We start from the raw sequence: 102,233 nt of genomic DNA, 5'->3' as shown, positions 1-102,233 counted from the left end.
AACGGTATAACGCTTGCTTACTATGACCGGAAAAGCCGTAGTATTATCCGGATAGACTAGGAAAGTGTTACCTATGTTCCCGGTCTGAAGTGTTACCTATGTATCCGGTCGTACACCCTGCGCGCCGGGCATCAGCTCGCTCAACGCCGCAAAGATCTTCTCCACCTTAGGACCGATCACAATCTGGAACTGACTGCCGTTATTGACCAGCTTCACGACCTCGGAAAGCTCATACAGGCTTTTCTCATCGACCTGTGAGTCGTCTTTCAGATTCAGACGCAGGCGGGTCGCGCAGTGGTTTGCGTGTTCGATATTCTCCTGACCGCCAACGGCGGTCAGGATCTGTTGTGCAACGGCTAAATATTGAGTCGCCATAACGAGGCACCTTTATCAGTAGGTAGGGTACAGGCTGTTGTTCAGGCGTAGTCGCCTGGTTTGGTTTTACTTTTTACCGCCACGCCGAAGTCGGTGAAGATGCGCTGCGGCAGGTTATTGCCTTTTGCCTCGGCGATGTGATGCGCGAGGATCTGGAACGGAATCACCATCACCAGCGGCAGTGCGGTTTCCGGCAGCGCGACGTTGAGCGCCAGGGTATGCGGGTCATCGCTTGCCTGCGGGGTGACGGTATAGACGTAGTCGGTATGACGCTGTTCATACTGGCGCAGCAGCACCAGGCGCTCGCGGGCCACGCTCGGCACGTCGAGGAAGAACAGGCGGTGCTGTGGATTAATCTCGAAGTACGGGCCATGCATAAATACTTCCATCTCAATTCCCTGAGAAGGGACGCGCACCGTTTCGGTAAATTTGGTCGCCATCTCCATGCACACGCCGACCGCCGGGCCGTAGCCAATGCTGGTGAAGCGCGGGGAGGCGGTCAGCTCTGGCTGCCAGCGGGTAAAGAACGTTTCGGTCGCATCAATGATTGATGGGATAGCGTTGACCGCCTCGCGCAGCATCGCCAGCTCCTGCTGCTCACGCGCGTCGTCGATAGCGTCAACGGCGCGAGCGTGGCGCAGCCCCAGCAGCATCAGCGTCAGGATGGTGGCTACGTAGCCTTTGGTCACGTAGCCCACGCGTTCTTCACCGATATCAAGCAGGACAAAGCGGTCAGCCGTTTTTGCCAGCTCGCTCTGGGGCTTGCTGGTCAGGCCGACGGTTTGCACGGCGTACTGCTTTTTCAGCGTTTCCAGCGCGTGCAGCGTTGAGGTGCTTTCACCGCTTTGTGAGACGGCGACAACCGTGCCAATCGCCGGGTTATGTTTTTCAAAATGCTGATAGTGGAACGGTTCTGCGATGGTCAGACGAACCGCGGAGAGGCTTTCCACATAGTATTTTGCACTGACCGCCGCGTTTGCGCTGGAGCCGGTTGCCAGCACCAGCCACTCGCGAGCATCGGTAATGGCCGGAACGTTGTGCGGGTAGTTATCCAGGATATGGGCAAGCGTCGCCTGCTCTTCGTGGATATAGGTCATCATGGTGGGTTTCATTGCGGCCTCTCTTGACTGAAAACTGAAAACGTTTTCAGTAAAATATTATGAGAGAAAATGTATCGTCAATTTTACGTATGTTGATTTGTGATGCGGATCTGAATATTTAGTGTTCAGCTGGCCCGCAGGCCAGCGGGGAACTACGCGGATTCACCGGCGACCAGCACCGGCGTGATGGTGTGGGCTTCTGGCAGCATATCCTGCAGCAGGGTCATCATCTGGCGGATAACCTGTTGACCAATCTCGTCATTTTTATGGTTAACGGTGGTAATGCGCGGAATGAAATATTCACTGCCGGGGAAATACTCGCAGCTGGCAATGGCCACGTCGTCGGGAACGGACAGGCCGTGATCTTTCAGCGCCCGCATCGCGCCCATGGCGACGCGATCGTTAATCGCCAGAATCGCCTGAGGCAGGGGACGTTCAGATTTAATCAGCCGTAGCGCGGCCTCATAGCCATGCTCCGGGTAGAAGTTGGTTTCGATAATCATCGCGCTGTCGCTGGCAATACCGGCGGCATTGAGCGTGTTCAGGAAGGCGTTGACGCGCTGCCCGGTCATGTAGACGTTGGATGAACCGCCGATAAACGCCATCTCGCGATAGCCTTTGTCGAGCAGATGACGGGTGACCATTTGCACGCAGTTGATCTGGTCACGTTCGAGGCAGGTGTAGTCGTAGCGCGCCAGCTTGCGCCCAACCACCAGTACCGGCAGCGAGGCGATAAGCTTCTGTAACCCTTCAAGATAGCTCTCAGGGATTTTCAAATAGTCGATGTTGCCGCCGAGTATAATCACGCCATCGAGCTGGCTATCGATGATGGTGCTGAAGATCTGATCTTCGGCAATCACCTGCGAGGAGCTGGAGCGTTTGTTTGCCGATTGGGTATCGAAGAGGATGATTTTGTACCCGGCCTGCAGGCAGGCTTTTTCGATTTGCTCAACCAGGGTGGCGAAGTAGGGGTTGGTGATGTCCGAGACGACAACGGCCAGCGTCATGCTTTTGCGCGAAATCATGCTGCGCGCCATCAGATTGGGGCTGAACTGGTGTTCGTCGATGACCTGCTGCACTTTGGCGCGGGTCTTGTCGGATACCCAACTGTTGTTGTTGAGCACGCGGGACACGGTGGCAATAGAGACGTTTGCCAGCTCGGCAATGTCTTTGATCGTGAGGTTTTTTTTCATTAGCCACCCAGGTCCTTTTGTCGACGGTAACGCTGGAATGGTACATCACTTTTGCGCAGGGGAGAACGCTCTGCACCCAATGGGTACAGAGCGTGGACAGGATTAATGTGCTTTCGCGGTTTTGGCGCTTTTCTGTTTGAACATAAAGCCAATACCCAGAATGACGATCCACACCGGAATCAGCCATACCGAGATAGCCATGCCCGGCGTCATCACCATGATGACCAGAACGGCCGCCATGAAGATCAGGCAAATCCAGTTCCCTAACGGGTAGAACAGTGCCGGGAAGCGAGTGGTAACGCCCTGCTGCTGTTTGGCTTTACGGAATTTCATGTGTGCCAGGCTAATCATCGCCCAGTTAATCACCAGCGCGGAGACCACCAGGGCCATCAGCAGGCCGAACGCGGATTCTGGTGCCAGGTAGTTGATCAGCACGCACAGTGCGGTAACCACGGCGGAAACCAGAATGGTGTTCACTGGCACGCCGCGTCTATCAACGCTCAGCAGCGCTTTCGGGGCATTGCCCTGCTGCGCCAGGCCAAAGAGCATGCGGCTGTTGCAGTAGACGCAGCTGTTGTACACGGAGAGCGCAGCGGTCAGGACCACGATGTTCAGGGCATTCGCCACGAACGAGTCGCCCAGTTCATGGAAGATAAGCACGAACGGACTGACGTCTGCGGTGACGCGGGTCCATGGCATCAGAGAGAGCAGTACCGCCAGCGAGCCCACATAGAAAATCAGGATACGGTAGATAACCTGGTTGGTGGCTTTTGGAATGCTCTGCTCTGGGTTATCCGCTTCTGCTGCGGTGATACCTACCAGCTCAAGGCCGCCGAAGGAGAACATGATAATTGCCATCATCATCACCAGCCCCATCCAGCCGTGAGGCAGGAAGCCGCCCTGTTCCCACAGGTTGCGTACGGTAGCCTGCGGGCCAGCGGTGCCGCTAAACAGCAGCCACGCGCCGAACAGGATCATGGCGATAACGGCAACGACTTTAATGATTGCAAACCAGAACTCCATCTCACCGAACACTTTTACGTTGGTCAGGTTGATGGCGTTAATGGCGATAAAGAAGACGGCCGCTGATACCCAGGTAGGGATCTCAGGCCACCAGAACTGGATGTATTTACCGACGGCGGTCAGTTCCGCCATGGCAACCAGTACGTACAGCACCCAGTAGTTCCAGCCCGATGCGAAGCCTGCGAAGTTGCCCCAGTATTTATAGGCAAAGTGGCTAAAGGAGCCTGCAACCGGCTCTTCAACCACCATTTCGCCGAGCTGGCGCATGATCATAAAGGCAATAAAGCCCGCGATAGCGTAACCCAGAATGATACCCGGACCGGCAGACTGGATAACGGAGGCGCTGCCGAGAAACAGGCCTGTGCCGATAGCGCCGCCCAGAGCGATCAGCTGTATATGGCGGTTCTTAAGGCCGCGCTTAAGCTGTGCGCCTTGTTGTTGACCTTCCATTGTGAAACCTCGTGTGTGGTTATTATTGTCACGCTGTCTGCGTATGTACTTAGAAAATTCCGTTTTCTGTATTGTTATGTTTACGAATCGCTTTTCTGAAATAGAGGTAAGGCTCTTTCGTCATGTGCAGAATAGTGGTAAGTGCGCCGGAATGCACCTGCTTTATGAAGGGATGATGACGACCTGGGTAAAAAGCCGACAGCTGTCACGAGAGCGTGCAAATATTACATTGCCCACTATATGGGTATTTATCGCATTAAAGTGAATTTATATTCATTTTATTGGTAATTGAAACGGTTCAGTTTGCGTAATATTGTTTTTATTTAGTTAATTGTACTTCTTTATAGGTAAAGCTGTTTTTTGTGCAAAGTTACATTTCTGAAACATCATTTCTGTAATGTTGTTAAAAAGTGCCGGGTTTACTGATTTCAATCAAAACCTGTATGGACATAAGGTGAATACTTTGTTACTTTAGCGCTACGAACTTGAAATTGGTAAGACCAATTGACTCCGGGCTAATGGCAGAGACAGGGAACAATGGCCTACAGCAAAATCCGCCAACCAAAATTATCCGATGTGATTGAGCAGCAGTTGGAGTTTTTGATTCTTGAGGGGACGTTACGCCCCGGCGAAAAACTTCCACCTGAACGCGAACTGGCAAAACAGTTCGACGTTTCTCGCCCTTCGCTGCGTGAGGCTATCCAGCGCCTCGAAGCCAAAGGGCTCCTGCTTCGTCGCCAGGGCGGCGGGACTTTTGTTCAAAGCAGCCTATGGCAGAGCTTCAGCGACCCGCTGGTTGAGCTTCTGTCCGATCACCCTGAATCCCAATTTGATCTGCTTGAGACCCGTCACGCGCTTGAAGGTATCGCGGCTTATTACGCGGCACTGCGCAGCACTGATGAAGATCGCGTACGCATTCGTGAGCTGCATCAGGCCATCGAACGGGCTCAGCAGTCGGGCGACCTCGACGCTGAATCTGACGCCGTCGTCCAGTATCAAATTGCGGTCACCGAAGCCGCCCACAACGTAGTACTGCTTCATCTGCTACGGTGTATGGAGCCTATGCTGGCGCAAAACGTTCGCCAAAACTTTGAGTTGCTGTATGCCCGCCGGGAGATGCTCCCGCAGGTCAGTAACCACCGTACAAGCATCTTTGATGCGATTATGGCCGGCGAGCCCGAGCAGGCGCGTGAAGCGTCGCACCGCCACCTGGCCTTCATCGAAGAGATTTTGCTGGACAGAAGCCGTGAACAGAGCCGCCGTGAGCGCTCGTTACGCCGTCTCCAGCAGCGAAAGGATTAATATTTTTTCCGGCAGTCGTTTGACCGGGAAATGTGGAAAATGCGCCATTAGAGCGCGGCAACTAAACGCAGAACCTGTCTTATTGTGCTTTCCCACGAAAACACAATGGGACAGGTTCCAGACAAATCAACGTACTAGATAGATAAGGAATAACCCATGTCAGAACGTTTACTCAATGACGTGGATCCGATCGAAACTCGCGACTGGCAACAGGCGATCGAATCGGTCATCCGTGAAGAAGGTGTTGAGCGCGCTCAGTATCTTATCGACCAACTGCTTTCTGAAGCCCGCAAAGGCGGCGTTCAGGTAGCTGCGGGTGCAGGTGCTAGCGGTTACGTCAACACTATTGCCGTTGAAGATGAACCGGAATACCCGGGTAATCTGGAGCTGGAGCGTCGTATTCGTTCTGCTATCCGCTGGAACGCCATCATGACCGTGCTGCGTGCGTCTAAAAAAGACCTCGAGCTGGGCGGCCACATGGCTTCCTTCCAGTCTTCAGCGACCTTCTACGAAGTGTGCTTCAACCACTTCTTCCGTGCGCGCAACGAGCAGGATGGCGGCGACCTGGTTTATTTCCAGGGTCACATCTCTCCGGGCGTATATGCACGTGCGTTCCTGGAAGGTCGTCTGACCGAAGAGCAGATGAACAACTTCCGTCAGGAAGTTCACGGTAAAGGTCTGTCTTCTTACCCGCACCCGAAACTGATGCCAACCTTCTGGCAGTTCCCGACCGTATCTATGGGCCTGGGTCCAATCGGTGCTATCTATCAGGCTAAATTCCTGAAATACCTGGAACACCGTGGTCTGAAAGATACCTCCAAGCAAACCGTTTATGCCTTCCTGGGCGACGGCGAGATGGATGAGCCAGAATCTAAAGGTGCGATCACCATCGCGACCCGTGAAAAACTGGACAACCTGGTCTTCGTTATCAACTGTAACCTGCAGCGCCTTGATGGCCCGGTTACCGGTAATGGCAAGATCATTAACGAACTGGAAGGTATCTTCGCGGGTGCTGGCTGGAACGTTATCAAGGTTATCTGGGGCGGTCGTTGGGATGAACTGCTGCGTAAAGATACCAGCGGTAAACTGATCCAACTGATGAACGAAACCGTTGACGGCGACTACCAGACCTTCAAATCCAAAGACGGCGCTTACGTACGTGAGCACTTCTTCGGTAAATATCCAGAAACTGCAGCGCTGGTTGCCGACTGGACTGACGAGCAGATCTGGGCCCTGAACCGTGGTGGTCACGATCCGAAGAAAGTCTTCGCTGCACTGAAAAAAGCGCAGGAAACCAAAGGCAAAGCAACCGTAATCCTCGCCCATACCATTAAAGGTTACGGCATGGGTGACACCGCTGAAGGTAAAAACATCGCTCACCAGGTGAAGAAAATGAACATGGACGGCGTGCGCTATATCCGCGACCGTTTCAACGTTCCTGTCACCGACGAGCAGGTTGAAAAACTGTCTTACATTACCTTCCCGGAAGGTTCTGAAGAGCACACCTATCTGCACGCCCAGCGTGAAAAACTGCACGGCTACCTGCCAAGCCGTCAGCCTAACTTCGATGAGAAGCTGGAGCTGCCGACCCTGGAAGATTTCGGCCCGCTGCTGGAAGAGCAGAATAAAGAGATCTCTACCACTATCGCGTTCGTACGTGCCCTGAACGTGATGCTGAAGAACAAATCCATCAAAGACCGCCTCGTGCCGATCATCGCCGATGAAGCGCGTACCTTTGGTATGGAAGGTCTGTTCCGTCAGATTGGTATCTACAGCCCGAACGGTCAGCAGTACACCCCGCAGGACCGCGAGCAGGTTGCATACTACAAAGAAGACGAGAAAGGCCAGATTCTGCAGGAAGGTATCAACGAACTGGGTGCTGGCGCATCCTGGCTGGCTGCTGCGACCTCTTACAGCACCAACAACCTGCCGATGATTCCGTTCTACATCTACTACTCCATGTTCGGTTTCCAGCGTATCGGTGACCTGTGCTGGCAGGCAGGCGACCAACAGGCTCGCGGCTTCCTGGTAGGGGGTACTTCCGGTCGTACGACGCTGAACGGCGAAGGTCTGCAGCACGAAGATGGTCACAGCCATATTCAGTCTCTGACTATCCCGAACTGTATCTCTTACGATCCATCTTACGCGTACGAAGTTGCGGTCATCATGCACGATGGTCTGGAGCGTATGTACGGTGAGAAACAAGAGAACGTTTACTACTACATCACCACGCTGAACGAAAACTACCACATGCCGGCAATGCCAGCAGGTGCCGAGGAAGGTATCCGTAAAGGTATCTACAAACTCGAAACCATCGAAGGTAGCAAAGGTAAAGTTCAGCTGCTGGGCTCCGGTTCTATCCTGCGTCACGTACGTGAAGCAGCGCAGATCCTGGCGAACGACTACGGCGTTGGCTCCGATGTGTACAGCGTAACTTCCTTCACTGAACTGGCACGTGATGGCCAGGATTGTGAGCGTTGGAACATGCTGCACCCAATGGAAACGCCACGCGTTCCTTACATCGCTCAGGTGATGAACGACGCGCCAGCTGTAGCCTCTACCGACTATATGAAACTGTTTGCTGAGCAGGTTCGTACTTATGTACCGGCTGATGATTACCGCGTACTGGGTACCGACGGCTTTGGCCGCTCTGACAGCCGTGAAAACCTGCGTCACCACTTCGAAGTTGATGCTTCCTACGTGGTAGTAGCGGCACTGGGCGAACTGGCTAAACGTGGCGAAATCGATAAGAAAGTGGTTGCGGAAGCAATTACCAAATTCAACATCGATGCAGAAAAAGTTAACCCGCGTCTGGCGTAAGAGGTAAAAGAACAATGGCTATCGAAATCAATGTACCGGACATCGGGGCTGATGAAGTTGAAATCACCGAGATCCTGGTCAAAGTAGGCGACAAAGTTGAAGCTGAACAGTCGCTGATCACCGTAGAAGGCGACAAAGCCTCTATGGAAGTTCCGTCTCCTCAGGCTGGTATCGTTAAAGAGATCAAAGTCTCTGTTGGCGATAAAACTGAGACCGGCAAACTGATCATGATTTTCGATTCCGCCGACGGTGCAGCAGCTGCTGCACCTGCTAAGGCAGAAGAGAAGAAAGAAGCAGCGCCAGCGGCAGCACCTGCTGCTGCAGCGGCAAAAGACGTACACGTTCCAGATATCGGCGGTGACGAAGTTGAAGTCACTGAGATTCTGGTCAAAGTGGGCGACACCGTAACCGCTGAGCAGTCACTGATCACCGTAGAAGGCGATAAAGCCTCTATGGAAGTTCCGGCACCGTTCGCGGGCACCGTGAAAGAGATCAAAGTGAACACCGGCGACAAAGTGTCTACCGGCTCCCTGATTATGGTCTTCGAAGTGGCGGGCGCAGCGCCAGCAGCCGCTCCGGCACAGGCTGCAGCTCCAGCAGCGGCGGCTCCGGCAGCAGCAGCGGGTGCGAAAGACGTTCACGTTCCGGATATCGGCGGTGACGAAGTTGAAGTGACCGAAGTGATGGTGAAAGTGGGCGACAAAGTTGCCGCTGAGCAGTCACTGATCACCGTAGAAGGCGACAAAGCCTCTATGGAAGTTCCGGCTCCGTTCGCGGGTACCGTGAAAGAAATCAAAATCAGCACCGGTGACAAAGTGTCTACTGGTTCCCTGATTATGGTCTTCGAAGTGGAAGGCGCAGCACCTGCCGCCGCTCCAGCAGCCGCGGCTCCAGCCCCTGCTGCTGCACCGGCTCAGGCTGCTAAACCTGCTGCCCCGGCTGCGAAGGCTGAAGGTAAAACCGAGTTCGCTGAGAACGATGCTTACGTTCACGCAACCCCACTGATTCGTCGCCTGGCGCGCGAGTTTGGTGTGAACCTGGCGAAAGTGAAGGGCACGGGTCGTAAAGGCCGTATCCTGCGCGAAGACGTTCAGGCTTACGTGAAAGAAGCCGTTAAACGCGCTGAAGCGGCTCCGGCTGCAGCAGCGGCTGGCGGCGGTATCCCGGGCATGCTGCCTTGGCCGAAAGTCGACTTCAGCAAGTTTGGTGAAATCGAAGAAGTGGAACTGGGCCGTATCCAGAAAATCTCTGGTGCTAACCTGAGCCGTAACTGGGTGATGATCCCGCACGTTACTCACTTCGATAAGACCGATATCACCGATCTGGAAGCGTTCCGTAAACAGCAGAACGCCGAAGCTGAAAAACGTAAACTGGACGTGAAATTCACTCCAGTGGTCTTCATCATGAAAGCCGTTGCTGCCGCTCTGGAACAGATGCCGCGCTTCAACAGCTCTCTGTCTGAAGATGGTCAGCGCCTGACCCTGAAGAAATACATCAACATCGGTGTTGCGGTTGATACGCCAAATGGTCTGGTTGTTCCAGTCTTCAAAGACGTGAACAAGAAGAGCATTACCGAGCTGTCCCGTGAACTGACTGTGATCTCTAAGAAAGCGCGTGATGGTAAGCTGACTGCTGGCGAAATGCAGGGCGGTTGCTTCACCATCTCCAGCATCGGCGGCCTGGGTACGACCCACTTCGCGCCGATTGTTAACGCGCCGGAAGTGGCGATCCTCGGTGTCTCCAAGTCCTCTATGGAGCCAGTGTGGAACGGTAAAGAGTTTATGCCGCGTCTGATGATGCCAATTTCTCTTTCCTTCGACCACCGCGTGATCGACGGTGCGGATGGTGCGCGCTTTATCACCATCATTAACAATATGCTGTCCGACATTCGCCGTCTGGTGATGTAATAAAAAAGCCGGCCTGACGGCCGGCTTTTTTCTGGTAACCTCAGGGTGATTTGGGGTTATCAGCAACAAAGGACAAAATCGTTTGCCGTTTGTTGTTTAAAAATTGTTAACAATTTTGTAAAATACACGCGGATAGAACGTCCCGGTGGATGATGGGCGTAATAACTATAACGTCAGACCGCCGGATACAAATGATAGAGGTCATGATGAGTACTGAAATTAAAACTCAGGTCGTGGTACTTGGGGCGGGCCCTGCGGGCTACTCTGCTGCATTCCGTTGCGCTGATTTAGGTCTGGAAACCGTAATCGTAGAACGTTACAGCACCCTCGGTGGTGTTTGTCTGAACGTTGGCTGTATCCCTTCTAAAGCACTGCTGCACGTTGCAAAAGTTATCGAAGAAGCCAAATCACTGGCTGAACACGGTATCGTCTTCGGCGAGCCGAAAACCGATATCGACAAAATTCGTACCTGGAAAGAGAAAGTTATCACTCAGCTGACCGGTGGTCTGGCTGGTATGGCCAAAGGCCGTAAAGTTAAAGTGGTAAACGGTCTGGGTAAATTCACCGGGGCAAACACCCTGGAAGTGGAAGGTGAGAACGGCAAAACCGTGATCAACTTCGACAACGCTATCATCGCGGCGGGTTCCCGTCCGATCGAACTGCCATTCATTCCACATGAAGACCCACGCGTTTGGGACTCCACAGACGCACTGGAACTGAAAGAAGTGCCAAAACGCCTGCTGGTTATGGGTGGCGGTATCATCGGTCTGGAAATGGGCACCGTATACCATGCGCTGGGTTCAGAGATTGACGTGGTTGAAATGTTCGACCAGGTTATCCCGGCTGCAGACAAAGACATCGTTAAAGTCTTCACCAAACGCATCAGCAAGAAATTCAACCTGATGCTGGAAACCAAAGTGACCGCCGTTGAAGCAAAAGAAGACGGTATCTACGTTTCCATGGAAGGCAAAAAAGCCCCTGCAGAAGCACAGCGTTATGACGCCGTGCTGGTGGCTATCGGTCGCGTACCGAACGGTAAAAACCTCGACGCGGGCAAAGCTGGCGTAGAAGTTGACGAGCGTGGCTTCATCCACGTCGACAAACAGCTGCGCACCAACGTGCCGCACATCTTTGCTATCGGCGATATCGTCGGTCAGCCAATGCTGGCGCACAAAGGTGTTCACGAAGGTCACGTTGCCGCAGAAGTTATCGCAGGCCAGAAACACTACTTCGATCCGAAAGTGATTCCATCCATCGCGTATACCGATCCGGAAGTTGCCTGGGTTGGTCTGACCGAGAAAGAAGCGAAAGAGAAAGGCATCAGCTATGAAACCGCCACCTTCCCGTGGGCTGCTTCTGGCCGTGCTATCGCTTCCGACTGCGCAGACGGTATGACCAAACTGATCTTCGACAAAGAATCTCACCGTGTTATCGGTGGTGCGATTGTCGGCACCAACGGTGGCGAGCTGCTGGGTGAAATCGGTCTGGCTATCGAAATGGGCTGTGATGCTGAAGATATCGCGCTGACCATCCACGCTCACCCGACTCTGCATGAGTCTGTTGGCCTGGCGGCAGAAATCTTTGAAGGTAGCATTACCGACCTGCCGAACGCGAAAGCGAAGAAGAAGTAATCTTCTGACCGTAGTCCGGCCGAGCATAGCGACGCCGGGGAACGCACGGTCCTCCCGGAGTCGGCTAACGCCTCGACCGGGCTACCATAGAATAAGCGGCTTAACGGCCGCTTTTTTTATGCTTTCTGTCAACGACTTATGTCAAACCGTAGCAAAGATTGCGAAGCGGGTTACAGTTTTCCAGCACTATTGCCGCATTTTCGGCGCTTTCCTCCATTTTTCCTCCCTCAGACACGAAACGTTCTGTTATAGCTTGCTGCACTTTGAATAATAATCACGGATTAAACTGATAGCAGGCTAACAAATTGGAGTGCAAAAAATGAAAACGTTTCTGACGACGGCGGCCCTGGCGGCCACGCTGGTTTCCGGTATGGCGATGGCGAGTGACGCGACGATCCCGTGGGCGGATAACAGCGGCGGTACCGAAAGCACGCACATTGCCGCGATGGGGCAGGATCTGAATGCACAGCATCAGCAGATTACGAAGACGCAGGAAGGGGTATGGGCCGATAACTCCGGTAGCATCAGCGCTGATGAAGCCGCGTTGACCAGCAGCAAACCGTTGGTGCAGGGGCACCCGGAACTGATGCCGCATCAGGGTTAAGTTAACGGTGTGAAGAGTGCCCGGCAGCGTATAGACGCCGCCGGGCATTTTTTTACTCTGCGACCGCCTGCCAGCCCGCGCTAGCATCGGGATCAAAGTGGGCAATCGCCTGCGATTTTTGTTCAGACTCGACGCCCAGATTCGCCTCATAGACGCGATCGTTTTGGTCGATCATAAAGCTCATCACGCCGGTCTGCCCCCACTCAACCGGCCAGGCCAGCAGGGCAACGTCACCTTTATCACCTTCCGGCAGAATGCGGAAGTGGTAGCCGTGATAGCCTTCCCCCGGTGCATTTGGGCTGAAGTTTGGCCCTAATGGGCTTGGCGCTTCTCCTGGGGCCGCTGGCCAGTAGAGGCCATCTTTTTTCCCGTCGCTGCTGATGATTTTCTGCGCCCAGGCGTGGTTCAACTGGTAGTAATCCTGCTGAGCATCGACGTAAGCATGCATCGCCTGGATGGCCGACAGCTCGTTACGCCCAATCGCGCGGGTCAGAATCTCATCCTTCCCGGCAGACATGTTAAATTCCCAGCCTTTGGCGCTTTTCTCCATCGGAATCGGTAGTCGCCAGCCATCGTTGCCAACGTCCAGCCAGGCGGTATTGGCCTGAGTGACGATGCGGTGGCTGACCTGCCAGTCGCGCAGGAAGCGGTCAACGGCATCCTGGTCGACGCCGTCCGGCGGCAGGAACTGCTGCCAGTTATCGCCGAGTAGCTTATCCAGCTCGGCATCATCTTTCTGGGTCACCGCATTGACCAGCGCGCTAGCGGCCTGGTCTGGGGTGGTGAAGGTTTGCTGCGCCAGCGCCATCAGCGGGGACATCGCCAGCGCCAGAAGCGCTATCTGTATCTGCTTTTTCATCACGTTATCCTTTAGCGTCGACGGAACTCATGGTGCCCGGCAGGGCTACCAATGTGCTGCTCGCCGCCGAGCCCGGAGGCATGGCGGCTCTGTAGCCCACGAGACTGCTGTGCCTGCCATGACGGTGCGCGGCTTTCATTACCGCTGAGCGCCGTGTTATGCAGACCGCCGCCGTTGGCGCGCAGCGCGCTGTTCTGGCCCATCATTCCGGCGTTCAGATGCGGCGTCTGGCCGTTCAAGCGCTCGTGCGTTTGCAGATTTTGACGCTGAGTCGCGTTGAGCTGCGGACGCTGCTGGGTATGCTGAGTCGCCGCCGCGCGCTGCTGTACCGAGTGCGTCTGCGCACGGTTTGTTGGCGCGTCATAGCCGCGGAAGTTATTGCGCTGCGCCGCCTGATTCCACTGCTGTGTTGCCGCATTACGCTGGGCATCACGCGAACCTAGTCCAGCTGGGCTGGCGTTGCCACTACTGGTATGCGTACGCTGCTGCAGCTGCGACATCGCTGCCTGACGCTGGCTGTCGCGGTTAGGCTGCACGTGCTGGGTTGCGCTCAACCCGCCGGCCACATCGGTTTGATGCGGAGCAACCACGCCCGGCGTCTGGTGCGTGGCGCTCAGCCCCCCGGCGACGTTGGTCTGGTGGAACTGCTGAGTCACGTTGTTGTTTGGGTACGGCGTGTTGCCACGATACGCTGGATTGTGCTGCCAGCCCATCGTCTGGCCGCTAATGTTCTGACCGCTTATCTTGTTGAAGTTATTCACGTTAATGTTGATGTTATCGCCATTATGCTGATAGCCGCCGTGGTCATAATGATCGTCATGATGATCATCGTCGTGGTGGTGATGGTCGTCATCATCCCAATCGATGCTGCTGAAAATCGCATAGGTGGTTGCTACGCCAAGGCTATAGCCGAAGCCGCGTACAAAGCTGTCGGCAAACTGTTCCCCCGGAGGCGGCGGCAGATAGACCGGCGGCGCGGAGGTATAAGGCCAGCTGCTGCCGTAAACCACCGTCGGATTGTAGTTCGGTACGTAGACCACCTGCGGATTGCTCGGCTCAATCTTGATAACCGTTGGCGTGCTGCTGGCGGTATGCGTTGAGGTCGATGAGGCCACGCGTTTGGTGGTGGTGACCGTCTGCTGCGGCGTCGACTTCAGCGAACCGGTTTGCTGGGCGAGCTGGCGCAGTTTCTGCACGGCGTCCATCACGTCCTGCGGTTGCGCCAGAAACGCGTTCCCGAGGTTGGTCACCCACTGCGGATCTTCCCCCATCATGCCCGTCAACTGCGGGAAAGCGACCAGTGATTTTACGCTGACATCCCACGGCTGATTCGCCACGGCTTTCACCGCTGCATCCCCCTGCTGGCCGGGGTGATCTTTCGACCACTGCACTGCTTGCGTGACATTATCCGGATAGGTTGAGGCCATCAGCACCTGCGATAGCAGCGGGTCTGGGTAGAGTGCGATAGGCGCTACCCACTGCGTGATTTGCGCGGTGGTGTAGGTGACCGGGGCAGGGGCGGCTTCAGGTGCCGTCGCCGTGACAGCAGGAGGCACATCAGGGGTGACGGGCTCCCGGCTTTTGACGTACAGCGTGCCGGCGGCCGCGAGCAGCCCGGCGCTGCAGATAAGCGCAATATAGTGGGGCTTAAAGGGCAAAGTCATGGTGGTTCTCCAGGGAACTACACAGTCCGTAACAGAGGTGTCGGATATGCCGCGAGTATAATGAGGCTATTGTTTATTTTTTGATTAAAGCAGGGATTTCTGCGGTTGCTAGGAAAATCTGACAAGAGTTTACACAGCCGAAGGGAGCGAAAAACGGTCTACTGGCGGCGTGATGATTGCCCGTTTTATCGTCCTCTTAGATGTCATGCTTTCATAACAAAATGTTTAATACCCCGGCCATTCGATGGTTTTTTTTCATCGTAAAAAGGCTTTTTTTAATCTGTTATATCAACATTAACGATTCAGCAAATATTTAATGTTGCTTTTTTGTAAACAGATTAACACCCTCCAGAAATCCTGCTATGCTGGCCTCGCGGTACCGGGCTTTTACCCTACAAACTGCTGTCTCACAGGAGCGTGAAGAGATCGCCGACCGCATATGACAATGAGAGCGAGGAGATACCGTCGTGCTAAAAGAATACCGTGAGCACGTAGCTGAGCGTGCCGCCGAAGGGATTGTTGCCAAACCCTTAGATGCTACCCAAATGGCCGCGCTGGTTGAGCTGCTGAAGAACCCGCCTGCTGGCGAAGAAGAATTCCTGTTAGACCTGTTAACCAACCGTGTGCCGCCGGGCGTTGATGAAGCCGCCTACGTTAAAGCGGGTTTCCTCGCTGCCGTCGCAAAAGGCGAAGCCACCTCCCCACTGGTTACCCCAGAAAAAGCCATTGAACTGTTAGGCACCATGCAGGGTGGTTACAACATCCATCCGCTGATTGATGCGCTGGACGATGCGAAACTGGCCCCGATTGCTGCCAAAGCGCTGTCCCATACCCTGCTGATGTTTGATAACTTCTACGATGTAGAAGAGAAAGCCAAAGCGGGCAACGCCTACGCTAAGCAGGTTGTTCAGTCCTGGGCTGATGCCGAATGGTTCCTGAACCGCCCTGCGCTGGCAGACAAAATCACCGTTACCGTTTTCAAAGTGACCGGTGAAACCAACACCGATGACCTGTCTCCGGCGCCGGATGCCTGGTCTCGCCCGGATATCCCTCTGCACGCTCTGGCGATGCTGAAAAACGCCCGTGAAGGCATTGACCCGGATCAGCCTGGTGCCGTTGGCCCGATTAAACAGATCGAAGCCCTGCAGCAGAAAGGTTTCCCGCTAGCCTACGTGGGCGACGTTGTGGGTACCGGTTCTTCCCGTAAATCAGCGACCAACTCCGTACTGTGGTTCATGGGTGACGATATCCCTCATGTGCCGAACAAACGCGGCGGCGGTCTGTGCCTTGGCGGCAAAATTGCACCTATCTTCTTCAACACCATGGAAGATGCGGGCGCGCTGCCAATTGAAGTGGACGTTTCCAACCTGAACATGGGCGACGTGATTGACGTGTACCCGTTCAAAGGCGAAGTGCGTAACCACGAAACCGACGAACTGCTGGCAACCTTCGAGCTGAAAACCGACGTACTGATCGACGAAGTACGTGCCGGTGGCCGTATTCCGCTGATCATCGGCCGTGGCCTGACCACCAAAGCGCGTGAAGCGCTGGGTCTGCCGCACAGCGATGTATTCCGTCAGGCAAAAGACGTGGCGGAAAGCAGCCGCGGCTTCTCTCTGGCTCAGAAAATGGTTGGTCGCGCTTGTGGCGTGAAAGGTATTCGTCCGGGCGCATATTGCGAACCGAAGATGACCTCCGTAGGTTCTCAGGATACCACCGGCCCAATGACCCGTGACGAACTGAAAGACCTGGCGTGCCTGGGCTTCTCTTCTGACCTGGTGATGCAGTCCTTCTGCCACACTGCCGCGTATCCTAAGCCGGTAGACGTGACCACGCACCACACGCTGCCAGACTTCATCATGAACCGTGGCGGTGTCTCCCTGCGTCCGGGCGACGGCGTTATCCACTCCTGGCTGAACCGTATGCTGCTGCCAGATACCGTGGGTACCGGCGGTGACTCCCACACCCGTTTCCCAATCGGTATCTCCTTCCCGGCGGGTTCTGGTCTGGTGGCGTTTGCCGCAGCGACCGGCGTGATGCCGCTGGATATGCCTGAATCTGTACTGGTTCGCTTCAAAGGCAAAATGCAGCCGGGGATCACCCTGCGTGACCTCGTTCATGCGATTCCGCTGTATGCGATTCGCCAGGGCCTGCTGACCGTTGAGAAGAAAGGTAAGAAAAACATCTTCTCTGGCCGCATCCTGGAAATCGAAGGTCTGCCGGATCTGAAAGTTGAGCAGGCGTTCGAGTTGACCGATGCCTCTGCAGAGCGTTCCGCTGCGGGCTGTACCATCAAGCTGAACAAAGAGCCAATCGTTGAGTACCTGACCTCCAACATCGTGCTGCTGAAGTGGATGATCGCAGAAGGCTACGGCGACCGTCGTACGCTGGAACGTCGTGTACAGGGCATGGAAAAATGGCTGGCGGATCCGCAACTGCTGGAAGCTGATGCTGACGCAGAATACGCGGCGGTGATCGACATCGATCTGGCTGATATCAAAGAGCCAATTCTGTGTGCACCAAACGATCCGGACGACGCGCGTCTGCTGTCTGACGTGCAGGGCGAGAAGATCGACGAAGTGTTCATCGGTTCCTGCATGACCAACATCGGCCACTTCCGTGCTGCCGGTAAGCTGCTGGATAACCATAAAGGCCAGCTGCCAACCCGCCTGTGGGTGGCTCCGCCAACTCGTATGGATGCGGCTCAGCTGACCGAAGAAGGTTACTACAGCGTGTTCGGTAAGAGCGGTGCGCGTATTGAGATCCCTGGCTGCTCCCTGTGCATGGGTAACCAGGCGCGTGTAGCGGATGGTGCGACGGTGGTGTCGACCTCAACCCGTAACTTCCCGAACCGTTTAGGTACCGGTGCGAACGTCTTCCTGGCGTCTGCAGAGCTGGCAGCAGTTTCTGCGCTGATCGGTAAACTGCCAACCCCGGAAGAGTATCAGACCTTTGTGGCTCAGGTTGATAAGACGGCGGTAGATACCTACCGTTACCTGAACTTCGACCAGCTCTCTCAGTACACTGAGAAAGCGGACGGCGTGATCTTCCAGACTGCAGTATAAAAAGTAGACCGGACGAGATGCGTTAGCATCGACTCCGGGAACTCCCCGGCGGCGCTACGCTTGGCCGGGCTACCAAAAAAGGGTGAGAGTTTAGACTCTCACCCTTTTTATATTAAGTACCGTACTGATATTGATGCTCTGCCTATCATTACTTTTACTTAATTCATTGAAAAGTAAGTTTATTATATCTCTGTTTTATCTAATGATACGGTTGTTATTATTTGCTGGTTGCTATTTGTATAGATGTCGGAGTTTGTACCGATGCCAGATAATTGAATGTGGCAGGTTTATTACTGAAAATACGCATGGCGGGATTTTGGCTCTTAATTTGTGAGCGATGATGGCCACAGAGGTTATCACTTTCACACGGCCAGCCATCATGATCGCCATCCATCTTCGTGTTAGGGCAATTTTTTAATACCCACCGAGCCTCTTCGCAGGTCGTCATTTCACTGCAGTAATGACGATTATTACATTCATAACCGTATGAATATGTGCTTAAAAATGTAGATGAAATAATTATCAATTTGATGGTTTTTCTCATTTTTTCATTCCGTTGATGAAAGAGATTGTTGATATAATCATATGTTCGAGATACCTGTAAAATAATTTATTGAAGATTGCTATATTAATAATATTCATAACGAATAAATTATTTGATTATATTTTACATATTAATTGGTCAATATACCCAGAAGCGATCGCCCATCATGATCAATCTTTCACCATTGCCCTGACATATCTCCACCAAAGTGCTGGTGGTGTGGGCGATTGTCGTGATGTTTTTTTCCCACTCTGCGGGCTATCGTACTGCTTTTATCCTCTCCAACTGCGATAATTACCTATAGGTACAATGCAGCGGTGACGCATTGCCTTTGTAGAGGAACAGATTATGGATTATGAATTTCTGCGTGACGTTACCGGAGGGGTAAAAGTACGTATGTCGATGGGCCACGAAGTGGTCGGTCACTGGTTTAATGAAGAGGTCAAAGACAACCTCTCGCTACTGGACGAAGTCGAACAGGCTGCACGTACCGTCAAAGGCAGCGAACGCTCATGGCAGCGCGCGGGGCATGAATACACCCTGTGGCTGGACGGCGAAGAAGTGATGGTTCGCGCCAATCAGCTGGAGATTTCTGGCGATGAGATGGAAGAGGGGATGAGCTACTACGATGAAGAGAGCTTGTCGCTTTGCGGCGTTGAGGACTTTTTGCAGGTCGTTGCGGCGTACCGTGAGTTTATGAAGCAGCGCTAACGGATGCGGAGCCTGCGGGCTCCGCGACGCGCATTATTTGACGTAGGCCAGCAGGCTCAACGAGTCGCGAGCCAGCGCTTTACACTTCTTCGAGGTAGGAATGCCGATGCCGCTGAGATCGCGGTAGCTGTCTTCACCCAGCGCCTTCATGTTAAAGGTATCGTAGTTGCTGAGATCCCACTGATTTTGCTGGGCAAAAAAGACCAATGCGCGACGAATTTGCGTGTTCGGTAGATTCTGGTAACCACAGTCGTTTTTCAGGAAGACAAATACCGCCGTGAGATCGGCCATATCTTCTGCTTCAGACTCGCTTAAAGCATAACTGGAACTGGACATCGCCAGCAGCGAACCAAGCAGTACCGTTCGGAAAAACGTCTTCATTTCTTCTACCTTACATCGTCGATATTCAACGTTAACATACTTCCAGAAGCGGCGGGAGGCTTTCTTAAAGCTTTCTGCTTGACCTTCCCGCAGGGGTAGGGTTTAAGCTCAATTAATCACCAGAAGCCGAAAAGGATGTAACGATGCATCGTCGTGATTTTATCAAACTCAGCGCCGCTATCGGCGTTGCCAGCGCCTTGCCTCTGTGGAGCCGTGCGGTATTCGCCGCCGAGCGCACCATGCTTCCCATTCCTCCCTTGCTTGCCGCTGACGCGGATAATCAGATCTTGTTGACCGTTCAGGCCGGAAAGACACAATTTGCTGGAAAAACGGTGACAACCTGGGGCTACAACGGCAGCCTGTTAGGGCCGGCTATTCAGCTGCAGCAGGGCAAGCCGATTACGGTGAAAATTAACAACACCCTGCCGGAAGCGACCACCGTGCACTGGCACGGCCTGGAAGTGCCGGGTGAGGTTGACGGCGGCCCTCAGGGGGTTATCCAACCGGGTGGCAGTCGGACGGTGACGTTTACGCCAACCCAGCGTGCGGCGACCTGCTGGTTCCACCCACATCAGCACGGTAAAACTGGCCGACAGGTAGCGATGGGGCTGGCGGGCCTCGTGCTCATCGAAGATGAAGATAGCCAGAAGCTGATGCTGCCTAAACAGTGGGGCATTGATGATGTGCCGGTGATTATGCAGGACAAGAAATTTACCGCCGCCGGTGAGATTGACTATCAGTTGGACGTGATGAGTGCCGCGGTGGGCTGGTTTGGCGATACGCTGCTGACCAACGGCGTGACCTACCCGCAGCATACGCCTCCAAGAGGCTGGCTGCGCCTGCGCCTGTTGAACGGCTGTAACGCCCGTTCGCTGACTATTGCAACCAGCGATAAGCGCCCGATGTATGTCGTTGCCAGCGACGGCGGGCTGTTGGCCGAGCCGGTGAAAGTGAGCGAACTGCCGATGCTGATGGGCGAACGCTTTGAAGTGCTGGTGGATGCGCGCGACGGTAAACCATTCGATCTCCTGACCCTCCCGGTGACGCAGATGGGCATGGCCGTCACGCCGTTCGATAAGGCGGTGCCGGTACTGCACGTGCAGCCTATCGGGATCCCAGGGTCGGCAACGCTGCCGGACACTCTCGTAGCAATGCCTGCGCTGCCATCGCTCGATGGGCTGACCGAGCGTAAGCTCCAGCTCTCAATGGACCCGATGCTCGACATGATGGGCATGCAGGCGTTGATGCAGAAGTATGGCAATCAGGCGATGGGCGGCATGGATCACGGCAGTATGATGAGCCACGGCGGCATGAAGATGGATCATGGAGGAATGGGTAACATGCACCACGGCGACGGCGGCTTTGATTTCCACAACGCTAACCGCATCAACGGCAAGGCGTTCGATATGAACGTGCCGATGTTTGCCGCCGCCAAAGGGCAGTATGAGCGCTGGGTTATTTCCGGCGAAGGCGACATGATGTTGCACCCGTTCCACATTCACGGCACCCAGTTCCGCATACTGCGTGAGAACGGACAGGTACCGGCGGCGCACCGTGCAGGCTGGAAAGATACGGTTCGCGTCGAAGGCGGCGTCAGCGAAGTGCTGGTGAAGTTTGACCATAGCGCGCCGAAAGAACAGGCCTATATGGCGCACTGCCACCTGCTGGAGCATGAAGATACCGGCATGATGCTCGGCTTTACCGTTTAACCTGCCACCGGATAGCGACCCCGCTATCCGGTAACCCTCTGTGGCAGATATAGATTTCAGCCATATTATTCAGCCAACTTCTCGCTATACTCCTGTGGTTAACGATTAATCATGAGGTAAGAATGGCTATCTTTGGTAAGGCTCTGGCAGCCTCTTTTGTCATGCTGGTGGCGGTATCGGCGCACGCTGACATGAAGATGGAACGTAAAGACATTCCTGAATTAAAGCTGAGCATCGAGATCCCGCAGACGCTTACGCCAATGCCTGATGACATGGCGAAAATCAAATACCCTTCTGAAAACCGCCCGCAGGTCATTTATGGCGACGAACGTGGCAAAGCGTCCTTAGGCATCAGCAACGGTCGTCATGCGCTGCCCGCAGACAAGCTTGACGTGGCAAAGGATGCGACGCTGAAAATGCTGAATAATTTCAAGCCGAAGGCGGAAGCCGTCACGGTGGATGGGCATAAGGCGTGGTTGATTACCTTCCGCTCTCAGGCACCGGATACTGACATTTTGAATATGCTGCTGGTGACGTCAGAAAACGATAAGGCTGTGCAGGCTGCCTTTAACATGACAAAAGATTTGGAAGGGCAGTATAAGGATGTGGCCAGGGCTTCGTTGCTGTCGATTAAGTTTGATAAGTAAATCGGCCGGGCCACAACGTTCGTAGCCCGGGCGAGGCGTTTACGCCGACCCCGGGGTCGGCGCTAACGCTTACTTCACGTCGTCAGGTAACGCATAGGCGACGATATAATCACCCATCTTCGTACCAAACGATCCGTGACCGCCTGCGGAAATGACCACGTACTGCTTGCCATTCACCTCATAGGTCATCGGCGTTGCCTGACCGCCTGCTGGCAGACGACCCTGCCACAGTTTCTCACCGTTGCTCATGTTGTAAGCACGCAGGTAGTTATCGGCAGTTGCCGCGATAAACAGCACGTTACCGGCTGTGGAAATTGGGCCACCCAGCATCGGCATACCCATATTAAACGGCAGCGGAACCGGCAGTGGGAACGGCAGGCTATCCTGCGGTGTACCCAGACGTTTTTTCCACACTACTTCGTTAGTTTTCAGATCCAGCGCCGAGATATAACCCCAGGCTGGCTGTTTGCACGGCAGGCCAAACGGTGACAGGAACGCGTTCAGCGTCACGCCAAACGGCACGCCGTACTGCGGCTGAATACCAGACTCGGTACCGCTGGATTTTGCGTCTTTCGGCGGCTCCATCGGGTTGCCAGGACCGCGTGGGATCAGCTTCGACACGAACGGCAGCGCCATCGGGTTAGCAATCGCCACCTGGCGGTTAGGGTCAACGGAGATACCGCCCCACTCGAACATCCCCAGGTTACCCGGGAACACCAGCGTGCCCTGCTCGGACGGCGGGGTGAAGATGCCTTCATAGCGCAGTTTGTGGAACATCACGCGGCACACCAGCTGATCGAACATGGTGGCGCCCCACATGTCTGCACCGGTCAGATCTTTCTTCGGACGGAAGCTCAGGTCGGAGAACGGCTGGGTTTTGGTGACGTAGTCGCCTTTGGCTGCACCCTGAGGAACCGGTTTTTCCGGGGCCGGCACAACCAGTTCGCCGTTACGGCGGTCGAGCACGAAGATATTACCGGTTTTCGCCGGAGCGTAGATAACCGGCACCGTCTTACCGTCAACGGTAACATCAGCCAGCGTTGGCTGGGACGGCATGTCCATATCCCACAGATCGTGGTGAACGGTCTGGTAGCTCCAGGCAAGCTTACCGGTGCTCGCATTCAGCGCCACAATTGAGCTCGCGTAGCGTTCCTGCTCTGGCGTACGGTTGCCACCCCAGATATCCGGCGTGGTGACACCCATCGGCAGATAGACCAGATCCAGCTTCGCGTCATAGGCCGCTGGCGCCCAGGAGTTCGGCGAGTTGAAGGTATAATGCGAACCTGCTGGCGGGATAGCGTTTGGATCTTTCGCACCCGGATCAAAGGCCCACAGCAGCTTGCCGCTGTTAACATCAAAGCCGCGAATCACGCCAGACGGCTCACGGGTAGAGAAGTTATCGGTGACTGCACCGGCAATCACGATGACTTTATCGGTGATAATCGGTGGTGAAGTCGGTTCGTACATGCCCGGCGTGGTGACCGGCATGTCGGTTTGCAGGTTGAGAATGCCTTTGTTGGCAAAGCTCTCGCACAGCTTACCGGTGTCGGCGTTGAGGGCGAAGATACGGCCATCGTTCACCGGCAGGATAATGCGGCGAGGGCAGTCGGCAACCACGTCAGGTGACGCGTTTGCAGCGGTTGCTTCGTGGTAAGAGACGCCACGGCAGGTCACATGCTGGAAGCTCGGGTCAGTGCCGAGCTGCGGGTCAAAGTGCCATTTCTCTTTACCGGTTGCTGCATCCAGGGCAAACACGCGCTGGTGGGCGGTACAGAGGTAGAGCATATTGCCAATCTTGATCGGCGTGACTTCGTTGGTGATTTCACCCGGATCGTTTGGCTGCTTCAGGTCGCCGGTGCGGAATACCCAGGCTTCCTTCAGGTTGTGTACGTTGTCGGCATTAATCTGCTTTAACGGCGAGAAGCGCTGGCCTTCCTGGTTGCGCCCATAGGCTGGCCAGTCCTGGTCTGCGACCTGGGAGATTGGCTCGGCCGGTGTCGCATCTGCGCTCAGCGTGCCGTTAACCTCCTGCGGGTCGTGGAAACCGGCCCAGGTGAGGATACCGGCGCTGATAATCAGTACGACGAGCAAAGCCGCCACGGCACCGCTTGATGGCACCACCAGGCGACGCCAGACAAACGGCAAAATCAGCCAGACGCCGAAGATAACCAGCACGTCGCTGCGCGGCGTCAGCGCCCAGAAGTCAAAGCCGACTTCCCACACGCCCCATACCATGGTTGCCAGCAGCAGCACGGCGTAAAGCCACAGCGCTGAACGCTTCGCGCGCCACAGCTGTGCCGTAATGCCCAGCATGACCAGGCCAGCGATAGGGTAATACCAGGAACCCCCAATCGCGACCAGCCATACGCCGCCAATCAGTAAATACAAGCCGCAGAATGCCGCGAAGAGGGCGGTTAGCCTCCCAAGCAGTCCTGGACGTTGATGATTTGTTTCAGCCATAGAAAAGTGTCCGTTAGTTTGTTAATTATTGCTTTCATTTCATTATAGGATTTAACAAGTGTGATCGAAATCACAAATTGAGCTTTATTATCGAATTAGCCGCGTCAATCGTTTTGCTGGTATACTTTCACGCTTGCTGATCAACCTCGCGGCTCTGGGTTAACGGGTTGAGTGATTTACATTTAAAATCATGTGGTTAGTTAAATGAAACATACTGTTGAAGTGATGATCCCGGAAGCGGAGATCAAGGCGCGTATCGCTGAACTGGGTCGTCTGATTAACGAGCGTTATAAAGACAGCGGTAGCGAAATGGTGTTAGTCGGTCTGCTGCGCGGCTCGTTCATGTTCATGGCTGATCTGTGCCGTGAAGTACAGGTTCCGCACGAAGTCGATTTTATGACGGCATCCAGCTATGGCAGCGGTATGTCCACCACCCGCGATGTGAAAATCCTCAAAGATCTCGATGAAGATATCCGCGGTAAAGACGTGCTGATCGTTGAAGACATCATCGACTCCGGCAACACCCTGTCGAAAGTGCGTGAGATTCTGAGCCTGCGTGAGCCGAAGTCACTGGCAATTTGTACGCTGCTGGATAAACCAACCCGTCGCGAAGTTGAAGTGCCGGTTGAGTTTGTCGGCTTCTCCATCCCGGACGAATTCGTAGTGGGTTATGGTATTGATTACGCTCAGCGTTATCGCCATCTGCCATACGTTGGCAAAGTGGTGCTGTTAGACGAGTAAGTTTGCAGGTAGCCCGGACGAGGCGGAACGCCGACTCCGGGACATGCCCGGCGTCACGGCGTTCGGCCGGGCGACAAGGGATGATTTCCCTTACTTATGATTGATGTGCTTTAACTTGAGGTTGGAAATTCCGTGGCGGTAACGCTGTTCGAGGGTTTCGCGGCTGACAGCGGTCACATCAAGATCGCGCAGCAGGCCGTCGTGAATACCGTACGCCCAACCGTGAATCATCACCTTCTGCCCACGTTTCCATGCCGATTGCATAATCGTCGAGTGGCCCAGGTTATAAACCTGCTCCATCACGTTCAGCTCGCATAGCGTATCCATGCGACGTTCCGGCGGCATCTCGCCCAGCAATGAACTATGTTTGAACCAGATATCGCGAATGTGCAGCAGCCAGTTGTCGATTAACCCCAGCTCTGGGTTTTCAACCGCCGCCTGAACACCACCGCAGCCGTAGTGGCCACAGATAATAATGTGTTCAACTTCCAGCACATCAACGGCATACTGCACCACGGAAAGGCAGTTGAGATCGGTGTGGATAACCAGGTTTGCGACGTTACGGTGGACGAACAGTTCGCCAGGCTCAAGCCCGGTCAAACGTTCGGCGGGGACGCGGCTGTCAGAACATCCAATCCATAAAAAACGGGGTTTTTGCGCTTGCGACAGTGTCGCAAAAAAGCCGGGATCCTCTTCTCTCAGCATTTTTGACCATAGTGCGTTATTGCTGATGAGTGTATCAATGTCTTTCATGGAGGCTTGTAACCAAGTGAAGTGCGTTGGGCTAATATAGGGCAACTCCTGATTTATTAAAACTAAATATCAAGTATCAGAATGTAAGGTAAGCAAAAATCTATGACCATTGCACTGGAATTAGAGCAACTGACAAAGACCTATCCTGGTGGCGTACAGGCGCTGCGTGGGATCGATCTGCAAGTCGAAGCCGGTGATTTCTACGCGCTTCTGGGGCCGAACGGGGCGGGTAAATCGACGACCATCGGGATTATCAGTTCGCTGGTGAACAAAACCTCCGGACGCGTGAGCGTATTTGGTTATGACCTGCAAAAAGATGTGGTCAACGCCAAACGTCAGCTGGGGCTGGTGCCGCAGGAGTTCAACTTCAACCCGTTTGAAACCGTGCAGCAAATCGTGGTGAACCAGGCAGGCTACTACGGCGTTGAACATAAAGAAGCGGTCATCCGCAGCGAAAAATACCTGAAGCAGCTCGATTTGTGGGAAAAACGCAACGAACGTGCGCGGATGCTCTCCGGCGGGATGAAGCGTCGTCTGATGATTGCCCGCGCGCTGATGCACGAGCCGAAGCTGCTGATCCTTGATGAACCGACTGCGGGCGTAGACATTGAACTGCGTCGCTCTATGTGGGGATTCCTCAAAGATCTCAACGATAAAGGCACCACCATCATTCTGACCACTCACTACCTGGAAGAAGCAGAAATGCTGTGCCGCAATATCGGCATCATCCAGCGCGGTGAACTGGTAGAAAACACCTCGATGAAAGCGCTGCTCTCCAAGCTGAAGTCTGAAACCTTTATTCTCGACCTGGCGCCAAAAAGTCCGCTGCCGAAGCTCGAAGGGTACAAGAACACGCTGGTGGATACCTCGACGCTGGAAGTGGAAGTGCTGCGCGAGCAGGGGATTAACAGCGTCTTTGCGCAGTTGAGTGCGCAGGGTATTCAGGTACTGAGTATGCGTAACAAAGCGAACCGCCTTGAAGAGCTGTTTGTGTCGCTGGTTCATGAAAAACAAGGAGATCGCGCATGATGCAGCTTTACTGGGTTGCGCTGAAAAGCATCTGGGCGAAAGAGATTCACCGCTTTATGCGTATCTGGATCCAGACGCTGGTGCCGCCCGTCATCACCATGACGCTGTACTTTATTATTTTCGGCAACCTGATCGGCTCCCGTATCGGTGAAATGCACGGCTTTACCTATATGCAGTTTATCGTGCCGGGCCTGATCATGATGGCGGTGATCACCAACGCCTATGCCAACGTGGCCTCGTCGTTCTTTAGCGCCAAGTTCCAGCGCAACATTGAAGAGTTGCTGGTGGCACCGGTGCCAACGCACGTCATCATCGCAGGGTTTGTCGGCGGTGGCGTGGCGCGCGGCCTGTGCGTGGGGATTCTGGTGACGGCGATTTCGCTGTTCTTCGTGCCGTTCCAGGTTCACTCGTGGGTATTCGTGGCGTTGACGCTGATCCTCACCGCGGTGCTGTTCTCGCTTGCCGGCCTGCTTAACGCGGTCTTCGCCAAGACCTTCGATGACATCAGCCTGATCCCTACCTTCGTGCTGACGCCGTTGACCTACCTCGGTGGGGTGTTCTACTCGCTGACGCTGCTGCCACCGTTCTGGCAGGGGCTGTCGCACCTGAACCCGATCGTCTACATGATTAGCGGCTTCCGCTACGGCTTCCTCGGCATTAACGATGTCCCGCTGGTCACCACGTTTGGCGTGCTGGTGGTGTTCATCGCGGCGTTTTACCTGCTGTGCTGGTACCTCATCCAGCGCGGTCGCGGCCTGCGCAGCTAATCGTGCTGCATTTCCCGGCAGGTAAACCTGCCGGGAACCGTTCTTTGACAGTCATCACCCCTATTTATTGATTGCTCAGCTAAACTGCTTGCCTGCTAAGGAGGTAAGCGATGTTAGGTTGGGTCATTTCCTGCCATGACGACAAAGCACAGGAATTGCTGGATCGTCTGGAAAAAAAATATGGGCCGCTGCCACAGTGCCGGGCAGTCAATTACTGGCGAGGCCAGAGTTCAAATATGCTCAGCCGCATGATGTGTGACGCGCTGCATCAGACTGATTCCGGCGACGGAGTTATCTTTCTCACCGATAGCGCGGGCGCGGCTCCCTATCGCGTGGCGGCGCTGATGAGCCATAAGCACAGCGGCTGCGAAGTGATCGCGGGTATCCACTATTCATTAATCGAGCAAATGATTCCTCTGCGGGATTCCCTCAGCAGCAGTGACTTTCGCGATCGCATTGTGACGCTGGGTTCGCCCGGAGTGACCAGCCTGTGGCATCAACAGCAGAAAAACCCGCCGTTTGTTCTGCTACACGACCTGTATGAGTCTTAAACATTGGTATTGATGGCGCTTTTGTTACAATAGTAGAGTCGTTTCCCGCTTCGGTTACTGCTCATGGCTATACGTTCGGTTGTTTTCCTGCTGTTTTTCCTCGCCGGTAGCGTCGCTGCTGCGTTGCCCACCCGCTATATGCAGACGACGGAAGACGCCGCCATCTGGGCGCGTATCGGCAACAAAACCATGACCGTTGGCAACCTTCGCGCCGGGCAAATTATCGCCATTGAGCCGGACGTGGAAGATTACTACACCTTTAGCTTCGGTTTCGGTAAGGGCTTTATCGATAAGGGGCACCTTGAGCCGGTACAGGGGAAGCAGCGCGTTGAGGATGGTCTGGGGGATTTAAACAAGCCGCTGAGCAATCAGAACCTGGTCACCTGGAAAGATACGCCTGTCTACAACGCCCCGGATATCGGCAGCGCGCCGTTCGGTACGCTGGCGGAGAACCTGCGCTATCCGGTTATCAACAAGCTGAAAGACCGCCTCAATCAGACCTGGTATCAGATTCGCATCGGTGAACGCCTGGCCTATATCAGCGCGCTGGATGCCCAGGTGGATAACGGTATTCCGGTCATCACCTATCACCATATTCTGCGCGATGAAGAGAACAGCCGTTTTCGTCATACCTCTACCACCACCTCGGTGCGCGCCTTTAGCAACCAGATGACCTGGCTACGCGATATGGGCTATACCACGCTGACCATGTATCAGCTTGAGGATTACGTCCATAACCGTACCAATTTACCTGCCCGCGCGGTGGTGATCACCTTTGACGATGGGTTGAAGTCGGTTAGTCGCTACGCCTACCCGATACTCAAGCAATACGGCTTTAAAGCTACGGCGTTTATTATCACCTCGCGTATTAAGCGCCACCCGCAGAAGTGGGCGCCGAAGTCGCTGCAGTTTATGAGCGTTTCCGAGCTGGAAGAGATTAAAGACGTCTTTGATTTCCAGTCACACACCCACTTCCTGCACCGGGTGGACGCGCAGCGTCGGCCAATTCTGCTGAGCCGTAGCTATCACAATATCCTGTTTGATTTTGCGCACTCGCGACGGGCATTGTCGCAGTTCAATCCGCACGTGTTGTACCTGTCATACCCGTTTGGCGGCTATAACGCGACGGCGATACAGGCGGCGGGCGATGCCGGTTTTCATTTAGCAGTGACGACGGTGAAGGGAAAGGTGAAGCCGGGAGATAATCCGATGCTGCTGAAGCGTCTGTATATTCTGCGGACGGATTCGCTGGAGACGATGTCGCGGTTAATCAGCAACCAACCGCAGGGGTAAACAAGCGCTCCGCCGTGACGGAGCGCTTGGCATTACGCAACCTGAACCGGGATCGCTTTCGCGGTGCGTTTCATCTCGTTGTCGCCTTCGAAGTAAGCCACGTTCGGGCGCCAGGTACGGGCTTCTTCATCACTCATGGTGACAAAGCTCGCGATGATCACGATATCGCCTACGTCAGCGTTGTGCGCCGCAGCGCCGTTGACGGAGATGATTTTAGAACCGCGTTCAGCCGCGATGGCGTAGGTGGAGAAACGCTTGCCGTTGTTCACGTTCCAGATATCAATGGCTTCGTTTTCCAGAATACCGGCGGCGTCGAGGAAGTCCTGGTCAATCGCGCAGGAGCCTTCATAGTGCAGGTCGGCATGCGTCACTTTCACGCGGTGGAGTTTGCCCTGCAGCATTGTGCGAATCATAGCGTCTACCTTTAATTCTTAACGGAAACAAAGCAGTTCGCGACTGCTTTGAGAAATTTCGCAGGCAGTATTGCCCGATTTATACCAGGTGTCCATATGCGATTAACCTTGCTTACGATTAATTGCGCATCGTCACGCATAACCTACTGCAAACGGTATCGTTTTGCAGAATAGCGCCCCGGAGTCGGTGCTAACGCGCCTCGTCCGGGCTACCCGATTATCGCCCGGCCAAGCGCAGCGCCGCCGGGGCGGGCTCGGAAATTACAGCTCTACGCTCTGGTTATCAATCAGACGTGCCTGGCCCAGCCAAGCCGCCATCAGGATCACCGCGCGTTTGCTGCTGTCGGTCAGGTCGAGTAGGGTATCCGCATCGCGAATCTGGATATCGTCGGCGCGGAAGCCTTTCTCGTTCAGCTCCTGCTCGGCGATAGCAATCATCTCTCCCTGGTCACGCTCGCCGGCCTTCAGTTTTTCCGCCACGCGGCTCATCACCTTGTACAGACCCGGCGCGATTTTACGCTGCTCGGCGGTGAGGTAACCGTTGCGGGAGCTGAGTGCCAGACCGTCTTTGGCGCGGATAATCGGCACGCCGACGATCTCAATGTCGTAGCCAAGATCGGCCACCATCTTGCGGATCAACGCTAGCTGCTGGAAGTCTTTCTCACCGAAGCAGGCGATATCCGGCTGGATCAGGTTGAACAGCTTGCTGACGATGGTCGATACGCCGCGGAAGTGGCCCGGACGGCTCGCGCCTTCCAGCATAGTCGAAAGGCCCGGTACGTCGACGAAAGTCTGGCTTTCGGTACCCTGCGGATAGATTTCCGCTTCCGACGGCGCAAAAACGAAATCGACTTTACGTTTGTTCAGCTTCTCGCAGTCTTCCTGCAGCGTACGCGGGTAGCGCGCCAGGTCTTCGACACGGTCGAACTGCATCGGGTTAACGAAGATGCTGACCACCACTACGTCCGCACGGGTTTTGGCTTCTTCAACCAGCGTCATATGGCCGTCGTGCAGGTTGCCCATGGTGGGAACCAGCGCAACGCGCTTACCTTCCTGACGCAGACGACGGATATGCTGGCGCAGCAGCGGCAGGGTTTCAATAATCAGCACAACATGACTCCTTAATGGAAACTATGTTCTTCGCCCGGATACGCCCCGGACTCGACTTCCGCCATATACTGCCGTACCGCGGCGCGCATGTCGCCCGCTTCGGCGAGGAAGTTTTTGGCAAATTTAGGAATATGGCCGCCGGTGATGCCGAACGCATCGTGCATCACGAGGATCTGCCCGTCGGTGACGTTGCCAGCACCGATGCCGATAACCGGAATCGACAGTGCTTCGGTGACGCGTTTTGCCAGCTCAACCGGTACGCACTCCAGCACCAGCAGCTGCGCGCCTGCGGCTTCCAGCGCCAGCGCATCGTCGAGCAGAACCTGACCGGCGTCACCGCGGCCCTGCACCTTATAGCCGCCGAAGATGTTGACCGACTGTGGCGTCAGCCCCAGGTGACCGCATACCGGTACGGCGCGGTCGGTCAGCATTTTCACGGTATCAACCAGCCAGGCGCCGCCTTCAATCTTGACCATATTGGCGCCAGCACGCATGACCGCTGCGGCGTTTTCAAACGCCTGTTCCGGCGTGGCGTAGGCCATAAACGGCAGATCGGACAGCAGCAGGCAGTGTGGCGCACCGCGACGAACGGCGCGAGTGTGGTAGGCGATGTCTTCAACGGTCACCGGCAGCGTGGAATCGTGGCCCTGCACGGTCATGCCAAGAGAGTCGCCAACCAGCATCACGTTGATGCCTTCGTCTGCGAACAGTTTGGCAAAGCTGTAGTCGTATGCCGTGATAGTCGCGAAGCGTTTTTTCTCTTGTTTGCATTTCTGCAATAAAGCGATGGTGGTCGGTTTCATAATAATCCCTGATGGTAAGATCGTATTACCCGGCATTCTAACAGCCGAAATCAGGGGGGCAATGACTTTAGGCAAACGATACCAGGTAGCGCAGGGATCGCTAAAAAAGGGAGGGGCGCTACCAGCGCGCAGGGCAGTTTTCCGCCAGTGCATCAAGGCGCTGACGCAGGCTGACGCCATCCGGGAAGATAAGCGTTGGGGCAATTTCGAACAGCGGCCACAGCATAAAGCCGCGGTTGTACATGTCATAGTGCGGGACGGTCAGATTATCGGTATGAATAATATCCTGACCAAACAGCATGATGTCTAAATCGAGGGTACGCGGCCCCCAGCGTTCGGCTTTGCGCTGACGCCCCTGCTGCAGTTCGATACGCTGGGTATGGCTGAGCAGCACATCGGCGGCGAGCGTGGTTTCCAGCGCCACGGCGGCGTTCAGGTAATCGGGTTGATCCTGTGGGCCGAGCGGCGGGGTGCGGTAGAACGCAGAGACGGCAGCGACCCGGCTTTCCGGGATCGCATTGAGCGCCTCAACGGCAGCGTTCACCTGTTCCAGCGGAGAGGCGAGGTTGCTGCCGATGGCGATATAGGCAACGGTCACGCACTGCCCTCACGGCGCGGCGCGCGTTTGCGCGGACGGCGATGACGACGACGGGTGTCCGGTTCATCGCCCAGCTCGTTGAGCATATCTTTCTGTGCCGGTGGTGCAACCACCTGGAACTCGCCCCACCATTGGGTCAGACGCTGCAGCTCGCCGTTGTGCTCGGCTTCGGCACGCAGGGCCAGCAGGTCGTAAGCGGCGCGGAATTTTGGATGCTCCATCAGCTTCCAGGCGCGTTTACCCTGACGACGGGACATCCGCAGCTGCAGCTGCCAGATATCACGCACCAGCGTGGTAATACGTTTTGGAATCGCCAGCGAACGGCAGGCTTCATCCAGCACTTCGTTCATCGCCAGTGCGAAGGCATCGTAATAGGCCAGCCCGCTCTCCTGAGCGATTTTCTGCGCCATCTCCAGCAGCGGATACCAGAACATCGCGGCGAACAGGAACGCCGGATTAACGCGCATATCGTTATGAATGCGGGTGTCGGTGTTCTTCAGCACCTGAGAGATGATGCGTTCCATCGGGCTATCACCGTCTTCAGTGAAGTAACGGGTGATGGTCGGGAACAGCGGCTGGAACAGATTGTATTCGCGCAGCAGCTTGTAGGTTTCTAAACCATAGCCTGCCTGCAGCAGCTTAAGGGCTTCTTCAAACAGGCGCGCTGGCGGCACGTCGTTCATCAAGGTTGCCAGACGTGGAATTGGTTCAGCGGTTTCCGGGCTGATACGCATATCCAGCTTCGCAGCAAAGCGCACGGCGCGCAGCATACGCACCGGGTCTTCACGGTAGCGGGTTTCCGGGTCGCCAATCAGGCGGATCACGCCGTCGATCAGATCCTGCATACCGCCAACGTAGTCACGAACGGTGAAGTCCGCCACGCTGTAATAGAGGCTATTGATGGTGAAGTCGCGGCGCTGGGCATCTTCTTCGATGGAGCCAAAGATGTTATCGCGCAGCAGCATACCGTTTTGCCCACGCTGTGAGGTGGTGCGATCGGACTGGCCGTCTTCGTGGTGACCACGGAAGGTAGCGACTTCGATAATTTCAGGGCCAAACATGACGTGTGCCAGACGGAAGCGGCGGCCCACCAGACGGCAGTTGCGGAACAACTTGCGAACCTGGTCAGGCGTGGCGCTGGTGGTCACGTCGAAATCTTTTGGTTTTTTGCCTAGCAGCAGGTCGCGAACGCCGCCGCCAACGAGGTAAGCCTCGTAGCCTGCTTTGTTCAGACGATAAAGAACCTTGAGGGCATTCTCGCTGATATCTTTGCGTGAAATAGCGTGCTGCTCGCGCGGAATAACGGTCATAGCAGGTTTAGCGACGGCGTTTTCAGCCTCGCTCTCCTCACGGCTCAGCACCTTGCGGCAAAAATTAGCGACTCGGGTAAAAATGGTGCACCTCGGTAATATCTGACTTTGGGACAAAAAAATAGCGGCTAATCATAGCTCAGCATAACGCATTTGAGAATGGCGGATTGATCTTCACCATTTCAGGCACTTTGGTCAGAGACCATTTTGCGACGGCATTACGCAGTAATTCAGCCGTGTTCAAATCCTGCCATTGCGCCGGAATATCCTGGCCTAGAAAGCGCAGCGCCTCGATAAGGACGGGACGCGGATCGCCGGTTGGTAGGGCAGGTGCATGATTTTGCTTCGAAAGTTTAGCACCTTCTTCATTCAATGCCAGCGGCAGATGAATATAGTCCGGTGCCTGCCAGCCAAACTGCTGGTAGAGCGAAATCTGTCGCACGGTGGGTTCAATCAAATCCGCGCCACGAACGATTTCGGTGACTCCCTGAAACTGGTCGTCGACCACCACCGCGAGATTATAGGCAAACAAACCATCACGACGATGAATAATGAAATCTTCACGAGCGAGACGTTCGTCGGCCTTGATCGTGCCACGCAACAGGTCGGTGAATTCGGTTACCGGATGCGTCTGACGCAGACGCAGGGCTGCGTTCTCAGGGCCGTGGTTGAGGTCACGGCAGTGACCATCGTAGGTGCCGCCGATGCTCTGGATGCGCGCACGGGTGCAGGTGCAGTAGTAGCATAGGTTCTGGCTTTTCAGCCACGCCAGGGCGTCACGATAGGCATCGTGACGCTGTGATTGCCAGAGAACGTCATCGTCCCAGTGCAGGCCGTAATGTTCCAGCTGATGCAAAATGGTGGTTGCAGCACCGGGAACTTCACGAGGGGGATCGATATCTTCGATGCGAACGCGCCAGATGCCCTGCTGAGCACGAGCTTGTAGATAGCTTCCCAGTGCGGCAATTAGCGAACCAAAATGCAGCTCACCGGAGGGGGAAGGGGCAAAGCGCCCAATGTATGGTTGTGTTGACATATTTATGGCAATAAAAAAACAACAAGGCGGGAGAGATTCCCGCCTTGAAGTGAGAGCGTTAGCGTTCTATCAACCTGCCATCTGCTTTTCGCGGATTTCTGCCAGCGTTTTGCAGTCAATGCACAGGTCGGCCGTTGGACGTGCTTCCAGACGACGGATACCAATTTCCACACCGCAGGATTCGCAGTAGCCGAAATCTTCATCTTCCACTTTCTTCAACGTCTTCTCGATCTTTTTGATCAGCTTACGTTCACGATCGCGGTTACGCAGTTCGAGGCTGAACTCTTCTTCCTGTGCGGCACGGTCTACCGGGTCCGGGAAGTTTGCTGCTTCGTCCTGCATGTGAGTAACGGTGCGATCGACTTCATCCCTAAGTTGATTACGCCATGCTTCAAGAATACGTCGGAAGTGCGCCAGCTGGGCTTCGTTCATATACTCTTCGCCCGGTTTCACCTGGTACGGCTCCACCCCTGCGATGGACAGAATACTCAGGGACGATGTTTTACGGTTTTGCCCTTCTTGCATGTTGCTTCTCCTTAACACGCACTATCGATCCCCGTGTTCGGGGGAAAAATCAGGCCGCTATAAATAACAGATGCTTTTCCACATGGCAATTATCTAAACGTAACACTTGACAATGCTGTGAAGAAAAGCGTATTTGCGCCGCAGCCCGAACACTTTCTATGCAGATACCCCCGGTGATAACGCAATGGGTAACGGCGATATCAGAGTCATATTATCGGCAGAAAGTTCCGCTTTATAAGCCAAAACCTCTACCCCCTTTCTCTTTGCTTCAATGAGTAACTCTGCGTATTTAGCATCAATATGGTGTGCAGGAGAGAAATATTCAATGGCTGAGTGCAAGATAGTAAACAGTAAAACGGCGCGTTCGCCCCTGGCGACAACGCCCATCAGCTCGCGTAAATGCTTCTGTCCGCGCACGGTCACGGCATCCGGAAAGTAACCAAATTCATTTTCCGCAAGTGTGACTGACTTCACTTCAATATAGCAGTTGGGACGATCATCTGCCTGTAACATGATGTCAATTCTGCTGCTTTCTTCACCGTATTTCACTTCGGTTTTCAGGGTGTTGTAGCCGGTGAGTTCGGGAAGACGCTGAGCCAGAATTGCCTCTTTTGCCAGGGTGTTTGCCCGCAGTGTATTGACGCAGATAAATGCCCCTTGCTGGGTTTGAGTTAATTCCCACGTATGTGGATATTTTCGTTTAGTATTTTCTGATGTCGAATACCAAACGGTGTCACCTGGGGTTGCACAACCGGTCATTGCGCCGGTGTTGGGGCAGTGCAGCGTGAAGGTTTCACCTTCGGGGGTGACAACATCAGCGAGGAAGCGTTTGTAGCGTTGAATCAGCGTGGCGTGCTTGAGCGGTGGCGTAAACTTCATACGTTTTCCTTATTATGATTCGCTGAGCGCCCAGCGCTGTAACGGCGTGTATTTTGTGCGTCCCCGGACAAAGCGTGATTCGTATAGCGCGAACTCGGTCACCGGAAACGTCCAGAGAAAGCCGGGAGCAGGGATAGGCACCGCCTGCGCGGCGTTGCGCAGCAGCGTCAGGTGCGGGTGAAACGGCTGCGGGCTTTGATAACAGCCGCTGCGAGCGGCCTGAGCGCGAAGCATATTGGCGAGCTGTAGCAGTCCGCGCGGCGGCTGACGCGTGCCGAGCCACACCACGCGCGAGCGCAGCCACTGCCCGGCATCATCCAGATTCAGCGTAAAACCGGGCTGGCGAATACGCCCGGCCATGGCGGCCAGCGCCCGCTGTTTCTCCTCACTCACTTCCCCCAAAAACGCCAGCGTAATATGCAGATTGGCGGCGACCACGGGTACGCCAGCGTCGTCGGCAAAATTATCGGCACGCCACTGCACCAGCTGCTTCTGGATGGGCTTTGGGATCTCAACGGCGAAAAACAGCCTTTTTGACTCTGACATGGTGGGGACTCGGTTATGAATTGAGGCGATGCTACAATGTCCGCCGTTTAATGTTAACCCTCTGGAGCCATTCGTGTCCCTGTTGCCGGTCGCAAGCATCCTTCCTGAACTCCTTCATGCCTTACAGCAATCGCCGCAGGTGCTGCTGAACGCGCCAACGGGGGCGGGTAAATCCACCTGGCTGCCGCTGCAAATTTTACGCGAAGGCAGCATCAACGGGCGTATTTTGCTGCTGGAGCCGCGCCGTCTGGCGGCCCGCAACGTGGCGCAGCGCCTGGCGGAACTGCTGGGTGAGAAGCCGGGAGAAACGGTCGGCTACCGCATGCGGGCGGAAACCTGCGTGGGGCCGACTACCCAGTTAGAGGTCGTGACCGAAGGGATCCTGACGCGTATGATCCAGCACGATCCCGAACTGTCGGGCGTGGGGTTAGTGATCCTCGATGAATTCCATGAACGCAGCCTGCAAGCCGATCTCGCGCTGGCGTTGCTGCTGGACGTTCAGCAGGGGCTTCGCGATGACCTCAAGCTGCTGATCATGTCGGCTACCCTTGATAACGACAAGCTGCAGCGTCTGCTCCCGGATGCCCCGGTGATTATTTCCGAAGGGCGTGCGTTTCCGGTGGAGCGTCGCTATCAGTCGCTGCCTGCGCACCAGCGCTTTGATGAGGCGGTGGCTATGGCGACGGCGGAGTTGCTGCGTCATGAAAACGGCTCGCTGCTGCTCTTTTTACCGGGGGTTGGCGAAATTCAGCGGGTTCAGAATCACCTGGCGGAGCGTGTAGCCGACGACGTCCTGCTCTGCCCTCTCTATGGCGCGCTGCCGCTCAGCGAACAGCGTCAGGCCATACTTCCCGCCCCATCAGGCAAGCGGAAGGTCGTGCTGGCAACCAATATTGCCGAAACCAGTCTGACCATCGAAGGTATTCGCCTGGTGGTGGATAGCGCCCAGGAGCGCGTGGCGCGTTTTGACGTACGCAGTGGGCTAACACGGCTGATAACCCAGCGCATAAGCCAGGCCTCGATGACCCAGCGTGCCGGGCGCGCGGGACGTCTGGAGCCCGGCGTGTGTGTGCACCTGCTGGCAAAAGATCAGGCCGAACGTGCCGCGGCGCAGAGTGAAGCGGAAATATTGCAAAGCGATCTCTCATCGCTGCTGCTCGAACTCTTGCAGTGGGGCTGTAACGACCCATCGCAGCTCAGCTGGCTGGATACACCTCCCGCGGTGAACCTGACGGCGGCGCGTCGCCTGCTGACGCAGCTTGGCGCGTTGGCCGATGAGCGCTTAACGGCGAAAGGGCTGAAAATGGCGGCGCTGGGGAACGACCCGCGCCTTGCCGCGATGCTGGTGGCGGCGGATAGCGACGCTGAAGTGGCTACGGCGGCGCGGCTGGCGGCTATTCTGGAAGAGCCTCCGCGCGGCGGCAGCGGCGATTTGATGCAGGCCTTTACCCGTTCGCAGGGGCAGTGGCAGCAGCGTAGCCAGCAGCTTTGTAAACGGCTTAATCGCCGTGCAGGGCAGCCTGACAGCGACGTGATTCCCGCGCTGCTGGCGCAGGGCTTCCCCGACCGCATCGCGCGCCGACGCGGACAGGAAGGGCGCTATCAGCTCGCTAACGGCATGGGGGCGATGTTAGACGCCGACGATGCACTGAATCGCCACGAATGGCTGATTGCGCCGCTGCTGTTACAGGGTAATGCCTCGCCGGATGCGCGAATCTTGCAGGCCTGTGCGCTGGATATTGATGCGCTGGTGGCGCGCTGTCCGCAGCTGATTCAACAATCTGACACTATCGAGTGGGATGATACCCAGGGCACGCTGAAAGCGCTGCGCCGAAGCCAGGTTGGTCAGTTGACGCTGAGCGTGCGCCCGCTGGCGAAACCGTCGGAAGAGGAGCTGCACCGGGCGATGCTCACCGGCATTCGCGAGAAAGGGTTAAGCGTGCTCAACTGGACGAACGAAGCGGAACAGCTACGCTTGCGTTTACAGTGCGCTGCGCGTTGGCTGCCGGAAGATGCGTGGCCTGCGGTGGATGACGTCTCGCTGCTAGAGGCGCTGGAGAGTTGGCTGTTGCCGCATATGAGCGGCGTTCACTCGTTGCGCGGCTTGAAATCGCTGGATGTTCATCAGGCGCTGCTGGAATGGTTGCCCTGGTCATTACGACAACGTCTGGTGAGTTTGCTGCCAACTCATTACACTGTGCCCACAGGAAGTCGGATAGCTATTCGCTATGATGATGAAAACCCGCCGGCTTTGGCGGTGCGTATGCAGGAGATGTTTGGCGAAGCCAGCACGCCGACTATCGCCGAAGGGCGAGTCGCGCTGGTGCTCGAACTGCTTTCACCGGCGCAGCGCCCGCTGCAGATCACACGCGATTTAAGCGCGTTCTGGCAGGGGGCGTACCGGGAAGTGCAAAAAGAGATGAAAGGGCGCTATCCGAAGCACGTCTGGCCGGACGATCCGGCAAATACCGCGCCGACGCGGCGGACGAAAAAGTATTCGTGATGGCGTAGTTCCCGGCCGAGCGAATGCGACGCCGGGGAAAAACTGCATAAAATTGAGAGATATCTTCTTCTGCCCCGTGGCAGAAGAATTGAGAATCAGGCCTTTATGCCTGAATGTTGCGGAGAGAAAGCATGGCGGGGAATGACCGCGAGCCGATTGGACGTAAAGGCAAGCCTGCACGTCCGGCAAAGCAAAAGGTAAGCCGTCGACAGCTCAGAGACGATGAGTATGACGACGATTATGATGATGATGGCTACGACGATGAAAAACCGCGCTCGCGTAAAGGCGGCGGAAAAGGGAAAAAACCGCGCGGCAAACACCGCTGGTTCTGGTTCCTGGTAAAACTCGGCATCGTTTTTGCCGTGCTGATGGCCATTTATGGCGTGTATCTGGATCAAAAAATCCGTAGCCGCGTCGACGGTAAGGTCTGGCAGCTGCCAGCGGCAGTCTATGGCCGCATGGTGAGCCTTGAGCCGGATATGCCGATCAGCAAAAAAGAGATGGTTCAGCTGCTGACGGCGACCCAGTATCGCCAGGTGTCGGCGATGACGCGGCCCGGCGAATTTACCGTGCAGGCCAACAGTATTGAGATGATCCGTCGCCCGTTCGATTTCCCGGACAGCAAAGAAGGGCAGGTGCGCGCGCGTCTGACCTTTGATGGCGATCACCTGGAAACCATCGAGAACCTGGACAGCAACCGTCAGTTCGGTTTCTTCCGTCTCGACCCGCGCCTTATCACTATGATGTCCTCGCCAAACGGCGAGCAGCGTCTGTTTGTGCCGCGCAGTGGTTTCCCGGATCTGCTGATCGATACGCTTATCGCCACCGAAGACCGTCACTTCTACGAGCATGATGGTATCAGCTTCTACTCGATGGGCCGTGCGGTGCTGGCGAACCTGACCGCAGGGAGAACGGTGCAGGGGGCGAGTACGCTGACCCAGCAGCTGGTGAAGAACCTGTTCCTCTCCAGCGAACGTTCTTACTGGCGTAAGGCGAACGAAGCCTACATGGCGCTGATCATGGACGCTCGCTACAGCAAAGACCGTATTCTTGAGCTGTATATGAACGAGGTCTACCTCGGTCAGAGCGGCGACAATGAAATCCGCGGCTTCCCGCTGGCGAGCCTCTACTACTTCGGTCGTCCGGTAGAAGAGCTGAGCCTTGACCAGCAGGCACTGCTGGTGGGCATGGTGAAAGGGGCCTCGGTCTACAACCCGTGGCGTAACCCAAAACTGGCGCTGGAGCGTCGTAATCTGGTTCTGCGCCTGCTGCAACAGCAGAAGGTTATCGATCAGGAACTGTACGACATGCTGAGCGCGCGTCCGTTGGGCGTGCAGCCACGCGGCGGGGTGATTTCACCGCAGCCTGCGTTTATGCAGATGGTGCGTCAGGAGCTGCAGGCGAAGCTGGGCGATAAGGTGAAAGATCTCTCCGGCGTGAAGATCTTTACCACCTTCGACTCGGTCGCGCAGGATGCCGCAGAAAAAGCGGCGACCGACGGTATTCCGGTGCTGAAGAAACAGCGTAAGCTGAGCGACCTTGAAACCGCGATGGTGGTGGTCGACCGCTTCAGCGGCGAAGTGCGCGCGATGGTTGGCGGCGCTGAACCGCAGTTTGCGGGCTACAACCGTGCCATGCAGGCACGTCGTTCGATTGGTTCTCTGGCAAAACCGGCGACCTACCTCACGGCCTTAAGCCAGCCGAACCAGTACCGCCTGAATACCTGGATTGCCGATGCGCCAATTGCGTTGCGTCAGCCGAATGGTCAGGTGTGGTCACCGCAGAACGATGATCGTCGCTACAGCGGTCAGGTGATGCTGGTGGACGCGCTGACGCGTTCCATGAACGTGCCGACCGTTAACCTCGGTATGGCGCTGGGTCTGCCAGCGGTCACCGACACCTGGCTGAAGCTGGGCGCGCCGAAAGATCAGCTTAACGCCGTGCCGGCGATGCTGCTGGGGGCGCTGAACCTGACGCCGATTGAAGTGGCCCAGGCGTTCCAGACCATCGCCAGCGGCGGTAACCGCGCACCGTTGTCGGCGCTGCGTTCGGTGATTGCGGAAGACGGTACCGTACTGTACCAGAGCTATCCGCAGGCAGAACGTGCCGTTCCAGCGCAGGCGGCTTATCTGACGTTGTGGACCATGCAGCAGGTTGTGCAGCGTGGTACTGGCCGTCAGCTGGGCGCGAAATACCCGAACCTGCATCTGGCAGGGAAAACCGGGACCACCAACAACAACGTCGATACCTGGTTTGCCGGGATTGACGGCCGTGAAGTGGTGATCACCTGGGTAGGTCGCGATAATAACCAGCCGACCAAGCTGTACGGCGCCAGCGGTGCGATGTCTATCTACCAGCGTTATCTGGAGACCCAGTCGCCTATCGCGCTGGATCTGACGCCGCCGGAAGATGTGGTGAACATGGGCGTGGACGATGGCGGTAACTTCGTCTGCGGCGGCGGTGGCACGCGTATGCTGCCGGTCTGGACTACCGACCCGGATTCACTCTGCCAGCAGAGCCAGCAGGCTATCGAGCAACAGCAGTCAGCGAACCCGTTTGACTCATCTTCTTCACAGCCTCAGCAGCAACAGCAGCAGCCGGCGCAGGAGAAGAAAGACAGCGACGGCGTGGCAGGCTGGATTAAGGATATGTTCGGCGGGAATTAATACCGCCCTGATGGGAGCGGTGCTAACCCCGGCGTCACTTCGTTCGGCCGGGCTACAACATAGGCTGTAGCCCGGACGAGGCGTTCACGCCGACTCCGGGATGGCTCGATACCGTATTAATACTAAGCCTCTGCATCGTGCAGGGGCTTTTTTTATCTCTAAGTTTTTTCTTTTTCTTAACGCCATTATTTCATCTGTTTAATTCTTAACCCCTTAATTCTGGTAGGGACTTATATCGCTTGCTATGCGTCCAATGCATGACCTATTATTCCCATCGTTATAATAATAATTCTCGTTTACGTTATCATTCACTTCATCAGAGATATACCAATGGCGCGTCTAAAAACTGCTCAGCCAACCCACTCGCTGCGTAAACTCGCAGTTGTAGTAGCCACGGCGGTTAGCGGCATGTCTGTATATGCACAGGCAGCAGAACAACCTAAAGAAGAAACCATCACCGTCACCGCAGCTCCGGCGGCTCAGGAAAGTGCCTGGGGTCCGGCGGCGACGATTGCGGCAAAACACTCCGCAACGACAACCAAGACTGATACTCCGATTGAGAAGACTCCGCAGTCTGTTTCGGTGATTACCCGTCAGGAGATGGATATCCATCAGCCGACGACCGTTAAAGAAGCAATGGCGTACACGCCAAGTGTCTTCTCTACTCGCGGAAGTTCTTCGACTTATGATGTGGTTTCTATCCGTGGTTTTACGTCGCCAACAACGGTTAACACCAACCAGTATCTGGATGGTATGAAGCTTCAGGGAAATAACTACTCTGAAGTCTCTATGGACCCTTATTTCCTGGAACGCGTAGAAGTGATGCGCGGGCCAACTTCCGTGCTGTACGGCAACAGCAACCCTGGCGGTATCGTCAGCATGGTCAGCAAACGCCCGACCACTGAACCGCTGCGTGAAATTCAATTCAAAATGGGCACAGATAACCTCTGGCAGACCGGTTTTGACTTTAGTGATGCGATTGATGACGCAGGCGTGTGGTCTTATCGCCTGACCGGTTTAGGCCGCAGCCAGGACACACAGCAGGATATGGCCAAAGCGAGTCGTTATGCTATCGCTCCATCCTTCAGTTTGCGTCCGGATGATAAAACGGACTTCACCTTCCTGAGCAACTTCCAGAGCGATCCGGATGCGGGTTACTACGGCTGGCTGCCGCGTGAAGGTACGTTGGTTCCGTACGTTGATGCCAACGGCAATTCTCACAAGTTGCCGACTGACTTCAACGAAGGCGAACAGGACAACAAAATGCAGCGCCGCCAGCAGATGGTGGGCTACAGCTTCTCTCACGAATTTAACGACACCTTCACCGTGCGCCAGAACCTGCGCTACGACCAGGTGAAAACCCTGTACCGTTCGGTATATGGTTTTGGTTACATAGATCCGGGTCAGATCCAGCGTAAGTATGTGCGTTCAGATGAGAACCTCAATGCCTTCACGGTTGATACGCAACTGCAGTCCGATTTTGCTACGGGCGATGTTGAGCATACTCTGCTGACAGGCGTTGACTATTCACGCATGCGTAATGATGTGAACGCAGTGTATGGCGATGCCAACGCGCTGGATATGAATAATCCGCAGTATGGCAACCCGGGTGTCAAGATCACCTCTCACTATGTCGTGCTTAACCGTATGGAGCAGACTGGTCTGTATGCACAGGATCAGATGGAGTGGGATAAATGGGTGCTGACGCTGGGTGGTCGTTATGACTACGCGATGGCTTCAACCTTAACTCGTTCCGACAACTCTCTGGCTCAGAATCATGACCAGCAGTTCACCTGGCGTGGTGGTCTTAACTATCTGTTTGATAATGGTATTTCACCATATTTCAGTTATAGCGAATCTTTCGAGCCAACGTCGGGAACGACCAAAGAAGGCAAGCCGTTCGACCCATCTCGCGGTAAGCAGTATGAAGCCGGTGTGAAGTACGTACCAAAAGATATGCCGGTAGTACTGACGGGGGCGGTGTATCAACTGACCAAAGACAAGAACCTGACTTCCGATCCGAACGATACCACCGGTTGGTATAGCGTTCAGACCGGGGAGATTCGTTCTCGCGGTATTGAGCTGGAAGCAAAAGCAGCGGTTAATGAAAACATTAACGTGACGGCAGCTTATAGCTACACGGATGCGGAATACACTGAGGATACGACCTTCAAAGGTAAGCGTCCTGCAGAAGTACCGCGTAACCAGGCTTCTCTGTGGACGGATTATACCTTCTACGACACGGCGCTGAGTGGTCTAACCTTCGGTGCAGGCGTTCGTTATACGGGCTCTACCGTTAGCTACTACAAAAGCGATACCACGACTGGCAAGAAAAACGAGCAGTTTAGCGTAGGCGGCTATACCGTTGCCGATGCGATGGTGAAATACGATCTGGCGCGCGTAGGCCTGCCGGGTTCATCCATTGCTGTTAACGTCAATAACCTGTTCAACCGTGAATACGTCTCCAGCTGCTACAGCGAATACGCGTGCTACTGGGGCGCTGAGCGCCAGGTTGTTGCTACCGCAACGTTCCGTTTCTAACCACCTCCAGGGCGCGGGTTTTCCGCGCCCTTTAACATGTTGACGGTTATGCAGGACAAGACAACTCATTCTGATACGACCTTTTCTCTGGAACAGGTCGTTTTTCGCGTTCCAGGCCGTACGCTTCTTCATCCTCTCTCCCTAACTTTTCCCGCGGGCAAAGTGACCGGCCTTATCGGCCATAACGGCTCGGGTAAATCCACGCTGCTGAAAATGCTTGGCCGTCATCAGGCTCCGTCGGAAGGAGAGATCCTCCTGGACGGTCAGCCGCTGGCGAGCTGGAACAGCAAAGCTTTTGCCCGTAAGGTTGCCTATCTGCCGCAGCAGCTGCCGCCTGCAGAAGGGATGACCGTGCGTGAACTCGTCGCCATTGGTCGCTACCCGTGGCACGGCGCGTTGGGCCGTTTCGGCGTGGCCGATCGTGAAAAGGTCGAGGAAGCGATCTCCCTCGTGGGGCTTAAACCGCTGGCGCATCGCCTGGTCGATAGCCTCTCCGGCGGCGAACGTCAGCGCGCGTGGATTGCCATGCTGGTGGCGCAAGATAGCCGCTGCCTGCTGCTCGACGAGCCAACCTCGGCGCTCGATATTGCCCATCAGGTTGACGTGCTGGCGCTGGTGCACCGCTTAAGCCAGCAGCGTGGACTGACGGTGGTCGCCGTTCTGCACGATATCAACATGGCGGCGCGCTACTGCGACTATCTGGTGGCGCTTCGCGGCGGCGAAATGATTGCCCAGGGCTCGCCGGACGAACTGATGCGTAGCGACACGCTGGAGCAGATTTACGGCATCCCAATGGGTATTCTTCCGCATCCAGCCGGTGCCGCACCGGTAAGTTTTGTCTATTGATGACTGATTCGAATTTGATAAACCGCCGCCGTTTTCTGGCGGCGATGGCGCTCTCGCCGCTGCTCTGGCAGATGCAAAAAGCCCAGGCCGCGCCGGTGAACGCTGAACGTATCGTGGCGCTGGAGTGGCTGCCCGTCGAGCTGATGCTGGCGCTAGGCGTCACCCCTTACGGCGTGGCGGATATCCCCAACTATCGCATGTGGGTCAACGAACCGGTGCTGCCGGACTCGGTGATTGACGTGGGGCTGCGTACCGAACCTAATCTTGAACTGCTGACCCAGATGAAGCCCTCGATGCTGGTCTGGTCTGCGGGCTATGGCCCTTCACCAAAGATCCTCGCGCGTATTGCGCCGGGGCGCAGCTTTGCCTTCAGCGACGGCAAACAGCCGCTGGAGCAGGCGCGGCGCTCGCTGCTGGAGATGGCGGAACTGCTCAATAAGCATGACGTTGCTCATCGCCATCTGGCGGAGTTTGATGCCTACATCGACAGCCTTAAACCGCGATTTGCCTCACGTGGCGAACGCCCGCTGCTGATCATGTCGCTGCTCGACCCGCGCCATATGCTGGTGTTTGGCCCGAACTGCCTTTTCCAGGAGATCCTCGATCGTCTGGGCGTGAAGAACGCCTGGCAGGGGGAGACAAACTTCTGGGGCAGCACGGTGGTCGGTATCGACCGCCTGGCGGCCTACAAAGACGTCGATGTGCTCTGCTTTGACCACGGCAATGCCGCTGATATGCGCCAGCTGGCCGCCACGCCGTTATGGCAGGCGATGCCGTTTGTCCGCGCGAACCGGGTGCAGAACGTTCCGGCGGTCTGGTTCTACGGCGCAACGCTGTCGGCGATGAACTTCGCTCGCATCCTTGATAACGCACTGGGAGGCAAAGCGTGAAAACGACCCGCTCTCCTTTTGCCACGCTGTTACTGCTGGCGCTGTTTATTGTCGGGCTGGCGCTGACCTGGTTTAACTTCAACATTGCGCTGCCTCACACGCTCTGGTTCCAGGCAATACGCCAGCCGGATATTAACGCCATCGATCAGATGCTGTTCCACTACAGCCTGCTGCCTCGCCTGGCTATCTCACTGCTGGTCGGCGCCGGACTGGGGCTGGTGGGCGTGCTGTTCCAGCAGGTGCTGCGTAACCCTTTGGCTGAGCCAACCACGCTTGGCGTGGCGACCGGCGCGCAGTTGGGGATGACCATTACCGCGCTGTGGGCCATTCCTGGCGTGCTGGCCTCGCAGTTTGCTGCGCTGGCGGGGGCCTGCATCGTCGGTGCGCTGGTCTTCGGCGTGGCGTGGGGCAAACGCCTCTCGCCGGTAACGCTAATTCTGGCCGGGCTGGTGGTGAGCCTGTACTGCGGCGCGATAAACCAGCTGATGGTGATTTTCCATCACGACCAACTGCAAAGTATGTTCCTGTGGAGCACCGGGACGCTGACCCAGACCGACTGGAGCATCGTGCAACGTCTGTGGCCGCAGTTGCTCGGCGGCGTGATGCTCACGCTGTTGCTGCTGCGCCCGTTAACGCTGATGGGGCTGGATGACGGCGTGGCCCGCAACCTGGGTCTGGCGCTCTCGCTGGCGCGTCTGGGGGCACTGACGCTGGCTATCGTTATCAGCGCCTTCCTCGTCAACGCGGTGGGGATTATCGGCTTTATTGGCCTGTTTGCCCCGCTGCTGGCGAAGATGCTGGGCGCACGACGCTTGCTCTCCCGCCTGATGCTGGCCCCGCTGATTGGCGCGCTGATTCTGTGGCTCTCCGATCAGATAATCCTCTGGCTTACCCGGGTGTGGATGGAAGTCTCCACCGGCTCCGTGACCGCACTGATTGGTGCACCGCTGCTGCTTTGGCTGCTGCCGCGCCTGCGCAGCATGAGCGCACCGTCGATGAACGCTAACGACAGTGTGGCGAATGAACGTCAGCACGTGCAGTGGTTTGCGCTGGGCGGACTGGTGATTCTGTTAGCGGCAATGTTTGCTGCGCTGTCGCTGGGCCGCGATGCGCACAGCTGGCACTGGGCGAGCGGTACCCTGCTCGACGAACTGATTCAGTGGCGCTGGCCGCGTATCGCCTCGGCGCTGATTGCCGGGGTGATGCTGGCGGTGGCGGGCTGTATTATTCAGCGCTTAACCGGCAATCCGATGGCGAGCCCGGAAGTGCTGGGGATCAGCTCCGGCGCGGCGTTTGGCGTGGTACTGATGCTGTTTGTGGTGCCGGGCAACGCGTTTGTCTGGCTGCTGCCGGCGGGCAGCCTGGGAGCAGCGGTCACGCTGCTGGTTATCCTGATTGCCGCCGGGCGCGGCGGATTTTCACCGCACCGAATGCTGTTGGCGGGGATGGCGCTGAGTACCGCGTTCACCATGCTGCTGATGATGCTGCAGGCGAGTGGTGACCCGCGCATGGCGCAGATCCTGACGTGGATTGCCGGTTCAACCTATAACGCGACCGGCAAGCAGGTGGCGCAGTCGGCTACTGCCATGGTGATTTTCCTGTTGCTGGTGCCGCTTTGCCGCCGCTGGTTAACCATCCTGCCGCTGGGTGGCGAAACGGCGCGCTCTATCGGTATGGCGCTGTCACCGGCACGTATCAGTCTGCTGCTGCTGGCGGCGTGCTTAACGGCGGCGGCCACGCTGACCATCGGGCCGTTAAGCTTTGTCGGGCTGATGGCGCCGCATATTGCGCGCATGATGGGCTTCCGCCGGACGATGCCGCATATCGTGATGTCGGCACTGATAGGTGGGCTGATACTGGTGTTTGCTGACTGGTGTGGGCGTATGCTGATGTTCCCGTATCAGGTGCCAGCAGGGCTGCTGTCGACCTTTATCGGTGCGCCGTATTTTATCTATTTACTGAGAAAGCAGAGCCGGTAGAGGAAGGCCCCCTCACCCTAACCCTCTCCCCATAGGGGAGAGGGAACCGTTCGATGCAGCATTGACCTACAACACCGATCTGTTTTTCTCCCTCGCCCCTTTGGGGAGAGGGCCGGGGTGAGGGGGAACTTCGCCAATATCCCTTACAGCTTCGCAAACACCCGACGCGCCGCGTCAACGGTGTTGTTGATATCTTCTTCGCTGTGGGCGATAGACATAAAGCCTGCTTCAAACGCCGACGGCGCCAGATACACGCCTTCATCCAGCATCAGATGGAAGAAACGCTTAAAGCGTTCAACGTCGCACTTCAGCACGTCCTGATAGCAGGTCACTTCTTTGGCATCGGTGAAGAAGATCCCGAACATGCCGCCCACGTTGTTCACCACCAGTGGAATACCGGTTTCCTGCGCGGCATCCAGCAGACCCTGCGCCAGCTGGTTGGTCAGGTCGGTCAGGGTTTCGTGAACGCCAGGCTGTGCCACTTCGGTCAGACAGGCGAAGCCCGCTGCCATGGCAATTGGGTTACCGGAGAGGGTACCCGCCTGATAAACCGGACCGGTTGGCGCCAGCGCATCCATCACGTCGCGACGACCGCCGAAGGCGCCTACCGGCATACCGCCGCCGATGATTTTGCCAAGGCAGGTCAGATCCGGCACCACGTCGTAGTAGGACTGCGCCCCAGCCAGCGCCACGCGGAAGCCGGTCATCACTTCATCGATAATCAACAGCGCGCCGAACTCGTCACACAGCGCGCGCAGGCCCGGCAGGAAATCAGCCTGCGGTGGAATGCAGTTCATGTTGCCGGCAACCGGTTCAACGATGATGCAGGCAATATCCTGCGGGAACTGCTCGAACGCCGCGCGTACGGACGACAGATCGTTATAGGTGCAGGTGAGGGTGTGCTTAGCGAAATCGGCCGGCACGCCCGGTGAGTTTGGCTGGCCGAGGGTCAGCGCGCCGGAGCCTGCTTTAACCAGCAGGCAGTCGGCGTGGCCGTGGTAGCAGCCTTCGAATTTGATGATTTTGTCACGGCCAGTAAAGCCGCGCGCCAGGCGAATGGCGCTCATGGTTGCTTCGGTACCGGAGTTCACCATACGCACCATGTCCATGGTTGGCACCAGTTCAGTAACCAGCTTCGCCATAGTGACTTCCATCTCGGTCGGCGCACCGAAGCTCAGACCACGCTCGGCCGCTTCAATCACCGCATTACGAATAGCAGGGTGGTTATGGCCCAGTACCATCGGCCCCCAGGAACCGACATAGTCGATATAGGCTTTGCCATCCACGTCGTACAGATACGCGCCGTCCGCACGCTCGATAAACAGCGGCGTACCGCCCACGCCGGTGAAGGCACGTACCGGCGAGTTCACCCCGCCTGGGATAAGTTCACGCGCAGCGCTATACAGGTTTTCAGATTTGCTCATTGCCAGGATCCTGGTTCGTGGAAAATGTTTTGCCCGCTATTCTAAATTATTCCATAGAGGTTATGAAATTTTTGACCATTGTGGCGTGAATGTTGGGCAACAGAAATGATAGTGGCTGCCTTGTTATCAGCAGCGGCGAGGTCTGGCTGAAAATGACCCGCCTTATGAGCGGGTTGAGTTTTGTCTCAGGGGGAAAATACGCGTGTTGATGATGGCGATATTGACTTCGCAGGGGGTGCCGTCATCGAGATAAACGGTTTCATCAAGTTCGAGAACGGAGTCGTTCTCTTTGAGATTCAATAGATTAAGGATATCTTCGTCAACCAGGTTGATCGCGGTTAAATTCTGATCGCGGCGCTGGACCTTTTTACCGGTGATGCTTTCGATATAGCTATATTTTGATATTTCGAGCTGGCTTAATTCCATGCTGGTAAACATATTGACCGGCAGATGGATATGCTCAAGGGCGACGGGAATATCGTCAAAACACATCAGGCGTAAAATTTTATAGATCTGATCGCTATTTTTTATCCGTAATGACTGAGCGATTTCCGGCGATGGCACTTTCATAATGCTGAATTTAATGACTTTTCTGACGCCTTTATGGCCACTCTTCTGCGCCTGGAAATCAAAAGGTGACAGGGCGTGGAATCTGCCGGAATGGTTGCTTTTACCGATGGCACCAACGAACAAACCGGAGCCTTTCACGCGGTAAATTCGCTGTTGCTCGATCAACAGGCGCGTGGCCTCGCGCACCGTGGCTCGCGTGATGCCGATATTTTTGGCAATAGCAATCTCTGTGTCCAGTTTATCCCCTGGCAAAAGACCATCGGTCTTTATCTTCCTGAGAATGTAATCGACCACCTCTTTTTGCTTCTCTGTAATGCCATCAACCATCGACTTTCTTCCTAACCAATGTGGGCGATAACGCCGCTGGATCCTGTTTACATGTATGCCTGACTTTGTTTTCTGTCGACCAGACAGTTAACGTCATATTGTGAGCAAGTTAACGAATTTGAGTGAACAAACGCCGCATCGCGATAAAATGCATTTTTGCATATTGTATCTGGACACGTCTATGTGCATCATCAAGATGACTAGACAAGTGAAACATGTATAGACGTATATTGAAAGGCGTAAGGATGCAGTAATAGCGTAAGAATATAAAGTAATTCATTGTATTTTAATGTTTATTTTATTGCTGGTTGCCGAAAGAGAATTCAAGCCGCGTTGAACCGTATGGCGGCGTGATACAACGATAAAAACTAAGGTTTCTTTCGACATGTCTATTCATGCTGGCGTGGGGAAAACCCCGCAAACGTTATTGTTGAACGTAAAATCCAGGTAAAAAGAGAGACGTATGAGCAACAGAAAATTAGCGAATGCCATTCGAATTTTGAGCGTCGACGCGATTCAGAAAGCCAACTCCGGCCATCCGGGCGCACCGATGGGTATGGCTGATATTGCCGAGGTTGTCTGGCGTCATCACCTTCGCCATAACCCTAAAAATCCGCAGTGGTTTAACCGCGATCGCTATGTGCAGTCGAATGGTCATGGCTCGATGCTGCTTTATTCTCTGTTGCACCTCACGGGTTATGACCTGAGCATGAATGACATCCGTGAATTCCGTCAGCTTCACTCGCGTACGCCTGGTCACCCGGAGTATGGCTATACGCCGGGCGTTGAGACCACCACCGGCCCGTTGGGGCAAGGGGTAGCGAACGCCGTCGGCATGGCCATTGCCGAAAAAGCGCTGGCCGCTGAATTCAATAAACCTGGGTTTGATATCGTCGATCACCACACCTGGCTTTTCCTGGGCGATGGCTGCCTGATGGAAGGCATCTCCCATGAAGCATGCAGCCTGGCCGGAACTTTAGGGTTGGGGAACCTGATTGCCGTCTGGGACGATAATGGCATCTCTATCGATGGGCACGTTGAAGGCTGGTTTGCTGAAGATACCGCCGCCCGCTTCCGCGCCTATGGCTGGCACGTGATTGAAGGTATTGATGGTCACGACCCGCAGGCGATTGACGCGGCCGTTCGCGAAGCCAAACTGGTCAGCGATAAACCGAGCCTGCTGTGTTGTAAAACCATTATCGGTTTCGGCTCGCCGAATAAAGCGGACAGCCATGAATGCCACGGCTCTGCGCTGGGGGCCGATGAAGTTGCCCTGGTACGTGAACGCCTTGAATGGCCGTATCCGCCGTTTGAAATTCCTGCTGATATCTATGCCGCCTGGGATGCGACCGAAAAAGGGGCGCAGGACGAGCAGGCATGGGAGGCACTGTTTGCCGACTATGCGCTGCAATGGCCTGAACTGGCCGCCGAGTTTGTACGCCGTATGAAGGGCGAACTGCCTGCGCAGTGGGCAGGGAATATCCAGCACTATATTGATGATTTGCAGGCCAACCCGGCATCGCTGGCCACGCGTCAGGTGAGCCAGAACTGCTTAAATTTTTTCGCCGATATGATGCCTGAGTTGATGGGTGGGTCTGCGGACCTTTCGCCGTCTAACCTGACCAGGCATCAGAAGTCCGTCGATTTTACCGCCGAGCACGGGGCGGGGAACTACCTTTCTTATGGCGTTCGTGAATTTGGCATGTCCGCCATCATGAATGGTCTGGCGCTGCACGGCGGGTTTATCCCTTACGGCGGCACCTTCCTGATGTTTATGGAATATGCCCGCAATGCGCTGCGCATGGCGGCGCTGATGAAAATTCGATCCATCTTTGTCTATACCCACGACACCATTGGTTTGGGCGAAGATGGCCCGACGCACCAGCCGGTTGAGCAACTGGCCTCGCTGCGCCTGACGCCGAATATGGAAACCTGGCGCGGATGCGATCAGGTGGAAGTGGCGGTCTCCTGGCAGCAGGCGATTGAACGTCAGGACGGGCCTTCGGCCTTAGTGCTGACTCGTCAGCCGCTTGAACAGCAGGCTCGTAGTGCGGAACAGCTTAACAATATTGCGCGTGGCGGTTATGTGCTGGTCGACTGCGACGGTGAACCTGAGCTGATCCTGATATCCGCAGGTTCAGAGGTGGCGCTGGCGGTTGCCGCTGCGCGTACGCTGCAACAGGAAGGCCATCAGATTCGCGTGGTTTCCATGCCGTGCACCGAGCGCTTTGATAAGCAGGATGAGGCTTACAAAGAGTCCGTATTGCCGAAGAGTGTGCGTAACCGTCTGGCGATAGAAGCCAGTATTGAAGGGTTCTGGCAGCGCTATACCGGGCTGGATGGGAAGGTTATCGGCATGGACTCCTTTGGGGAATCTGCGCCAGCGAGCGTCCTGTTTAAATACTTTGGCTTTACGAAAGAGAATGTGACGGAAACGGCCCGTCGCATGCTCTAGTCACCCATTTTTATCATTAAGAACGATAGGTAATATCCATGCCAACATTATCCAACTGGCTGAATAAAAACAAAGTTCAGTATGTTCAATCGGTAAGTGACTGGAAAGAGGCGATTCAGATTGCAGGCCGCCCACTGCTGGATGAAGGAGCGATTTCACCGGCCTATATCGATTCGATTATCAAACAGAAAGAAGAGATCGGCCCCTATTTCGTGATTGCTCCGCGCATCGCGATGCCGCATACGCGACCCGAGCAGGGCGCAATGGCGCTGGGGCTCTCTATCGTCAAACTGGGCCAGGCGGTTGAGTTCAATTCAGAAGAGAACGATCCGGTGGACGCGATTTTTATGTTCTCCGCCCCGGACAGCAATAGCCACATTGAAATGATTTCGCAGCTCGCCGAAGTGCTGTCAGATGATGAGGTGATGCAGCAGATTTTTGATACGCAAAGTACTGAAGAATTGCAGGCGATTTTACTCGGTGAAACGTCGGCGTCTTGTTAATGACACCCCAATCGTAAAAATATGAGGTCTACTATGAAAATTATGGCGGTATGTGGTTCAGGTCTGGGTAGCAGCTTTATGATGGAAATGAACATCAAAAAGGTGCTCAAAAAAATTAATATCACCGCGGACGTTGAACACTCTGACTTGGGTTCCGTCACGCCCGACGTGGCCGATGTTTTCGTGATGGCGAAAGATATCGCCTTCAGCGCTAACTTACCGGCAGATAAAGTTATTGTGATTAATAACATTATCGACCTGAACGAAGTTGAACAAAAAATAAAAGACTACTTTGACCAGCAATAATTAAGTCGGGCAAGAAAAATACCCTGCGACAGAGGTTAATATGTTTGTTCAAAACGTTTTACAGCTTATTGTTGATATCCTGAAGGTGCCATCAATCCTTGTCGGGCTGGTGGCGCTATTCGGCCTGGTGGCACAAAAAAAATCCTTCCCTGACGTCATTAAAGGGACCGTTAAAACGATACTGGGCTTCCTGGTATTATCCGGAGGGGCTTTAGTTCTGGTCGGCTCGCTATCGCCGTTAGGTGATATCTTCAAGCAGGCCTTTGATGTGCAGGGTATTATTCCGAACAATGAGGCGATGGTCTCTATTGCACTGGAAAAATATGGCGCACCAACCACGCTTATCATGGCGTTCGGTATGGTCGCGAATATCGTGGTGGCGAGATTCACCCGTTTAAAATATATCTACCTGTCCGGGCATGTGACTTTCTACATGGCCTGTATGGTGGCCATTATTCTGTCAGTAGCCGGCTTCGAAGGCGTTCAGCTTATTTATACCGGTTCACTGGCGCTCGGCATGTTAATGGGCTTCTTCCCGGCTATTGCACAACCTTATATGCGTAAAATTATCGGTAATGACCAGGTAGCTCTGGCGCATACCGGTACGGTTGGCTACGTGCTTTCTGGGTGGATCGGTTCTGTCGTCGGTAAAGGTTCTAAATCTACCGAAGAGATGAACATGCCGAAGAACCTGAGCTTCCTGCGCGATAGCACGATCTCTATCTCTCTGACAATGATGATCATTTATCTGGTCCTGTCGATTTCCGCAGGTAAAGAGTACGTCGAGAGTCACTTTAGCCACGGTCAGAACTACCTGGTCTACTCCTTTATCCAGGCCATCACTTTTGCGGCTGGGGTATTTATTATCCTGCAGGGTGTGCGTTTAATTCTGGCGGAGATCGTTCCAGCATTTACCGGTTTCTCCGAGCGCCTGGTGCCTAACGCACGTCCAGCGCTGGACTGCCCAATCGTCTTCCCGTATGCGCCGAACGCGGTGTTAGTCGGCTTTATCTCAAGCTTTGTCGGTGGTCTGGTGGGTCTGTTCATCCTTGGGCAGCTCAAGTGGGTACTGATTCTGCCGGGCGTCGTACCTCACTTCTTCTGTGGGGCAACGGCAGGGGTATTCGGTAATGCGACCGGCGGTAAACGCGGTGCGATTCTCGGTGCCTTCGCTCACGGTATTCTGATTACCTTCTTACCGGTGGCGCTGATTCCGGTACTGGGTGCGCTGGGCTTAACCAACACCACCTTCTCCGATACCGACTTCGGCGTAGTGGGGATTATTCTTGGCAACATGGCGCGCTTTATGACGCCGGGCACCATCACCATGACGATTACCGGTATTTTCGCTCTGCTGGTGGCTTACAACCTGTTGGCGAAAAAGAAGCCTGAGCCAGTAGAAGAGTAAGGTATTACACAACCTAAAAACATGCCTCCGCCTGGAGGCATGTTGACGATAGCCCTTTCTTATCAGGCGCAGAGATCCCAACACCAGGGACGTCAACCGGTCAGGTCCGTTCAAACGATCTTCTGCGCCACTTTCTCTCTATTCATACTAACCTGTGATGAACTACGTCTTTACCCTGCTGTAACAAAGCATTCGCCGCGCAATTTTTTCGCGACGTCGCGCATATGACTGGGTAAAATGCCTTCCCTTCGTATTTGTATTACCAATTAGTGATGACGGTATGAGAGCAGAAATACCCCCTTTAGAGGCACAGCGGATGGTGCGTTTACGCCGCCGCGACGTAGTGCGTAAATTATTGAATCGCGATAAAACCCCGCTGATGGTGCTGCTGATGTCCGCCATCGTTGGCTCGCTCGTGGGGCTGGTCGGCGTGGCGTTTGAGCATGCGGTGAACTGGGTGCTGAACCTGCGTATTGGCACGCTGGCGCAGGTTGCCGACCGCTGGTATCTGGTCTGGCCGCTGGCGTTTGTACTGTCGGCGCTGCTGGCGATGTTTGGCTACTGGCTGATGAGACGCTTTGCGCCGGAAGCGGGCGGTTCGGGGATCCCGGAGATTGAAGGTGCGCTGGAAGACCTGCGCCCGGTTCGCTGGTGGCGCGTGCTGCCGGTGAAATTCTTCGGTGGGATGGGCACGTTGGGTTCGGGCATGGTGCTTGGTCGTGAAGGGCCGACGGTGCAAATCGGCGGCAATATCGGCCGTATGGTCGGCGATATTTTCCGCCAGCGTGACGAAGAGTCGCGGCACACGCTGCTGGCAACCGGCGCGGCGGCGGGTCTGTCGGCGGCGTTTAATGCGCCGCTGGCGGGCATCCTGTTTATCATCGAAGAGATGCGTCCGCAGTTCCGCTACAGCCTGATTTCGATTAAAGCGGTATTCACCGGCGTTATCATGTCGAGCATCATGTTCCGCATCTTCAACGGCGAAACGCCGGTGATTGAAGTGGGTAAGCTGACCAACGCGCCGGTCAACACGCTGTGGCTGTATCTGGTGCTGGGTGTGATTTTCGGCTGTGTTGGTCCGCTGTTTAATACTCTGGTGCTGAAAACCCAGGATATGTTTTTCCGTATCCACGGCGGTAACACGACAAAATGGGTGCTGATTGGCGGCCTGATTGGCGGCGGCTGCGGCGTGCTGGGGCTGTTTCAATCGGCAGCGGCGGGCGGCGGGTTTAACCTGATCCCGATTGCGGCGGCGGGGAATTTTACCGTCGGTTCGCTGCTGTTCCTGTTTGTTGCCCGCGTTATCACCACGCTGCTGTGCTTCTCCTCCGGCGCACCTGGCGGGATTTTTGCGCCAATGCTGGCGCTGGGCACGCTGCTGGGAACGGCCTTCGGTATGGCGGCGATGCATCTGTTCCCGGCCTACAATCTGGAGGCGGGGACCTTCGCGATTGCCGGAATGGGCGCGCTGCTGGCGGCCTCCGTCCGCGCACCGCTCACCGGCATTGTGCTGGTGCTGGAGATGACCGACAATTATCAGCTCATTTTGCCAATGATTATTACCGGTCTCGGTGCCACGCTATTGGCGCAGTTCCTCGGCGGGCAGCCGCTCTACGCCACGATTCTGGCGCGAACCCTGGCGAAACAGGAGGCCGAGCAAGAGGCTAAGGCCAGGCAGTCGGCCCCGGAGAATACTTGAACGATTTACCAGGGTATTAGATAATGACCAAAAGAGTCGGGTTATTATTTGCCCAGACCCGCTGTATTAATGGGAGCAAAAAATGAGTGATGACGTAGCGCTGCCGCTGGAGTTTACCGACGCCGCAGCCAAAAAAGTAAAAGTCCTGATTGCGGATGAAGAGAATCCAAACCTGAAGCTGCGCGTGTATATCACCGGCGGCGGCTGCAGCGGCTTCCAGTATGGCTTTACCTTTGATGACCAGATCAACGAAGGCGACATGACCATCGAAAAACAGGGCGTAGGCCTGGTGGTTGATCCGATGAGCCTGCAGTATCTGGTCGGCGGTTCGGTGGACTATACCGAAGGTCTGGAAGGTTCGCGCTTTATCGTGACCAACCCGAACGCAACCAGCACCTGCGGCTGCGGTTCTTCCTTCAGCATCTAAGCTTGCTGACCAGATAGATAAAAAAACCACCGAAAGGTGGTTTTTTTGTGTGCATCTTTTGTAGCCCGGACGAGGTGCGCTAGCGCCGACTCCGGGGCATCCCCGGCGGCGCTGCGCTTGGCCGGGCTACGCAGGTTTAACGACCGTTATCATCCAGCGCAAAAGTCGGCAGCTTCAGATGCCAGCGAATCGCCGCCAGGCGAATAGCTAGCGTCACCACCATCCCCATCATACTGGCGTTCTCCAGTGGTATCTGGAAGGTGTAATAGGCCGTCGCGTGCACAATCCCGCCGATAATACAGGCCGTGGCGTAGATTTCGGTTCGCAGGATCATCGGCACTTCGCGCGCCAGTACGTCGCGAATTATCCCGCCGCCGACGCCGGTAACGACACCCATACAGACGGCAACCAGCGGCCCGGAGTGGGCGATAAACGCCTTGTTCACGCCAATCCCCACGAACACCGCCAGCCCCACGGCATCCAACACCGGTAGCACCCATTTGGGCAGGCGACGCGGTTGACGAACCAGCACGATAGTCAGCATTGAGGTGACCATCGCCACCACCAGATCCGTGGGGTCTTTCACCCAGAAGACCGGGCCGTTGGCGAGCGCCATATCACGAATGGTTCCGCCGCCCACGGCGGTCACCACGCCAAGAACCAGAACGCCAAAGGGGTCCATACGCAGTTTCCCCGCCAGCAAGACGCCGGAGACAGCGAAGACGATGGTGCCAACAATATCCAGCCAGTAGACAAGCATGACCTATTACCTGATTAATTAACCTGCGATAGTGCAGTACAGAGTTGTTTTGCGGCGAGGATAATACGTGGGCTTGCGCGTTCAAACCAGTCACTATTAAGGGGAATAATGGGGATTGTGAGCTGACTAGCCCAGTAGTGCTGAATTTTCGGAATCTGACCCGCATCGCCCGCGGCAACAATCACCTGCGGCTGGCGCATCAGCACCTGTTCACGGCTGACCTGAGGCCAGGCCACGCGGCTGTCGGCAAAGATATTTTGGCCACCGCACACTTCCAGTATCTGGTTCTGGATGGCGCTTTTGTTGCTGGTGAAAATGGGGTTAAAGCCGAACTGCATAAACACCCTTTTTTTCGGTGCTTTTGCATACTGCTCCTTTAGCTGCGCATAGTCATGCAGCAGTGTGGCAGCGGCCTGTTCGGCTTTTTCGGGCTGCGGGCTCCATTTCGCCAACTGGCGAAGCGTTGCGGCGATCTCTTCAATGCTGTGCGAATCGACCCACAGCACGGTAATGCCCAGTGAACGCAGCTGGTTCACCTGACGCTCGGCGTTACCTTCTTTCCACGCCAGCACGACGTCCGGGTGCAGGGCGACAATACGCTCGAGGTTAATGCCCTGCCAGGAGGCAACCTGTTCGATCTCTTTTGCCGCAGCGGGATAATCAGACCATGCGCTGACGCCAACGGGGGTGATGCCGGCGGCAAAAGCCAGTTCGGTATTGGCGGGGGAGAGGGTGATGACCCGCGGCGCGGCGACAAGCCACGCCGGGGCGCTAAGCAGCAGGGCGAGCAGCCCTGTCAGGAGTCGCTTAGTCACGTGCCAGTTTCTGCACCAGCGTTTCGACCATCAGGGTCGACTGCTTCGCAGCAACGGCCAGGAACTCTTCGAAGCTCAGGTGAGACTGCTGGTCGGCCACGTCGGAAATCGCGCGGACGACCACGAACGGCACGGCAAAGCTGTGGCAAACGTGGGCAATCGCTGTCGCTTCCATCTCTACCGCAATCGCCTGCGGGAAGTTGGTGCGGATTTTTGCCAGCGCTTCGGAACCGTTAATAAAGGCATCGCCGCTGACAATCAGGCCGCGTACGGCATTCAGGTCGAGGGATTTGATGCACGCTTCAGCGGCGGCAACCAGTTTGTCGTCGGCTTTGAACGCCGCCGGGCAACCTGCCATCTGGCCAATTTCATAGCCAAAAGCGGTGACGTCGGCATCGTGGTAGCGCGCTTCGTCAGAAACCACGATATCGCCCACTTTCAGCGTTGGCGCCAGGCCACCCGCGGAACCGGTGTTGATAATCACGTCCGGCTGGCAGCGCTCCAGCAGCAGCGTGGCGCCCATTGCGGCGGCCACTTTGCCAATCCCGGATTTCAGTAACGCCACATCCACGCCGTTCAGCTGGCCGGTGTAGATTTCGCTACCGCCGATGGTGATAGTCTGACGATTTTCGATTTTGTCACGCAGCAGCGTAACTTCTTCTTCCATTGCGCCAATAATGCCGATTTTCATAGATTTACTCGCGATGTGCCAGGTTTAAAGGCATAGTTTATCATGTGGTTCAGGGGAAGCGCATTTCTTGTAATAGGAAGCTCGCGACGGAGAGGCTATGGCTAAGATTGATTTTCGCAACAAAATTAACTGGCGTCGGCGCTATCGCTCGCCGCAGGGTGTCAGCTCCGAGCATGAGATTCTGCGTATTTTTGAAAGCGATCGCGGGCGCATTATCAACTCACCGGCCATCCGCCGCCTGCAGCAAAAAACGCAGGTATTCCCGCTAGAGCGCAACGCCGCGGTGCGAACCCGCCTGACGCACTCGATGGAAGTACAGCAGGTGGGGCGCTATATCGCCAAAGAGGTGTTAAGCCGCTTAAAGGAAAAACATCTGCTGGTGGCCTATGGCCTGGACGAACTGACCGGGCCGTTTGAAAGCATCGTTGAGATGGCCTGCCTGATGCACGATATCGGCAACCCGCCGTTTGGTCATTTTGGTGAAGCGGCAATCAACGACTGGTTCAGCCAGCGGCTGGCGCCAAAAGACGCGCTTCGTCAACCGCTGAGCCACGACCGCTGCGAGGTTATCGACCTTCGACTCCGTGAAGGCGAAGAGACGCTCAATACGCTGCGCAGCAAAGTGCGTCAGGATCTTTGTCATTTTGAAGGCAATGCGCAGGGGATTCGCCTGGTGCATACCCTGATGCGTATGAACCTGACCTGGGCGCAGGTTGGCTGTATTTTAAAATATACACGCCCGGCGTGGTGGTCGACGGAGACCCCGGCGACGCACAGCTATTTAATGAAAAAACCGGGCTACTACCTGGCGGAAGAGCACTATATTGAACGCTTACGTAAAGAACTGGATTTAGCGCCTTACAATCGATTCCCATTAACGTGGATTATGGAAGCCGCTGATGATATCTCTTATTGCGTGGCTGACCTCGAAGATGCGGTAGAAAAAAGGATCTTCAGCGTTGAGCAGCTGTACCAGCATTTATATGATGCCTGGCCTGAACACACCAAAGGCTCGTTGTTTGCTCAGGTGGTGGAAAATGCCTGGGATAAATCCCGGGCGAATTCATTAAGCCGCAGTACGGAAGATCAGTTCTTTATGTATTTGCGGGTGAATACTTTAAATAAGCTGGTGCCCTACGCGGCGCAGCGATTTATTGAAAATCTGCCACAGATCTACCAGGGTGATTTTAATCATGCACTACTGGAAGATGACAGTAGCTATAGCCAGTTGTTGAAGCTATATAAAAATGTGGCTAGAAAACATGTCTTTAGTCATCCTGAAGTCGAACAGTTAGAATTACAAGGCTATCGGGTGATTGGCGGGTTATTAGATATTTACGCGCCTTTGCTTAAATTATCCTTAAGCGACTTCAGCGAATTGGTTGAGCAAGAACGCGTGCGTCACTTGCCTATCGAATCACGGTTGTTTTGTAAACTCTCAACGCGTCATCGTTTAGCTTACGTTGAGGCAGTAAATAAACTCTCCCGTGATTCCGTTGAGTTTCCGGTGATGGAATATTATTATCGTTGCCGCCTGCTGCAGGATTATATCAGCGGGATGACCGATCTCTACGCCTGGGATGAATATCGGCGGTTGATGGCGGTAGAATAATCAGAAGTTTTGTAAAGACGCTCAATAAATTTTTACTTTTAGCAGATGCAGTTGTACGGAACTTAGTGCCATAAAGTGAATCTGATAGTCACGAACACAGCAATTTTGCGTAATCTGATATTGAGATTGAAACACATGAAAAAAACCACGTTAGCAATGAGTGCACTGGCTCTTAGTTTAAGTCTGGCTCTGTCTCCGTTGTCCGCTAGCGCGGCCGAGACGGCATCTTCTTCCGCATCCGCCGCACAGCCAATGCCAAGTCTGGCACCGATGCTGGAAAAGGTTATGCCGTCTGTCGTCAGCATAAATGTTGAGGGCAGCACAACGGTAAACACGCCGCGTATGGGACGTAACTTCCAGCAGTTCTTTGGCGACAACTCGCCGTTCTGCCAGGACGGTTCTCCGTTCCAGAGCTCTCCGTTCTGCCAGGGCGGTGCAGGCCCGGATGGCGGTAACGGTGGCAATCAGCCACAGCAGCAGCAGAAATTTATGGCCCTCGGCTCCGGGGTGGTGATTGACGCGGCGAAAGGTTACGTCGTGACCAACAACCACGTGGTGGATAATGCCAATACCATTAAGGTTCAGCTGAGCGACGGCCGTAAGTTTGACGCGAAAGTGGTTGGTAAAGACCCGCGTTCTGATATTGCGCTGATTCAGATTCAGGATCCGAAAAACCTGACGGCGATTAAGCTGGCGGACTCTGACGCCCTGCGCGTCGGCGATTACACCGTGGCTATCGGTAACCCGTTCGGCCTGGGTGAAACCGTGACCTCCGGTATCGTCTCCGCGCTGGGTCGTAGCGGCCTGAACGTTGAAAACTACGAAAACTTTATCCAGACCGATGCGGCAATTAACCGCGGTAACTCCGGCGGCGCGCTGGTGAACCTGAACGGTGAGCTTATCGGTATTAATACCGCGATCCTCGCACCGGACGGCGGTAACATCGGTATCGGTTTCGCCATCCCGAGCAACATGGTGAAAAACCTGACCGACCAGATGGTGAAATTCGGCCAGGTGAAACGCGGTGAGCTGGGTATCATGGGTACCGAGCTGAACTCCGAACTGGCGAAAGCGATGAAAGTCGACGCCCAGCGCGGTGCCTTCGTAAGCCAGGTGATGCCGAACTCTTCGGCGGCGAAAGCCGGGATCAAAGCCGGTGACGTGATCACCTCACTGAACGGCAAGGCGATCAGCAGCTTCGCTGCACTGCGTGCGCAGGTTGGCACCATGCCGGTAGGCAGCAAAATCAGCCTCGGCCTGCTGCGTGACGGTAAGCCGGTAACGGTGGATCTGGAACTGCAGCAGAGCAGCCAGACTCAGGTTGACTCCAGCTCAATCTTCAGCGGTATTGAAGGGGCTGAAATGAGCAACAAAGGTCAGGACAAAGGTGTCGTGGTGAATACCGTAAAAGCGGGTTCTCCGGCGGCGCAGATTGGTCTGAAGAAAGGGGATATTATCGTCGGCGCCAACCAGCAGGCGGTTAAAAACATCGCTGAGCTGCGTAAAATCCTCGATAGCAAACCTTCGGTACTGGCGCTGAATATCCAGCGTGGCGATAGCTCCATCTATCTGCTGATGCAGTAATCGAGACCTCAACCCTTTCCCCGCCCGGGGAAAGGGTTTTTCCCTTCGTAATGTGAAGCACCCCACAACTCCATAGATCTCAACCGTGCTTTGTGCATTTGCACAGTGCGGCGCTTTTGCATCTTTCCTATCATGTAACCTGCTCACAGGAGGGGTTCATGGCTAGCTGGCATCTTGATACTAAAATGGCGCAGGATATCGTGGCGCGCACGATGCGCATTATCGATACCAATATCAACGTAATGGATGCCCGCGGGCGCATTATCGGCAGCGGCGATCGTGAACGTATTGGGGAATTGCACGAAGGCGCGCTGCTGGTACTCTCACAAGGGCGCGTGGTGGATATCGACGATGCCGTAGCCCGCCATCTGCACGGGGTGCGTCAGGGGATCAACCTGCCATTGCGCCTGGAAGGTGAGATCGTTGGTGTTATCGGCCTGACCGGTGAGCCGGAAACGCTGCGCAAATATGGCGAACTGGTGTGCATGACCGCAGAGATGATGCTTGAGCAATCGCGCCTGATGCATCTGTTGGCGCAGGATAGCCGACTGCGTGAAGAGCTGGTGATGAACCTGATTCAGGCCGAGGAGAACACGCCGGCGCTGACTGAATGGGCGCAGCGACTGGGCATTGACCTTAATCAGCCACGCGTCGCGGCGGTGGTGGAGGTCGACAGCGGACAACTGGGCGTTGATAGTGCGATGGCGGAGCTTCAGCAGCTGCAAAATGCGCTGACGACGCCGGAGCGTAACAACCTGATTGCGATAGTCTCGCTGACCGAGATGGTAGTGCTGAAACCGGCGCTTAATCAGTTTGGCCGTTGGGACGCGGAAGATCACCAGAAGCGCGTGGAACAGCTGATCTCCCGCATGAAAGAGAACGGGCATCTGCGTTTTCGCGTGGCGCTGGGCAACTATTTTACCGGGCCGGGCAGCATCGCCCGTTCCTACCGTACGGCGCGCACCACCATGATGGTGGGTAAGCAGCGTATGCCGGAGAGCCGCAGCTATTTTTACCAGGATTTGATGCTGCCGGTGCTGCTCGACAGCCTGCGCGGTGGCTGGCAGGCCAATGAGCTGTCGCGTCCGCTGATGCGTCTGAAGGCGATGGATAACAACGGCCTGCTGCGTCGTACGTTGACGGCCTGGTTTCGCCATAACGTGCAGCCACTGGCAACCTCAAAGGCGCTGTTTATTCACCGCAATACGCTGGAGTATCGATTGAACCGAATTTCGGAGCTCACCGGGCTGGATTTGGGGAATTTCGATGATCGCTTACTGCTGTATATTGCGTTGCAGCTGGATGAACAACGGTAGTAGAACCCGGCGGCGCTGCGCTTGGCCGGGCTACATTTGGCTTGTAGCCCGGGCGAGCGCAAGCGACCCCGGGAAGACAACCCGCAAAAATTTACTTATTGCGCGTTAACTTCTCCAGATCGGCTTCAATCTCGCTGATCTTGTTGGTCACGACGCTTTCGAGATGGCGCAGATCGTCGAGGATCTTACGCTTAAGATCGACTTCGGTGCGATCGCGCTGGCAAATCTGGTCCAGCTCATCAATCACGTAGCGCAGGTTTGGGCTGATCTCCTGCACTTCTTTGAAGCCCTGACCATCGCCGGCAATCGTTTTACGCTGGCGTGGGTATTTGAACTTCACGCTCTTGGCGAAAAACTCACCCTTATCCTTCTGGAAATAGATTTTCAGGATATCGTTGTTGGCTTCCTGCCGGAGGCTGTAACGATCGATTTCATCGGGATTGGTAATCCCCAGGCTTTTCAAATTATCGTACATAGCGGTACCCCTGATCTAAATTAACTATTGAATAATTAACGAAAAAATCTATTTCCGCCAGCTTACGAATAAAAAAAAGCGGGGTTGCCCCCGCTTTTTCGCATCTTATTAATCGATAGTACGCAATAGCTCGTTGATGCCCACTTTACCACGGGTTTTGGCGTCTACTTTTTTCACAATCACCGCACAGTACAGGCTGTACTTGCCATCTTTGGATGGCAAGTTGCCGGAAACGACAACGGAGCCTGCCGGTACGCGGCCATAGAATACTTCACCGGTTTCGCGGTCGTAGATTTTGGTGCTCTGGCCCAGGTATACGCCCATGGAGATAACAGAGCCTTCTTCCACGATAACGCCTTCAACCACTTCGGAACGTGCGCCGATGAAGCAGTTGTCTTCGATGATGGTTGGGTTCGCCTGCAGCGGCTCCAGTACGCCACCGATGCCGACGCCGCCGGACAGGTGAACGTTTTTACCGATCTGCGCGCAAGAACCCACGGTCGCCCAGGTATCTACCATGGAGCCTTCGTCAACGTAAGCACCGATGTTCACGTAGGATGGCATCAGCACGGTGTTGCGAGCGATGAATGCGCCCTGACGAACGGCTGCCGGGGGCACCACGCGGAAACCTTCTTTCTGGAAACGCGCTTCGTCGTAGTCAGCGAATTTCATTGGTACTTTATCGAAGTAGCGGCTTTCCGCACCGTCGATAACCTGGTTATCGTTAATACGGAAAGAGAGCAGAACCGCTTTCTTCAGCCATTGGTGAGTCACCCACTGACCGTCAATCTTTTCAGCGACACGCAGCGCGCCGGAATCCAGCAGGGAAATCACCTGGTTAACCGCTTCGCGGGTTACGGTATCCACATTTGCCGGCGTGATGTCGGCGCGACGCTCAAAAGCGGACTCAATAACGTTCTGTAATTGCTGCATTGTTTACTCTTTCCATTTACTTAAAAAAAATACGTCACCCTTTATCGTTTGGATTGAGGGCTGCTGTCAACCGTTGTTGCACTTCTTGCTGGAGCACATTATTAAGTGCACGCCGGTCGGCGGTGGCGATTATAAATAAATCTTCTACTCGTTCACCAATTGTCGTAATTCTCGCCCCGTGGAGCGAGATCCCGAGGTCGGCAAACACCTGGCCGACGCGAGCAAGCAGGCCGGGTTGGTCGAGCGCGATAAGCTCGAGGAACGATTTCCGGTCGGTGTGGGTCGGCAGGAAATTGACCTCGGTATCGACCGAGAAGTGGCGCAGTTTTGCTGCCTGACGACGTGGCTGCGGTGGCTGCCAGCTGCGCTGGGTGATCGCCTGCTCCAGCCCAAAGCGGATGGCTTCGTGGCGGTCGCCGGAGAGCGGGCTGCCGTCTGGCTCAAGGACGATAAACGAGTCCATCGCCATGCCGTCGCGGGTGGTGAAAATCTGTGCGTCATGGACGCTGAGGTTACGGCGGTCAAGCTCGGCGCACACGGCGGCAAACAGATAGGGGCGGTCCGGGCTCCAGATAAAGATCTCCGTACCGCCGCGGGTGGCCTGCGGGCTAAGCAGGATCATCGGTTGCGTCAGATCGTGTTTCAGCAAATGGCGGGCATGCCACGCAAGCTGGTTCGGCGTATGGCGCACAAAGTAGTTGGCGCGGCAGCGGTTCCAGATTTGGTGCAGCGCTTCTTCGTTGATGTTGTCCATACGCAGCAACGCCAGCGCCTGCATCTGATGGTGACGAACACGCTCGCGCATATCCGGCGTGTTCTGCATCCCACGACGCAACTGTTTCTCGGTGGCGAAGTAGAGTTCGCGCAGCAGGCTCTGCTTCCAACTATTCCACAGGGTTTCGTTGGTGGCGCAGATATCGGCAACCGTCAGGCACACCAGGAAGCGCAGGCGATGCTCGGTCTGCACCTCTTCGGCAAACTGTTTAATGACTTCTGGGTCCTGAATATCGCGGCGCTGTGCGGTGACCGACATCAACAGATGCTGACGTACCAGCCAGGCGACCAGTTGGGTTTCCCGCGAGTTCAGGCCGTGCAGCTCGGCGAACTTCAGGACATCCTGTGCGCCGAGAATGGAGTGGTCGCCGCCGCGCCCTTTGGCGATATCGTGGAACAGGGCGGCAATCAGGATAAGTTCCGGATGATTTAGCCGCGGCCAGAGGTCGACGCACAGCGGATGGCGCGGGCGCGTCTCTTCGTGGGCAAAGCTCTCAAGCTTCAGCATCACGCGAATCGTATGTTCATCCACGGTGTAGGCATGGAACAGGTCAAACTGCATCTGACCGACGATATAGGACCACTGTGGCATATAGGCCCACAGCACGCTGTGACGGTGCATCGGCAGCAGGCCACGGCTGACGGCGCCCTGGTGGCGAAGCATGCTCAGGAACAGCTCACGCGCTTCCGGGATATAGCACAGTGGCTGGCTGAGGTGGCGACGCGCATGACGTAGATGACGTAGCGTGGTCGAGTAAATACCGGTAATGCTGCTGTTACGCACCATGATGTGGAACATGCGCAGAATGGCCTGCGGCTCGCGGATGAACAGGGTATCGTCGCGCAGATCGATAAGCGTGCCGCGCAGCTGGAAGTCATCGTCAATCGCCCGCGGCTTTTCATCTTCGGTGAGCGCGAGGATCGCCTCATCGAACAGCTGTAGCAGCATGTGATTCAGCTCGCCGACGCGGCGAGTGACGCGATAGAAGTCCTTCATCATGTGTTCGATTGGCTGGTTGCCTTCGCCTTCGTACTTCAGACGATGGGCCACGCTAAGCTGGCGGTCGAACAGCAGACGGTTATCATAGCGGTTGAGTTCAAGATGCAGGGCGAAACGGATGCGCCATAGCAGGTGCAAGCACTCGTTCAGCTCATTACGCTCCGCTTCGGTCAGGAAGCCAAAGCTCACCATTTCGTCGAGCGAGGTGGCGCCAAAGTGACGGCGGGCGACCCACTGAATGGTGTGGATGTCGCGTAGGCCGCCGGGGCTGCTTTTAATGTCCGGTTCGAGGTTGTAACTGGTGCCGTGATAGCGCTGGTGGCGCGTTTCCTGCTCGGCGACTTTGGCCGGGAAGAAGTTCTCTGACGGCCAGAAGCCCTCGCTGAAGATATGTTTCTGCAGCTCAAGGAACAGCGCCACGTCGCCAATCAGCAGGCGTGATTCAATCAGGTTGGTGGCGACAGTCAAGTCTGATAAGCCTTCCAACAGGCACTCTTCCAGCGTACGTACGCTGTGGCCCACTTCCAGCTTGATGTCCCACAGCAGCGTCAGCAGTTCGCCAATTTTTTGCGCCTGCTCATCGGGCAGCTTTTTACGGCTCAGAATCAGCAGGTCAACGTCGGAAAGCGGGTGCAGCTCGCCGCGACCGTAGCCGCCAACGGCAACCAGCGCAGCGTCATCCACTTCGCCAAAGCCGTACAGCAGCCACAGCCGCTGCAGCAGTTGGTCGATAAACTCGGTACGCGCTTCAATCAACACCTCGGCAGAGATGCCTTCATCAAAAGCGACCCCCAGCCAGCGCTGGAATTCATCGAGATGCATTTTGATATCGGCGCAGTTCAGGCTGCTTTCGGGCCAACTGACGGGGTTCTCCGGCTGACCGGGCAGAGCAGGGAGGATTGTACAAGCCAGTTCTGGTATGGAGTTACTCATCGCGCGCCGCCCATAAGAAAAAACTATCACCCATTAAAAAAGCCGGCATTCGCCGGCTCTTCGTTATTCGTTGTGCGAGATTATCGCCGGGATGGTGTCATCCTTGCGTAACGTCAGTATTTCGCAGCCGTTGTCTGTCACCACAATAGTATGCTCGTACTGCGCAGACAAGCTTCGGTCTTTGGTTTTTACCGTCCAGCCGTCTTTCATGGTGCGGATCTCTTTCTTACCCGCGTTCACCATCGGTTCGATGGTGAAGGTCATGCCCTGCTTCAGCACCACGTCGGTTTCGCGAGAATCATAGTGCAGTACCTGCGGCTCTTCATGGAAGCCGCGGCCAATGCCGTGACCGCAGTATTCGCGCACGACGGAGAAACCTTCCGCTTCCACAAACTTCTGGATAGCGGCGCCGATTTCGCGCAGGTTCACGCCCGGTTTCACCATTTTCAGCGCGACGTAGAGGCTTTCCTGAGTCACGCGGCACAGACGCTCGCCCAGAATGGTGGGTTTACCGACGATAAACATTTTTGAGGTGTCACCGTGGAATTCGTCTTTGATGACCGTGACGTCGATGTTGACGATATCGCCGTCTTTCAGGTGTTTTTCGTCATCCGGGATACCGTGACATACCACTTCATTAATGGAGATGCAGACGGATTTCGGGAAACCGTGGTAGTTCAGGCAGGCGGAGACCGCTTTCTGCTCGTTGACGATATAGTCATTGCAGATGCGGTCCAGTTCGCCGGTAGTCACGCCAGGCTTCACGTACGGTTCGATCATTTCCAGCACTTCGGCGGCCAGACGGCCGGCAACGCGCATTTTTTCAATATCTTCAGGGGTCTTAATAGAAATCGCCATGGAATATGTCCATCAGTGTCGATTTTTTCGACAATAATTGAGTGTTAGTAATGTCAATGTTAACAGCCAGAAGTGCCCTGTGCCAAATTGAGAATCATTCTGAACTTCGCCTTTCGTGCCCTGCGCAATGATAACAACTGTTGGTGTCGGCATCGTTTTTATGGTATAAAGCGCGCCGAACTTCCGTTCATTGTTTTGTCCGGAAGCGACAAATCTCACTTTGTGTAAATAACACACACGTATCGGCACATATTCCGGGGTGCCCTTCGGGGTCGGTAATATGGGATACGTGGAGGCATAACCCCAACTTAATCTATAGAGGTTTTAACCATGGCAACTGTTTCCATGCGCGACATGCTCAAGGCTGGTGTTCACTTCGGTCACCAGACCCGTTACTGGAACCCGAAAATGAAGCCTTTCATCTTCGGCGCTCGTAACAAAGTTCACATCATCAACCTTGAGAAAACTGTACCAATGTTCAACGAAGCTCTGGCTGAACTGAACAAGATCTCCGCTCGTAAAGGTAAAATCCTTTTCGTTGGTACTAAGCGCGCTGCAAGCGAAGCTGTGAAAGAAGCTGCTAACAGCTGCGACCAGTTCTTCGTGAACCATCGCTGGCTGGGCGGTATGCTGACTAACTGGAAAACCGTTCGTCAGTCCATCAAACGTCTGAAAGATCTGGAAACTCAGTCTCAGGACGGTACTTTCGACAAGCTGACCAAGAAAGAAGCGCTGATGCGTACTCGTGAGCTGGCGAAACTGGAAAACAGCCTGGGCGGTATTAAAGACATGGGCGGCCTGCCGGACGCACTGTTCGTTATCGATGCTGACCATGAACACATTGCTATCAAAGAAGCGAACAACCTGGGTATCCCAGTATTCTCTATCGTTGATACCAACTCTGATCCAGATGGCGTTGACTTCGTTATCCCTGGTAACGACGATGCAATCCGTGCTGTGACCCTGTACCTGAGCGCAGTTGCTGCTACCGTTCGTGAAGGCCGTTCTTCTGATCTGGCTTCCCAGGCGGAAGAAAGCTTCGTAGAAGCTGAGTAATAAGGCACGCTCGAAAGAGCCCTTATAAACCAGGTAGTAACACGTTTGGTTAGGGGGCCTGTTTATGGCCCCCTTTTTCACTTTTAAATCTGTGCGGTTTATCGCCGGGCAGATCAAATCTTCCGAGGATTTTAGAATGGCTGAAATTACCGCTTCCCTGGTAAAAGAGCTGCGTGAGCGTACTGGCGCAGGCATGATGGATTGCAAAAAAGCCCTGACTGAAGCTAATGGCGACATCGAGCTGGCAATCGAAAACATGCGTAAATCCGGTGCTATCAAAGCAGCGAAAAAAGCAGGCAACGTTGCTGCTGACGGCGTGATCAAAACCAAAATCAATGGCAACATCGCCTTCATTCTGGAAGTTAACTGCCAGACTGACTTCGTTGCTAAAGACTCCGGTTTCCAGGCATTTGCTGACAAAGTTCTGGACGCAGCTGTTGCTGGTAACATCACCGACGTTGACGTTCTGAAAGCACAGTTCGAAGAAGAACGCGTTGCGCTGGTTGCTAAAATCGGTGAGAACATCAACATCCGTCGCGTTGCTTCCCTGGAAGGCGAAGTTCTGGGCAACTACCAGCACGGCGCACGTATCGGTGTTCTGGTTGCTGCTAAAGGCGCTGACGAAGAGCTGGTTAAACAGCTGGCAATGCACGTTGCTGCAAGCAAGCCAGAATTCGTTAAACCAGAAGACGTATCCGCTGAAGTGGTAGAGAAAGAATACCAGGTACAGCTGGACATCGCGATGCAGTCTGGTAAGCCAAAAGAAATCGCAGAGAAAATGGTTGAAGGCCGCATGAAGAAATTCACCGGCGAAGTTTCTCTGACTGGCCAGCCATTCGTTATGGATCCAAGCAAGTCTGTTGGTCAGCTGCTGAAAGAGCACAACGCTGACGTAACTGGCTTCATCCGCTTCGAAGTGGGCGAAGGCATCGAGAAAGTTGAGACTGACTTCGCAGCAGAAGTTGCTGCAATGTCCAAGCAGTCTTAATTGCTGTAAAGGAGCCGCCTGAGGGCGGCTCTCTTTTGTGCGCTAAAGGTTAACGCACAAAATCGTCATGTGAGAATCAGCCAGCTCCTATAGGGACGCTCTGGCAAGGAACGCATGATGTCACCAGAATTTTTACCATCCCAATCGTGACACTCCAGGAAAGAAAATGGCTACCAACGCAAAACCTGTCTACAAACGTATTCTGCTCAAGCTTAGCGGTGAAGCATTGCAGGGGACTGAAGGCTTCGGTATTGACGCAAGTATTCTTGACCGCATGGCGCAAGAGATTAAAGAACTTGTTGAGCTGGGCATCCAGGTGGGTGTCGTCATTGGTGGTGGCAACCTGTTCCGCGGTGCGGGTCTGGCGAAAGCGGGTATGAACCGCGTTGTGGGCGACCACATGGGCATGCTGGCAACGGTAATGAACGGCCTGGCAATGCGTGACGCACTGCATCGCGCCTATGTGAACGCCCGCCTGATGTCAGCAATTCCGCTGAATGGCGTTTGCGACAACTACAGCTGGGCAGAGGCTATCAGCCTGCTGCGTAACAACCGCGTCGTGATTCTGTCCGCCGGTACCGGCAACCCGTTCTTTACCACGGACTCTGCAGCCTGCCTGCGCGGCATCGAAATTGAAGCCGACGTGGTACTGAAAGCAACCAAAGTTGACGGCGTGTTCACCGCTGACCCAGCAAAAGATCCGTCTGCCACCATGTATGAGCAGCTGACCTACACCGAAGTGCTGGATAAAGAACTGAAAGTCATGGATCTGGCGGCCTTTACGCTGGCTCGTGACCACAAATTGCCAATTCGCGTATTCAACATGAATAAACCAGGTGCACTGCGTCGTGTGGTGATGGGCGAAAAAGAAGGCACTTTAATTACGGAATAATTTCCGTTGCGGCCATTTCCGGGTAAGATTCGCGTTTATCCGGCAGAATTGATTCATACTCTATGGATTTCGAGCTGCGGGAAGGCGGCAAGTGAGGGAATCCCGATGAGCTTACTCTAGTAAGTGATTCGGGTGAGCGAATGCAGCCAACGCCCCCGCAGCTTGAAAGACGACGAGTATATTCTGTGGCATGATTTAAACGAGACTATACTTAGCGCATTCATAGCAATGTGTCATTGTCTGGTCGACTGAGACTAGTTTTCAAGGATTCGTAACGTGATTAGCGATATCAGAAAAGATGCTGAAGTACGCATGGACAAATGTGTAGAAGCATTCAAAAACCAAATCAGCAAAATTCGCACGGGTCGTGCTTCTCCTAGCCTGCTGGACGGCATTGTCGTTGAGTATTACGGCACCGCTACGCCGCTGCGTCAACTGGCAAGCGTCACCGTAGAAGATACCCGTACCCTGAAAATCAACGTATTCGACCGCTCTATGGGTCCTGCTGTTGAGAAAGCGATTATGGCGTCTGACCTCGGTCTGAACCCAAGCTCCGCGGGCACCGACATTCGCGTTCCGCTGCCTCCGCTGACCGAAGAGCGTCGTAAAGACCTGACTAAAATCGTCCGTGGCGAAGCTGAACAGGCGCGCGTTTCCGTGCGTAACGTTCGTCGTGATGCGAACGATAAAGTGAAGGCGCTGCTGAAAGACAAAGAGATCAGCGAAGATGACGATCGCCGTTCTCAGGAAGACGTACAAAAACTGACCGACGTTGCTATCAAGAAAATTGAAGCGGCGCTGGCTGAGAAAGAAGCGGAACTGATGCAGTTCTAAGCTGTGTAAGTTGTGCGATGAACGCCGTACAGGAAGCATTAGTGCTTTGCTGGCGGCGTTTTGCTTTTACTCGTCGTCTTTCAAGCCGCAGGTGCGTTGGCTGCGCTCACTTGCTGCCTTCCTACCGCTTGAAATCCATAGAGTAAATCTATCTATCCGGAATATCTCATGAAGCAATTAACTGTCCTGGGCTCAACGGGCTCTATTGGTTGCAACACGCTGGACGTGGTGCGTCACAACCGTGAACGTTTTGCGGTAACGGCGCTGGTGGCAGGTAAAAACGTCGAGCGGATGGTTGAACAGTGCCTGGAGTTTGCCCCTCGCTATGCGGTAATGGATGACGCGAAGAGCGCCGATGCGGTGAAGCTGGCGCTGCGTGAGCACGGCAGCCGTACGGAAGTGCTTTGCGGGCAGCAGGCGGCGTGTGATGTTGCGGCTCTGGATGAGGTCGATCAGGTGATGGCGGCTATCGTTGGTGCTGCGGGGCTGCTGCCGACGCTCTCGGCTATTCGTGCAGGCAAAACCATCCTGCTGGCGAACAAAGAGTCGCTGGTGACCTGTGGACGTCTGTTCCTGGAGGCGGTAAAAGCGCATCGCGCGCAGCTCCTGCCGGTTGATAGCGAGCATAACGCCATCTTTCAGAGTTTACCGCAAAGTTTTCAGTCCGACTTAGGGTACGCTGACCTTGAGCAGCATGGGGTGTCATCCATTTTGCTTACCGGGTCAGGTGGCCCGTTCCGTGAGACGCCAATCAGCGATCTCGGCGCAATGACGCCGGATCAGGCTTGCCGTCATCCGAACTGGTCGATGGGACGTAAAATCTCCGTCGACTCGGCCACTATGATGAATAAAGGTCTGGAATACATCGAAGCCCGCTGGCTGTTTAATGCTTCAGCTAAGCAGATGGAAGTACTGATTCATCCTCAGTCGGTGATTCACTCAATGGTGCGGTACCAGGACGGCAGCGTACTGGCGCAGCTGGGTGAGCCTGATATGCGGACGCCGATCGCCAATACTATGGCGTGGCCTCATCGCGTCGTTTCCGGCGCGAAGCCGTTAGATTTCTGCAAGATGGGCGCATTAAGCTTCTCCGAACCGGATTATGCTCGCTACCCTTGTCTGAAGCTGGCGATGGAGGCTTTCGAGCAGGGGCAGGCGGCAACAACGGCGCTGAACGCGGCGAACGAAGTCTCAGTAGCGGCGTTCCTTGACGGCCAAATCCGCTTTACCGATATTGCCAACGTCAATCTGGCGGTGCTCAATCATCTTAACCACCGGGAACCGCAAAGTGTGGAAGAGGTGCTGGCGATTGATGCCAGGGCACGCGAAGAGGCGGCTACCCAGACGAAACTTTTCGTCAGGTAATGAGAGCCGAATCAGCATACAACCCGTCACGGCATTTGTTAGCATCTGGCTTCAGTGATATAGTCTGCGCCACCCAATTGCCGTGCGTTTTCGCCGGGGGGTTGGGAGAGCCGTGATTTAGCACGGCTTTTTTGCGAGACAAAGATACGTAAAATCATCCGGGTTTGCCTGGAGGATGAAGTGTATAGCTGTATTCCGGGGTACCGCTCATCCCTTTTCATGGATTAAAAACGCGTTATGTTGTCTGCTAATCAACCAACCAGCGAGAATCAGCCAGCCCACGGTTGCCGTCATGTGGCGATCATTATGGATGGCAATGGTCGCTGGGCGAAAAAGCAAGGTAAGATTCGCGCCTTTGGCCACAAAGCCGGGGCGAAATCCGTGCGCCGTGCCGTATCCTACGCGGCTAGCAACGGTATAGAAGCATTAACGCTATACGCATTCAGCAGTGAAAACTGGAATCGCCCTGAGCAAGAGGTGAGTGCGTTGATGGAGCTGTTCGTCTGGGCGCTGGACAGCGAAGTGAAAAGTCTGCACCGTCATAACGTTCGGTTGCGGATCATTGGCGATACCCGTCGGTTTAATTCGCGCCTGCAGGAGCGAATCCGCAAAGCCGAAGCGCTGACGGAAAATAATACGGGGTTAACATTGAACATCGCGGCTAACTATGGCGGCCGATGGGATATTGTTCAGGGAGTTCAGCGCTTAGCCGAACAGGTTCAGGAAGGGGAGCTCCGCCCCGATCAAATTAGTGAAGAGCTGCTGTCTCAGCAGATCTGCATGCATGAACTGGCTCCCGTTGATTTAGTGATTAGGACCGGGGGAGAGCATCGAATCAGTAATTTTCTTATCTGGCAAATCGCCTATGCTGAACTTTACTTTACTGATGTTCTTTGGCCCGATTTCGATGAACAAGACTTTGAAGGTGCGCTGCATGCTTTCGCCAATCGCGAACGACGTTTCGGTGGCACCGAGCCTGGTGGCGACAAGGCCTGATGGGGGTAGCTTTTGCTGAAGTATCGCCTGATTTCTGCATTAATCTTAATACCGGTTGTTATTGCAGCCCTATTTCTGCTGCCGCCCGGCGGCTTCGCTATTGTCACGCTGGTGGTGTGTATGCTGGCGGCATGGGAATGGGGGCAATTAAGCGGTTTCACCTCGCGGACACAACGCGTGTGGCTGGCGGTACTCTGTGGCCTGTTGCTAGCGGTGATGCTCTTCTTAATTCCGGAATATCACCATAATATCCATCAGCCGGTGGTAGAAACCTCGCTGTGGGCCTCCCTAATTTGGTGGGTGGTGGCCTTACTGCTGGTGCTTTCTTATCCTGGCTCCGCCGCTATCTGGCGCCAATCCAAAGCGCTGCGCCTGATTTTTGGCATCGTCACTATCGTTCCTTTCTTCTGGGGCATGCTGGCACTGCGTTCCTGGCATTATGATGAAAACCACTACAGCGGCGCACTGTGGCTGCTTTACGTCATGATTCTGGTTTGGGGCGCGGACTCTGGCGCCTATATGTTTGGCAAGCTGTTTGGCAAACATAAGCTGGCACCGAAAGTTTCTCCGGGGAAAACCTGGCAAGGATTCTTCGGCGGCCTGGTCACGGCGGCAATCATTTCCTGGGCCTATGGCCTGTGGGCAAATCTGGACGTCGCCCCATCCACACTGTTAACCTGTTCCATCGTGGCAGCGCTGGCCTCCGTTTTGGGCGATCTCACTGAGAGCATGTTCAAACGTGAAGCTGGTATCAAAGATAGCGGTCATCTGATCCCCGGTCACGGTGGCATCCTTGATCGCATTGACAGCCTGACGGCGGCGGTTCCGGTCTTCGCCTGCTTGCTGCTGCTAGTTTTCAGGACGATTTAACGGATGGACTTATGCTGAGCATTCTCTGGAACCTTGCCGCGTTTATTATCGCGCTAGGGATATTGATCACCGTACATGAATTTGGTCATTTCTGGGTCGCTCGGCGCTGTGGTATCCGTGTAGAGCGCTTTTCCATAGGCTTTGGTAAAGCGCTCTGGCGCCGCGTGGACAAACGCGGCACCGAATTTGTTATCGCCCTTATCCCGCTTGGCGGCTACGTCAAAATGCTTGATGAGCGCGTTGACGCGGTGGCACCCGAGATGCGCCATATGGCGTTTAATCACAAAACGGTCGGCCAGCGTGCCGCCGTTATTGCTGCCGGGCCTATCGCCAACTTCCTCTTTGCTATCTTCGCCTATTGGCTGGTGTTTATCATCGGCGTCCCGGCTGTTCGTCCGGTAGTTGGCGAAATAACCGCCAACTCCATCGCCGCAGAAGCACAAATTGCACCAGGCACGGAACTAAAAGCCGTTGACGGTATCGAAACGCCTGACTGGGATGCTGTGCGCATGGCGTTAGTGGCGAAAATTGGTGATGACAGTACCACCCTCACCGTAGCCCCTTTCGGCAGCGACCAGCGGCAGGATAAAATCCTTAATCTGCGTCATTGGGCGTTCGAGCCGGATAAGCAAGACCCGGTCACGACGCTCGGTATTCATCCTCGTGGTGCGCAAATTGAACCGGTGCTGGCAGAAGTGCAATCTGACTCTGCGGCGCGTAAAGCCGGTTTACAAGCAGGGGATCGGATCGTTACAGTCAACGGTCAACCGCTGACGCAGTGGATGACGTTTGTCACGCTGGTGCGTGACAATCCAGGCAAGGCATTACCGCTAGAGATCGAAAGGCAGGGGAGTCTCTTGTCTTTAACTCTGATACCGGATACAAAACACGGTAGCGGAAAAACAGAAGGGTTTGCAGGGGTAGTACCAAAGGTTATCCCGCTGCCTGAGGAATATAAAACAGTGCGCCAGTATGGACCGTTCAGCGCTATCGTCGAAGCCACGGAAAAAACCGGGCAGTTGATGAAGCTGACCGTCAGTATGCTGGGAAAATTGATCACCGGTGACGTCAAACTGAACAACCTCAGTGGGCCGATTTCGATCGCCCAGGGGGCTGGGATGTCTGCGGAGTATGGGCTGATTTACTACCTGATGTTTCTTGCACTCATCAGCGTGAATTTAGGCATAATCAACCTGTTCCCGCTCCCTGTATTAGATGGGGGACACTTGCTGTTTTTAGCGATTGAGAAGCTGAAAGGCGGCCCGGTATCCGAGCGAGTTCAAGACTTTAGTTACCGCATCGGCTCGATCCTGCTGATGATGTTAATGGGGCTTGCACTTTTCAATGATTTCTCTCGGTTGTAAGAGAGTTAGTTAGGAAGAACGCATAATAACGATGGCGATGAAAAAGTTGCTTATAGCGTCGCTGCTGTTTAGCAGCGCAACCGTATACGGTGCTGACGGGTTCGTAGTGAAGGACATTCATTTCGAAGGCTTGCAGCGTGTCGCTGTTGGTGCGGCCCTTCTCAGTATGCCAGTACGTCCTGGCGATACCGTCTCTGATGATGATATCAGTAACACTATTCGCGCCCTGTTTGCCACGGGCAACTTTGAGGACGTTCGCGTTCTGAGAGACGGCGATGTGTTACTGGTGCAGGTCAAAGAACGCCCAACGATCGCCAGCATCACCTTCTCCGGCAACAAGTCGGTGAAAGATGACATGCTGAAGCAGAACCTTGAGGCTTCAGGTGTCCGTGTTGGTGAATCTCTCGACCGTACAACCCTGTCCGATATCGAAAAAGGACTGGAAGATTTCTACTACAGCGTCGGTAAGTACAGCGCGAGCGTGAAGGCGGTTGTTACGCCACTGCCGCGTAACCGTGTCGACCTGAAGCTGGTCTTCCAGGAAGGGGTTTCCGCCCAGATTCAACAGATCAACATCGTCGGTAACCATGCGTTCAGTACCGAAGATCTGATCTCAACCTTCCAGCTGCGCGACGAAGTGCCGTGGTGGAACGTGGTCGGCGATCGTAAATACCAGAAACAGAAGCTGGCGGGCGACCTTGAAACCCTGCGCAGCTACTACCTGGATCGCGGTTACGCCCGTTTCAACATCGATTCCACGCAGGTGAGCCTGACGCCGGACAAAAAAGGCATCTACATCACCGTTAACATCACCGAAGGCGACCAGTACAAACTGTCTGGCGTGCAGGTGACGGGTAACCTGGCGGGGCATTCGGCTGAAATTGAAGGCCTGACCAAGATTGAACCAGGTGAGCTCTATAACGGCGCGAAAGTGACCAAAATGGAAGATAACATTAAGAAACTTCTTGGTCGCTACGGCTACGCGTATCCACGCGTACAGTCTCAGCCTGAAATCAACGACACGGATAAAACCGTTAAGCTGCATATCAACGTTGATGCGGGTAACCGTTTCTACGTGCGTAACATTCGCTTTGAAGGCAACGACACCTCGAAAGATTCCGTTCTGCGTCGCGAAATGCGCCAGATGGAAGGGGCGTGGCTGGGCGGTGATTTAGTCGACCAGGGTAAAGATCGTCTGAACCGTCTGGGCTATTTTGAAACCGTCGACACCGAAACCCAACGCGTGCCGGGCAGCCCGGATCAGGTGGATGTGGTTTACAAGGTGAAAGAGCGTAATACCGGTAGCTTCAACTTCGGTGTGGGCTACGGTACGGAAAGCGGCGTGAGCTTCCAGGCAGGCGTTCAGCAGGATAACTGGTTAGGTACCGGTTACTCTGTCGGTATCAACGGTACCAAGAACGACTACCAGACCTATACCGAACTTTCTGTGACCAACCCGTACTTTACGGTGGATGGTGTTAGCCTTGGTGGCCGTCTCTTCTACAATGACTTTAAAGCGGATGATGCTGACCTGTCGTCCTATACCAACAAAAGTTATGGTGTAGACGGTACGCTGGGCTTCCCGATTAACGAATACAACTCACTGCGTGCGGGTCTGGGCTACGTCCACAACGACCTGTCCAATATGGAACCGCAGGTGGCGATGTGGCGTTATCTGAATTCAATCGGTCAGAACCCGGGTACGACTAGCGACAATAACGGGTTTACGGCAGATGACTTCACCTTTAACTACGGTTGGACCTATAACCGACTCGACCGCGGGTATTTCCCGACGGACGGCTCGCGCGTCAACCTGAACGGTAAAGTCACTATCCCGGGCTCCGATAACGAGTTCTATAAAGTTACGCTGGATACGGCATCCTACTTCCCGCTGGATGACGATCACAAGTGGGTGGTTCTGGGGCGTACCAAGTGGGGCTACGGTGATGGTTTAGGCGGTAAAGAACTGCCGTTCTATGAGAACTTCTATGCCGGTGGTTCCAGTACCGTGCGTGGCTTCCAGTCCAACACCATTGGTCCGAAAGCGGTCTATAACGGTGGGCCAGGGTTGGATAACTGCGATCAGCAGAGCGGCACTTACTGTAACTCTGACGATGCGGTCGGTGGTAACGCCATGGGTGTGGCCAGCCTTGAGCTGATCGTCCCAACGCCGTTTATCAGCGATAAATACGCGAACTCGGTGCGTACTTCATTCTTCTGGGATGCGGGTACCGTTTGGGACACCAACTGGCAGAACACGACTGCTATGAAAAATGCGGGCGTTCCAGACTACAGCGATCCGAGCAATATCCGTATGTCCGCGGGTATCGCATTACAATGGATGTCCCCATTAGGGCCGTTGGTCTTCTCCTACGCCCAGCCGTATAAGAAATACGAGGGAGACAAATCCGAGCAGTTCCAGTTTAACATTGGTAAAACCTGGTAATTGCTCTTTGCAAAGGAATGCAAGTTCAGTGTAGTTTTGCTGGCATTAGGCGATAGCGTCAAGGTGGCTTCGGCCACCAAAAGAACAGTACCCTCGGGTACATATGGGATGGTAAGGAGTATTATTGTGAAAAAGTGGTTAGTCGCTGCAGGTCTGGGTTTAGCAATGGCTGCATCTGCTCAAGCAGCAGACAAAATTGCAATTGTTAATATGGGTAGCCTGTTCCAGCAAGTTGCACAGAAAACTGGCGTTTCCAGTACCCTGGAAAACGAATTCAAAGGCCGTGCTGGCGAACTTCAGCGCATGGAAGGTGACCTGCAGTCTAAAATGCAGCGTCTGCAGTCTATGAAAGCAGGTGCCGATCGCACCAAGCTGGAAAAAGACATCACTTCCCAGCGTCAGACTTTCTCCCAGAAAGCACAGTCCTTTGAACAGGACCGTCAGCGTCGCACCAACGAAGAACGTGGCAAACTGGTTACTCGTATCCAGACTGCTGTGAAATCCGTTGCTGCCAGCCAGAGCATTGACCTGGTTGTTGATGCTAACGCCGTTGCATTCAACAGCAGCGATGTGAAAGACATCACCGCTGATGTACTGAAACAGGTTAAATAAGTAATGCCTTCAATTCGACTGGCTGACTTAGCTCAGCAGTTGGATGCGGAATTACACGGTGATGGCGATATCGTCATCACCGCTGTCGCGTCCATGCAATCCGCTAAAGCGGGTCAAATCACGTTTCTGGTTAACCCTAAGTACCGTGATCACCTGTCTGCGTGCGAAGCGTCGGCGATTGTCCTGACGCAAGATTTACTGCCTTTTGCCAAAGGCGCTGCGCTGGTAGTGAAGAATCCCTACCTGACTTACGCACGCATGGCTCAAATTTTAGATACCACGCCACAGCCGGCGCAAGCTATTGCCCCGAGCGCGGTCATTAGTCCGTCTGCGGTACTCGGTAACAACGTCTCCATCGGCGCGAATGCGGTGATTGAGTCAGACGTTGTGCTGGGCGATAACGTTGTGATTGGGGCGGGGTGTTTCGTTGGTAAAAAAACGAAAATTGGCGCGGGTTCACGTCTGTGGGCTAACGTCACCATTTACCACGAAGTCGAGATCGGTGAGAATTGCCTTATCCAATCCAGCACCGTGATCGGTGCGGATGGTTTCGGCTATGCCAACGATCGTGGCAACTGGGTGAAGATCCCTCAGCTTGGTCGCGTCATTATTGGCGATCGCGTAGAGATCGGCGCCTGTACGACGATCGACCGCGGTGCGCTTGATGACACGCAGATCGGCAATGGTGTTATCATTGATAACCAGTGCCAGATTGCGCACAACGTGGTGATTGGCGACAATACCGCGGTTGCAGGCGGTGTTATCATGGCCGGTAGCCTGAAAATTGGTCGTTATTGCATGATTGGCGGTGCCAGCGTCATCAACGGTCATATGGAAATTTGCGACAAAGTGACAGTAACCGGTATGGGCATGGTCATGCGTCCTATTACCGAACCAGGCGTTTACTCGTCGGGTATTCCGCTCCAGCCTAATAAGGCATGGCGCAAAACTGCCGCACTGGTGATGAATATTGATGAAATGAGCAAGCGTCTCAAAGCAGTAGAACGCAAGCTTGATAATCAAGACTAATTTTCATCTGTATCGCATAATACTTTCCGGCCTGTCGGCATTCTTGTAATCCGGCAGGCCGTGTTATTATTGCCCCTTAGTATATTTTGACAGGAAGAGTATTTTGACAACTGACACTCATACTCTGCACATTGAAGAGATTTTAGAACTTCTGCCGCACCGTTACCCGTTCTTACTGGTAGACCGCGTGCTGGATTTTGAAGAAGGTCGTTTTCTGCGCGCAGTGAAAAATGTTTCCGTAAATGAGCCGTTTTTCCAGGGCCACTTCCCTGGCAAACCGATTTTACCGGGCGTGCTGATTCTGGAAGCAATGGCACAGGCAACAGGTATTCTGGCGTTTAAAAGCGTTGGTAAACTGGAGCCGGGCGAGCTGTACTACTTTGCTGGCATCGACGAAGCGCGCTTCAAGCGTCCTGTTGTGCCTGGCGATCAGATGATTATGGAAGTCACCTTCGAGAAAACTCGCCGTGGCCTGACTCGCTTTAAAGGCGTTGCGCTGGTAGACGGTAAAGTGGTTTGTGAAGCGACGATGATGTGTGCGCGTAGCCGGGAGGCCTGATCCGTGATTGATAAAACCGCCTTTATCCATCCTACCGCCATTGTGGAAGACGGTGCCGTTATCGGCGCTAATGCCCACATTGGCCCGTTTTGTATTGTGGGGCCAAACGTCGTTATCGGCGAAGGCACCGTACTGAAGTCTCACGTTGTTGTTAACGGCCATACCGCTATTGGGCGTGATAACGAGATCTATCAGTTCGCCTCTATCGGGGAAGTTAACCAGGACCTGAAATATGCTGGTGAACCAACTCGCGTGGAAATTGGCGATCGCAACCGCATTCGCGAAAGCGTCACCATTCACCGTGGCACGGTACAGGGCGGTGGATTGACGAAGGTGGGCAGCGATAACCTGCTGATGATCAACGCCCACGTGGCGCACGATTGCACTGTAGGTAACCGTTGCATCCTTGCCAATAACGCCACGCTCGCGGGCCACGTCTCGCTTGATGATTTCGTTATCATCGGCGGCATGACCGCCGTGCACCAGTTCTGCATTATTGGTGCGCACGTGATGGTTGGCGGCTGTTCTGGCGTTGCTCAGGACGTTCCACCGTACGTTATTGCTCAGGGCAACCACGCGACGCCGTTTGGCGTCAACATCGAAGGCCTGAAGCGCCGCGGCTTTAGCCGCGAAGCAATCACCGCGATCCGCAACGCCTATAAAGCGTTGTACCGCAGTGGCAAAACGTTGGACGAAGTGAAACCGGAAATCGCCGAACTGGCGAAGCAGTATCCGGAAGTTCAGCCATTTAGCGATTTCTTCGCCCGCTCTACGCGTGGCCTGATTCGTTAATGTCTGAGCAGCGTCCGCTAACGATTGCCCTGGTCGCCGGAGAAACCTCCGGCGATATTCTTGGTGCAGGGCTGATTCGCGCCCTCAAGGCGCGAGTTCCCAACGCCCGTTTTGTTGGCGTTGCGGGCCCACGCATGCAGGCTGAAGGTTGCGAAGCCTGGTACGAAATGGAAGAGCTGGCGGTGATGGGCATCGTTGAAGTGCTGGGGCGACTGCGTCGTCTGCTGCACATCCGCGCCGATCTGACCAAACGCTTTACCGATCTCAAGCCCGACGTCTTTGTCGGCATTGATGCCCCCGATTTCAATATCACTCTTGAGGGCAACCTTAAGAAGCAGGGGATCAAAACCATTCACTACGTCAGCCCGTCCGTCTGGGCCTGGCGACAGAAACGCGTCTTCAAAATTGGCAGAGCCACCGACCTGGTGCTCGCATTTCTGCCTTTTGAAAAAGCGTTTTATGACAAATTTAACGTCCCGTGCCGCTTTATCGGTCATACCATGGCGGATGCCATGCCGCTCGATCCGGATAAAAATGCCGCGCGGGATACGCTGGGCATTGCCCACGACGTGCACTGCCTGGCGCTGTTACCCGGTAGCCGCGGTGCTGAAGTGGAAATGCTCAGCGCTGACTTTTTAAAAACCGCGCAGCTTTTGCGTCAGCAGTATCCTGACCTTGAGGTTGTGGTCCCGCTGGTGAATGCAAAGCGTCGCGAACAGTTTGAACGTATCAAGGCCGAAGTGGCACCGGATCTCTCCATCCATATGCTGGATGGTATGGCGCGTGAAGCGATGATCGCCAGCGATGCCGCGCTGCTGGCCTCCGGGACGGCGGCGCTAGAGTGCATGCTGGCGAAATGCCCGATGGTCGTCGGCTATCGTATGAAGCCGTTCACCTTCTGGCTGGCGCAGCGCCTGGTGAAAACCGACTACGTCTCTCTGCCAAATCTGCTCGCCGGCCGCGAGCTGGTGAAAGAGCTGTTGCAGGACGACTGCCAGCCGCAGGCATTAGCCGATGCGCTGCAGCCGCTGCTGGCAAACGGTAAGACCAGCCACGCGATGCACGATACGTTCCGCGACCTGCACCTGCAGATTCGCTGCAATGCGGATGAGCAGGCGGCAGATGCGGTACTGGAGCTTGCACAATGATTGAATTTGAATATCCCCATACCCATTTAGTTGCGGGTGTGGATGAAGTGGGCCGTGGCCCACTGATTGGCGCGGTGGTGACGGCAGCGGTCATCCTCGACCCTGCGCGTCCGATTGTCGGCCTGAACGACTCCAAAAAGCTGAGCGAAAAACGCCGCCTGGCGCTGTTTGATGAAATCAAAGAGAAAGCGCTGTGCTGGAGCCTTGGCCGTGCGGAGCCGCATGAAATCGACGAACTGAATATCCTGCATGCCACCATGCTGGCGATGCAGCGCGCCGTTGCCGGGCTCGCTATCCCGCCGGAATATGTGCTGATCGACGGTAACCGCTGCCCGGCGCTGCCAATGCCGTCTATGGCGGTAGTGAAAGGCGATAGCCGAGTGGCGGAAATCAGCGCCGCGTCTATTCTCGCTAAAGTCACGCGAGACGCCGAAATGACCGAGCTGGATAAAGTGTTCCCGCAGTACGGTTTTGCCCAGCATAAGGGCTATCCAACCGCCTTCCATCTGGAAGCGCTGGCGCAATATGGCGCTACCGAGCATCATCGACGCAGCTTCGCTCCCGTCAAACGTGCACTGGGACTTGCGTCCTGATTCGTGTGTCGTGAATAAGTAAACCGGAATCTAAAGATGGCTGAACCACGTTTCGTGCACCTACGGGTGCATAGCGACTACTCCATGATCGATGGGCTGGCAAAAACCGGGCCGCTGGTGAAAAAGGCGGCCGCGCTTGGCATGCCTGCGCTGGCGATCACCGATTTTACCAACCTGTGCGGCCTGGTGAAGTTCTACGGAGCGGGCCACGGCGCCGGGATCAAGCCGATCGTCGGCGCGGATTTTAACGTTCAGAGCGAGCTGTTCGGCGACGAACTTACCCATTTAACGGTGCTGGCGGCCAATAATACTGGCTACCAGAACCTGACGCTGCTCATCTCCAAAGCCTACCAGCGCGGCTACGGTGCGGCGGGCCCGATCATCGATCGTGACTGGCTGGTTGAGCTGAAAGAGGGGCTGATTTTGCTCTCCGGCGGCCGTATGGGCGACGTCGGACGCAGCCTGCTGCGTGGCAATATGGCGCTGGTGGATCAGTGCGTTGATTTTTATGAAGAACATTTCCCAAACTGCTATTTCCTCGAGCTGATTCGTACCGGCCGCCAGGATGAAGAATCTTACCTGCATGCGGCGGTAGAGCTGGCGGAAACGCGCGGCCTGCCGGTGGTGGCGACCAACGATGTGCGCTTCCTCGAGCCGGGCGACTTCGACGCACATGAAATCCGCGTCGCCATCCACGATGGTTTTACCCTCGACGATCCGAAACGTCCGCGTAACTACTCCGCGCAACAGTATATGCGCAGCGAAGACGAGATGTGCGAGCTGTTCTCAGACATCCCAGAAGCGCTGGAAAACACCGTTGAAATCGCCAAACGTTGTAACGTCACGGTGCGTCTGGGCGAGTACTTCCTGCCGCAGTTCCCGACCGGCGATATGACCACTGAGGACTTCCTCGTCGTCAAATCACGCGAGGGCCTGGAAGAGCGTCTGGCATTTCTGTTCCCCGATCCGAAAGTGCGCGAAGAGAAGCGCCCGCCGTACGATGAACGTCTGGAGATAGAACTTAAAGTTATCAACCAGATGGGCTTCCCCGGCTACTTCCTGATCGTGATGGAGTTTATCCAGTGGTCAAAAGATAACGGCGTGCCGGTTGGGCCGGGGCGTGGTTCCGGTGCCGGTTCTTTAGTGGCCTATGCGCTGAAAATTACCGACCTCGATCCGCTGGAGTTTGACCTGCTGTTCGAACGCTTCCTTAACCCGGAACGTGTCTCGATGCCCGACTTCGACGTCGACTTCTGCATGGAGAAACGTGACCAGGTTATCGAGCACGTAGCGGAGATGTACGGCCGTGATGCGGTATCGCAGATCATCACCTTCGGTACCATGGCAGCGAAAGCGGTTATCCGCGACGTAGGCCGCGTTCTGGGCCACCCGTACGGCTTCGTTGACCGTATTTCTAAGCTGGTGCCGCCCGATCCCGGGATGACGCTGGCGAAAGCTTTTGAAGCTGAACCGCAGTTGCCGGAAATTTATGGGGCGGATGAAGAGGTTCGCGCGCTAATTGATATGGCGCGTAAGCTTGAAGGTGTCACCCGAAACGCCGGTAAACACGCCGGTGGCGTGGTGATCGCACCGACCAAAATTACCGACTTTGCGCCGCTGTACTGCGATGAGCAGGGTCTGCACCCGGTTACCCAGTTCGATAAGAACGATGTCGAATATGCCGGTCTGGTGAAGTTCGACTTCCTCGGCCTGCGTACGCTCACCATCATCAACTGGGCGCTGGAGATGATCAACGCCCGGCGTGAGCGTAACGGCGAGCCGCCGCTGGATATCGCGGCCATTCCGCTCGACGATAAGAAAAGCTTTGATATGCTGCAGCGCTCGGAGACCACCGCGGTCTTCCAGCTTGAATCCCGCGGCATGAAAGACCTGATTAAACGTCTGCAGCCTGACTGCTTCGAAGATATGATCGCACTGGTGGCCCTGTTCCGCCCGGGTCCGCTGCAGTCGGGGATGGTAGATAACTTTATCGACCGTAAGCACGGGCGTGAAGAGATCTCTTACCCGGACGTACAGTGGCAGCATGAATGCCTGAAGCCGGTGCTGGAACCCACGTATGGCATTATCCTGTATCAGGAACAGGTCATGCAGATTGCCCAGGAGCTTTCCGGCTATACCCTCGGCGGCGCGGATATGCTGCGTCGTGCAATGGGTAAGAAAAAGCCGGAAGAAATGGCCAAGCAGCGCGGCACCTTTGAAGAAGGGGCGAAAAGTCGCGGTGTTGATGGCGAACTGGCGATGAAAATCTTCGACCTGGTAGAGAAATTCGCCGGTTACGGGTTTAACAAATCGCACTCCGCTGCGTATGCTTTAGTCTCCTATCAGACGCTGTGGTTGAAAGCGCACTATCCCGCTGAGTTTATGGCAGCGGTAATGACCGCCGATATGGATAACACCGAGAAGGTGGTTGGTCTGGTGGATGAATGCTGGCGAATGGGGCTAAAAATCCTTCCGCCGGATATCAATTCCGGTTTATATCATTTCCACGTTAATCATGACGGGGAAATCGTGTATGGTATCGGCGCGATTAAGGGCGTGGGTGAAGGCCCAATTGAAGCGATCATCGAAGCGCGTAATAACGGCGGCTACTTCCGCGAGCTGTTTGACCTTTGCGCGCGCACCGATACCAAAAAGCTCAACCGCCGGGTGCTGGAAAAATTGATCATGTCCGGGGCGTTTGACCGCCTTGGCCCACACCGCGCCGCGCTGATGAATTCGCTGGGCGATGCGTTAAAAGCAGCTGACCAGCACGCGAAAGCGGAAGCTATTGGTCAGGCAGATATGTTCGGCGTGTTGGCCGAAGAGCCAGAGCAAATTGAGCAGTCCTATGCGAACTGCCAACCCTGGCCTGAACACACGGTACTGGAAGGTGAGCGGGAAACGTTAGGCTTATACTTAACGGGTCATCCGATTAACCAGTATCTCAAAGAAATTGAGCGCTATGTCGGCGGCTATCGCCTGAAAGACATGCATCCGACAGAACGTGGTAAAGTGACCACGGCTGCGGGGCTCGTGATTGCTTCAAGGGTTATGGTCACCAAGAGAGGCAATCGTATCGGTATCTGCACCCTGGATGACCGATCTGGACGGCTAGAAGTGATGTTATTCACCGAAGCCTTGGAAAAATACCAGCATCTGCTGGAAAACGACCGCATACTTATCGTCAGCGGACAGGTCAGCTTTGATGACTTCAGCGGCGGCCTTAAAATGATGGCCCGCGAAGTGATGGACATTGACGAAGCCCGGGAAAAATACGCTCGCGGGCTTGCTATCTCGCTGACGGACAGGCAAATTGATGACCAGCTTTTAAACCGACTCCGTCAGTCTCTGGAACCCCATCGTTCGGGAACCATTCCAGTACATCTCTACTATCAGAGGGCGGATGCACGTGCGCGGTTGCGTTTCGGTGCAACCTGGCGTGTCTCTCCGAGCGATCGTTTACTCAACGATTTGCGTGGCCTCATCGGTTCGGAGCAGGTGGAACTGGAGTTTGACTAATACAGGAATACTATGAGTCTGAATTTCCTTGATTTTGAACAGCCGATTGCAGAGCTGGAAGCGAAAATCGATTCTCTGACTGCGGTTAGCCGTCAGGATGAGAAACTGGATATTAATATCGACGAAGAAGTGCATCGTCTGCGTGAAAAAAGCGTAGAGCTGACGCGCAAAATCTTTGCCGATCTCGGCGCATGGCAGGTAGCCCAACTGGCGCGCCATCCGCAGCGCCCGTACACCCTGGATTATGTCCGCCTGGCGTTTGATGAATTTGACGAACTGGCGGGCGATCGCGCCTATGCTGACGATAAAGCTATCGTTGGCGGTATCGCACGTCTGGACGGTCGTCCGGTGATGATCATTGGTCATCAGAAAGGTCGCGAAACCAAAGAGAAGATTCGCCGTAACTTCGGTATGCCGGCACCTGAAGGCTACCGTAAAGCCCTGCGTCTGATGGAGATGGCAGAGCGCTTCAACATGCCTATCATTACCTTCATCGACACCCCGGGTGCTTACCCTGGCGTGGGCGCAGAAGAGCGCGGTCAGTCCGAAGCTATCGCACGCAACCTGCGTGAAATGTCTCGTCTGAGCGTACCGGTTATCTGTACCGTTATCGGCGAAGGCGGCTCCGGCGGCGCGCTGGCTATCGGTGTGGGCGATAAAGTGAATATGCTGCAGTACAGCACCTATTCCGTTATCTCTCCGGAAGGCTGTGCGTCCATTCTGTGGAAGAGCGCCGACAAAGCACCGCTGGCAGCAGAAGCTATGGGCATCGTTGCGCCACGTCTGAAAGAGCTGAAGCTTATCGACTCTATCGTTCCTGAACCGCTGGGTGGCGCACACCGTAACCCAGAAGTCATGGCGGCATCCCTGAAGGCACAGCTGCTGGCTGACCTTGCGGATCTCGACGTGCTGAGCAAAGAAGATCTGCTGAACCGTCGCTATCAGCGCCTGATGAGCTACGGCTACGCCTAACGATTTCGTTAAGACCTTGCTGAAAAGGGCCACAGTTTGTGGCCCTTTTTTATTGTCTGCGTTCTACCTGCGCTATGATAGGTAAAGGATTTCCAGGAGGAACGCATGAATATTATCGCCATTATGGGCCCGCACGGCGTCTACTACAAAGACGAACCGATTAAGGAGCTGGAAGGCGCACTGCTGGCGCAAGGCTTCAAAATTATCTGGCCACAGAACAGTGCCGACCTGCTGAAGTTTATCGAACACAACCCGCGTATCTGCGGGGTGATTTTTGACTGGGACGAATACAGCGTCGATCTCTGCGGCGAGATTAATCATCTTAATGAATATCTGCCGCTCTACGCTTTTATCAATAACCACTCGACGATGGACGTTAGTGCGCACGACATGCGCATGGCGCTGTGGTTCTTTGAGTATGCGCTGGGTCAGGCCGACGATATCGCCACGCGCATTCGGCAGTACACCGACGAATACCTCGATAACATCACGCCGCCGTTCACCAAAGCGCTGTTTACCTATGTCACGGAAGGTAAATACACTTTCTGCACGCCGGGGCATATGGGTGGGACGGCCTACCAGAAAAGCCCGGTGGGCTGCCTGTTCTATGATTTCTTCGGTGCCAATACCCTGAAGGCTGACGTGTCGATTTCCGTCACCGAGCTGGGCTCACTGCTGGATCACACCGGGCCGCACCTTGAAGCCGAAGAGTATATCGCCCGCACCTTTGGCGCCGAGCAGAGCTACATGGTGACCAACGGCACTTCAACCTCGAACAAAATCGTCGGTATGTACGCCGCACCGAGCGGCAGTACGCTGCTGATTGACCGCAACTGCCATAAGTCGCTGGCACATCTGCTGATGATGAACGACGTTGTGCCGCTATGGCTGAAGCCGACGCGCAATGCGCTGGGGATCCTTGGCGGCATTCCGAAGCGCGAGTTTACCCGCGACAGCCTGCAGCAGAAGGTGAACAGCACCGATGGCGCCGAGTGGCCGGTGCACGCGGTGATCACTAACTCCACCTACGACGGCCTGCTGTATAACACCAACTGGATTAAACAGACGCTGGATGTACCGTCGATTCACTTCGACTCGGCCTGGGTGCCCTATACCCATTTCCACCCGATCTATCAGGGCAAAAGCGGCATGAGCGGCGAGCGGGTGCCGGGCAAGGTTTTCTTCGAAACCCAGTCCACGCACAAGATGCTGGCGGCGCTGTCACAGGCCTCTTTAATCCACATTAAGGGTGACTACGACGAAGACACCTTCAACGAAGCCTTTATGATGCACACCTCCACCTCGCCAAGCTACCCGATCGTTGCCTCGATAGAGACGGCGGCGGCCATGCTGCGCGGTAACCCCGGAAAAAGGCTTATCAATCGCTCGGTGGAACGCGCGCTGCATTTTCGTAAAGAGGTTCAGCGCCTGCGCGAAGAGTCGGACAGCTGGTTCTTTGATATCTGGCAGCCGGAAGCCATCGACGAAGCAGAATGCTGGCCGGTGTCACCTGGTGAAGAATGGCACGGCTTTAGCGATGCTGACGCCGATCATATGTTCCTCGACCCGGTGAAGGTGACGATCCTGACGCCAGGGATGGATGAACAAGGCAATATGAGCGACGAAGGGATCCCCGCCGCGCTGGTGGCGAAATACCTCGATGAGCACGGCGTAGTGGTGGAAAAAACCGGGCCGTACAACCTGCTGTTCTTATTTAGCATTGGGATCGATAAAACTCGCGCGATGGGGCTGCTGCGTGGGCTCACCGAGTTTAAGCGCGCCTACGATCTTAACCTGCGGGTCAAAAATATGCTGCCGGATCTCTACGCCGAAGATCCGGACTTCTATCGCAATATGCGTATTCAGGATCTGGCGCAGGGGATCCACCGCCTGATTCGCCAGCACGATCTCCCGCGCTTGATGCTGCGTGCCTTTGACGTGCTGCCGGAGATGAAGCTCACCCCGCATCGGGCGTGGCAGAAACAGATCAAAGGCGAGGTGGAAACGGTAGCGCTGGAAGATCTGGTGGGGCGCGTCTCGGCCAATATGATCCTGCCGTATCCGCCGGGCGTACCGCTATTGATGCCGGGTGAGATGATCACCGAAGAGAGCCGTTCGGTACTCGATTTCCTGCTGATGCTCTGCTCCGTTGGGCGACATTATCCTGGCTTTGAGACCGATATTCACGGTGCAAAACGCGATGAAAATGGCGTCTACCATGTGAGAGTCCTAAAAAACCATTGAGGGGTTGCGTGATAACGGCCTGCACGAGTAACGTGCTGATAAACGGTTAACGGAGACAAACAATGCTGGGATTAAAACAGATTCATCACATTGCCATTATTGCGGCCGATTACGCTAAGAGTAAGTCCTTTTACTGCGACATTCTGGGCTTTACGCTGCAAAGCGAAGCCTATCGGGAAGCGCGTGATTCATGGAAAGGCGACCTGGCGCTAAACGGTCAGTATGTGATTGAGCTGTTCTCCTTCCCGTTTCCGCCAGCGCGTCCAAGCCGCCCGGAAGCCTGCGGTCTGCGTCATCTGGCGTTTAGCGTCGATGACATTGATGCGGCGGTGGCGCACCTTGAGGCGCACGGCGTGGCTTGTGAAGAGATCCGTATCGACCCGTTTACCGATAAGCGTTTTACCTTTTTCAATGATCCAGACGGTCTGCCGCTGGAGCTCTACCAGCAGTAAGGCTTGCCACTGAGCGCCCGGCCCGGTAACGTGCCGGGCTATATCTCCCATTACGATATCGCTATGACATCATCTTCGATCGCGCAACGACTCTCACCGCACCGCCAGTTTCTGGTGGCGTTCAGCGGTGGCCTCGACTCAACGGTGCTGTTGCACCAATTGGTCTGCTGGCGACGGCAGGAGCCAACGGTATCGCTGCGCGCGATCCATATTCACCACGGTATTAGCCAGAACGCCGATAGCTGGGTAAAACACTGTCAGCAGGTCTGCGCGCAATGGCAGGTGCCGCTGCTGGTGGAGCGGGTGACACTGGCGCAGAGTGGCATTGGGCTGGAAGCGGAAGCCAGAACCGCGCGCTATCAGGCGTTTCGCGAGGTGCTTATGCCGGGTGAAGTGTTGGTCACTGCACAGCATCTGGACGATCAAAGTGAAACCCTGCTGTTAGCGCTTAAACGCGGCAGCGGGCCCGCCGGACTTTCGGCGATGCCAACGCATACGGCGTTTGGCGATTCGCAACTCATTCGTCCGTTGCTACAGGAAACCCGTGCGGCGTTGCAGCAGTGGGCGCAGACGCATGCGCTGACGTGGATTGAGGATGAGAGCAACCAGGACGACGCCTACGACCGCAATTTCCTGCGTTTGCGCGTCCTACCGTTACTCAACGCCCGCTGGCCCCACTTTGCCGAAGCGGCGGCCAGAAGCGCGGCGCTCTGCGGTGAGCAGGAACAACTGCTGGATGAGCTGCTGGCCGATGAGCTTGCACGGCTGCGTACGGATGCCGGGACGTTGACCATCGAACCGATGATGGCAATGAGCGCGCCAAAACGGGCGGCGATTTTGCGCCGCTGGCTGGCGTGGCACGGTGCGCCGATGCCTTCGCGTGAGATGCTCGCGCGGGTATGGCAGGAGGTAGCGCTGGCGCGGGAAGACGCGACGCCTTGCCTGCGTCTGGGCAACTTCGAGATTCGCCGCTATCAGCAGCAGCTGTGGTGGGTGAAGGCGCTTGAGGGGCAAACGGAATCGGTGCTGGAATGGGCTGACCGAACAATGCCGCTGGCGCTGCCGGGGGAACTCGGTGAACTGCACTGCATCGCCGGAGGCGATATTCGCCCACCGCAGGCAGATGAACCGGTTTCCGTGCGGTTTAAAGCGCCTGGGATGCTGCATATTGTCGGGCGTCATGGCGGCCGTAAGCTAAAGAAAATCTGGCAGGAACTGGGCGTGCCGCCCTGGCTGCGCGATACCACGCCGTTGTTGTTTTATGGTGAAACGCTTATTGCGGCTGCCGGTGGCTTTGTGACGGTCGACGGGGCGTGTGAAGCAGGTGAGGGCATTGCGCTGAGGTGGGATAAAACGGGCAGCGACGCCGCCCGTGATTGAATCATGATTCGCTAACGACCACGGTCCCGATTTCGGGGTGGCTGAAGCTGGTAATACGGTCGAGGCGCAGTTCGCGCAGTTCACCCGCGCTATCGACGACCAGATATTCCACGTTTTTACGCGATAAAAGATCATGAGCCTTGGCTTGCAGCACTTCGCCGTCTTTCAGCTCCAGTGACAGGACGAGGTGGTGCTGGCAGGCGAGCTCAAGATTGTCATAGTCATCACAATTGATGGGTTGATAAGTATCATTCATCGACATAATCGCTCACCAGTAAGTTTGCCGCCGCATACGCGGCTTTTTCCCTGATTGATTCGGAAATGGCATTATCCGCCGCAACATCGTTCAACACTTTCAGTACACAACCTAGCGCATCCGGGATATACCCCAAATCACCGCTCGCAATCTCTGCGTAGCGTTGACGAATCAACTCACAATAGTTGCCCACGTGCCCTCCTGTCTGCGCTTCAATAAGCCTATGAAGATAATCTCTGTTTAGCAAGGTGACTATATCATACTCATTTAAGCATTATCAGCGGGATGAGTGATGGCGGATGCAATTCAGGACAGCCTTTTGGCCCTGATTTCGCTACAATGACCCCCATTTTTCGCAGGAGTGAAGTCATGGCGCTGAAAGCAACAATTTATAAAGCGGTGGTGAATGTCGCGGATCTCGACCGCAACCAGTTTCTGGACGCGTCGTTAACGCTGGCTCGCCATCCTTCCGAAACCCAGGAGCGCATGATGCTGCGCCTGCTGGCGTGGATTAAGTACGCGAATGAACGTCTGCAGTTTACCCGTGGGCTCTCTTCTGAAGACGAGCCGGAAGTGTGGTTACGTAACGATCACCTTGGCATCGATCTGTGGATTGAACTGGGTCTGCCGGACGATCGTCGGATTAAAAAAGCCTGCAGTTTGTCTCAGGAGGTGGCGTTGTTCACCTACAATAGTCGTGCTGCGGAAATCTGGTGGCAGCAGAACCAGAACAAGATGGCGGGCTTTAAAAACCTGACGATCTGGTACCTCGACGACGAACAGCTGGCGAAGCTGAGTGCCTTTGCCGAGCGTACTATGACGCTACAGGCGACGATTCAGGAATGCGCGATCTGGCTTTCTGACGCTCAGAATAATCTGGAAATTCATCTGACGCCGTGGCAACTGCCGGCATGATTGTTATCTCCCGGCAGGTGAGTATTCCGGACACGGAGTTGACGATTACCGCCATCCGGGCGCAGGGAGCGGGCGGTCAGCACGTGAATAAGACCTCAACGGCAATTCACCTGCGTTTTGACATCCGGGCCTCCAGCCTGCCAGAGTATTATAAAGAGCGCCTGCTCGAAGCCAGCCACCACTTAATTTCTGCCGATGGTGTGATTATTATTAAGGCGCAGGAGTACCGCAGTCAGGAAATGAACCGTGAAGCGGCGATCGCTCGCCTGGTTTCGGTTATCCAGACGCTGACTGCAGAACAAAAAAGCCGACGACCAACGCGCCCAACCCGGGCATCGAAGGAGCGGCGGCTAACGTCGAAAGCGCAAAAGTCTTCAGTAAAAAACTTGCGCGGTAAAGTTCGCTATTAAGCCGGACGTGGATGTAATAAGAATAAGGAATTGAGGGTGAAAAAAGCGATATTGGCCATTGCGGCTACGGGGATGCTGTTTGGGCTTTTCGGATGCAATCATTCGGAAGTGAAGACCCTGAAACCGACTCAGGCGGCAGAGTTGACGCCGATGCAGCAAAGCTGGCGCGGGGTGATCCCTTGCGCTGATTGCGAAGGCATTGAAACCTCGCTGTTCCTCGAGAAGGACGGTACCTGGGTGATGAACGAACGCTACCAGGGCGTGAGCCGCGAGCCGTCATCATTTGGCTCCTACGGTACCTGGGCGCGCACCGCCGATAAGCTGGTGCTGACCGACAGCGAAGGCGAGAAGTCTTACTATCGCGCGAAGGGCGAAAAGCTGGAGATGCTTGACCGCGAAGGTAATCCGATCGAGTCAAAGCTTAACTACACGCTGGAACCGGTGAAAGCTAGCCTGCCAACCACGCCGATGGCGATGCGCGGAATGTACTTCTATATGGCCGATGCGGCCACCTTCACCGACTGCGCTACGGGGCAGCGCGTGGCGGTAGCCAATAACGCGCAGCTGGAACGTGATTACGCCGCCGCACAGGGTAGCGACAGCAAGCCGATTCTGCTGGTGGTCGAAGGGCACTTTACCGTTGAACCGAATCCTGATACCGGTGCGATGGTGAAAACGCTGGCGACCGACAAAGCCGGGACGTTTGCCCCGGGTAAAGACTGTACCAGCGCGAAATAACGGTATTTATAGACCGGGATAAGCACAAATAAAAAGCCTCGCAAATGCGAGGCTTTTTTGTCGCCAGGACGAGGCGGTAACGCCGACGCCGGGAAGGCATCGAGCGGATTAGCCCTTAATGGCTTTCACCAGGTAATCCACGATGTCGCCGGTTTTAATCAGCTGCTTCTCGCCGTTACGACGGTATTTGTATTCGATATCGTCGTTGTCGAGGTTACGGTCGCCCAGCACGATGGTATGAGGAATACCGATCAGCTCCATATCGGCGAACATCACGCCTGGACGCTCTTTACGGTCGTCCATCAGCACTTCGATACCCTGCGCGCGCAGCTCAGCGTACAGCTTCTCAGCCAGCTCCTGAACGCGGTAGGACTTGTGCATGTTCATTGGCAGAATGGCAACCTGGAACGGTGCAATGGCGTCTGGCCATACGATGCCGCGGTCGTCAAAGTTCTGCTCAATAGCAGCGGCAACCACACGAGTCACACCGATACCGTAGCAGCCCATGGTCAGGGTCTGGTTACGGCCGTCTTCGCCCTGTACGGAGGCTTTCATCGCTTCGGAGTACTTGGTACCCAACTGGAAGATGTGGCCCACTTCGATACCACGTTTAATCAGCAGCGTACCTTTACCGTCTGGGCTTGGGTCACCGGCAACCACGTTACGAATGTCAGCGACTTCTGGCGTCGCCACGTCGCGATCCCAGTTGATACCGAAGTAGTGTTTACCGTCGATGTTAGCGCCGGCTGCGAAATCGCTCATCACGGCAACGGTACGGTCGATAATGACCGGAATTGGCATGTTGATTGGGCCGAGAGAGCCTGGACCGGCTTTCACCAGTGCACGAATCTCTTCTTCTGTGGCGAAGGTCAGCGGGCTGGCTACCTGTGGCAGTTTTTCCGCTTTCACTTCGTTCAGTTCGTGATCGCCGCGAACCAGCAGGGCAACCAGCGGAGACTTGCTGCCTTCAACTGCTTTCACCAGCAGCGTTTTCACGGTCTTCTCGATTGGCAGATTGAACTGCTCAACCAGCTCAGCGATGGTTTTCGCGTTTGGCGTATCGACCAGGGTCATTTCCTGGGTAGCCGCTGCGCGAGGTTCTTTCGGTGCCACGGCTTCAGCAAACTCGATGTTTGCCGCGAAGTCGGAAGAGTCAGAGAAGATCACATCGTCTTCGCCGCTCTGCGCCAGTACCTGGAATTCGTGGGAAGCGCTGCCGCCAATAGAACCGGTATCAGCCTGTACTGCACGGAAATCCAGACCCATACGGCTGAAGATCTTGCTGTAGGCCGCATACATCGCGTCGTAGGTTTCCTGCAGGGATTCCTGAGAGGTATGGAAAGAGTAAGCATCTTTCATCAGGAACTCGCGGGAACGCATCACGCCAAAGCGTGGACGCACTTCGTCACGGAATTTGGTCTGGATCTGATAGAAGTTCAGCGGCAGCTGTTTGTAAGAGCTCAGCTCGTTACGAATCAGGTCGGTGATAACTTCTTCGTGGGTTGGACCCAGTACGAATGAACGATCGCCACGGTCTGCAATACGCAGAAGTTCCGGGCCGTACTGTTCCCAACGGCCGCTCTCTTCCCACAGTTCAGAAGGCTGAACTACCGGCATTAACACCTCGATCGCACCGGCGTTGTTCATCTCTTCACGCACGATGTTTTCGACTTTTTTCAGGACGCGCACGCCGGTCGGCAGCCAGGTGTATAACCCGGAGGCCAGCTTGCGGATCATCCCAGCGCGCAGCATCAGCTGGTGGCTGATAACCTCGGCGTCGGCAGGTGTCTCCTTCAGAGTGGAGAGCAGGTATTGGCTAGTACGCATGTTGTTACGGTTCCAGTTGAACGATCGAACAGGCTCAAGTCGAGCCTGGCACAAAAACAAAAGTGATTTAGTTTACCAGCGAGAAAGGGATGTCAAAAGAGAGCGCGGAGAAATTACCGGGCTTCCAGGGCAAAGACCTCAAATCCTGACGGTGTTACGCGCCAGCGGACGTTAAAGTCCAGCAGCCAGACGGCGTAGGTTTTTCCCTCTTCCTCGTTCTTACGATAGGCCGGACGCGGGTCCTGGGCCAGCACTTCGGCAATAAAATGACGTAAATGCGGATAGCGTTTTTCCAGACCGATAAGCTGCTGGGCAATCTCATCGCTGAAAGTGACCTCAACATCGGCCTGCGGCGCATCCTGAGCGTAGCTGGCGCGCGCGTCAGGAAGCGACTCGGCGAACGGCAGGTAGGGTTTAATATCGACTACCGGTGTACCGTCCACTAAATCGAGCCCGCCGAGTTCAAGAATCACGTGTTCTTTCTGGCAGCGAACGCCGCGCAGCTCAACCAGCGACATTCCGATAGGGTTCGGACGGAAGGTTGAGCGTGTGGCGAATACACCCATCCGTGCATTTCCGCCGAGGCGAGGCGGTCGTACCGTGGGGCGCCAGCCGCCTTCCATCGTCTGATGGAAAACGAACAGCACCCACAGATGGCTGAACGCTTCCAGGCCGCGTACGGCATCGGCCTGGTTGTAGGGGGGCAGCAGGTGCAGCTCACCGCTGCAGCTTTTGACCAGCCCTGGCTGGCGAGGTACGGCAAACTTCTCTTTATAAGGAGAACGGATAACGCCTATTTGTTCAAAAACGAATGGGCTCATTGTGCGCTGACGTTAAGGGCTGAACCGACGCATACTGCCTGACGGTAGCAGCCAGGCGCACCGCTGGTGACTTCGCAGCTGTGCAGCAGCACCGCATTGGCTTTCATTTTAGAGGCGTTAATCTGCATGCGTTTGCGTGCAGTTGGAATATTCGGTGGTGAATCCTGATTAGTGGCCTGGCATGAATCACCGGAGACTTCGCCCAGATCGCGGAATGGTTTACCGACCAGATCTTCAGCGTTGGTGATAATTCTCACCGGCGTAGCGCGGGGCGCTTTAGGTTTCGCGGTCTCCGTTTTTGCGGGGGTCGCAGTGCTTTGAATAGGTTCAACAGGAGATCTGTTTAGCATGGAACAGCCACCTAACAGGAGCGCTAATAAACAGACCGGTAAAGCACGCATAGTAATTCCTCTATAAAGGGTAGACCAGAGGGGCTATTGAATCAGGTGCTTGCATAAATGACAAGACGGGCATGCGCCCGTCTTGAAAGATACTGCTTAGCGGTAATGCGATTACCAGCCTTTAACAGCGCCGCCGTTAAAGATTTTGTTCGCTGCTTCGTACACTTCGTCAGACTGGTAAGCCTGAACGAATTTCTTCACGTTTTCAGCGTCTTTGTTATCTTCGCGGGTCACGATCAGGTTCACGTACGGAGAGTCTTTACCTTCAACGAAGATACCGTCTTTCGCCGGGGTCAGGTTGATCTGGCTGGCGTAAGTGGTGTTGATAACGGCCAGAGCAATTTGCGCATCGTCCAGGGAACGTGGCAGCTGTGGAGCTTCCAGCTCAACAATCTTCAGGTTTTTCGGGTTCTCAGTGATATCCAGCGCGGTTGGCAGCAGACCCACGTCATCTTTCAGTTTGATCAGGCCCACTTGCTGCAGCAGCAGCAGGGAGCGACCGAGGTTAGTCGGGTCGTTTGGCACTGCAATCTGGGAGCCCGGCTGCAGTTCATCCAGAGATTTGATTTTCTTGGAGTAGCCTGCAATTGGGTAAACGAAGGTATTACCAACGGAAACCAGTTTGTAGCCACGGTCTTTGATCTGCTGATCCAGGTATGGTTTGTGCTGGAAGGCGTTGGCGTCGATGTCGCCTTTGCTCAGCGCTTCGTTTGGCAGAACGTAATCGTTGAAGGTAACCAGCTCAACGTCCAGGCCATATTTTTCTTTCGCGACTTTCTGCGCAACTTCAGCAACCTGCTGTTCTGCACCGACGATCACGCCGACTTTAATGTGGTTTGGATCTTTCTCGTCCTGGCCGCAACCAACAAGTGCCAGAGAACCAATCAGGGCTCCAACTGCCGCAAAGGTTTTAAAATTGAACGCCATGCTTATATCCTTAAACTTTTGAGTTGTGTTGTGTGTAACGCTATTTATGAGTGACTGCCCGAACGATACGATCGCCAGATACTTGAATTAAATAAACCAGAACGACCAGCAATACCAGTACTGTATTCATCACTACAGCATTATATCCAATGTAGCCATACTGATAGCCAATCTGGCCCAGACCGCCGGCACCGACGGCACCGCCCATCGCGGAGTAGCCAACCAGCGTAATCAGCGTGATGGTTGCCGCGTTCACCAGGCCTGGCAGCGCTTCTGGCAGCAGGACTTTACGCACGATCTGCATCGGTGTGGCGCCCATTGCGCGGGAAGCTTCAATCAGCCCGGTCGGGATTTCCAGCAGGGCGTTTTCCACCATACGTGCAATAAACGGTGCCGCACCGACCGTCAGCGGAACGATCGCTGCCTGCAGGCCGATAGAGGTACCGACAATAATGCGGGTAAATGGAATCATCCATACCAGCAGGATAATGAACGGGATGGAACGGAAGATATTCACCAGCGCAGAGAGAATGCGGTAGAGCTTGCCATTCTCAATGATTTGCCCCGGACGCGTGGTATATAAAAGCACGCCGACCGGCAGACCAATCACGAAACCGAAAAAGCCCGACACGAATGTCATCGCCAGCGTTTCCCAGACGCCGCGCGCCAGTAACCACATCATGGCCTCAGACATAACCCAGTACCTCTACTTTTACATGGTGTTGCTGCAGCCAGGCGATGGCTGCTTGCGTATCTTCAGGCGTGCCGTGCATCTCCGTCAGCATAATGCCGAACTTCACGCCGCCCGCGTAATCCATCTGCGCGCTAATAATGTTGTTGTTCACGTTAAAGCGACGTGCGGTTTCCGACAGCAGCGGAGCATCTACCGAATGGCCGGTAAACTCCATGCGCAGCATCGGTACGCTATCGGCAGTCTGCGCTTCTTTCAGACGCGCCTGGTAATCTTCTGGAATATCCAGATGCAGCGTGGACTGAATAAACTGCTGTGCCAGCGGGGTCTTCGGATGAGAGAAGACTTCGCTCACCGTATCCTGCTCAATAAGCTCGCCGTTGCTGATAACCGCTACACAGTCGCAGATGCGCTTTACCACATCCATTTCGTGGGTGATGAGCAGAATCGTCAGGCCCAGGCGACGGTTAATGTCTTTCAGCAGCTCGAGGATGGAGCGAGTGGTTGCCGGATCCAGCGCGCTGGTGGCTTCATCACACAGCAGAACCTTCGGGTTGCTGGCCAGCGCACGGGCAATCGCCACGCGCTGTTTTTGCCCACCGGACAGGTTCGCCGGGTAGCTATCATGCTTGTCGCCCAGACCGACGAGGTCCAGCAGCTCAGTGACGCGACGTTTTACTTCATCTTTAGGCGTGTTATCGAGTTCCAGCGGCAGCGCAACGTTGCCAAACACCGTGCGTGAAGAGAGCAGGTTAAAGTGCTGGAAGATCATGCCAATCTGGCGACGCGCTTTGGTCAGCGCCGCTTCGGACAGTGCGGTAAGTTCCTGGCCGCCAACCTGAACGCTGCCTTCAGTCGGGCGTTCAAGCAGGTTGACGCAGCGAATCAGCGTACTTTTACCTGCACCGGATGCGCCAATGACGCCATAAATTTGTCCCGCAGGCACGTGCAGGCTAACGTTGTTCAGCGCCTGAATGGTGCGGTGGCCCTGCTGGAACACCTTGGTGATATTCGAAAGTTTAATCATTAGATTATTTATTATCGGTTAGGAGTTATCCGTGGCATTTTCTTCTGCCAGAGACGGGCGATGACCGTCAACAAAACGGATGTTAAGGCATCTAGACGGCTAAATCAATCTGATTTATGCGATCGACGCTTTCTTGCCTGTCGAAACATGCGATACTAAGAATACATGCCTTATTCAGGAGCAACACGGTGGCAAAGTCTGTACCCGCTATTTTTCTCGATCGTGATGGCACGATTAATGTCGATCATGGCTACGTTCATGAAATCGATGAATTTGAGTTTATTGATGGCGTTATCGACGCCATGCGCGCATTAAAAGAGATGGGCTATGCGCTGGTGCTGGTCACTAACCAGTCTGGTATTGCTCGCGGGAAGTTTACCGAAGCACAGTTTGAAACGCTGACGGAATGGATGGACTGGTCTCTCGCAGACCGCGGTGTCGATCTCGACGGCATCTACTATTGCCCGCATCACCCGCAGGGAACCGTAGAAGAGTACCGCCAGGTGTGTGATTGCCGTAAACCGCATCCGGGAATGTTCAAATCAGCGCAGGAGTTTCTGCACATTGATATGGCTTCTTCTTATATGGTCGGTGACAAAGTAGAAGACATGCAGGCAGCTACTGCGGCGAACGTGGGTACTAAAGTGCTGGTGCGTACGGGGAAACCTGTCACCGAAGAAGCGGAAAAAGCCGCGGATTGGGTGATTAATAGCCTTGCAGACCTGCCTGCAGCTATCAAGAAGCAGAAATAAGCGGCAAAAAGGCGAAAAGGTGAGCGGTTGAAAGAAAAATGCATTTTTCCTCTTGTCAGCCTGAATTAACTCCCTATAATGCGGCCCCACTGAGACGGAACAACGGCAAACAAGCCGCCGGGTCAGCGAGATTCTCCTGAGAATCTTGACAGAGAAAAGCGAAATTAAACGCTTGACTCTGAAAGAGGAAAGCGTAATATACGCCACCTCGCAACAGTGAGCGAAAGCCGTGTTGCACTGCTCTTTAACAATTTATCAGACAA

89 protein-coding genes are annotated in these 102,233 nt (G+C 55.0%); 53 read left to right on the top strand and 36 right to left on the bottom strand.

Going from position 1 to position 102,233, the window contains the following annotated elements:
- Positions 1-96: 96 nt before the first annotated feature.
- From FHC49_RS21930 to aroP, 4 genes are all read right to left on the bottom strand, one after another.
- A complete protein-coding gene (locus tag FHC49_RS21930) occupies positions 97-375 on the bottom strand; it encodes a PTS transporter subunit EIIB (protein ID WP_220440857.1) in 279 nt (92 codons plus the stop codon).
- Between the two features lie 41 nt (positions 376-416).
- Positions 417-1,487, bottom strand: a complete 1,071-nt coding sequence (locus FHC49_RS21925; protein WP_220440856.1) for an SIS domain-containing protein — start codon at positions 1,485-1,487, stop codon at positions 417-419.
- Between the two features lie 140 nt (positions 1,488-1,627).
- A complete protein-coding gene (locus FHC49_RS21920) occupies positions 1,628-2,668 on the bottom strand; it encodes a LacI family DNA-binding transcriptional regulator (RefSeq protein ID WP_220440855.1) in 1,041 nt (346 codons plus the stop codon).
- 102 nt (positions 2,669-2,770) lie between these two features.
- On the bottom strand, positions 2,771-4,141 hold the full coding sequence (gene aroP, locus FHC49_RS21915; RefSeq protein WP_220440854.1) for an aromatic amino acid transporter AroP: 1,371 nt from the start codon (positions 4,139-4,141) through the stop codon (positions 2,771-2,773).
- A 537-nt stretch (positions 4,142-4,678) separates the two neighbouring features.
- Here aroP and pdhR point away from each other — a divergent pair.
- From pdhR to FHC49_RS21890, 5 genes are all read left to right on the top strand, one after another.
- Positions 4,679-5,443: a pyruvate dehydrogenase complex transcriptional repressor PdhR gene (gene pdhR / locus FHC49_RS21910; RefSeq protein WP_185668515.1), complete on the top strand. Its 765-nt coding sequence runs from the start codon at positions 4,679-4,681 to the stop codon at positions 5,441-5,443.
- 156 nt (positions 5,444-5,599) lie between these two features.
- Positions 5,600-8,263 (top strand): pyruvate dehydrogenase (acetyl-transferring), homodimeric type, encoded by a 2,664-nt coding sequence (gene aceE, locus FHC49_RS21905; RefSeq protein ID WP_185668513.1) that lies wholly within the window; start codon positions 5,600-5,602, stop codon positions 8,261-8,263.
- Positions 8,264-8,277: 14 nt separating this feature from the next.
- Positions 8,278-10,170, top strand: coding sequence for a pyruvate dehydrogenase complex dihydrolipoyllysine-residue acetyltransferase (aceF, locus tag FHC49_RS21900; protein ID WP_220440853.1), 1,893 nt, complete (start codon positions 8,278-8,280; stop codon positions 10,168-10,170).
- Between the two features lie 206 nt (positions 10,171-10,376).
- A complete protein-coding gene (gene lpdA / locus FHC49_RS21895) occupies positions 10,377-11,801 on the top strand; it encodes a dihydrolipoyl dehydrogenase (protein WP_185668615.1) in 1,425 nt (474 codons plus the stop codon).
- A gap of 319 nt (positions 11,802-12,120) precedes the next feature.
- Positions 12,121-12,405, top strand: coding sequence for a hypothetical protein (locus FHC49_RS21890; RefSeq protein WP_220440852.1), 285 nt, complete (start codon positions 12,121-12,123; stop codon positions 12,403-12,405).
- Positions 12,406-12,457: 52 nt separating this feature from the next.
- On the opposite strand, the gene FHC49_RS21885 is transcribed toward FHC49_RS21890, so the two are convergent.
- Together FHC49_RS21885 and FHC49_RS21880 are read right to left on the bottom strand one after the other, a co-directional pair.
- The gene (locus tag FHC49_RS21885; protein ID WP_220440851.1) at positions 12,458-13,264 is read right to left on the bottom strand and encodes a DUF2950 family protein; all 807 of its coding nucleotides are present in this window, start codon (positions 13,262-13,264) and stop codon (positions 12,458-12,460) included.
- A gap of 11 nt (positions 13,265-13,275) precedes the next feature.
- Entirely contained in the window at positions 13,276-14,928 is a 1,653-nt protein-coding gene (locus tag FHC49_RS21880; protein ID WP_220440850.1) for a DUF3300 domain-containing protein, read from the bottom strand.
- Between the two features lie 467 nt (positions 14,929-15,395).
- On the opposite strand from FHC49_RS21880, the gene acnB reads away from it, so the two are divergent.
- Positions 15,396-17,993, top strand: a complete 2,598-nt coding sequence (gene acnB / locus FHC49_RS21875) for a bifunctional aconitate hydratase 2/2-methylisocitrate dehydratase (RefSeq protein WP_185669255.1) — start codon at positions 15,396-15,398, stop codon at positions 17,991-17,993.
- A gap of 217 nt (positions 17,994-18,210) precedes the next feature.
- Here the strand turns inward: acnB and FHC49_RS21870 are convergent, their stop codons facing one another.
- A complete protein-coding gene (locus tag FHC49_RS21870; protein ID WP_220440849.1) occupies positions 18,211-18,537 on the bottom strand; it encodes an excalibur calcium-binding domain-containing protein in 327 nt (108 codons plus the stop codon).
- Between the two features lie 348 nt (positions 18,538-18,885).
- Between FHC49_RS21870 and yacL the strand changes: the two genes are divergently transcribed.
- Entirely contained in the window at positions 18,886-19,248 is a 363-nt protein-coding gene (yacL, locus tag FHC49_RS21865; protein WP_185669254.1) for a protein YacL, read from the top strand.
- Positions 19,249-19,281: 33 nt separating this feature from the next.
- Here yacL and FHC49_RS21860 read toward each other — a convergent pair whose 3' ends face one another.
- Positions 19,282-19,629: a YacC family pilotin-like protein gene (locus tag FHC49_RS21860; RefSeq protein WP_035891920.1), complete on the bottom strand. Its 348-nt coding sequence runs from the start codon at positions 19,627-19,629 to the stop codon at positions 19,282-19,284.
- Between the two features lie 143 nt (positions 19,630-19,772).
- Between FHC49_RS21860 and cueO the strand changes: the two genes are divergently transcribed.
- Positions 19,773-21,338: a multicopper oxidase CueO gene (gene cueO / locus FHC49_RS21855; RefSeq protein WP_220440848.1), complete on the top strand. Its 1,566-nt coding sequence runs from the start codon at positions 19,773-19,775 to the stop codon at positions 21,336-21,338.
- Positions 21,339-21,460: 122 nt separating this feature from the next.
- Positions 21,461-21,985 carry a hypothetical protein gene (locus tag FHC49_RS21850; protein WP_220440847.1) on the top strand — a complete coding sequence of 175 codons (525 nt, stop codon included), beginning with the start codon at positions 21,461-21,463 and terminating at the stop codon, positions 21,983-21,985.
- A gap of 69 nt (positions 21,986-22,054) precedes the next feature.
- Here the strand turns inward: FHC49_RS21850 and FHC49_RS21845 are convergent, their stop codons facing one another.
- Complete coding sequence (locus FHC49_RS21845; RefSeq protein WP_220440846.1) at positions 22,055-24,445, bottom strand: glucose/quinate/shikimate family membrane-bound PQQ-dependent dehydrogenase; 2,391 nt, start codon at positions 24,443-24,445, stop codon at positions 22,055-22,057.
- Between the two features lie 204 nt (positions 24,446-24,649).
- Here FHC49_RS21845 and hpt point away from each other — a divergent pair, with 204 nt between their 5' ends.
- Positions 24,650-25,186, top strand: a complete 537-nt coding sequence (hpt, locus tag FHC49_RS21840; RefSeq protein WP_035891924.1) for a hypoxanthine phosphoribosyltransferase — start codon at positions 24,650-24,652, stop codon at positions 25,184-25,186.
- 90 nt (positions 25,187-25,276) lie between these two features.
- On the opposite strand, the gene can is transcribed toward hpt, so the two are convergent.
- The gene (gene can, locus FHC49_RS21835) at positions 25,277-25,939 is read right to left on the bottom strand and encodes a carbonate dehydratase (RefSeq protein ID WP_106925477.1); all 663 of its coding nucleotides are present in this window, start codon (positions 25,937-25,939) and stop codon (positions 25,277-25,279) included.
- 102 nt (positions 25,940-26,041) lie between these two features.
- Here can and FHC49_RS21830 point away from each other — a divergent pair, with 102 nt between their 5' ends.
- The 4 genes from FHC49_RS21830 to FHC49_RS21815 all read left to right on the top strand — a co-directional run bounded on the left by FHC49_RS21830 (position 26,042) and on the right by FHC49_RS21815 (position 29,579).
- Positions 26,042-26,968: an ABC transporter ATP-binding protein gene (locus tag FHC49_RS21830; protein ID WP_220440845.1), complete on the top strand. Its 927-nt coding sequence runs from the start codon at positions 26,042-26,044 to the stop codon at positions 26,966-26,968.
- Complete coding sequence (locus FHC49_RS21825; protein ID WP_035891927.1) at positions 26,965-27,735, top strand: ABC transporter permease; 771 nt, start codon at positions 26,965-26,967, stop codon at positions 27,733-27,735. Before FHC49_RS21830 ends, FHC49_RS21825 begins: the two co-directional genes overlap by 4 nt.
- 110 nt (positions 27,736-27,845) lie before the next feature.
- Positions 27,846-28,286 (top strand): PTS sugar transporter subunit IIA, encoded by a 441-nt coding sequence (locus FHC49_RS21820; protein WP_185669249.1) that lies wholly within the window; start codon positions 27,846-27,848, stop codon positions 28,284-28,286.
- A gap of 63 nt (positions 28,287-28,349) precedes the next feature.
- A complete protein-coding gene (locus FHC49_RS21815; protein WP_220440844.1) occupies positions 28,350-29,579 on the top strand; it encodes a polysaccharide deacetylase family protein in 1,230 nt (409 codons plus the stop codon).
- A gap of 32 nt (positions 29,580-29,611) precedes the next feature.
- Here the strand turns inward: FHC49_RS21815 and panD are convergent, their stop codons facing one another.
- The 9 genes from panD to thpR form a co-directional block, all read right to left on the bottom strand.
- Positions 29,612-29,992 carry an aspartate 1-decarboxylase gene (gene panD / locus FHC49_RS21810; RefSeq protein WP_035891933.1) on the bottom strand — a complete coding sequence of 127 codons (381 nt, stop codon included), beginning with the start codon at positions 29,990-29,992 and terminating at the stop codon, positions 29,612-29,614.
- 261 nt (positions 29,993-30,253) lie between these two features.
- Positions 30,254-31,102, bottom strand: a complete 849-nt coding sequence (gene panC / locus FHC49_RS21805; RefSeq protein WP_185669247.1) for a pantoate--beta-alanine ligase — start codon at positions 31,100-31,102, stop codon at positions 30,254-30,256.
- 11 nt (positions 31,103-31,113) lie between these two features.
- Complete coding sequence (gene panB / locus FHC49_RS21800) at positions 31,114-31,905, bottom strand: 3-methyl-2-oxobutanoate hydroxymethyltransferase (protein ID WP_185669246.1); 792 nt, start codon at positions 31,903-31,905, stop codon at positions 31,114-31,116.
- A gap of 118 nt (positions 31,906-32,023) precedes the next feature.
- Positions 32,024-32,503, bottom strand: coding sequence for a 2-amino-4-hydroxy-6-hydroxymethyldihydropteridine diphosphokinase (folK, locus tag FHC49_RS21795; protein WP_220440843.1), 480 nt, complete (start codon positions 32,501-32,503; stop codon positions 32,024-32,026).
- The gene (pcnB, locus tag FHC49_RS21790) at positions 32,500-33,897 is read right to left on the bottom strand and encodes a polynucleotide adenylyltransferase PcnB (RefSeq protein WP_220440858.1); all 1,398 of its coding nucleotides are present in this window, start codon (positions 33,895-33,897) and stop codon (positions 32,500-32,502) included. Before pcnB ends, folK begins: the two co-directional genes overlap by 4 nt.
- A 55-nt stretch (positions 33,898-33,952) precedes the next feature.
- Entirely contained in the window at positions 33,953-34,849 is an 897-nt protein-coding gene (gluQRS, locus tag FHC49_RS21785) for a tRNA glutamyl-Q(34) synthetase GluQRS (RefSeq protein ID WP_220440842.1), read from the bottom strand.
- A 69-nt stretch (positions 34,850-34,918) separates the two neighbouring features.
- Positions 34,919-35,374: an RNA polymerase-binding protein DksA gene (dksA, locus tag FHC49_RS21780; RefSeq protein WP_035891939.1), complete on the bottom strand. Its 456-nt coding sequence runs from the start codon at positions 35,372-35,374 to the stop codon at positions 34,919-34,921.
- A 156-nt stretch (positions 35,375-35,530) separates the two neighbouring features.
- On the bottom strand, positions 35,531-36,253 hold the full coding sequence (gene sfsA, locus FHC49_RS21775; RefSeq protein WP_220440841.1) for a DNA/RNA nuclease SfsA: 723 nt from the start codon (positions 36,251-36,253) through the stop codon (positions 35,531-35,533).
- A gap of 12 nt (positions 36,254-36,265) precedes the next feature.
- Positions 36,266-36,799, bottom strand: a complete 534-nt coding sequence (thpR, locus tag FHC49_RS21770) for an RNA 2',3'-cyclic phosphodiesterase (RefSeq protein ID WP_220440840.1) — start codon at positions 36,797-36,799, stop codon at positions 36,266-36,268.
- A 73-nt stretch (positions 36,800-36,872) separates the two neighbouring features.
- Between thpR and hrpB the strand changes: the two genes are divergently transcribed.
- The 6 genes from hrpB (at position 36,873) to fhuB (ending at position 48,224) form a co-directional block, all read left to right on the top strand.
- The gene (gene hrpB / locus FHC49_RS21765; protein WP_220440839.1) at positions 36,873-39,302 is read left to right on the top strand and encodes an ATP-dependent helicase HrpB; all 2,430 of its coding nucleotides are present in this window, start codon (positions 36,873-36,875) and stop codon (positions 39,300-39,302) included.
- 131 nt (positions 39,303-39,433) lie between these two features.
- Positions 39,434-41,968, top strand: a complete 2,535-nt coding sequence (gene mrcB / locus FHC49_RS21760; RefSeq protein ID WP_220440838.1) for a bifunctional glycosyl transferase/transpeptidase — start codon at positions 39,434-39,436, stop codon at positions 41,966-41,968.
- A 330-nt stretch (positions 41,969-42,298) separates the two neighbouring features.
- Complete coding sequence (gene fhuA, locus FHC49_RS21755; protein WP_220440837.1) at positions 42,299-44,509, top strand: ferrichrome porin FhuA; 2,211 nt, start codon at positions 42,299-42,301, stop codon at positions 44,507-44,509.
- 48 nt (positions 44,510-44,557) lie between these two features.
- Positions 44,558-45,355: a Fe3+-hydroxamate ABC transporter ATP-binding protein FhuC gene (gene fhuC / locus FHC49_RS21750; RefSeq protein WP_185669238.1), complete on the top strand. Its 798-nt coding sequence runs from the start codon at positions 44,558-44,560 to the stop codon at positions 45,353-45,355.
- Positions 45,355-46,245: a Fe(3+)-hydroxamate ABC transporter substrate-binding protein FhuD gene (gene fhuD / locus FHC49_RS21745; protein ID WP_220440836.1), complete on the top strand. Its 891-nt coding sequence runs from the start codon at positions 45,355-45,357 to the stop codon at positions 46,243-46,245. Before fhuC ends, fhuD begins: the two co-directional genes overlap by 1 nt.
- Positions 46,242-48,224, top strand: coding sequence for a Fe(3+)-hydroxamate ABC transporter permease FhuB (gene fhuB / locus FHC49_RS21740; RefSeq protein WP_220440835.1), 1,983 nt, complete (start codon positions 46,242-46,244; stop codon positions 48,222-48,224). The genes fhuD and fhuB overlap by 4 nt, the downstream gene beginning before the upstream one ends.
- A gap of 143 nt (positions 48,225-48,367) precedes the next feature.
- Here the strand turns inward: fhuB and hemL are convergent, their stop codons facing one another.
- Positions 48,368-49,648 (bottom strand): glutamate-1-semialdehyde 2,1-aminomutase, encoded by a 1,281-nt coding sequence (hemL, locus tag FHC49_RS21735; RefSeq protein WP_220440834.1) that lies wholly within the window; start codon positions 49,646-49,648, stop codon positions 48,368-48,370.
- A 162-nt stretch (positions 49,649-49,810) separates the two neighbouring features.
- Positions 49,811-50,545 carry a GntR family transcriptional regulator gene (locus tag FHC49_RS21730; RefSeq protein ID WP_106925532.1) on the bottom strand — a complete coding sequence of 245 codons (735 nt, stop codon included), beginning with the start codon at positions 50,543-50,545 and terminating at the stop codon, positions 49,811-49,813.
- Positions 50,546-51,008: 463 nt separating this feature from the next.
- Here FHC49_RS21730 and tkt point away from each other — a divergent pair, with 463 nt between their 5' ends.
- The 6 genes from tkt to erpA all read left to right on the top strand — a co-directional run bounded on the left by tkt (position 51,009) and on the right by erpA (position 57,343).
- Entirely contained in the window at positions 51,009-53,000 is a 1,992-nt protein-coding gene (gene tkt / locus FHC49_RS21725) for a transketolase (RefSeq protein WP_220440833.1), read from the top strand.
- 38 nt (positions 53,001-53,038) lie between these two features.
- Entirely contained in the window at positions 53,039-53,503 is a 465-nt protein-coding gene (locus tag FHC49_RS21720) for a PTS sugar transporter subunit IIA (protein ID WP_185669233.1), read from the top strand.
- Between the two features lie 33 nt (positions 53,504-53,536).
- Positions 53,537-53,809 carry a PTS sugar transporter subunit IIB gene (locus FHC49_RS21715; RefSeq protein WP_185669232.1) on the top strand — a complete coding sequence of 91 codons (273 nt, stop codon included), beginning with the start codon at positions 53,537-53,539 and terminating at the stop codon, positions 53,807-53,809.
- A 40-nt stretch (positions 53,810-53,849) separates the two neighbouring features.
- Positions 53,850-55,217 carry a PTS ascorbate transporter subunit IIC gene (locus FHC49_RS21710; RefSeq protein ID WP_185669231.1) on the top strand — a complete coding sequence of 456 codons (1,368 nt, stop codon included), beginning with the start codon at positions 53,850-53,852 and terminating at the stop codon, positions 55,215-55,217.
- Positions 55,218-55,497: 280 nt separating this feature from the next.
- Complete coding sequence (gene clcA, locus FHC49_RS21705; protein ID WP_185669230.1) at positions 55,498-56,916, top strand: H(+)/Cl(-) exchange transporter ClcA; 1,419 nt, start codon at positions 55,498-55,500, stop codon at positions 56,914-56,916.
- An 82-nt stretch (positions 56,917-56,998) separates the two neighbouring features.
- On the top strand, positions 56,999-57,343 hold the full coding sequence (erpA, locus tag FHC49_RS21700) for an iron-sulfur cluster insertion protein ErpA (RefSeq protein ID WP_106925544.1): 345 nt from the start codon (positions 56,999-57,001) through the stop codon (positions 57,341-57,343).
- Positions 57,344-57,479: 136 nt separating this feature from the next.
- On the opposite strand, the gene FHC49_RS21695 is transcribed toward erpA, so the two are convergent.
- The 3 genes from FHC49_RS21695 to mtnN are packed head-to-tail and all read right to left on the bottom strand — an operon-like array spanning position 57,480 to position 59,609.
- Positions 57,480-58,103: a TRIC cation channel family protein gene (locus FHC49_RS21695; RefSeq protein WP_185669229.1), complete on the bottom strand. Its 624-nt coding sequence runs from the start codon at positions 58,101-58,103 to the stop codon at positions 57,480-57,482.
- A 14-nt stretch (positions 58,104-58,117) separates the two neighbouring features.
- Positions 58,118-58,918: a vitamin B12 ABC transporter substrate-binding protein BtuF gene (gene btuF, locus FHC49_RS21690; protein ID WP_220440832.1), complete on the bottom strand. Its 801-nt coding sequence runs from the start codon at positions 58,916-58,918 to the stop codon at positions 58,118-58,120.
- Positions 58,911-59,609 carry a 5'-methylthioadenosine/S-adenosylhomocysteine nucleosidase gene (gene mtnN / locus FHC49_RS21685; RefSeq protein WP_220440831.1) on the bottom strand — a complete coding sequence of 233 codons (699 nt, stop codon included), beginning with the start codon at positions 59,607-59,609 and terminating at the stop codon, positions 58,911-58,913. Before mtnN ends, btuF begins: the two co-directional genes overlap by 8 nt.
- Positions 59,610-59,706: 97 nt before the next feature.
- Here mtnN and dgt point away from each other — a divergent pair, with 97 nt between their 5' ends.
- The 3 genes from dgt to cdaR all read left to right on the top strand — a co-directional run bounded on the left by dgt (position 59,707) and on the right by cdaR (position 64,121).
- Positions 59,707-61,221 (top strand): dGTPase, encoded by a 1,515-nt coding sequence (gene dgt, locus FHC49_RS21680; RefSeq protein WP_185669226.1) that lies wholly within the window; start codon positions 59,707-59,709, stop codon positions 61,219-61,221.
- 135 nt (positions 61,222-61,356) lie between these two features.
- Positions 61,357-62,805: a serine endoprotease DegP gene (degP, locus tag FHC49_RS21675; protein ID WP_185669225.1), complete on the top strand. Its 1,449-nt coding sequence runs from the start codon at positions 61,357-61,359 to the stop codon at positions 62,803-62,805.
- Positions 62,806-62,963: 158 nt separating this feature from the next.
- Complete coding sequence (gene cdaR, locus FHC49_RS21670; protein ID WP_185669224.1) at positions 62,964-64,121, top strand: DNA-binding transcriptional regulator CdaR; 1,158 nt, start codon at positions 62,964-62,966, stop codon at positions 64,119-64,121.
- 91 nt (positions 64,122-64,212) lie between these two features.
- On the opposite strand, the gene FHC49_RS21665 is transcribed toward cdaR, so the two are convergent.
- From FHC49_RS21665 to map, 4 genes are all read right to left on the bottom strand, one after another.
- Positions 64,213-64,596, bottom strand: coding sequence for a DUF3461 family protein (locus tag FHC49_RS21665; protein ID WP_035891957.1), 384 nt, complete (start codon positions 64,594-64,596; stop codon positions 64,213-64,215).
- Positions 64,597-64,704: 108 nt separating this feature from the next.
- Positions 64,705-65,529: a 2,3,4,5-tetrahydropyridine-2,6-dicarboxylate N-succinyltransferase gene (gene dapD / locus FHC49_RS21660; protein ID WP_004872026.1), complete on the bottom strand. Its 825-nt coding sequence runs from the start codon at positions 65,527-65,529 to the stop codon at positions 64,705-64,707.
- Positions 65,530-65,563: 34 nt separating this feature from the next.
- A complete protein-coding gene (gene glnD, locus FHC49_RS21655; protein WP_223883250.1) occupies positions 65,564-68,236 on the bottom strand; it encodes a bifunctional uridylyltransferase/uridylyl-removing protein GlnD in 2,673 nt (890 codons plus the stop codon).
- Between the two features lie 63 nt (positions 68,237-68,299).
- Positions 68,300-69,094, bottom strand: a complete 795-nt coding sequence (gene map / locus FHC49_RS21650) for a type I methionyl aminopeptidase (protein WP_035891958.1) — start codon at positions 69,092-69,094, stop codon at positions 68,300-68,302.
- A gap of 330 nt (positions 69,095-69,424) precedes the next feature.
- Here map and rpsB point away from each other — a divergent pair, with 330 nt between their 5' ends.
- The 20 genes from rpsB to tilS all read left to right on the top strand — a co-directional run bounded on the left by rpsB (position 69,425) and on the right by tilS (position 93,205).
- Positions 69,425-70,150 (top strand): 30S ribosomal protein S2, encoded by a 726-nt coding sequence (rpsB, locus tag FHC49_RS21645; protein ID WP_185669223.1) that lies wholly within the window; start codon positions 69,425-69,427, stop codon positions 70,148-70,150.
- Positions 70,151-70,286: 136 nt separating this feature from the next.
- Positions 70,287-71,138, top strand: coding sequence for a translation elongation factor Ts (gene tsf / locus FHC49_RS21640; protein ID WP_185669222.1), 852 nt, complete (start codon positions 70,287-70,289; stop codon positions 71,136-71,138).
- A gap of 166 nt (positions 71,139-71,304) precedes the next feature.
- A complete protein-coding gene (gene pyrH, locus FHC49_RS21635) occupies positions 71,305-72,030 on the top strand; it encodes a UMP kinase (protein WP_185669221.1) in 726 nt (241 codons plus the stop codon).
- Positions 72,031-72,306: 276 nt separating this feature from the next.
- A complete protein-coding gene (gene frr, locus FHC49_RS21630) occupies positions 72,307-72,864 on the top strand; it encodes a ribosome recycling factor (protein ID WP_035891962.1) in 558 nt (185 codons plus the stop codon).
- A gap of 168 nt (positions 72,865-73,032) precedes the next feature.
- On the top strand, positions 73,033-74,229 hold the full coding sequence (gene ispC, locus FHC49_RS21625; protein WP_220440830.1) for a 1-deoxy-D-xylulose-5-phosphate reductoisomerase: 1,197 nt from the start codon (positions 73,033-73,035) through the stop codon (positions 74,227-74,229).
- 237 nt (positions 74,230-74,466) lie between these two features.
- Positions 74,467-75,225, top strand: a complete 759-nt coding sequence (gene ispU, locus FHC49_RS21620; RefSeq protein ID WP_185669219.1) for a (2E,6E)-farnesyl-diphosphate-specific ditrans,polycis-undecaprenyl-diphosphate synthase — start codon at positions 74,467-74,469, stop codon at positions 75,223-75,225.
- 12 nt (positions 75,226-75,237) lie between these two features.
- The gene (cdsA, locus tag FHC49_RS21615; RefSeq protein ID WP_185669218.1) at positions 75,238-76,095 is read left to right on the top strand and encodes a phosphatidate cytidylyltransferase; all 858 of its coding nucleotides are present in this window, start codon (positions 75,238-75,240) and stop codon (positions 76,093-76,095) included.
- Between the two features lie 11 nt (positions 76,096-76,106).
- Positions 76,107-77,459, top strand: coding sequence for a sigma E protease regulator RseP (rseP, locus tag FHC49_RS21610; protein ID WP_185669217.1), 1,353 nt, complete (start codon positions 76,107-76,109; stop codon positions 77,457-77,459).
- A gap of 31 nt (positions 77,460-77,490) precedes the next feature.
- Positions 77,491-79,905, top strand: coding sequence for an outer membrane protein assembly factor BamA (gene bamA / locus FHC49_RS21605; RefSeq protein WP_185669216.1), 2,415 nt, complete (start codon positions 77,491-77,493; stop codon positions 79,903-79,905).
- Positions 79,906-80,031: 126 nt separating this feature from the next.
- Entirely contained in the window at positions 80,032-80,517 is a 486-nt protein-coding gene (skp, locus tag FHC49_RS21600) for a molecular chaperone Skp (protein WP_035891968.1), read from the top strand.
- Positions 80,518-80,520: 3 nt separating this feature from the next.
- A complete protein-coding gene (lpxD, locus tag FHC49_RS21595) occupies positions 80,521-81,546 on the top strand; it encodes a UDP-3-O-(3-hydroxymyristoyl)glucosamine N-acyltransferase (RefSeq protein ID WP_185669215.1) in 1,026 nt (341 codons plus the stop codon).
- A 103-nt stretch (positions 81,547-81,649) separates the two neighbouring features.
- Positions 81,650-82,105, top strand: a complete 456-nt coding sequence (fabZ, locus tag FHC49_RS21590) for a 3-hydroxyacyl-ACP dehydratase FabZ (RefSeq protein WP_004145858.1) — start codon at positions 81,650-81,652, stop codon at positions 82,103-82,105.
- A gap of 3 nt (positions 82,106-82,108) precedes the next feature.
- Positions 82,109-82,897: an acyl-ACP--UDP-N-acetylglucosamine O-acyltransferase gene (gene lpxA, locus FHC49_RS21585; protein ID WP_220440829.1), complete on the top strand. Its 789-nt coding sequence runs from the start codon at positions 82,109-82,111 to the stop codon at positions 82,895-82,897.
- Positions 82,897-84,045: a lipid-A-disaccharide synthase gene (gene lpxB / locus FHC49_RS21580; RefSeq protein ID WP_185669213.1), complete on the top strand. Its 1,149-nt coding sequence runs from the start codon at positions 82,897-82,899 to the stop codon at positions 84,043-84,045. Before lpxA ends, lpxB begins: the two co-directional genes overlap by 1 nt.
- Positions 84,042-84,638, top strand: coding sequence for a ribonuclease HII (rnhB, locus tag FHC49_RS21575; protein ID WP_220440828.1), 597 nt, complete (start codon positions 84,042-84,044; stop codon positions 84,636-84,638). Before lpxB ends, rnhB begins: the two co-directional genes overlap by 4 nt.
- A gap of 36 nt (positions 84,639-84,674) precedes the next feature.
- Entirely contained in the window at positions 84,675-88,157 is a 3,483-nt protein-coding gene (gene dnaE, locus FHC49_RS21570; RefSeq protein WP_220440827.1) for a DNA polymerase III subunit alpha, read from the top strand.
- A gap of 12 nt (positions 88,158-88,169) precedes the next feature.
- On the top strand, positions 88,170-89,129 hold the full coding sequence (accA, locus tag FHC49_RS21565) for an acetyl-CoA carboxylase carboxyl transferase subunit alpha (protein ID WP_220440826.1): 960 nt from the start codon (positions 88,170-88,172) through the stop codon (positions 89,127-89,129).
- A gap of 105 nt (positions 89,130-89,234) precedes the next feature.
- A complete protein-coding gene (gene ldcC, locus FHC49_RS21560) occupies positions 89,235-91,373 on the top strand; it encodes a lysine decarboxylase LdcC (protein ID WP_220440825.1) in 2,139 nt (712 codons plus the stop codon).
- Between the two features lie 62 nt (positions 91,374-91,435).
- Positions 91,436-91,825, top strand: coding sequence for a VOC family protein (locus FHC49_RS21555; RefSeq protein WP_185669209.1), 390 nt, complete (start codon positions 91,436-91,438; stop codon positions 91,823-91,825).
- Positions 91,826-91,888: 63 nt separating this feature from the next.
- Positions 91,889-93,205: a tRNA lysidine(34) synthetase TilS gene (gene tilS / locus FHC49_RS21550; RefSeq protein ID WP_220440824.1), complete on the top strand. Its 1,317-nt coding sequence runs from the start codon at positions 91,889-91,891 to the stop codon at positions 93,203-93,205.
- A gap of 1 nt (position 93,206) precedes the next feature.
- Here the strand turns inward: tilS and rof are convergent, their stop codons facing one another.
- The gene (gene rof / locus FHC49_RS21545) at positions 93,207-93,467 is read right to left on the bottom strand and encodes a Rho-binding antiterminator (RefSeq protein WP_035891978.1); all 261 of its coding nucleotides are present in this window, start codon (positions 93,465-93,467) and stop codon (positions 93,207-93,209) included.
- Entirely contained in the window at positions 93,454-93,654 is a 201-nt protein-coding gene (locus FHC49_RS21540; RefSeq protein WP_035891979.1) for a YaeP family protein, read from the bottom strand. The genes rof and FHC49_RS21540 overlap by 14 nt, the downstream gene beginning before the upstream one ends.
- A gap of 176 nt (positions 93,655-93,830) precedes the next feature.
- Here FHC49_RS21540 and FHC49_RS21535 point away from each other — a divergent pair, with 176 nt between their 5' ends.
- The 3 genes from FHC49_RS21535 to nlpE are packed head-to-tail and all read left to right on the top strand — an operon-like array spanning position 93,831 to position 95,524.
- Positions 93,831-94,376 carry a YaeQ family protein gene (locus tag FHC49_RS21535; RefSeq protein WP_220440823.1) on the top strand — a complete coding sequence of 182 codons (546 nt, stop codon included), beginning with the start codon at positions 93,831-93,833 and terminating at the stop codon, positions 94,374-94,376.
- A complete protein-coding gene (arfB, locus tag FHC49_RS21530) occupies positions 94,373-94,786 on the top strand; it encodes an alternative ribosome rescue aminoacyl-tRNA hydrolase ArfB (protein WP_185669207.1) in 414 nt (137 codons plus the stop codon). Before FHC49_RS21535 ends, arfB begins: the two co-directional genes overlap by 4 nt.
- A gap of 36 nt (positions 94,787-94,822) precedes the next feature.
- Positions 94,823-95,524: an envelope stress response activation lipoprotein NlpE gene (nlpE, locus tag FHC49_RS21525; RefSeq protein ID WP_185669206.1), complete on the top strand. Its 702-nt coding sequence runs from the start codon at positions 94,823-94,825 to the stop codon at positions 95,522-95,524.
- Positions 95,525-95,632: 108 nt separating this feature from the next.
- On the opposite strand, the gene proS is transcribed toward nlpE, so the two are convergent.
- The 6 genes from proS to metN form a co-directional block, all read right to left on the bottom strand.
- On the bottom strand, positions 95,633-97,351 hold the full coding sequence (gene proS, locus FHC49_RS21520; protein ID WP_185669205.1) for a proline--tRNA ligase: 1,719 nt from the start codon (positions 97,349-97,351) through the stop codon (positions 95,633-95,635).
- 113 nt (positions 97,352-97,464) lie between these two features.
- Positions 97,465-98,172 carry a tRNA (N6-threonylcarbamoyladenosine(37)-N6)-methyltransferase TrmO gene (gene tsaA, locus FHC49_RS21515; RefSeq protein WP_220440822.1) on the bottom strand — a complete coding sequence of 236 codons (708 nt, stop codon included), beginning with the start codon at positions 98,170-98,172 and terminating at the stop codon, positions 97,465-97,467.
- Positions 98,169-98,573 carry an Rcs stress response system protein RcsF gene (gene rcsF, locus FHC49_RS21510; RefSeq protein ID WP_185669203.1) on the bottom strand — a complete coding sequence of 135 codons (405 nt, stop codon included), beginning with the start codon at positions 98,571-98,573 and terminating at the stop codon, positions 98,169-98,171. The genes tsaA and rcsF overlap by 4 nt, the downstream gene beginning before the upstream one ends.
- A 111-nt stretch (positions 98,574-98,684) precedes the next feature.
- Positions 98,685-99,500 (bottom strand): methionine ABC transporter substrate-binding lipoprotein MetQ, encoded by an 816-nt coding sequence (gene metQ, locus FHC49_RS21505; protein WP_035891986.1) that lies wholly within the window; start codon positions 99,498-99,500, stop codon positions 98,685-98,687.
- A 40-nt stretch (positions 99,501-99,540) separates the two neighbouring features.
- Positions 99,541-100,194 carry a methionine ABC transporter permease MetI gene (locus FHC49_RS21500; RefSeq protein ID WP_185669202.1) on the bottom strand — a complete coding sequence of 218 codons (654 nt, stop codon included), beginning with the start codon at positions 100,192-100,194 and terminating at the stop codon, positions 99,541-99,543.
- Positions 100,187-101,218, bottom strand: coding sequence for a methionine ABC transporter ATP-binding protein MetN (gene metN / locus FHC49_RS21495; RefSeq protein WP_220440821.1), 1,032 nt, complete (start codon positions 101,216-101,218; stop codon positions 100,187-100,189). Before metN ends, FHC49_RS21500 begins: the two co-directional genes overlap by 8 nt.
- A 188-nt stretch (positions 101,219-101,406) precedes the next feature.
- Here metN and gmhB point away from each other — a divergent pair, with 188 nt between their 5' ends.
- Positions 101,407-101,970 (top strand): D-glycero-beta-D-manno-heptose 1,7-bisphosphate 7-phosphatase, encoded by a 564-nt coding sequence (gene gmhB / locus FHC49_RS21490; protein ID WP_185669200.1) that lies wholly within the window; start codon positions 101,407-101,409, stop codon positions 101,968-101,970.
- The last annotated feature ends 263 nt before the right edge of the window (positions 101,971-102,233 follow it).

The organism is Kluyvera sp. EC_51, from assembly GCF_019584505.1.
In the GTDB taxonomy this organism is placed as follows: domain Bacteria; phylum Pseudomonadota; class Gammaproteobacteria; order Enterobacterales; family Enterobacteriaceae; genus Kluyvera; species Kluyvera sichuanensis.
Note: the sequence above shows the minus strand (reverse complement) of the source record. Positions and strands in the feature narration are given on the sequence as shown.

Bases quoted from the DNA above. Each gene is read 5' to 3' on its own strand.
- FHC49_RS21715 (WP_185669232.1), top strand. From the start codon at position 53,537: ATGAAAATTATGGCGGTATGTGGTTCAGGTCTGGGTAGCAGCTTTATG.
- lpxB (WP_185669213.1), top strand. From the start codon at position 82,897: ATGTCTGAGCAGCGTCCGCTAACGATTGCCCTGGTCGCCGGAGAAACC.
- panD (WP_035891933.1), bottom strand. From the start codon at position 29,992: ATGATTCGCACAATGCTGCAGGGCAAACTCCACCGCGTGAAAGTGACG.
- cueO (WP_220440848.1), top strand. From the start codon at position 19,773: ATGCATCGTCGTGATTTTATCAAACTCAGCGCCGCTATCGGCGTTGCC.
- FHC49_RS21720 (WP_185669233.1), top strand. From the start codon at position 53,039: ATGCCAACATTATCCAACTGGCTGAATAAAAACAAAGTTCAGTATGTT.
- pdhR (WP_185668515.1), top strand. From the start codon at position 4,679: ATGGCCTACAGCAAAATCCGCCAACCAAAATTATCCGATGTGATTGAG.
- metN (WP_220440821.1), bottom strand. From the start codon at position 101,218: ATGATTAAACTTTCGAATATCACCAAGGTGTTCCAGCAGGGCCACCGC.
- pyrH (WP_185669221.1), top strand. From the start codon at position 71,305: ATGGCTACCAACGCAAAACCTGTCTACAAACGTATTCTGCTCAAGCTT.
- aceF (WP_220440853.1), top strand. From the start codon at position 8,278: ATGGCTATCGAAATCAATGTACCGGACATCGGGGCTGATGAAGTTGAA.
- FHC49_RS21825 (WP_035891927.1), top strand. From the start codon at position 26,965: ATGATGCAGCTTTACTGGGTTGCGCTGAAAAGCATCTGGGCGAAAGAG.
- lpdA (WP_185668615.1), top strand. From the start codon at position 10,377: ATGAGTACTGAAATTAAAACTCAGGTCGTGGTACTTGGGGCGGGCCCT.
- rnhB (WP_220440828.1), top strand. From the start codon at position 84,042: ATGATTGAATTTGAATATCCCCATACCCATTTAGTTGCGGGTGTGGAT.
- ispC (WP_220440830.1), top strand. From the start codon at position 73,033: ATGAAGCAATTAACTGTCCTGGGCTCAACGGGCTCTATTGGTTGCAAC.
- cdaR (WP_185669224.1), top strand. From the start codon at position 62,964: ATGGCTAGCTGGCATCTTGATACTAAAATGGCGCAGGATATCGTGGCG.
- FHC49_RS21925 (WP_220440856.1), bottom strand. From the start codon at position 1,487: ATGAAACCCACCATGATGACCTATATCCACGAAGAGCAGGCGACGCTT.
- tilS (WP_220440824.1), top strand. From the start codon at position 91,889: ATGACATCATCTTCGATCGCGCAACGACTCTCACCGCACCGCCAGTTT.
- FHC49_RS21845 (WP_220440846.1), bottom strand. From the start codon at position 24,445: ATGGCTGAAACAAATCATCAACGTCCAGGACTGCTTGGGAGGCTAACC.
- sfsA (WP_220440841.1), bottom strand. From the start codon at position 36,253: ATGAAGTTTACGCCACCGCTCAAGCACGCCACGCTGATTCAACGCTAC.
- map (WP_035891958.1), bottom strand. From the start codon at position 69,094: ATGGCGATTTCTATTAAGACCCCTGAAGATATTGAAAAAATGCGCGTT.
- gluQRS (WP_220440842.1), bottom strand. From the start codon at position 34,849: ATGTCAACACAACCATACATTGGGCGCTTTGCCCCTTCCCCCTCCGGT.
- accA (WP_220440826.1), top strand. From the start codon at position 88,170: ATGAGTCTGAATTTCCTTGATTTTGAACAGCCGATTGCAGAGCTGGAA.
- dapD (WP_004872026.1), bottom strand. From the start codon at position 65,529: ATGCAGCAATTACAGAACGTTATTGAGTCCGCTTTTGAGCGTCGCGCC.
- FHC49_RS21500 (WP_185669202.1), bottom strand. From the start codon at position 100,194: ATGTCTGAGGCCATGATGTGGTTACTGGCGCGCGGCGTCTGGGAAACG.
- FHC49_RS21665 (WP_035891957.1), bottom strand. From the start codon at position 64,596: ATGTACGATAATTTGAAAAGCCTGGGGATTACCAATCCCGATGAAATC.
- FHC49_RS21850 (WP_220440847.1), top strand. From the start codon at position 21,461: ATGGCTATCTTTGGTAAGGCTCTGGCAGCCTCTTTTGTCATGCTGGTG.
- ldcC (WP_220440825.1), top strand. From the start codon at position 89,235: ATGAATATTATCGCCATTATGGGCCCGCACGGCGTCTACTACAAAGAC.
- dgt (WP_185669226.1), top strand. From the start codon at position 59,707: ATGGCTAAGATTGATTTTCGCAACAAAATTAACTGGCGTCGGCGCTAT.
- tsaA (WP_220440822.1), bottom strand. From the start codon at position 98,172: ATGAGCCCATTCGTTTTTGAACAAATAGGCGTTATCCGTTCTCCTTAT.
- lpxD (WP_185669215.1), top strand. From the start codon at position 80,521: ATGCCTTCAATTCGACTGGCTGACTTAGCTCAGCAGTTGGATGCGGAA.
- tsf (WP_185669222.1), top strand. From the start codon at position 70,287: ATGGCTGAAATTACCGCTTCCCTGGTAAAAGAGCTGCGTGAGCGTACT.
- FHC49_RS21820 (WP_185669249.1), top strand. From the start codon at position 27,846: ATGTTAGGTTGGGTCATTTCCTGCCATGACGACAAAGCACAGGAATTG.
- FHC49_RS21695 (WP_185669229.1), bottom strand. From the start codon at position 58,103: ATGCTTGTCTACTGGCTGGATATTGTTGGCACCATCGTCTTCGCTGTC.
- dksA (WP_035891939.1), bottom strand. From the start codon at position 35,374: ATGCAAGAAGGGCAAAACCGTAAAACATCGTCCCTGAGTATTCTGTCC.
- hemL (WP_220440834.1), bottom strand. From the start codon at position 49,648: ATGAGCAAATCTGAAAACCTGTATAGCGCTGCGCGTGAACTTATCCCA.
- can (WP_106925477.1), bottom strand. From the start codon at position 25,939: ATGAAAGACATTGATACACTCATCAGCAATAACGCACTATGGTCAAAA.
- rof (WP_035891978.1), bottom strand. From the start codon at position 93,467: ATGTCGATGAATGATACTTATCAACCCATCAATTGTGATGACTATGAC.
- FHC49_RS21930 (WP_220440857.1), bottom strand. From the start codon at position 375: ATGGCGACTCAATATTTAGCCGTTGCACAACAGATCCTGACCGCCGTT.
- tkt (WP_220440833.1), top strand. From the start codon at position 51,009: ATGAGCAACAGAAAATTAGCGAATGCCATTCGAATTTTGAGCGTCGAC.
- FHC49_RS21555 (WP_185669209.1), top strand. From the start codon at position 91,436: ATGCTGGGATTAAAACAGATTCATCACATTGCCATTATTGCGGCCGAT.
- erpA (WP_106925544.1), top strand. From the start codon at position 56,999: ATGAGTGATGACGTAGCGCTGCCGCTGGAGTTTACCGACGCCGCAGCC.
- FHC49_RS21870 (WP_220440849.1), bottom strand. From the start codon at position 18,537: ATGAGAAAAACCATCAAATTGATAATTATTTCATCTACATTTTTAAGC.
- metQ (WP_035891986.1), bottom strand. From the start codon at position 99,500: ATGGCGTTCAATTTTAAAACCTTTGCGGCAGTTGGAGCCCTGATTGGT.
- FHC49_RS21880 (WP_220440850.1), bottom strand. From the start codon at position 14,928: ATGACTTTGCCCTTTAAGCCCCACTATATTGCGCTTATCTGCAGCGCC.
- FHC49_RS21885 (WP_220440851.1), bottom strand. From the start codon at position 13,264: ATGAAAAAGCAGATACAGATAGCGCTTCTGGCGCTGGCGATGTCCCCG.
- dnaE (WP_220440827.1), top strand. From the start codon at position 84,675: ATGGCTGAACCACGTTTCGTGCACCTACGGGTGCATAGCGACTACTCC.
- arfB (WP_185669207.1), top strand. From the start codon at position 94,373: ATGATTGTTATCTCCCGGCAGGTGAGTATTCCGGACACGGAGTTGACG.
- rcsF (WP_185669203.1), bottom strand. From the start codon at position 98,573: ATGCGTGCTTTACCGGTCTGTTTATTAGCGCTCCTGTTAGGTGGCTGT.
- rpsB (WP_185669223.1), top strand. From the start codon at position 69,425: ATGGCAACTGTTTCCATGCGCGACATGCTCAAGGCTGGTGTTCACTTC.
- yacL (WP_185669254.1), top strand. From the start codon at position 18,886: ATGGATTATGAATTTCTGCGTGACGTTACCGGAGGGGTAAAAGTACGT.
- glnD (WP_223883250.1), bottom strand. From the start codon at position 68,236: ATGAGTAACTCCATACCAGAACTGGCTTGTACAATCCTCCCTGCTCTG.
- FHC49_RS21860 (WP_035891920.1), bottom strand. From the start codon at position 19,629: ATGAAGACGTTTTTCCGAACGGTACTGCTTGGTTCGCTGCTGGCGATG.
- fhuC (WP_185669238.1), top strand. From the start codon at position 44,558: ATGCAGGACAAGACAACTCATTCTGATACGACCTTTTCTCTGGAACAG.
- hpt (WP_035891924.1), top strand. From the start codon at position 24,650: ATGAAACATACTGTTGAAGTGATGATCCCGGAAGCGGAGATCAAGGCG.
- FHC49_RS21890 (WP_220440852.1), top strand. From the start codon at position 12,121: ATGAAAACGTTTCTGACGACGGCGGCCCTGGCGGCCACGCTGGTTTCC.
- thpR (WP_220440840.1), bottom strand. From the start codon at position 36,799: ATGTCAGAGTCAAAAAGGCTGTTTTTCGCCGTTGAGATCCCAAAGCCC.
- ispU (WP_185669219.1), top strand. From the start codon at position 74,467: ATGTTGTCTGCTAATCAACCAACCAGCGAGAATCAGCCAGCCCACGGT.
- mrcB (WP_220440838.1), top strand. From the start codon at position 39,434: ATGGCGGGGAATGACCGCGAGCCGATTGGACGTAAAGGCAAGCCTGCA.
- aroP (WP_220440854.1), bottom strand. From the start codon at position 4,141: ATGGAAGGTCAACAACAAGGCGCACAGCTTAAGCGCGGCCTTAAGAAC.
- degP (WP_185669225.1), top strand. From the start codon at position 61,357: ATGAAAAAAACCACGTTAGCAATGAGTGCACTGGCTCTTAGTTTAAGT.
- panB (WP_185669246.1), bottom strand. From the start codon at position 31,905: ATGAAACCGACCACCATCGCTTTATTGCAGAAATGCAAACAAGAGAAA.
- proS (WP_185669205.1), bottom strand. From the start codon at position 97,351: ATGCGTACTAGCCAATACCTGCTCTCCACTCTGAAGGAGACACCTGCC.
- rseP (WP_185669217.1), top strand. From the start codon at position 76,107: ATGCTGAGCATTCTCTGGAACCTTGCCGCGTTTATTATCGCGCTAGGG.
- aceE (WP_185668513.1), top strand. From the start codon at position 5,600: ATGTCAGAACGTTTACTCAATGACGTGGATCCGATCGAAACTCGCGAC.
- clcA (WP_185669230.1), top strand. From the start codon at position 55,498: ATGAGAGCAGAAATACCCCCTTTAGAGGCACAGCGGATGGTGCGTTTA.
- mtnN (WP_220440831.1), bottom strand. From the start codon at position 59,609: ATGAAAATCGGCATTATTGGCGCAATGGAAGAAGAAGTTACGCTGCTG.
- bamA (WP_185669216.1), top strand. From the start codon at position 77,491: ATGGCGATGAAAAAGTTGCTTATAGCGTCGCTGCTGTTTAGCAGCGCA.
- FHC49_RS21730 (WP_106925532.1), bottom strand. From the start codon at position 50,545: ATGGTTGATGGCATTACAGAGAAGCAAAAAGAGGTGGTCGATTACATT.
- FHC49_RS21815 (WP_220440844.1), top strand. From the start codon at position 28,350: ATGGCTATACGTTCGGTTGTTTTCCTGCTGTTTTTCCTCGCCGGTAGC.
- FHC49_RS21535 (WP_220440823.1), top strand. From the start codon at position 93,831: ATGGCGCTGAAAGCAACAATTTATAAAGCGGTGGTGAATGTCGCGGAT.
- fhuA (WP_220440837.1), top strand. From the start codon at position 42,299: ATGGCGCGTCTAAAAACTGCTCAGCCAACCCACTCGCTGCGTAAACTC.
- FHC49_RS21830 (WP_220440845.1), top strand. From the start codon at position 26,042: ATGACCATTGCACTGGAATTAGAGCAACTGACAAAGACCTATCCTGGT.
- FHC49_RS21920 (WP_220440855.1), bottom strand. From the start codon at position 2,668: ATGAAAAAAAACCTCACGATCAAAGACATTGCCGAGCTGGCAAACGTC.
- fhuD (WP_220440836.1), top strand. From the start codon at position 45,355: ATGACTGATTCGAATTTGATAAACCGCCGCCGTTTTCTGGCGGCGATG.
- FHC49_RS21710 (WP_185669231.1), top strand. From the start codon at position 53,850: ATGTTTGTTCAAAACGTTTTACAGCTTATTGTTGATATCCTGAAGGTG.